This window comes from Streptococcus sp. BS35b (assembly GCF_000286475.1).
Taxonomy (GTDB): domain Bacteria; phylum Bacillota; class Bacilli; order Lactobacillales; family Streptococcaceae; genus Streptococcus; species Streptococcus oralis_W.
Genome location: NZ_ALKH01000002.1, coordinates 115343 through 228276 on the forward strand (window position 1 = coordinate 115343; position 112934 = coordinate 228276).

General features: G+C 41.9%; 124 protein-coding genes, 1 pseudogene and 1 riboswitch (1 of these 126 cut by a window edge). Of the genes and pseudogenes, 102 read left to right on the top strand and 23 right to left on the bottom strand.

Features of this window, described 5'->3' with window-relative positions:
* Positions 1-62: 62 nt before the first annotated feature.
* From HMPREF1149_RS04760 to HMPREF1149_RS04785, 6 genes are all read right to left on the bottom strand, one after another.
* The gene (locus HMPREF1149_RS04760) at positions 63-1025 is read right to left on the bottom strand and encodes a DUF6574 domain-containing protein (protein ID WP_000191324.1); all 963 of its coding nucleotides are present in this window, start codon (positions 1023-1025) and stop codon (positions 63-65) included.
* Between the two features lie 62 nt (positions 1026-1087).
* Positions 1088-2020: a DUF4097 family beta strand repeat-containing protein gene (locus tag HMPREF1149_RS04765; protein WP_001229037.1), complete on the bottom strand. Its 933-nt coding sequence runs from the start codon at positions 2018-2020 to the stop codon at positions 1088-1090.
* The gene (locus HMPREF1149_RS04770) at positions 2013-2606 is read right to left on the bottom strand and encodes a DUF1700 domain-containing protein (RefSeq protein ID WP_000198646.1); all 594 of its coding nucleotides are present in this window, start codon (positions 2604-2606) and stop codon (positions 2013-2015) included. Before HMPREF1149_RS04770 ends, HMPREF1149_RS04765 begins: the two co-directional genes overlap by 8 nt.
* Positions 2593-2919: a PadR family transcriptional regulator gene (locus HMPREF1149_RS04775; RefSeq protein WP_000273860.1), complete on the bottom strand. Its 327-nt coding sequence runs from the start codon at positions 2917-2919 to the stop codon at positions 2593-2595. Before HMPREF1149_RS04775 ends, HMPREF1149_RS04770 begins: the two co-directional genes overlap by 14 nt.
* A 155-nt stretch (positions 2920-3074) precedes the next feature.
* Entirely contained in the window at positions 3075-5723 is a 2649-nt protein-coding gene (locus tag HMPREF1149_RS04780; RefSeq protein WP_000414861.1) for a DUF2971 domain-containing protein, read from the bottom strand.
* 202 nt (positions 5724-5925) lie between these two features.
* Positions 5926-7092, bottom strand: a complete 1167-nt coding sequence (locus HMPREF1149_RS04785) for a CynX/NimT family MFS transporter (RefSeq protein ID WP_000744861.1) — start codon at positions 7090-7092, stop codon at positions 5926-5928.
* Between the two features lie 221 nt (positions 7093-7313).
* On the opposite strand from HMPREF1149_RS04785, the gene HMPREF1149_RS04790 reads away from it, so the two are divergent.
* Positions 7314-8144 (top strand): glycosyltransferase, encoded by an 831-nt coding sequence (locus HMPREF1149_RS04790; protein ID WP_001114312.1) that lies wholly within the window; start codon positions 7314-7316, stop codon positions 8142-8144.
* Between the two features lie 75 nt (positions 8145-8219).
* Complete coding sequence (locus HMPREF1149_RS04795; RefSeq protein ID WP_001035719.1) at positions 8220-10070, top strand: polysaccharide biosynthesis protein; 1851 nt, start codon at positions 8220-8222, stop codon at positions 10068-10070.
* A gap of 95 nt (positions 10071-10165) precedes the next feature.
* On the opposite strand, the gene HMPREF1149_RS04800 is transcribed toward HMPREF1149_RS04795, so the two are convergent.
* The 3 genes from HMPREF1149_RS04800 to sdaAB are packed head-to-tail and all read right to left on the bottom strand — an operon-like array spanning position 10166 to position 12369.
* A complete protein-coding gene (locus HMPREF1149_RS04800) occupies positions 10166-10795 on the bottom strand; it encodes an HAD-IA family hydrolase (protein ID WP_001139318.1) in 630 nt (209 codons plus the stop codon).
* 21 nt (positions 10796-10816) lie between these two features.
* Complete coding sequence (gene sdaAA / locus HMPREF1149_RS04805; RefSeq protein WP_000500034.1) at positions 10817-11689, bottom strand: L-serine ammonia-lyase, iron-sulfur-dependent, subunit alpha; 873 nt, start codon at positions 11687-11689, stop codon at positions 10817-10819.
* A gap of 8 nt (positions 11690-11697) precedes the next feature.
* Positions 11698-12369 carry an L-serine ammonia-lyase, iron-sulfur-dependent subunit beta gene (sdaAB, locus tag HMPREF1149_RS04810; protein WP_001191181.1) on the bottom strand — a complete coding sequence of 224 codons (672 nt, stop codon included), beginning with the start codon at positions 12367-12369 and terminating at the stop codon, positions 11698-11700.
* 241 nt (positions 12370-12610) lie between these two features.
* Between sdaAB and HMPREF1149_RS04815 the strand changes: the two genes are divergently transcribed.
* From HMPREF1149_RS04815 to mnmG, 8 genes are all read left to right on the top strand, one after another.
* Positions 12611-13216 carry a LysM peptidoglycan-binding domain-containing protein gene (locus tag HMPREF1149_RS04815; protein ID WP_000060311.1) on the top strand — a complete coding sequence of 202 codons (606 nt, stop codon included), beginning with the start codon at positions 12611-12613 and terminating at the stop codon, positions 13214-13216.
* 278 nt (positions 13217-13494) lie between these two features.
* Positions 13495-14301, top strand: a complete 807-nt coding sequence (locus HMPREF1149_RS04820) for an ABC transporter substrate-binding protein (RefSeq protein ID WP_001045247.1) — start codon at positions 13495-13497, stop codon at positions 14299-14301.
* 15 nt (positions 14302-14316) lie between these two features.
* Positions 14317-15513 (top strand): argininosuccinate synthase, encoded by a 1197-nt coding sequence (locus tag HMPREF1149_RS04825; RefSeq protein ID WP_000031909.1) that lies wholly within the window; start codon positions 14317-14319, stop codon positions 15511-15513.
* Between the two features lie 27 nt (positions 15514-15540).
* Positions 15541-16932 (top strand): argininosuccinate lyase, encoded by a 1392-nt coding sequence (argH, locus tag HMPREF1149_RS04830; protein WP_001125697.1) that lies wholly within the window; start codon positions 15541-15543, stop codon positions 16930-16932.
* 161 nt (positions 16933-17093) lie between these two features.
* Positions 17094-18215: a tRNA 2-thiouridine(34) synthase MnmA gene (gene mnmA / locus HMPREF1149_RS04835; RefSeq protein ID WP_001282948.1), complete on the top strand. Its 1122-nt coding sequence runs from the start codon at positions 17094-17096 to the stop codon at positions 18213-18215.
* Between the two features lie 139 nt (positions 18216-18354).
* On the top strand, positions 18355-18810 hold the full coding sequence (locus HMPREF1149_RS04840) for an NUDIX hydrolase (RefSeq protein WP_000193661.1): 456 nt from the start codon (positions 18355-18357) through the stop codon (positions 18808-18810).
* 8 nt (positions 18811-18818) lie between these two features.
* Positions 18819-19250: an NUDIX hydrolase gene (locus tag HMPREF1149_RS04845; protein ID WP_000989474.1), complete on the top strand. Its 432-nt coding sequence runs from the start codon at positions 18819-18821 to the stop codon at positions 19248-19250.
* Positions 19240-21153, top strand: a complete 1914-nt coding sequence (gene mnmG, locus HMPREF1149_RS04850; protein WP_000221898.1) for a tRNA uridine-5-carboxymethylaminomethyl(34) synthesis enzyme MnmG — start codon at positions 19240-19242, stop codon at positions 21151-21153. Before HMPREF1149_RS04845 ends, mnmG begins: the two co-directional genes overlap by 11 nt.
* A gap of 64 nt (positions 21154-21217) precedes the next feature.
* Here the strand turns inward: mnmG and rnjA are convergent, their stop codons facing one another.
* Entirely contained in the window at positions 21218-22897 is a 1680-nt protein-coding gene (rnjA, locus tag HMPREF1149_RS04855; protein ID WP_000331964.1) for a ribonuclease J1, read from the bottom strand.
* A 1-nt stretch (position 22898) separates the two neighbouring features.
* A complete protein-coding gene (locus HMPREF1149_RS04860) occupies positions 22899-23132 on the bottom strand; it encodes a DNA-dependent RNA polymerase subunit epsilon (RefSeq protein ID WP_000639581.1) in 234 nt (77 codons plus the stop codon).
* A gap of 1004 nt (positions 23133-24136) precedes the next feature.
* Here HMPREF1149_RS04860 and HMPREF1149_RS04865 point away from each other — a divergent pair.
* The 18 genes from HMPREF1149_RS04865 to dltD all read left to right on the top strand — a co-directional run bounded on the left by HMPREF1149_RS04865 (position 24137) and on the right by dltD (position 39610).
* Positions 24137-24352: a hypothetical protein gene (locus tag HMPREF1149_RS04865; protein ID WP_000492022.1), complete on the top strand. Its 216-nt coding sequence runs from the start codon at positions 24137-24139 to the stop codon at positions 24350-24352.
* A 330-nt stretch (positions 24353-24682) separates the two neighbouring features.
* A complete protein-coding gene (gene tsaB / locus HMPREF1149_RS04870; RefSeq protein WP_000865682.1) occupies positions 24683-25366 on the top strand; it encodes a tRNA (adenosine(37)-N6)-threonylcarbamoyltransferase complex dimerization subunit type 1 TsaB in 684 nt (227 codons plus the stop codon).
* Positions 25363-25800: a ribosomal protein S18-alanine N-acetyltransferase gene (gene rimI / locus HMPREF1149_RS04875; protein WP_000569856.1), complete on the top strand. Its 438-nt coding sequence runs from the start codon at positions 25363-25365 to the stop codon at positions 25798-25800. Before tsaB ends, rimI begins: the two co-directional genes overlap by 4 nt.
* On the top strand, positions 25790-26800 hold the full coding sequence (gene tsaD / locus HMPREF1149_RS04880; protein ID WP_000655069.1) for a tRNA (adenosine(37)-N6)-threonylcarbamoyltransferase complex transferase subunit TsaD: 1011 nt from the start codon (positions 25790-25792) through the stop codon (positions 26798-26800). The genes rimI and tsaD overlap by 11 nt, the downstream gene beginning before the upstream one ends.
* 109 nt (positions 26801-26909) lie before the next feature.
* Positions 26910-27773 (top strand): Rgg/GadR/MutR family transcriptional regulator, encoded by an 864-nt coding sequence (locus tag HMPREF1149_RS04885; protein ID WP_000570759.1) that lies wholly within the window; start codon positions 26910-26912, stop codon positions 27771-27773.
* A gap of 130 nt (positions 27774-27903) precedes the next feature.
* On the top strand, positions 27904-28047 hold the full coding sequence (locus tag HMPREF1149_RS11480; RefSeq protein ID WP_195327903.1) for a hypothetical protein: 144 nt from the start codon (positions 27904-27906) through the stop codon (positions 28045-28047).
* Positions 28048-28097: 50 nt separating this feature from the next.
* Positions 28098-28772, top strand: coding sequence for a CPBP family intramembrane glutamic endopeptidase (locus HMPREF1149_RS04890; RefSeq protein WP_000817789.1), 675 nt, complete (start codon positions 28098-28100; stop codon positions 28770-28772).
* A gap of 11 nt (positions 28773-28783) precedes the next feature.
* Entirely contained in the window at positions 28784-29449 is a 666-nt protein-coding gene (locus HMPREF1149_RS04895; RefSeq protein WP_000720896.1) for a CPBP family intramembrane glutamic endopeptidase, read from the top strand.
* A 70-nt stretch (positions 29450-29519) separates the two neighbouring features.
* The gene (locus HMPREF1149_RS04900; RefSeq protein ID WP_000862371.1) at positions 29520-30746 is read left to right on the top strand and encodes an MFS transporter; all 1227 of its coding nucleotides are present in this window, start codon (positions 29520-29522) and stop codon (positions 30744-30746) included.
* A gap of 158 nt (positions 30747-30904) precedes the next feature.
* The gene (locus HMPREF1149_RS04905) at positions 30905-31600 is read left to right on the top strand and encodes an AzlC family ABC transporter permease (RefSeq protein ID WP_000659750.1); all 696 of its coding nucleotides are present in this window, start codon (positions 30905-30907) and stop codon (positions 31598-31600) included.
* Positions 31590-31913, top strand: a complete 324-nt coding sequence (locus HMPREF1149_RS04910; protein ID WP_000253912.1) for an AzlD domain-containing protein — start codon at positions 31590-31592, stop codon at positions 31911-31913. The genes HMPREF1149_RS04905 and HMPREF1149_RS04910 overlap by 11 nt, the downstream gene beginning before the upstream one ends.
* Positions 31914-32015: 102 nt before the next feature.
* Positions 32016-32846 (top strand): amino acid ABC transporter substrate-binding protein, encoded by an 831-nt coding sequence (locus HMPREF1149_RS04915; RefSeq protein WP_000724969.1) that lies wholly within the window; start codon positions 32016-32018, stop codon positions 32844-32846.
* Between the two features lie 154 nt (positions 32847-33000).
* Positions 33001-33855, top strand: coding sequence for a MetQ/NlpA family ABC transporter substrate-binding protein (locus tag HMPREF1149_RS04920; RefSeq protein ID WP_000694526.1), 855 nt, complete (start codon positions 33001-33003; stop codon positions 33853-33855).
* A gap of 98 nt (positions 33856-33953) precedes the next feature.
* On the top strand, positions 33954-35327 hold the full coding sequence (locus tag HMPREF1149_RS04925; protein WP_000231814.1) for a M20 family metallopeptidase: 1374 nt from the start codon (positions 33954-33956) through the stop codon (positions 35325-35327).
* On the top strand, positions 35320-36381 hold the full coding sequence (locus tag HMPREF1149_RS04930) for a methionine ABC transporter ATP-binding protein (RefSeq protein WP_000085684.1): 1062 nt from the start codon (positions 35320-35322) through the stop codon (positions 36379-36381). The genes HMPREF1149_RS04925 and HMPREF1149_RS04930 overlap by 8 nt, the downstream gene beginning before the upstream one ends.
* A gap of 1 nt (position 36382) precedes the next feature.
* On the top strand, positions 36383-37075 hold the full coding sequence (locus tag HMPREF1149_RS04935) for a methionine ABC transporter permease (RefSeq protein ID WP_000137508.1): 693 nt from the start codon (positions 36383-36385) through the stop codon (positions 37073-37075).
* Positions 37076-37235: 160 nt separating this feature from the next.
* The gene (dltB, locus tag HMPREF1149_RS04940) at positions 37236-38390 is read left to right on the top strand and encodes a D-alanyl-lipoteichoic acid biosynthesis protein DltB (RefSeq protein ID WP_001105743.1); all 1155 of its coding nucleotides are present in this window, start codon (positions 37236-37238) and stop codon (positions 38388-38390) included.
* 47 nt (positions 38391-38437) lie between these two features.
* The gene (dltD, locus tag HMPREF1149_RS04945) at positions 38438-39610 is read left to right on the top strand and encodes a D-alanyl-lipoteichoic acid biosynthesis protein DltD (RefSeq protein ID WP_000593508.1); all 1173 of its coding nucleotides are present in this window, start codon (positions 38438-38440) and stop codon (positions 39608-39610) included.
* Positions 39611-39784: 174 nt separating this feature from the next.
* Here the strand turns inward: dltD and HMPREF1149_RS04950 are convergent, their stop codons facing one another.
* Positions 39785-40354: an MptD family putative ECF transporter S component gene (locus HMPREF1149_RS04950; protein WP_000739514.1), complete on the bottom strand. Its 570-nt coding sequence runs from the start codon at positions 40352-40354 to the stop codon at positions 39785-39787.
* Positions 40355-40487: 133 nt separating this feature from the next.
* On the opposite strand from HMPREF1149_RS04950, the gene HMPREF1149_RS04955 reads away from it, so the two are divergent.
* From HMPREF1149_RS04955 to nrdI, 5 genes are all read left to right on the top strand, one after another.
* Positions 40488-41102 (top strand): YesL family protein, encoded by a 615-nt coding sequence (locus HMPREF1149_RS04955; RefSeq protein WP_000514469.1) that lies wholly within the window; start codon positions 40488-40490, stop codon positions 41100-41102.
* On the top strand, positions 41080-42750 hold the full coding sequence (locus tag HMPREF1149_RS04960; protein WP_081502336.1) for a sensor histidine kinase: 1671 nt from the start codon (positions 41080-41082) through the stop codon (positions 42748-42750). Before HMPREF1149_RS04955 ends, HMPREF1149_RS04960 begins: the two co-directional genes overlap by 23 nt.
* 11 nt (positions 42751-42761) lie before the next feature.
* A complete protein-coding gene (locus tag HMPREF1149_RS04965; protein ID WP_000278922.1) occupies positions 42762-44048 on the top strand; it encodes a response regulator transcription factor in 1287 nt (428 codons plus the stop codon).
* Between the two features lie 58 nt (positions 44049-44106).
* The gene (locus tag HMPREF1149_RS04970; protein ID WP_000740036.1) at positions 44107-44640 is read left to right on the top strand and encodes an ABC transporter permease; all 534 of its coding nucleotides are present in this window, start codon (positions 44107-44109) and stop codon (positions 44638-44640) included.
* A 77-nt stretch (positions 44641-44717) separates the two neighbouring features.
* Positions 44718-45188: a class Ib ribonucleoside-diphosphate reductase assembly flavoprotein NrdI gene (nrdI, locus tag HMPREF1149_RS04975; protein WP_000724246.1), complete on the top strand. Its 471-nt coding sequence runs from the start codon at positions 44718-44720 to the stop codon at positions 45186-45188.
* A gap of 81 nt (positions 45189-45269) precedes the next feature.
* On the opposite strand, the gene HMPREF1149_RS04980 is transcribed toward nrdI, so the two are convergent.
* The 3 genes from HMPREF1149_RS04980 to argS all read right to left on the bottom strand — a co-directional run bounded on the left by HMPREF1149_RS04980 (position 45270) and on the right by argS (position 48996).
* On the bottom strand, positions 45270-46532 hold the full coding sequence (locus HMPREF1149_RS04980) for an NRAMP family divalent metal transporter (protein WP_000084710.1): 1263 nt from the start codon (positions 46530-46532) through the stop codon (positions 45270-45272).
* Between the two features lie 197 nt (positions 46533-46729).
* Complete coding sequence (locus tag HMPREF1149_RS04985) at positions 46730-46975, bottom strand: hypothetical protein (protein WP_000084865.1); 246 nt, start codon at positions 46973-46975, stop codon at positions 46730-46732.
* A gap of 329 nt (positions 46976-47304) precedes the next feature.
* A complete protein-coding gene (argS, locus tag HMPREF1149_RS04990) occupies positions 47305-48996 on the bottom strand; it encodes an arginine--tRNA ligase (protein ID WP_001092714.1) in 1692 nt (563 codons plus the stop codon).
* A gap of 154 nt (positions 48997-49150) precedes the next feature.
* Between argS and argR the strand changes: the two genes are divergently transcribed.
* Together argR and mutS are read left to right on the top strand one after the other, a co-directional pair.
* Entirely contained in the window at positions 49151-49597 is a 447-nt protein-coding gene (argR, locus tag HMPREF1149_RS04995; protein WP_001231483.1) for an arginine repressor, read from the top strand.
* A 50-nt stretch (positions 49598-49647) separates the two neighbouring features.
* Positions 49648-52182, top strand: a complete 2535-nt coding sequence (mutS, locus tag HMPREF1149_RS05000; RefSeq protein ID WP_000179924.1) for a DNA mismatch repair protein MutS — start codon at positions 49648-49650, stop codon at positions 52180-52182.
* Positions 52183-52224: 42 nt separating this feature from the next.
* Here mutS and HMPREF1149_RS05005 read toward each other — a convergent pair whose 3' ends face one another.
* Both HMPREF1149_RS05005 and HMPREF1149_RS05010 read right to left on the bottom strand, forming a co-directional pair.
* Complete coding sequence (locus HMPREF1149_RS05005) at positions 52225-52683, bottom strand: DUF3021 domain-containing protein (RefSeq protein ID WP_000743975.1); 459 nt, start codon at positions 52681-52683, stop codon at positions 52225-52227.
* Positions 52680-53120 (bottom strand): LytTR family DNA-binding domain-containing protein, encoded by a 441-nt coding sequence (locus tag HMPREF1149_RS05010; protein ID WP_000861948.1) that lies wholly within the window; start codon positions 53118-53120, stop codon positions 52680-52682. Before HMPREF1149_RS05010 ends, HMPREF1149_RS05005 begins: the two co-directional genes overlap by 4 nt.
* Positions 53121-53432: 312 nt before the next feature.
* Here HMPREF1149_RS05010 and mutL point away from each other — a divergent pair, with 312 nt between their 5' ends.
* Positions 53433-55382, top strand: coding sequence for a DNA mismatch repair endonuclease MutL (gene mutL / locus HMPREF1149_RS05015; protein ID WP_000018204.1), 1950 nt, complete (start codon positions 53433-53435; stop codon positions 55380-55382).
* Between the two features lie 140 nt (positions 55383-55522).
* On the opposite strand, the gene HMPREF1149_RS05020 is transcribed toward mutL, so the two are convergent.
* Entirely contained in the window at positions 55523-56020 is a 498-nt protein-coding gene (locus HMPREF1149_RS05020; protein ID WP_000761361.1) for a helix-turn-helix domain-containing protein, read from the bottom strand.
* A 158-nt stretch (positions 56021-56178) separates the two neighbouring features.
* Between HMPREF1149_RS05020 and ruvA the strand changes: the two genes are divergently transcribed.
* Positions 56179-56772, top strand: coding sequence for a Holliday junction branch migration protein RuvA (gene ruvA, locus HMPREF1149_RS05025; RefSeq protein ID WP_000273418.1), 594 nt, complete (start codon positions 56179-56181; stop codon positions 56770-56772).
* A gap of 9 nt (positions 56773-56781) precedes the next feature.
* Positions 56782-57345 carry a DNA-3-methyladenine glycosylase I gene (locus HMPREF1149_RS05030; protein ID WP_001126067.1) on the top strand — a complete coding sequence of 188 codons (564 nt, stop codon included), beginning with the start codon at positions 56782-56784 and terminating at the stop codon, positions 57343-57345.
* 83 nt (positions 57346-57428) lie between these two features.
* On the opposite strand, the gene HMPREF1149_RS05035 is transcribed toward HMPREF1149_RS05030, so the two are convergent.
* The 4 genes from HMPREF1149_RS05035 to HMPREF1149_RS05050 form a co-directional block, all read right to left on the bottom strand.
* Positions 57429-57692 (bottom strand): SemiSWEET family transporter, encoded by a 264-nt coding sequence (locus tag HMPREF1149_RS05035; protein ID WP_000166113.1) that lies wholly within the window; start codon positions 57690-57692, stop codon positions 57429-57431.
* A 105-nt stretch (positions 57693-57797) separates the two neighbouring features.
* The gene (locus HMPREF1149_RS05040) at positions 57798-58832 is read right to left on the bottom strand and encodes a S66 family peptidase (RefSeq protein ID WP_000255133.1); all 1035 of its coding nucleotides are present in this window, start codon (positions 58830-58832) and stop codon (positions 57798-57800) included.
* A 142-nt stretch (positions 58833-58974) separates the two neighbouring features.
* Positions 58975-59652, bottom strand: coding sequence for a DUF1129 domain-containing protein (locus tag HMPREF1149_RS05045; RefSeq protein ID WP_000077991.1), 678 nt, complete (start codon positions 59650-59652; stop codon positions 58975-58977).
* Positions 59653-59663: 11 nt separating this feature from the next.
* Positions 59664-60608: a magnesium transporter CorA family protein gene (locus tag HMPREF1149_RS05050; RefSeq protein WP_000815620.1), complete on the bottom strand. Its 945-nt coding sequence runs from the start codon at positions 60606-60608 to the stop codon at positions 59664-59666.
* Between the two features lie 136 nt (positions 60609-60744).
* On the opposite strand from HMPREF1149_RS05050, the gene uvrA reads away from it, so the two are divergent.
* From uvrA to HMPREF1149_RS05330, 57 genes and pseudogenes are all read left to right on the top strand, one after another.
* A complete protein-coding gene (gene uvrA, locus HMPREF1149_RS05055) occupies positions 60745-63576 on the top strand; it encodes an excinuclease ABC subunit UvrA (protein ID WP_001152882.1) in 2832 nt (943 codons plus the stop codon).
* Complete coding sequence (locus HMPREF1149_RS05060) at positions 63569-64630, top strand: M24 family metallopeptidase (protein ID WP_001042879.1); 1062 nt, start codon at positions 63569-63571, stop codon at positions 64628-64630. Before uvrA ends, HMPREF1149_RS05060 begins: the two co-directional genes overlap by 8 nt.
* 53 nt (positions 64631-64683) lie before the next feature.
* A riboswitch (M-box (ykoK) riboswitch) is annotated at positions 64684-64834 on the top strand.
* 195 nt (positions 64835-65029) lie between these two features.
* On the top strand, positions 65030-67690 hold the full coding sequence (mgtA, locus tag HMPREF1149_RS05065) for a magnesium-translocating P-type ATPase (RefSeq protein WP_000858842.1): 2661 nt from the start codon (positions 65030-65032) through the stop codon (positions 67688-67690).
* Between the two features lie 134 nt (positions 67691-67824).
* On the top strand, positions 67825-68223 hold the full coding sequence (gene spx / locus HMPREF1149_RS05070) for a transcriptional regulator Spx (RefSeq protein ID WP_000591165.1): 399 nt from the start codon (positions 67825-67827) through the stop codon (positions 68221-68223).
* A gap of 66 nt (positions 68224-68289) precedes the next feature.
* Positions 68290-68859 carry an SP0191 family lipoprotein gene (locus HMPREF1149_RS05075; RefSeq protein ID WP_000734683.1) on the top strand — a complete coding sequence of 190 codons (570 nt, stop codon included), beginning with the start codon at positions 68290-68292 and terminating at the stop codon, positions 68857-68859.
* Between the two features lie 86 nt (positions 68860-68945).
* Entirely contained in the window at positions 68946-69212 is a 267-nt protein-coding gene (locus HMPREF1149_RS05080) for an IreB family regulatory phosphoprotein (RefSeq protein WP_000507060.1), read from the top strand.
* Positions 69213-69215: 3 nt separating this feature from the next.
* Positions 69216-69635: a Holliday junction resolvase RuvX gene (gene ruvX / locus HMPREF1149_RS05085; protein ID WP_002876031.1), complete on the top strand. Its 420-nt coding sequence runs from the start codon at positions 69216-69218 to the stop codon at positions 69633-69635.
* A gap of 15 nt (positions 69636-69650) precedes the next feature.
* Entirely contained in the window at positions 69651-69956 is a 306-nt protein-coding gene (locus HMPREF1149_RS05090) for a DUF1292 domain-containing protein (RefSeq protein WP_000017624.1), read from the top strand.
* A gap of 206 nt (positions 69957-70162) precedes the next feature.
* On the top strand, positions 70163-71413 hold the full coding sequence (locus HMPREF1149_RS05095) for a bifunctional folylpolyglutamate synthase/dihydrofolate synthase (protein ID WP_000464345.1): 1251 nt from the start codon (positions 70163-70165) through the stop codon (positions 71411-71413).
* An 87-nt stretch (positions 71414-71500) separates the two neighbouring features.
* A pseudogene (locus HMPREF1149_RS05100) lies at positions 71501-71959 on the top strand (SP_0198 family lipoprotein).
* A gap of 184 nt (positions 71960-72143) precedes the next feature.
* Positions 72144-73295 carry an iron-containing alcohol dehydrogenase gene (locus tag HMPREF1149_RS05105; protein WP_000190431.1) on the top strand — a complete coding sequence of 384 codons (1152 nt, stop codon included), beginning with the start codon at positions 72144-72146 and terminating at the stop codon, positions 73293-73295.
* An 87-nt stretch (positions 73296-73382) separates the two neighbouring features.
* Positions 73383-74651, top strand: a complete 1269-nt coding sequence (locus tag HMPREF1149_RS05110; RefSeq protein WP_025170437.1) for a glycosyltransferase — start codon at positions 73383-73385, stop codon at positions 74649-74651.
* Positions 74652-74654: 3 nt separating this feature from the next.
* On the top strand, positions 74655-75635 hold the full coding sequence (locus tag HMPREF1149_RS05115) for an NAD-dependent epimerase/dehydratase family protein (protein WP_000757309.1): 981 nt from the start codon (positions 74655-74657) through the stop codon (positions 75633-75635).
* Positions 75610-76425: an MBL fold metallo-hydrolase gene (locus tag HMPREF1149_RS05120; protein WP_000034628.1), complete on the top strand. Its 816-nt coding sequence runs from the start codon at positions 75610-75612 to the stop codon at positions 76423-76425. The genes HMPREF1149_RS05115 and HMPREF1149_RS05120 overlap by 26 nt, the downstream gene beginning before the upstream one ends.
* Positions 76403-77665, top strand: a complete 1263-nt coding sequence (locus HMPREF1149_RS05125; protein ID WP_000724372.1) for a F390 synthetase-related protein — start codon at positions 76403-76405, stop codon at positions 77663-77665. The genes HMPREF1149_RS05120 and HMPREF1149_RS05125 overlap by 23 nt, the downstream gene beginning before the upstream one ends.
* A gap of 14 nt (positions 77666-77679) precedes the next feature.
* Positions 77680-78624 (top strand): 3-oxoacyl-[acyl-carrier-protein] synthase III C-terminal domain-containing protein, encoded by a 945-nt coding sequence (locus tag HMPREF1149_RS05130; protein WP_000141191.1) that lies wholly within the window; start codon positions 77680-77682, stop codon positions 78622-78624.
* 135 nt (positions 78625-78759) lie between these two features.
* Positions 78760-80292: a cardiolipin synthase gene (gene cls, locus HMPREF1149_RS05135; protein WP_000126973.1), complete on the top strand. Its 1533-nt coding sequence runs from the start codon at positions 78760-78762 to the stop codon at positions 80290-80292.
* A 75-nt stretch (positions 80293-80367) separates the two neighbouring features.
* On the top strand, positions 80368-80511 hold the full coding sequence (locus tag HMPREF1149_RS11485; RefSeq protein WP_000933182.1) for a hypothetical protein: 144 nt from the start codon (positions 80368-80370) through the stop codon (positions 80509-80511).
* Between the two features lie 35 nt (positions 80512-80546).
* Positions 80547-82064, top strand: a complete 1518-nt coding sequence (locus HMPREF1149_RS05140; RefSeq protein ID WP_001103714.1) for a hypothetical protein — start codon at positions 80547-80549, stop codon at positions 82062-82064.
* Positions 82065-82182: 118 nt separating this feature from the next.
* Positions 82183-84390 carry an anaerobic ribonucleoside-triphosphate reductase gene (gene nrdD / locus HMPREF1149_RS05145; protein ID WP_000636182.1) on the top strand — a complete coding sequence of 736 codons (2208 nt, stop codon included), beginning with the start codon at positions 82183-82185 and terminating at the stop codon, positions 84388-84390.
* 11 nt (positions 84391-84401) lie between these two features.
* On the top strand, positions 84402-84542 hold the full coding sequence (locus HMPREF1149_RS05150) for a hypothetical protein (RefSeq protein WP_000521625.1): 141 nt from the start codon (positions 84402-84404) through the stop codon (positions 84540-84542).
* Positions 84543-84585: 43 nt separating this feature from the next.
* The gene (locus tag HMPREF1149_RS05155; protein ID WP_000423432.1) at positions 84586-85086 is read left to right on the top strand and encodes a GNAT family N-acetyltransferase; all 501 of its coding nucleotides are present in this window, start codon (positions 84586-84588) and stop codon (positions 85084-85086) included.
* Positions 85087-85095: 9 nt separating this feature from the next.
* On the top strand, positions 85096-85602 hold the full coding sequence (locus HMPREF1149_RS05160; protein ID WP_000423438.1) for a GNAT family N-acetyltransferase: 507 nt from the start codon (positions 85096-85098) through the stop codon (positions 85600-85602).
* 4 nt (positions 85603-85606) lie between these two features.
* Positions 85607-86203 carry an anaerobic ribonucleoside-triphosphate reductase activating protein gene (gene nrdG / locus HMPREF1149_RS05165; protein ID WP_000220164.1) on the top strand — a complete coding sequence of 199 codons (597 nt, stop codon included), beginning with the start codon at positions 85607-85609 and terminating at the stop codon, positions 86201-86203.
* The gene (locus HMPREF1149_RS05170) at positions 86200-86826 is read left to right on the top strand and encodes a uridine kinase family protein (RefSeq protein ID WP_000725973.1); all 627 of its coding nucleotides are present in this window, start codon (positions 86200-86202) and stop codon (positions 86824-86826) included. The genes nrdG and HMPREF1149_RS05170 overlap by 4 nt, the downstream gene beginning before the upstream one ends.
* Before the next feature lie 265 nt (positions 86827-87091).
* A complete protein-coding gene (gene rpsJ / locus HMPREF1149_RS05175) occupies positions 87092-87400 on the top strand; it encodes a 30S ribosomal protein S10 (RefSeq protein WP_001284513.1) in 309 nt (102 codons plus the stop codon).
* Between the two features lie 82 nt (positions 87401-87482).
* Positions 87483-88109: a 50S ribosomal protein L3 gene (rplC, locus tag HMPREF1149_RS05180; RefSeq protein ID WP_000160197.1), complete on the top strand. Its 627-nt coding sequence runs from the start codon at positions 87483-87485 to the stop codon at positions 88107-88109.
* Positions 88110-88133: 24 nt separating this feature from the next.
* On the top strand, positions 88134-88757 hold the full coding sequence (gene rplD / locus HMPREF1149_RS05185) for a 50S ribosomal protein L4 (RefSeq protein ID WP_000024550.1): 624 nt from the start codon (positions 88134-88136) through the stop codon (positions 88755-88757).
* Complete coding sequence (locus HMPREF1149_RS05190) at positions 88757-89053, top strand: 50S ribosomal protein L23 (protein ID WP_001055347.1); 297 nt, start codon at positions 88757-88759, stop codon at positions 89051-89053. The genes rplD and HMPREF1149_RS05190 overlap by 1 nt, the downstream gene beginning before the upstream one ends.
* Positions 89054-89070: 17 nt before the next feature.
* The gene (gene rplB / locus HMPREF1149_RS05195; RefSeq protein WP_000512905.1) at positions 89071-89904 is read left to right on the top strand and encodes a 50S ribosomal protein L2; all 834 of its coding nucleotides are present in this window, start codon (positions 89071-89073) and stop codon (positions 89902-89904) included.
* A 103-nt stretch (positions 89905-90007) separates the two neighbouring features.
* Positions 90008-90289 (top strand): 30S ribosomal protein S19, encoded by a 282-nt coding sequence (rpsS, locus tag HMPREF1149_RS05200; protein WP_000533766.1) that lies wholly within the window; start codon positions 90008-90010, stop codon positions 90287-90289.
* Between the two features lie 11 nt (positions 90290-90300).
* Positions 90301-90645: a 50S ribosomal protein L22 gene (gene rplV, locus HMPREF1149_RS05205; RefSeq protein ID WP_000818137.1), complete on the top strand. Its 345-nt coding sequence runs from the start codon at positions 90301-90303 to the stop codon at positions 90643-90645.
* Between the two features lie 12 nt (positions 90646-90657).
* On the top strand, positions 90658-91311 hold the full coding sequence (rpsC, locus tag HMPREF1149_RS05210) for a 30S ribosomal protein S3 (RefSeq protein ID WP_000529936.1): 654 nt from the start codon (positions 90658-90660) through the stop codon (positions 91309-91311).
* Positions 91312-91314: 3 nt separating this feature from the next.
* Complete coding sequence (rplP, locus tag HMPREF1149_RS05215) at positions 91315-91728, top strand: 50S ribosomal protein L16 (protein ID WP_000960947.1); 414 nt, start codon at positions 91315-91317, stop codon at positions 91726-91728.
* Positions 91729-91737: 9 nt separating this feature from the next.
* Positions 91738-91944, top strand: a complete 207-nt coding sequence (gene rpmC, locus HMPREF1149_RS05220; protein WP_000772918.1) for a 50S ribosomal protein L29 — start codon at positions 91738-91740, stop codon at positions 91942-91944.
* Between the two features lie 24 nt (positions 91945-91968).
* Positions 91969-92229, top strand: a complete 261-nt coding sequence (gene rpsQ / locus HMPREF1149_RS05225; protein ID WP_000440801.1) for a 30S ribosomal protein S17 — start codon at positions 91969-91971, stop codon at positions 92227-92229.
* Positions 92230-92254: 25 nt separating this feature from the next.
* A complete protein-coding gene (gene rplN / locus HMPREF1149_RS05230) occupies positions 92255-92623 on the top strand; it encodes a 50S ribosomal protein L14 (protein WP_000616547.1) in 369 nt (122 codons plus the stop codon).
* Between the two features lie 77 nt (positions 92624-92700).
* The gene (gene rplX / locus HMPREF1149_RS05235) at positions 92701-93006 is read left to right on the top strand and encodes a 50S ribosomal protein L24 (RefSeq protein WP_000497691.1); all 306 of its coding nucleotides are present in this window, start codon (positions 92701-92703) and stop codon (positions 93004-93006) included.
* A 23-nt stretch (positions 93007-93029) separates the two neighbouring features.
* Positions 93030-93572 carry a 50S ribosomal protein L5 gene (rplE, locus tag HMPREF1149_RS05240; protein ID WP_000013542.1) on the top strand — a complete coding sequence of 181 codons (543 nt, stop codon included), beginning with the start codon at positions 93030-93032 and terminating at the stop codon, positions 93570-93572.
* Positions 93573-93589: 17 nt separating this feature from the next.
* A complete protein-coding gene (locus HMPREF1149_RS05245; RefSeq protein WP_001085697.1) occupies positions 93590-93775 on the top strand; it encodes a type Z 30S ribosomal protein S14 in 186 nt (61 codons plus the stop codon).
* A 213-nt stretch (positions 93776-93988) separates the two neighbouring features.
* Positions 93989-94387 (top strand): 30S ribosomal protein S8, encoded by a 399-nt coding sequence (gene rpsH / locus HMPREF1149_RS05250; RefSeq protein ID WP_000245504.1) that lies wholly within the window; start codon positions 93989-93991, stop codon positions 94385-94387.
* A gap of 187 nt (positions 94388-94574) precedes the next feature.
* Positions 94575-95111: a 50S ribosomal protein L6 gene (gene rplF / locus HMPREF1149_RS05255; protein ID WP_000086641.1), complete on the top strand. Its 537-nt coding sequence runs from the start codon at positions 94575-94577 to the stop codon at positions 95109-95111.
* An 83-nt stretch (positions 95112-95194) separates the two neighbouring features.
* A complete protein-coding gene (gene rplR, locus HMPREF1149_RS05260; RefSeq protein ID WP_000624044.1) occupies positions 95195-95551 on the top strand; it encodes a 50S ribosomal protein L18 in 357 nt (118 codons plus the stop codon).
* A gap of 17 nt (positions 95552-95568) precedes the next feature.
* Positions 95569-96063 carry a 30S ribosomal protein S5 gene (rpsE, locus tag HMPREF1149_RS05265; protein ID WP_000874204.1) on the top strand — a complete coding sequence of 165 codons (495 nt, stop codon included), beginning with the start codon at positions 95569-95571 and terminating at the stop codon, positions 96061-96063.
* A 13-nt stretch (positions 96064-96076) separates the two neighbouring features.
* Complete coding sequence (rpmD, locus tag HMPREF1149_RS05270) at positions 96077-96259, top strand: 50S ribosomal protein L30 (protein WP_000057241.1); 183 nt, start codon at positions 96077-96079, stop codon at positions 96257-96259.
* A gap of 143 nt (positions 96260-96402) precedes the next feature.
* Positions 96403-96843: a 50S ribosomal protein L15 gene (gene rplO / locus HMPREF1149_RS05275; RefSeq protein ID WP_000766089.1), complete on the top strand. Its 441-nt coding sequence runs from the start codon at positions 96403-96405 to the stop codon at positions 96841-96843.
* Positions 96844-96855: 12 nt separating this feature from the next.
* Entirely contained in the window at positions 96856-98166 is a 1311-nt protein-coding gene (gene secY, locus HMPREF1149_RS05280) for a preprotein translocase subunit SecY (RefSeq protein WP_000465390.1), read from the top strand.
* Positions 98167-98322: 156 nt separating this feature from the next.
* A complete protein-coding gene (locus tag HMPREF1149_RS05285; RefSeq protein WP_001050426.1) occupies positions 98323-98961 on the top strand; it encodes an adenylate kinase in 639 nt (212 codons plus the stop codon).
* 116 nt (positions 98962-99077) lie between these two features.
* Entirely contained in the window at positions 99078-99296 is a 219-nt protein-coding gene (gene infA, locus HMPREF1149_RS05290; protein ID WP_001029883.1) for a translation initiation factor IF-1, read from the top strand.
* 24 nt (positions 99297-99320) lie between these two features.
* On the top strand, positions 99321-99437 hold the full coding sequence (gene rpmJ, locus HMPREF1149_RS05295) for a 50S ribosomal protein L36 (protein WP_001808836.1): 117 nt from the start codon (positions 99321-99323) through the stop codon (positions 99435-99437).
* A gap of 17 nt (positions 99438-99454) precedes the next feature.
* Positions 99455-99820, top strand: a complete 366-nt coding sequence (gene rpsM / locus HMPREF1149_RS05300) for a 30S ribosomal protein S13 (RefSeq protein WP_000090786.1) — start codon at positions 99455-99457, stop codon at positions 99818-99820.
* Positions 99821-99837: 17 nt separating this feature from the next.
* The gene (gene rpsK / locus HMPREF1149_RS05305; protein ID WP_001118385.1) at positions 99838-100221 is read left to right on the top strand and encodes a 30S ribosomal protein S11; all 384 of its coding nucleotides are present in this window, start codon (positions 99838-99840) and stop codon (positions 100219-100221) included.
* 42 nt (positions 100222-100263) lie between these two features.
* Positions 100264-101199, top strand: a complete 936-nt coding sequence (locus tag HMPREF1149_RS05310) for a DNA-directed RNA polymerase subunit alpha (RefSeq protein WP_000568983.1) — start codon at positions 100264-100266, stop codon at positions 101197-101199.
* An 11-nt stretch (positions 101200-101210) separates the two neighbouring features.
* Positions 101211-101597, top strand: coding sequence for a 50S ribosomal protein L17 (gene rplQ / locus HMPREF1149_RS05315; protein ID WP_000331493.1), 387 nt, complete (start codon positions 101211-101213; stop codon positions 101595-101597).
* A gap of 263 nt (positions 101598-101860) precedes the next feature.
* Positions 101861-102127 carry an ACT domain-containing protein gene (locus HMPREF1149_RS05320; protein WP_000644106.1) on the top strand — a complete coding sequence of 89 codons (267 nt, stop codon included), beginning with the start codon at positions 101861-101863 and terminating at the stop codon, positions 102125-102127.
* Positions 102128-102136: 9 nt separating this feature from the next.
* Positions 102137-103474 (top strand): PFL family protein, encoded by a 1338-nt coding sequence (locus HMPREF1149_RS05325; RefSeq protein ID WP_000354895.1) that lies wholly within the window; start codon positions 102137-102139, stop codon positions 103472-103474.
* 236 nt (positions 103475-103710) lie between these two features.
* Positions 103711-104403, top strand: coding sequence for a histidine phosphatase family protein (locus HMPREF1149_RS05330; protein WP_000049294.1), 693 nt, complete (start codon positions 103711-103713; stop codon positions 104401-104403).
* A 279-nt stretch (positions 104404-104682) separates the two neighbouring features.
* Here HMPREF1149_RS05330 and HMPREF1149_RS05335 read toward each other — a convergent pair whose 3' ends face one another.
* Positions 104683-105246 carry a methyltransferase family protein gene (locus HMPREF1149_RS05335; protein WP_000365731.1) on the bottom strand — a complete coding sequence of 188 codons (564 nt, stop codon included), beginning with the start codon at positions 105244-105246 and terminating at the stop codon, positions 104683-104685.
* A 168-nt stretch (positions 105247-105414) separates the two neighbouring features.
* Here HMPREF1149_RS05335 and leuS point away from each other — a divergent pair, with 168 nt between their 5' ends.
* The 7 genes from leuS to HMPREF1149_RS05370 form a co-directional block, all read left to right on the top strand.
* Entirely contained in the window at positions 105415-107916 is a 2502-nt protein-coding gene (leuS, locus tag HMPREF1149_RS05340; RefSeq protein WP_000011724.1) for a leucine--tRNA ligase, read from the top strand.
* A gap of 91 nt (positions 107917-108007) precedes the next feature.
* Positions 108008-108463, top strand: coding sequence for a MarR family winged helix-turn-helix transcriptional regulator (locus tag HMPREF1149_RS05345; RefSeq protein WP_000358211.1), 456 nt, complete (start codon positions 108008-108010; stop codon positions 108461-108463).
* A gap of 55 nt (positions 108464-108518) precedes the next feature.
* Positions 108519-109751 (top strand): acyl-CoA thioesterase/bile acid-CoA:amino acid N-acyltransferase family protein, encoded by a 1233-nt coding sequence (locus HMPREF1149_RS05350; protein ID WP_000115705.1) that lies wholly within the window; start codon positions 108519-108521, stop codon positions 109749-109751.
* A 139-nt stretch (positions 109752-109890) separates the two neighbouring features.
* Positions 109891-110304 (top strand): YjdF family protein, encoded by a 414-nt coding sequence (locus tag HMPREF1149_RS05355; RefSeq protein WP_000407100.1) that lies wholly within the window; start codon positions 109891-109893, stop codon positions 110302-110304.
* Positions 110305-110803: 499 nt separating this feature from the next.
* Entirely contained in the window at positions 110804-111670 is an 867-nt protein-coding gene (locus HMPREF1149_RS05360; RefSeq protein WP_000602884.1) for an ABC transporter ATP-binding protein, read from the top strand.
* Positions 111670-112512, top strand: coding sequence for an ABC transporter permease (locus tag HMPREF1149_RS05365; RefSeq protein WP_000880497.1), 843 nt, complete (start codon positions 111670-111672; stop codon positions 112510-112512). Before HMPREF1149_RS05360 ends, HMPREF1149_RS05365 begins: the two co-directional genes overlap by 1 nt.
* Positions 112513-112530: 18 nt before the next feature.
* On the top strand, positions 112531-112934 hold the 5' portion of the coding sequence (locus tag HMPREF1149_RS05370) for a LytTR family DNA-binding domain-containing protein (RefSeq protein WP_000701939.1). It continues 52 nt past the right edge of the window; the window shows 404 of its 456 coding nt (coding positions 1-404); the start codon lies at positions 112531-112533; the stop codon falls past the right edge of the window.

Here is a 112934-nt window from a genome sequence, read left to right on the forward strand (position 1 = left end):
ACATTGTTCAAAAAAGAGTAAGCATAAAAATCCCTGTCATTAATAAATGGCAGGGATTTTGGTTAAAAGAATGTCAGGATGCGAAGGTAGTCCACTGTCAGCGCAAGCTCTGCAATGAAGAAGGGTAAGAGAATAGCACCATCAAGTAAGACAGCTAGCAGGAAACGATAAAATGGGTCCAGGCTACTGGCCTTACTTGGCTTGCTAATCACAAAGAGATTGCCAAGGGCAAAGATGGCCATGCTTAGAAGAGTGAGGATGCCAGCGAATCGCAAGCCACCAAAAAGTGCAAAGAAACTTGCTATAGCTGTTAGGACAAGCGGGATAGCAAAGAGTCGGCTGTAACGATCGCAAGCTTCTTGGAAGGTGAAGTCGCTCTCCTGGTCCAGTACACGTCGGACAGTAAAGCCTCCCAAAATGATAGAAAAGTAAAATAGAGCGCTAGCGACCAAGATAGAAAGCCCAGCAAAGAGATCTAAAGGAGGGAGCTGATTAGGGAAATTATTGGCAATAGAGGCCATATAGCCGTAGTAGAGGTGTTTGATATGATAGATACTAAAGAAAAGGTTAATCGAGGATAGCAAAGTGAGCAGGCCAAAGACACTGTAACGATGCTTTTGGTCCGTAGTTTTGCTGGCAGTTGGTTCTTGGATAGCATCCAGCAGCCAAGTCCAAAGGAGTGCGATTTCTTCTTTTAATCGGGCAGTTTTACGAGGGTCAATATCTGGGATATAGGGGCTTTCTAAAGCCTTGCTGAGGATACTTTTTTCTTTTGCAGGGTTTTCTTGCTTGTGCTCCTCTTCAGCTTTCCCTTCTCCCTCTTCCTTGGTTTGGGCTTCTTCAATCATTTCGGGAGCTTCCTCCTCATGCCTTTCCAACTCTTTAGGTGAGACAGAAGTTTCTTCGCTTACTTGTGGTTCAGCTTCCACAGTTTCTGAAGTCTCAGACTCGTTGGGCTGGATTTCTAATTTCGTCTGAGGTGATTTCTTCTCAAGATCGGCACTTTCAAACCATTCTTGTGTCATGGTGGAACCTCCTTTTTTATGGTCGTTTTCTATCTTTAGACTAGCAGATGGAAGCGTTTTTGTCAATGATTTCTAGGTGGAGCAGAGTACTCTTCTTCCTTGGGGAGGTAGATATCCTGATTGGCTTTTATAATGAGCATATCCTTAACATCTGCTTTGTCTGTCTTGTAGGGGTTGGCAAGTTCATTCTCTCTTTGTCGAGGGTGTTCTCTTTGTGCATTATGATAAATACCACCATGCTGGGAAGAAATGTCTAAATTGATACGATCGAATTCTGCCTTAGAGAGAAAGAGTCTTAAGTCGTTATGAGAGTCTAGCTCAACCTTGCCGTGGACCTTGATATTTTCAGCATAGATGTGTTCCTCTTCGGTCTTGACCTGGCTATCTGTAAATTCGGTATCAAAGATATTGATGATATGAGGTGTCGTTAGTGTACTATTCTTGATAGAGCTTTCTGTTATTCTTAAGAGATAGCCTTTTGTTTTGATTGTCGCATTTTCAAGATTGGCTTGACGAATATTGGTTTGTCCACGATTGGCTGAGACGGTGATAGCTTGCAGCCTTCTTCCTTTGGGGAGGGAGAGAATGACTTCGTCAAAACGGTTAGAATAACTGCTGGCAATACGAAGTAAGCCTTCGATTCCTGAACCGAGAAAACGATGTTGGGAGGCTTGTTTGTCAGTGACGCTCAGTGTTTTGTCACTCATGCCAGTAGTCAGATCGTGACGACCAGACACGGAAGGATGATAGGTGATATGGATCTTGTCATCTACAGACTCTGTGATGGTTAGGCTGTGTTCCTCAAGGGTCAAATCAAGTTTTTCCACTTCATTTCCAAAGGTCACTTCTTCGATACGATTGTCATAGACGGGGTCTTTTGACATGGCAAGCAAACTTTGAATACCATTGGACTGGGCGCCTACAATGATCATGATAAAACCAAGGATTGTAGAAACCACACCAAAGATGAGAAATCCTTTTGTCAATTTACGCATGTCTGTCACCTCTCTTTCCTTTTTTAAGAATCCACTGCACCAAGCGGACGATCAGGAGGCCAAAGAAACGAGCTACATAGGAGATACCTAGTAGAACAAGAGAAGAAGCACCGATAGAAAGCAAACCGGCCCCAAAAATCAAGATAAAGGCAGATTTGGCTTCGACTAGGACGCTAAAGCTCTCTACGATAAAGAGTCCGCCCAGTAGGATGCCCGTCACCGAAACGGTAAAAAAGGCTAAAATGACGGAGACAGCCGCGATAAAAATACCGATGATGGCCATGAGGATGCCGATTCCGACCGGAATTCCGATAGGAGCTACTAGCAGGGCCAGGAGGGCAATATGTAGCAGTTGGCGGTCATTCTTTTGAGCAGGTGCCTCATTGACTTTTTTATCGAGAAGATCAGAGAGGACATCATGAGCCGCTTCTTTTGGAGTTCCTAGACTAGCAATGAGTTCCTCTTCACCCTCTGGACCAGCATCGTCAAATAGTTCCTTAAAGTAGTCCATAGCTTCGATACGGTCAGCTTCAGGCAGTTTATGGAGATAGGTTTCTAACTGAGTCAGATAGTCAGTTCTTGTCATGGCGGATACTCCCTTCTATGATGCCGTTGACGGTGTCGGTATAGAGCGTCCACTCTTCCTTTAGAGTAACGAGCTGCTCTACGCCCCGATTGGTCAAGGAGTAGTATTTGCGCATACGCCCCTGAAACTCTCTAGAGTAGGTGGTCAGAAAGCCGCTGGCTTCCAATTTTTTGAGAATGGGATAGAGCGTAGATTCTTTGATATTGGCGATGAGCTTAATGGTTTGACTAATCTCATAACCATAAGAATCCCCCTGCTCCAGTACAGCCAAGATGAGAAACTCAATCAAGGCAGAGGATGTTGGGAAGTACATGGGAAACCTCCTTTATATTATATAAAAATTTTATATATACTCTTTTCAAATATATTGTATCTCAATATGAAAGCCCTGTCAAGAAATATGTGTAAAAATTTTATATATAAAAAACTCCTAGTAAAAACTAGAAGTTTAGAGAATGTTGTCAGCCTTTATCTAAATTTTATCGTAGATTTCTTATACTTAATTTTCTTATCTAAAAGTTTTAATAAAGGGGTAACGTATTCAGGATTCGGAAACTTAGGACCGAAAATGACCTCCTCAATTTGAATTGAATTTTTTCGTTCTACATAAAGTTTACCCACCCCAGAAGTTTTGTCAATTTTGATTTCATCATTACTTGGGTCTAGATTAGCATAGCGCAAGATACGCAGTTCATTCTCATATTTGTAATCGACAGATTTAAATAAGTAGCGAATCTCTTCGATGCAGTTAGCAATGGCTTTTTTATAGAATGGATCCTCTGAATTTTTATAGTCTGTTAATTCTGATTTTAAATTTCTTAACAATTCTTTTAATCGCGTTACTTCTGCACTGGTGAATAGTTCAGTTTCTTCGATGTAGAATTGTTCATCGGAGTAATGAACATATGCTACGCGATATAAATAATCCATATCATTCTTCGGTGTAGAATGTTTGTCTTCATAATTTTGTGTACTTTCATTGTCTCTAGTTGACTTCTTTTTGTCGGATTCATTTAGAGAGTTATCGTTTTGGATTTCAACACTTGATTTCATTTTATGACCGATTTGTTTATCTGAGTTTTTTTGATACCAAGGAAGGTCACTAAGTGAATGATAGCGAGCAAAATCATTCTCCTTTAGTACAATACAGACCCCTTCTGCATTATTTCCATATTGCGACCACATAGCTAGATCATCTGTTTTGCTAGTAAAACTCATTAAAAACCAAGAGCTAGGTTCCAAAGGATTGCGTTTTTCTAATTTTAAAATATTTTCTAGAATAACACCTTCTTCAGGATCGTTCATGTAGTTGGCGTTATTCAGGCGTGTTTTTCCTGAGCTGGAGAATGGAGGTTTATCCTCTTTTCCTAGTATGCTTTGGAGAGTTTCTCCTGAAGTATAGTGACCAAATTTTAGTTTTCTATTTTTTTCCTCAGCTTTTAATCCAAGTTCATACTTAAGTTGTTGAACAAGCGTATAGATCTTGATTAACTGATTGATTTTCTGGGAGTCATCTCCGTAATGCTCTATCCAGGCTTTTAAAATATCGTATTTTGTATCGGAGATGATACCAAGTTTTAAGGTGCGAATAAGCAAATTTTTCTCTTTTTCATCTTTCCCTTCTTCAATAGATGAATCAAAACAAAGTTTATCCAGAGCTTTTACGATATTAGTAGTGGAAATCTGAACTTGATCTTGCTTAAATTGTTCTTCGTTTTCGAGTATTTCGATGAGCATATTTAAAATTTTAATACTCGGAATAGATTCTAGTGACTGATAGATATCGTTTAGGAGGTTTGATTGGTCTATTTGATTATTTTTTACCAAATCCATCCGAGCTGTAAGATATTGAACAGTGATTTCTTCAGATTGTACGAATCTATCGTGTAGTCTCTTTAGTTTATCTATGATTTCAAGTTTTTCCTCTTCATTTTGTTGTTTGGTGATAATTTTGGCAAGAGCTTTAGCGTAGTATAAAGTGATATCTTCAGTTTTTTCAAAACTTAAAGCGATTTTCTTCAGTTTAGAAGCTGTATCATTCAATTTATCTAAGTTGGTTTGTTCAAGTGATAAATTGAATAAAGCCATAGCATATTGTAACGCAATATCTTCAGACTGTTTAAACTGCTCAAAAATTTGTTGAATTGAATTAGCGGTCTTACCTAGTTCTTCTACATTTATTTGTTTAGCTGACAAATTGACTAAAGCCATAGCATATCGTAACGCAATATCTTCAGACTGCTTAAACTGCTCAAAAATTTGTTGGATTAAATTAGCAGTATTCCCTCTCTCTTCTACATTTATTTGTTCAACTGACAAATTGACTAAAACCATAGCATATCGTAACGCAATGTTTTCAGATTGCATGAATTGCTCAAAAATTTGTTTGACTGAATTCACAGTCTTGCTTAGTTCTTCTACATTTACTTGCTCACTTGACAAATTGACTAAAGCCATAGCATATTGTAAAGTAATTTTTTCAGACTGATTGAACTGTTCAAAAATTTGTTTGACTGAATGAATGGTCTTGCCCAGTTCTTCTATATTTGCTTGTTTAGCTGATAGATTGACTAAAGTCATAGCATATCGTAATGCAATGTCTTCAGAATGTTGAAACTTTAAGGTTAAAGTCTCTATTTCTGATATGGTTTCTTTACGATCCTTGATATCATTTTGCCTGTTTGAAAGATTGAATAAAGCACTAGCATAACGTAATGCAATGTCTTCAGACTGCTTGAAGAGTTCAAAAATTTCTTTGACTGCATTAGCAGTGTTTTGTAATTCCTCAACAATTTCTTGTTTAGCTGACAAATTGACTAAAGTCCTAGCATAATGTAATGCAATGTCTTCAGACTGCTTGAAGAGTTCAAAAATTTCTTTGACTGCATTAGCGGTGTTTAGTAGTTCCTCAACATCTCCTTGTTCAACTGACAAATTGAACAAAATTCTAGCATAGCGTAATGCAATGTCTTCTGATTCAGGGTATTGCTCATAAATTATTCTTGCTTTTTCTGCTAGAGTTTCACAGGCAGACTTATCTGTCTCCTTGGCTGATAAGTTAAGGAGCTTATCTAACTCTGCTAAACTTTGATCCAAATTGTATTTCTGTTTTTCCATTCTGTGCACCTCGCTTGAAATAGTAGCTATCTTATAAACTAATTTATTTTTCGAATGACAATTGGTTTCTATACATTTTATTATATCAAAAACGCCATCTTTCTGCTAACAGATGTATGGTGCTTTTTGTTGAAATAAGCACTAAAAAAGCCAGACAGAGTCTGGCTTTACATTGTTTATATCTGAGAAGTATTTTAGAAAATTAAAGAATCTTATCAGCCCGATCTACCATAAAGAGTGAGACGGTCATGATGATATCGATGACTAGAAGGGCAAGGACAGCTGGGATCCAAGATTGGAAAAGTTCAAAACTATAACCAAACAAGGCAGGACCAAAAGCTGCTAAGATGTAGCCCCCTGTTTGCGCTAGTCCTGACAGCTGGGCTGTCTTTTCAGGAGAACTGGTTTTAAGAGAGAAGCAAACCATGAGGTAGGGGAAGAGGGCACTGCAGGCCGTTCCAATCAAGAGATGAACGACTAACCAGTAGAGGAAATTATTGGCTGGATACAAGAGCATAGCAATTCCTATCATACCAGCGATAGAGATAATTGCCAGCATGATTCGACGATGACCATCTAACAGACGAGTTGTCAGACTTGGAACAGTCATTGAAAAAGGAATGCTGATCAGTGAGAAAATAGAAGCGAGGAGAGCCGCATCTTTATTAGAAAGACCAGCACTAATGGCTATCGTTGGTAGCCAGGTCATGCTCGTATAAAAGAGCAAGGACTGAAGACCACCAAAGATAATGATGGCCCAGACATCTTTACTTTTTAGAATATTCTCTTTGACTTGCTTTTCTTTTTTGCTTTCTAGGTGGTGGTTGTGGCGATGATTTGGCAACCAGACTAGAAGAGTGACTAGACAGAGAAAGCTGAGCACGAGGATGAGGCCCTTCCAAGAACTAGCTTGAGTGATAGGGACCGAAAGATAAGAAGCGATGGCCGTTGAAACCCCCATGGCAGTGACATAGAGAGTTGTTAGGAAACTAATCTTTTGAGGCTGATTTGCCTGGATCATACTTGGGAGGAGTACATTGAAAATAGCAATGCTCGCTCCGATGATCAGAGTTCCTAGATAGAGAAGGGGAAGATTGAAGATACGAATGGCAGAGCCAACAGTTAAGAGGAGGAGACAGTAAGTAAAGAGATGTTCCAACCCGATTTTTTGTGCCAAGAGGCTCGCAAAAGCAGAGAAAAGAGCAAACATCAAGAGAGGGAGACTGGTTAAAATCCCAAGAGAACTAACCTCCACTCCTAATCCTTGAGCGATATCTCCTAAAATGGTTGGAAGAGCAGTGAAAGGAGAGCGTAAAACAGTCCCGATTAAGACAATTCCTAGAACAAAAAAGAGCGATTGTTTTTTCATAAAAACCTCGAATAGATGATTTTAATAACAGCTTATTTTAAGGTTTTTTCCATATAATGTCAAGTAATGACAGCTAAGAAAGTTCGATTGATTTAAGCGAGAATAGAGTGAAAGGAGATACATTTCTTTACTAGAATTTTCCTTGATTTGATATAAAAATAGGAAAGTGAGAAAATTTGTGATAAAATAGTGGAAGGAAATCTATATATTGGAGAAAAACGGTGCCTGAAAAGCAAAAAATCAGCGTCTTGATGTCGGTTTATGTAAAGGAAAGCCCGACGTTTTTGAGAGATGCTATCAAAAGTGTTCAAAATCAAACCTTGAAACCGAGTGAACTTGTTCTTGTTGAGGATGGGCCCCTCACGCCAGAGCTCTATCAGGTGCTAGATGAAGTGGAAGCTCAGTCAGACATTCCAGTGAAACGGTGCCCCTTAGAGCAAAATCAAGGTTTAGGCTTGGCTCTTCGATACGGTGTTTTACAGTGTCAGTATGACATTATTGCACGGATGGATACGGACGATTTAGCCGTTCCAGATCGTTTTGAGAAACAGCTTCAACTAATGGAGAAAGAAGATCTCGATCTCTTAGGTGGGCAGATTGCAGAGTTCATTGACAATCCAGATGAGATTGTGTCTTATCGTCGTGTTCCAACTCAGCACGCAGACATTGTGGCTTATCAGAGAATGAGAAGTGCTTTTAACCATATGACAGTCATGTTCAAAAAGGACATGGTCCTCAAAGCGGGCAACTACGAAGACGGGCTTTACATGGAGGATGATCTCCTCTGGCTCAATATGATTACGGCAGGTGCCAAGACTGGCAACCTAGATCAAATCTTGTGTAAGGTTCGTGTAGGTGCAGGAATGTTTGAGCGTCGAGGTGGCTTGCGTTACCTTAAATTCTACCGTCAAGCTCGCCAACGGATGCTTGAGCGAGGGCAAATTTCTTACATGGAATATGCTAAAAGTATGTTCATTCAGGCAATTGTTGCACTTTGTCCAGGCTTTGTACGTCAGTTTATCTTTGTCAAACTTTTAAGAAAGAGCAAGTAAGACCTGATAGATTGAACGATTCGGGTTATCATAACAATAGTATCATCTGACTCTTTTAAGGGGGAGTAAATTCCTATGAATAAAAAACTAACAGATTACGTGATTGATCTGGTTGAAATTTTAAATAAACAGCAAAAACAAGTATTTTGGGGGATATTCGATATTCTGAGTATGGTGGTTTCCATCATCGTATCTTATATCTTGTTTTATGGCCTTATAAATCCTGCGCCTGTGGACTATGTGATCTACACTCTTTTAGCCTTCCTTCTCTATCAAATCATAATTGCATTTTGGGGGCTGAATGCTAGTATTAGTCGCTACAGTAAGATTACGGATTTTATGAAAATCTTTTTTGGAGTGACTCTCAGCAGTGTTCTTTCTTATGGAATCTGCTATGCCTTTCTTCCATTATTTTCTATCCGTTTCATCGTGCTCTTCATTTTGTTGAGTACCTTCCTCATCTTGCTTCCTCGCATCACCTGGCAGTTGATTTATTCTAAACGTAAAAAGGGTAGTGGAGATGGAGAGCATCGCCGTACCTTCTTGATTGGTGCGGGAGATGGTGGCGCCCTCTTTATGAATAGCTACCAACATCCAACCAGTGAGCTTGAGATAGTGGGGATTTTGGACAATGATGAAAAGAAAAAAGGGCAAAAACTAGGTGGAATCCCAGTTCTAGGCTCTTATGACAATCTACCTGAATTGGCCAAACGTCACCAAATCGAGCGTGTTATCGTAGCAATCCCTTCGCTTGATCCATCAGAGTATGAACGTATCTTGCAAATGTGTAATAAACTAGGTGTCAAATGTTACAAGATGCCTAAAGTTGAGACAGTTGTTCAAGGATTACATCAATCAGGTAGTGGTTTCCAAAAAATTGATATCACAGACCTTTTGGGCCGTCAGGAAATTCGCCTTGACGAATCACGTCTGGGTGCAGAAATTACAGGTAAGACCATCTTGGTGACAGGAGCCGGTGGTTCGATTGGTTCGGAGATTTGTCGCCAGATTAGTCGCTTCAACCCAGAGCGTATCGTTTTGCTTGGACATGGTGAAAATTCAATCTACCTTATTTATCATGAGTTGATTCGTAAATTCCAAGGGATTGATTATGTTCCTGTCATTGCAGATATTCAGGATTATGATCGTCTTTTACAAGTGTTTGAACAGTACAAACCAGCTATCATCTACCATGCTGCAGCCCACAAACACGTTCCGATGATGGAACGCAATCCAAAAGAAGCCTTCAAGAACAATATCCTCGGGACTTACAATGTTGCCAAGGCTGTTGATGAAGCCAAAGTACCTAAGATGGTCATGATTTCGACAGACAAGGCGGTCAATCCACCGAATGTTATGGGTGCGACTAAGCGCGTGGCAGAGTTGATTGTCACTGGCTTTAACCAACGTAGTAAATCAACCTACTGTGCAGTTCGTTTTGGGAATGTTCTCGGTAGTCGTGGTAGCGTGATTCCTGTCTTTGAACGTCAGATTGCTGAAGGTGGTCCTGTAACGGTGACAGACTTCCGTATGACACGTTACTTCATGACCATTCCAGAGGCTAGCCGTCTGGTCATCCATGCTGGTGCTTATGCCAAGGACGGAGAAGTCTTTATCCTTGATATGGGCAAACCAGTTAAGATCTACGACTTGGCTAAGAAAATGGTCCTTCTAAGCGGGCACACGGAAAGTGAAATTCCAATCGTTGAGGTCGGTATCCGACCAGGTGAAAAACTCTATGAAGAACTCTTGGTTTCGACCGAATTGGTTGATAACCAAGTCATGGATAAGATTTTCGTTGGTAAGGTAAACGTCATGCCTCTAGAAGCCATCGATCAAAAGATTGAAGAGTTCCGTTCACTCAGCGGAGATGAGCTCAAAGAAGCGATTATTTCCTTTGCAAATGAGACAACCCACGTTGAGTAAGAGTGTCCAACCAATTAATTATAAATAGAAAGCCAAGGTTCTGTTTGTACAGGACCTTGGCCTTTTTACTCTGTAATTTCAAATCGTTGTATTATTTATAGTTGCTTAATGATATCGTCAATGGTATGGGCAATCCAGTCAGGTTGATAGCTGAGTAAATCAGCCTCTTCTCCAAATCCCCAAGTAACAGCGAACTTTTTAATGCTAGTTTCTTGGGCTCCAATCATATCAAACTTGGTATCTCCGATGATAAGGACTTGGTCTGCAGGAAGTTGATGCGTTTGCAAGGCGTAACGGATGACATCCGCCTTGTGAGGCGTTTCAGGACTAGAGCCGTAAATACCATCAAAGAAATGATGGATTCCCAGATTTTTAGTCATATCATGAGCAGTAGGAGTATTCTTTGTAGTAGTGATGTAGAGAGGATAGTTTTTCGAGAGTTCTTGAAGCAATTCCGTCATTCGGGGGAAGAGCTGCGCTTCGTGGATTCCTTTTTTCTTGTAGTAAGAGCGGTAGATTTGAACAGCCTCTGAGATTTGCTCCTTGGGAAGACATGTTGCAAAACTACTTTCAAGTGGCGGTCCCATAAAACCACGAATGGTTTTGGCATCAGGGCTTGGAACTCCTAGTTGTTCAAAGGTATGGGTAAAGGCATTGTGGATCCCGAGGGAACTGTCAACCAGAGTTCCGTCTAGATCAAAAAAGATTGCTGAGATAGAGGGCATAGTTTCTCCTAATAGATAAGCTTATTCTCCGAAGATTTCTTTTTGTAGGCGACGACCAGTCGGGGTGGCTGCGAGTCCACCTTCAGCCGTTTCACGAAAGGCAGTTGGAAGACTTGATCCGACTTGGTACATGGCATCGATGACTTCGTCAACAGGGATCTTAGACTCGATACCTGCCAAGGCCATATCTGCTGTGATAAAGGCAAAGCTGGCTCCCATGGCATTGCGCTTAACACAGGGAACTTCAACCAAACCAGCGACGGGGTCGCAGATGAGGCCCAGCATATTTTTAATGACAAAAGCGATGGCTTGGCTAGCCTGATACGGGGTTCCACCTGCAGCCAAGGTTAAGGCTGCGGCACTCATGGCAGAGGCAGAGCCAACTTCTGCCTGGCAGCCACCTTCAGCACCTGAGATAGAAGCGTTGTTTGCGATAACCAATCCAAAGGCACCCGCAGCAAAGAGGAAATCGAGCTGTTCTTTGTGGCTGAGATCAAGTTTTTGGATAGCAGCAGTGAGAACAGCTGGCAGACAGCCAGCACTTCCTGCGGTTGGAGTGGCACAGACCAAACCCATTTTAGCGTTGTGTTCGTTGACCGCGATGGCATTTCGGGCTGCTGATAGGATGGTAAAGTCAGACAAGGCCTTGCCACTTTTGAGATGGCGGTCTAGTTTGGCAGCATCGCCACCTGTCAGGCCACTACGGGATTTATTTTCACTGAGACCGAGCTCAACAGAGGCTTTCATGACTTCTAGATTGCGTTCCATGAGGAGGAGAACTTCTGGGCGTTCCCGACCGGTTAATTGATATTCTGTCGCAATCATGAGTTCTGCGACATTTCCTTGGAAGTCTAGATCTGCTTGCTCGACCAATTCTTTGATAGAATAAAACATGTTTCCTCCTACTTAAAGAAATTGACATTGTGGAGATGAGGGATTTTTCGGATTTCTTCAATCGCCTCTTCGCAACTTCGACTATCGACTTCGATAATCATAATGGCTTTTTCTCCAGCTTTTTCCCGAGTCACATTCATCTGGGCGATATTGATATCATAGCGTGAAAGTGCCTCTGTAACGAGGGCAATCATACCTGGAATATCTTGATGAACGATGATGATAGTCGGTGTATTCATATTGAGAGAGACGGCAAAGCCATTGAGTTCGGTTACCTGAATATTCCCTCCACCGATGGAAATCCCTGTCACACTAATGGACTTATGGTCATTCTTCACAGTGATTTTAGTGGTGTTAGGGTGAGGTGCGTTACTGTCTTTCTGAATGGTCCAGACAATCTTGATACCACGCTTATGGGCAATCTCGAGACTATTTGGAATGTCGGGATTGTCCGTATCCATACCTAAAATACCAGCGACGAGAGCAAGGTCAGTTCCATGACCACGATAGGTCTTGGCAAATGAGTTAAACAATTGGAATTCTACCTCTGTTGGCGTATCGTCAAAGATGGAGGAGACGATTTTCCCAATACGAACAGCTCCAGCTGTGTGGCTACTTGATGGGCCAATCATGACTGGTCCGATAATATCAAAGACAGATTGAAAACGAAGTGATTGCATCTGTTTCCCCTTACAAAGATTCTTATATCTATTATACCAAAGAATGGACCTCTGCGCTTATTTCCCTTATCAAAAGCTCAAAATGATTAAAGATAGTATAAAATAAGGTCTTTTGTGACAAAAACCTCCTTAAAACGGTAAATATAAAACATTTTTGTAATATTTCTACATATAACCGTTAAACAACGGTAACATTTAAAAGGTATCATAGATATATTCAATGGAAGGAGAATTTTTAGATATGTCATTAACAACTAAAAAAATCAAAACAACTATCGCAGGAGTAGCAGCCTTGCTTGCTTTCTTTGCCCCAGCTCTTGCATCTGCACAAGAAACTGTAACTTACACTGTTAAATCAGGTGATACTCTTTCAGAAATCGCTGAGAAGTACAACACGACTGCTGAAAAATTAGCAGCAAAAAACAATATCAAAGATATCCACCTTATCTATGTTGACCAAGTTTTGGTCATCGAAGGGACAGCTTCTACTGCAGCTCCAGCAGCAACAACGGAAGAAACAGCTCCAGTAGCTACAGAAACAGTTGAAGAAGCTCCAGCTGCAACTACAACTTATGAAGCACCAGCAGCAGAAAGCAACACTGTAGCAACATCTACTGTAAGTGGTTCTGAAGCAGAAGCCAAAGAATGGATCGCTCAAAAAGAATCAGGTGGTAGCTACACAGCTACAAACGGCCAATACATCGGACGTTACCAATTGACAGATTCATACTTGAACGGTGACTACTCAGCTGAAAACCAAGAACGTGTAGCAGATGCCTACGTTGCAGGACGCTACGGCTCATGGACAGCTGCCAAGAACTTCTGGCTTAACAACGGTTGGTATTAAGAATACAAGAGTCCTTTAGGGCTCTTTTTTTGTTTTTCAAGAACAAAAAGTGTAACGATCTTCTCAGCAATGCCCTATTTGTATAATTCCAACGAAATTCTTTAAATTGTTTTAAAACTCAAATAGTATAAATAAGCTTATTATGTGTAAAAATATATCATATAATAAGCTTTTTCTTGATTAAAATGAAATAAAATACAGTTTTTTCTTGACAAACGAGGATGAGAAGAGTATTATTTATACAATAATAAAGTATAAAAATAAAAGGAGGCTCTTCTATGAATAAAGTGAAGAAGGTGTTGATGACGATGTTTGGTTTGCTTATGTTTCCCTTATTATTTGCTTGTAGTAACAGTCAGTCCCAAGGTGTTGAAGCCATTAAGGCTAAAGGAAAATTGGTGGTGGCCCTAAATCCAGAGTTTGCTCCATTTGAATACCAGAAATTGGTTGATGGGAAAAATCAGATTGTAGGTTCAGATGTTGAGCTCGCCAAAGCTATCGCAAAGGAACTAGGTGTAGAAGTGGAGTTCTCTCCAATGAGTTTTGACAATGTACTAGCTAGTCTTGATTCAGGTAAGGCCGATCTTGCCATATCAGGTGTTTCTAAAACGGAGGAGAGAAGTCAAGTTTACGATTTTTCAATTCCCTACTACACTTCGAAAAATAAGGTTATCGTAAGAAAATCTGAATTAACGAATTACCAATCAGTCAAGGATTTGGCTCAGAAAAAGGTTGGAGCGCAGAAAGGTTCTATCCAGGAAACTCTGGCCAAAGAAACCTTGCAGAATGCTTCTCTCGTTTCACTTCCTAAAAATGGAAATTTGATAACAGATTTGAAATCCGGGCAACTGGATGCGGTTATCTTTGAAGAACCAGTGGCGAAAGGATTCGTAGAGAATAATCCAGACCTAGCCATCGCTGAGTTTGATTTTGACAATGACAAAGAAGATTCCTACGCTGTTGCGATGAAAAAAGACAGTAAAGAATTAAAAGAGGCGGTTGACAAAACCATCCAGAAGTTGAAGGATTCTGGGGAGTTGGACAAATTGATTGACGATGCTTTTAAAGCCTCTATCGAAAAATAGAAAGAAGGAAGAGAAATGAGTAAGGAAAAAGTCATTTTAGCCTATTCAGGTGGATTGGATACATCAGTTGCTATTACATGGTTAAAAAAAGACTATGATGTGATCGCTGTTTGTATGGATGTGGGTGAAGGAAAAGATTTGGAGTTCATCCACGATAAAGCTCTCAAGGTTGGGGCTGTAGAGTCTTATGTCATTGATGTTAAGGAAGAATTTGCTAATGACTATGTATTAGTAGCCCTCCAGGCTCATGCCTACTATGAACAAAAGTATCCCTTGGTATCTGCTCTGAGTCGCCCTCTTATTTCAAAAAAACTCGTTGAAATAGCTCATCAGACGGGGGCAACCACAATTGCCCATGGTTGTACAGGTAAGGGAAACGACCAAGTTCGGTTTGAAGTCTCTATTGCAGCTTTGGATCCCAATCTAAAGGTAGTTGCGCCTGTTCGTGAGTGGAAATGGTCTCGTGAAGAAGAAATCCAATATGCCAAAGAAAACGGCGTCCCAGTTCCTGCTGACCTTGACAATCCTTACTCTGTCGATCAAAATCTTTGGGGACGTGCAAATGAATGTGGTGTTTTGGAAAACCCTTGGAACCAAGCACCAGAAGAAGCATTTGGAATCACATCTTCTCCAGAAGAGGCACCAGACAGTCCAGAATTTATTGACATTGAGTTTAGCTGCGGGGTGCCCATCTCCCTCAATGGTGAGAAGATGAAAGTAGCGGATTTGATTCAAAAGCTAAATGAAATTGCGGGCAAACACGGTGTCGGTCGTATTGACCATGTGGAAAATCGCCTAGTCGGTATTAAGTCAAGAGAGATTTATGAGTGCCCAGGCGCTGTGACTTTATTGGCAGCTCATAAGGAGATTGAAGACTTGACTCTTGTGAGAGAAGTGGCTCATTTCAAACCTATTATCGAAAATGAGTTGTCCAATCTCATCTATAATGCCTTGTGGTTTAGCCCAGCAACTCAGGCTTTGATTGCCTATGTCAAGGAGACACAGAAAGTTGTCAATGGAACTGCAAAAGTTAAACTCTATAAGGGGAATGCCCAGGTAGTGGCTCGGAAATCTCCAAATTCTCTTTACGATGAAAATTTGGCGACTTATACTAGTGCGGACACCTTTGACCAAGATGCGGCTGTTGGATTTATCAAGCTTTGGGGGCTTCCGACTAAGGTTTATTCAGAAGTTCAGAAAAATGTTGAGTAGTGACGCGATAGAAAGGGACGACAGGATATGCCGAAAAATACAAAATTATGGGGTGGTCGATTTGAAGGCACTGTGGAAAAGTGGGTAGAACAGTTCGGTGCGAGTATTTCCTTTGACCACCAGCTGGCAAAATTTGATTTGATGGGTTCCCTAGCTCATGTTCAAATGCTAGGACAGACTGGCGTTTTGAGCTCGGAAGAGGCAGAGCAGATTCAAGATGGTCTGCAAGCTTTGTTGCGAGATTTAGAGGCAGGAAAGCTTCATTTTGATATTGCAAATGAAGATATTCATATGAATATGGAAGTGTTGCTGACAGAGAAAATCGGTCCTCTGGCTGGGAAACTACATACGGCACGTTCTCGGAATGACCAAGTCGCAACGGATATGCACTTATATCTAAAGGAGCAACTTGGCCATGTCTTGGATAAGTTGGCAAATCTGAACAGTGTTTTGCTGGATTTGGCTGAAAAACATGTGGAAACCATCATGCCGGGTTATACCCATCTGCAGCATGCCCAACCGATTAGTCTTGCCCACCATCTCATGGCTTATTACAATATGTTTCAAAGGGATAGCCAACGCTTTGCATTTAACCTGAAACATACGGATCTATCTCCACTGGGTGCGGCGGCCTTGGCGGGGACAACTTTTCCAATCGATCGTCAATTATCGAGTGATTTATTGGGCTTCCAACAACCCTATGCCAATTCCTTGGACGCAGTGAGTGACCGTGATTTTATCTTGGAATTCCTGTCAAATGCCAGCATTTTGATGATGCATATGAGTCGTTTTTGTGAAGAAATCATCAATTGGTGTAGTTTTGAGTATCAGTACATTAGCTTGTCTGATAGCTTTTCAACAGGTTCGTCTATCATGCCCCAGAAGAAAAATCCTGATATGGCCGAATTGATTCGAGGGAAGACAGGACGAGTTTACGGGCACTTACTCGGGCTATTAACCGTCATGAAATCTTTGCCTCTAGCCTACAATAAAGATTTGCAAGAGGACAAGGAAGGCATGTTTGATACAGTAGAAACGATTTTAAATTCTCTGGATGTGTTGGCAGGTATGCTATCGAGCATGCAGGTTAATAAGGCCAAAATGCAGCAATCTACAGAGAATGATTTTTCGAATGCGACCGAACTGGCAGATTATTTGGCTGAAAAAGGCCTCCCCTTTAGAGAAGCACATGAAATTGTAGGGAAATTGGTTCTAGACTCTATCAAGCATGGTAAAAATATCCAAGATTGGGATTTGAAGGAGTTGCAAGTCTACCATCCCTTGATTGAGGAGGATATCTATATCTACTTGCGCCCGGAAACCGCTGTTCAGAGACGGAATTCCTTAGGAGGAACCGGCTTTGAGCAAGTGAAATACCAGATAGAACAAGCGAAGAAAGAACTTAAAGGGGAAAATTGATTCATTTGCAAAGTATGAAAGAGAGGCTGAGATGATTTATCAGCCTCTTTCTTGTCTTCTCCAACCAAGCATGTTATAATGAATACTGCTCAAGCGACCTTCAATCGTTGAAGCACACACGACCTTCAATCGTGAATAAACGAATAGATGGGAGACTTACCATGAGTGATAACTCTAAAACACGTGTTGTCGTGGGGATGAGTGGTGGTGTTGATTCGTCGGTGACGGCTCTCTTGCTCAAGGAGCAGGGCTACGATGTGATCGGTATCTTCATGAAGAACTGGGATGACACAGATGAAAACGGCGTCTGTACGGCGACCGAAGATTACAAGGATGTGGCTGCGGTGGCAGACCAGATCGGCATTCCCTACTACTCTGTCAATTTTGAAAAAGAGTACTGGGACCGCGTTTTTGAGTATTTCCTAGCGGAATACCGTGCGGGGCGCACGCCAAATCCAGATGTTATGTGTAACAAGGAAATCAAGTTCAAGGCCTTTTTGGACTATGCTATGACCTTGGGGGCAGACTATGTAGCGACTGGGCATTATGCTCGAGTGGCGCGTGATGAGGATGGCATCGTTCACATGCTTCGTGGCGTGGACAATGGCAAGGATCAGACCTATTTCCTCAGCCAACTTTCGCAAGAACAACTCCAAAAAACCATGTTCCCCTTGGGACATTTGGAAAAGCCTGAAGTTCGCAGACTAGCTGAAGAAGCAGGACTTGTGACTGCTAAGAAGAAAGATTCGACAGGGATTTGTTTTATCGGAGAAAAGAACTTTAAAAACTTTCTCAGCAACTACTTACCAGCCCAGCCTGGTCGTATGATGACTGTGGATGGTCGCGATATGGGTGAGCATGCAGGTCTGATGTACTATACAATCGGTCAGCGTGGCGGTCTCGGTATCGGTGGCCAACACGGCGGTGACAATGCCCCTTGGTTCGTTGTCGGAAAAGACCTAAGCAAGAATATCCTCTATGTCGGTCAAGGATTCTACCATGATTCGCTTATGTCAACAAGCCTAGAAGCCAGTCAAGTCCACTTTACTCGTGAGATGCCAGAGGAATTTACGCTCGAATGTACAGCTAAATTCCGCTACCGTCAGCCTGACTCTAAGGTGACAGTACATGTTAAAGGAGATAAGGCAGAAGTTATCTTTGCGGAACCGCAACGCGCGATCACACCAGGACAGGCAGTTGTCTTTTACGATGGTGAAGAGTGTCTCGGTGGCGGTTTGATTGACAATGCCTACCGCGATGGACAAGTTTGTCAGTACATTTAGATTGACAAATTTTCTCAATTTGCTACAATAATAAAAGCAATAGAAATGATGGTCAAAGCTCATGGATGTTGCAGGCTTTTTGTCCTGCACTTCTTTGGAGTTTTGACTGTTTTTGTGTCGTTTAAGGGAAAGGACAAAAATGACTCAACAAGACTTTCGGACAACAGTGGGAGACACGGTCTTTGGTGTTCGGGCGACAGCCTTAATTCTCCAAAATGGCAAGCTCCTAGTTACCAAAGATAAGGGTAAGTATTACACTATTGGCGGTGCGATTCAAGTCAATGAAAGCACGGAAGGCGCGGTAGTCCGTGAAGTGAGGGAAGAACTAGGTGTCAAAGCTCAAGCTGGGCGACTAGCCTTTGTGGTTGAAAATCGTTTTGAACAAGACGGTGTTTCCTATCACAACATTGAGTTTCATTATCTGGTGAACTTACTTGAAGATGCCCCATTGACCATGCAGGAAGACGAGAAAAGGCAGCCCTGTGAGTGGATTGACTTGGATCAGCTCCAGAATATCCAGCTAGTTCCAGCCTTTTTGAAAACAGCTCTACCGGATTGGGACGGCCAACTAAGACACATCCATCTTGAGGAATAGGAGAGAAAATGATGGTTAAGCTTATTGCCCATGTACTTGTTTATAGTGGTGGTGATTATTTACTCATTCAGCGTTCGGAAATTAAAAGAGGAGAACCCAACGTTTATCCAACTTACTGGGATATTCCTGGTGGCGGGGTTGAAAAGGGTGAACTTCCGCGAGATGGTGCTCTTAGAGAATGCATTGAAGAAGCGGGAGTTAGGCTAGATAGCAGTTCGCTCAAACTTCTTCACGAAGATAGTCAACTGGATACCTCTAAGGATACGGTTTTTACTCGCTTAGTTTATAAAGCAGAGTGGGTTGGGGAGAAGCCAATTATCAGATTAGATCCTGAAGAGCATACACACTTTAAATGGGTTACTATGGATCAAGCTCTAGAGGAGGAGAAGTTAGTTCCTTATTTGCGAGAAATTTTTGAAAGGTTAAGAAATGACTTATAATTTTACGGAAGAATACGATATTATTGTAATCGGTGCGGGGCACGCTGGGGTGGAGGCATCTCTAGCTGCTAGCCGTATGGGCTGTAAGGTCTTGCTTGCAACCATCAACATTGAAATGCTGGCTTTCATGCCTTGTAACCCTTCAATCGGTGGTTCTGCCAAGGGGATTGTTGTGCGTGAAGTCGATGCCCTCGGTGGCGAAATGGCCAAGACCATTGACAAGACTTACATCCAGATGAAGATGCTCAACACAGGGAAAGGCCCAGCCGTTCGCGCTCTTCGTGCGCAGGCTGACAAGGAACTTTACTCTAAGGAAATGCGCAAGACAGTTGAAAATCAAGAAAATCTGACCCTTCGTCAAACCATGATTGATGAGATTTTGGTGGAAGATGGCAAGGTTGTCGGTGTGCGTACAGCCACCCATCAAGAATATGCTGCTAAGGCTGTAATTGTGACCACAGGAACTGCCCTCCGTGGGGAAATTATCATCGGAGATCTCAAGTACTCGTCAGGACCAAACCACAGTCTGGCTTCGATTAACCTAGCTGATAATCTCAAGGAACTGGGACTCGAAATTGGTCGTTTCAAGACAGGAACGCCTCCACGTGTTAAGGCTTCCTCTATCAATTATGACGTGACAGAGATTCAGCCAGGAGACGAGGCCCCTAATCACTTCTCATACACTTCACGTGATGAGGATTATGTCAAGGACCAAGTGCCATGCTGGTTGACTTATACCAACGGTACCAGTCATGAGATTATCCAAAACAACCTCCACCGTGCGCCTATGTTTACGGGTGTAGTTAAGGGAGTGGGACCTCGTTACTGTCCATCGATTGAGGATAAGATTGTGCGCTTTGCGGACAAGGAACGTCACCAACTATTTCTAGAACCCGAAGGGCGTGACACTGAGGAAGTATACGTTCAAGGTTTATCAACCAGTCTGCCTGAGGATGTCCAGCGTGAGCTGGTACATTCCATCAAAGGGTTGGAAAATGCTGAGATGATGCGTACTGGTTATGCCATTGAGTATGACATGGTCTTGCCACACCAGTTGCGTGCAACACTTGAAACCAAGAAAATCTCAGGGCTTTTCACTGCTGGTCAGACAAATGGAACATCAGGTTACGAAGAAGCTGCTGGTCAAGGGATTATCGCTGGGATTAATGCGGCTCTGAAAATCCAAGGCAAGCCTGAATTGATTTTGAAGCGCAGTGACGGTTATATTGGGGTCATGATTGATGATTTGGTGACTAAAGGAACCATTGAACCCTATCGTCTTTTGACCAGTCGTGCTGAATACCGCCTTATTCTCCGCCATGACAATGCGGATATGCGTTTGACCGAGATGGGTCGAGAGATTGGGCTTGTGGATGATGAACGCTGGGCTCGCTTTGAAATCAAGAAAAATCAATTTGACAATGAGATGAAGCGTCTCGACAGTATCAAACTCAAGCCAGTCAAGGCAACCAATGCTAAGGTTGAGGAGATGGGCTTCAAGCCATTGACAGATGCAGTGACAGCCAAGGAATTCCTTCGCCGTCCAGAAGTTTCTTATCAAGATGTGGTGGCCTTCATCGGACCAGCTGCAGAGGACTTGGATGACAAGATTATCGAATTGATTGAAACAGAAATCAAGTACGAAGGCTATATTTCCAAAGCCATGGATCAGGTTGCCAAGATGAAACGAATGGAAGAAAAACGCATTCCAGCCAATATCGACTGGGATGATATTGACTCTATCGCGACAGAGGCTCGCCAGAAGTTCAAACTCATCAATCCAGAAACCATCGGCCAAGCTAGCCGTATTTCGGGAGTAAATCCAGCAGATATTTCTATTTTGATGGTGTATCTTGAAGGTAAAAATCGTAGTATTTCTAAAAATCAAGAAAAGAAAGCATAGAGAAAAACAGCTCCGAAGACGGGGCTGTTTTTTTTGACTTGTATTCAATGAAAATCAAAGAGTATTATTCTTCATCTGGTGTGAGGATCATCGGGATGATAATCGGTTCACGTTCTGTATTTTCATAAAGGAAGGGGCGAATAGCGTTGACAATGGCACCATTGACAGATTGAACGCTGGCATCTTTGTTCTTCAGCGCGATACGAATAGCATTGAAGAGGATACGCTGGCTTTGGCGAATCAAGTCTCCAGACTCTCTCATGTAGACAAAGCCTCGGCTGAGGATGTCTGGGCCAGAAAGAATCATCTGTGACTTGAAGTCAACAGTTGCGACTGCTAGAACTACACCGTCTTCAGATAGATCACGACGGTCTTTGAGGACAGCAGCGCCGATTTCACCGATACGATTTCCATCGACATAGATGTCTTGGGCGTTGAAATGACCTGCGATACGAGCTGAGTTAGCAGTAAGGGCAAGCACATCACCATTGCTCATGATAAAGATATTGTCCTTCTCGACACCCGTATCCACCGCTAGTCCAGCGTGGACTTTCTGCATGCGGTATTCACCGTGGACAGGCATGAAGTATTTCGGCTTAATCAAGCGGAGCATGAGTTTTTGCTCTTGCTGACCACCGTGTCCAGATGTATGGATATTGTTCACCTTACCGTGGATAACTTCGACACCAGCTTCAGAAATAGTGTTAATCAATTTGTTGACGCTAGTGGTGTTTCCAGGGATTGGGCTAGAAGAGAAGATAACGGTATCGCCGGGTTGGAGTTGTACCTGACGGTGGGTTCCGTTGGCGATGCGAGAGAGGGCTGCCATCGGCTCACCCTGACTACCTGTACAGAGGATTAGAATCTCGCCCGCAGGATAGTCTTTGATTTCATTTGGCTCGATAAAGGTTCCCTTAGGAGCTTTGATGTAGCCGAGCTCGATTCCGTTGACAATGGCCTTTTCCATAGAACGTCCAAAGACCGCAATCTTGCGTCCAGTTTTAACAGCGGCATCCGTTGCTTGCTGGAGACGGAAGATATTTGAGGCAAAGGATGCAAAGATGATACGTCCTTCGATGCCTTGGATAATCTTCATGATGGACTGGCCAACGACTTTTTCAGAGTTGGTAAAGGTTGGCACTTCTGCATTTGTCGAGTCAGAGAGGAGACAGAGAACACCCTCTTCACCAAGGGCAGCCATACGGTGCAAGTCTGCAGGTTCACCAACTGGTGTAAAGTCGAACTTGAAGTCACCCGTACAGACGATTTTTCCTTGAGGAGTATGGATGACAATCCCCAAAGGCTCTGGAATGGAGTGAGTGGTTCTAAAGAAAGTTGCCTTGAGATTTTTAAAGGTTAACTCAGTGTTATGGTTGATTTCGTAAAGTTTGGCGTTACGCAAGAGACCGTGTTCTTCGAGTTTTCCACGGATCAAAGCCAGGGCAAGCGGTCCAGCGTAGATAGGGACATTTGCTTGTTTGAGCAGGAAAGGAATCCCACCAATGTGGTCCTCGTGTCCGTGTGTGATCAAAACAGCCTTGACGCGGTCAATATTGTCTACGATGTAAGAATAATCAGGAATGACATAGTCGATACCCAGCAAGTCATCTTCTGGGAATTTAATCCCAGCATCGACGATGATAATCTCGTCTTGGTATTCAATTCCGTATGTGTTTTTTCCGATTTCTCCCAGACCACCGATGGCAAAAACGCCGACTTCTTCAGGTTTAAGAGTGTAGGCCATATTAGAACTCCGTAATCTCGAAAGCGCCAGTTTCTTTTTCGTAATCTAGCAATTTGTCAGACAAGAGTTCGATAAATTCGATATTGTACTCTGGGCGGTTTTCTTCGACAAGTTGGCGAGCAGCGATACGGCCCTCAAGTTCTGAGTTGGCATCGATGTCTAGGTAAAGTGAGCGTGTTGTTTCACGACGTGGGCTACGTTCTTTTGTTTCTTGATAAAAAACTTTGTAAATCATATAGTTCCTTTCTATTTATAGGTCAACTTATTCCAAACTTTTAGCAGAGATTTGCTTAATTTCATTCCATTTTGTGTCTAGATTGACCTTGATTCGTTACAATTATTTCAATTATACCACAAAATGAAAGATTAGTAAAAGACAGAAACGAGAAAGTCGGGAGGGAAAGAGGAAGCAAAAAGACAGGTAGGATTTGGTCGGAGAGCGCTTAGGTGTTATAATTAAAGGGGGAATCTAAAGAGATAGTAGATTTGAGGAAGAATACAGTTCTAGTTTCATTAATCGTTGGAGTAGATGGTTGGGGCAGAATGATATCTTTGAAAAAAGAAAAAGCTCTTGAGAAATCTCAAGAGCAAATAAAAAGGCTGAGACAAAATTAAGGGATCTTTCTGAGCAAGCTCAAGGGGCAGCACCATTACCTGAAGTGATTGAATCACAACCTTTGAAAGACTTGTCACCAAGTCAGACCAAATCTCAACCTTTACCCTATTTTATCATCTACTCAGCTAAGAAGTCAATCTATAAGTAAAATGATGTAGAAATAGCATGGAGTGGAGTGTTTACTAAAGAGGCAAAGAAAAGTCCTTAATCTAAGAGTAAGCAAAAAGAGAGGACCAATGGTAGTCAGGGGTCTTTACAGCTCAAAGCTGAAGGCAGTCCCACACCCGTACCAGAAGTTGGTACCTTTGAACGCTCTGTTACCAGTCGTCCTACGTTATCCTCTCGATATTTATACTTTACTATAACTTACTGAGGGAATCAACTTTAAAAGCATCAAAAAGCTCCTGACCAAAGTCAAGAGCCTACTAATAACATTGGGGGGCGAATTGTTCAATCGCAATTTCAGTTCTTTAGAAACCAAAGTTTCAGGGATAGCACTGCAACCCGAAGAGTCAATGACTCAACCTGATTTTCCTACCAGTGTTGAAATACATTTTAACATTGATAGACCAACATTGTCAACAGTTTATATAAAAATAGCAATACCAAAAGGAGGATTAAGAATGTTTAGTTTGTTTGAATTTGCGATAGGGGTTCGCCTCCTGGTGTTTATAGTCTTTGTAGCTTGTGTCTATGGAGGGAATGCCCTGTTTGTTCATCTGGAACACCGCAAAACAAAGTTCCTTTGGAAGCTTGCTTTTGTGACGCTCTATTCAATTTTTCTCCTCCTGGTCACCTATGTTGTCTGGCTCGTTTTCTACTTTGGTTTAAACGCTTAAAGTTAATTATTTCTCTAGATAAACAGAAAATCCACCTCGTCTTTAGATGGGATGGATTTTTCTATTTTTAGGTGCTATCTTTATTGTTATGACGATGATTTCTAACGTCGAAAATCGAGTTGAAACATATATGCCTGATCCAAATTTTTTACGAAGAACCTTTCAATTTCCTTGTTCACTTTTCTATTCAAAAAAGCTACAACTTTTTTGAATTTGTTGTGTAGAATTGCTTGTCTAAGTGGCAGGTCCTTTTGTTTCAAAACAAAGAAAATTCCCATGTGTCTGCTTTTGTAGTATAATAGTAAACAGACAAAAAGATAGGAATGTGTTATGAAAGTATTAGCTTTTGATACGTCCAGCAAGGCTCTTTCTCTCGCTATTTTAGAGGACAAGCAGGTTCTTGCCGAGACTATGATCAATATCAAGAAAAATCACAGTATTACCCTCATGCCTGCCATCGATTTTTTGATGGGCAGTCTGGATTGGACACCCAAGGATTTGGATCGAATCGTGGTGGCTGAAGGCCCAGGTAGCTACACAGGCTTACGAATTGCGGTAGCAACTGCCAAGACCTTGGCTCATACCCTGAACATTGAGTTAGTTGGTATGTCTAGCCTCTTGGCTCTGGTGCCACGCCAACAAGAAGGCTTAGTTGTTCCCTTGATGGATGCGCGTCGCAACAATGTTTATGCAGGATTTTATGAAAATGCCAAACCTGTTATGCCAGAAGCACACTTGTCCTTTGCGGAAGTGCTAGAAAAAGTCAAGGATGCTGAACACGTGACCTTTGTTGGAGAGGTTGAAGCCTTTGTGGAGCAGATTCAAGAGCAGCTACCACAAGCTAGTTCCCAAGAGACCTTGCCAAATGCAGCTAATCTAGCTCTTTGGGCATGGGACAAGAAAGCAGACTCCTTGCACGACTTTGTGCCAAATTACCTCAAACGTGTTGAAGCTGAGGAAAATTGGCTCAAGAATCACACCGAGTCTGGCGAGTCCTACATTAAACGCCTATGATAGAGATCAAACGAATTCAAAGACAGCCTGACCTGGCTCAAGCTATTTACGCTGTCATGGCAGCTGTTTATCCAGTCAATCCGTGGACGCTGGAACAAATCCAAGCAGACCTGTCCCAAGACCAAACTTGGTATGCTCTAGCTTATGATGGGGCAGAAGTGATTGGCTTTCTAGCCGTTCAGGAGAATCTCTTTGAGGCAGAAGTCCTGCAAATCGCTGTCAAACAAACCTATCAGAGTCAGGGGATTGCGTCAGCCTTGTTTACTCAATTGCCGGTAGATAAGGAAATTTTCCTAGAAGTCAGAAAGTCAAACCAACGAGCGCAAGCATTTTACAAGAAAGAAAAGATGGCGGTCATCGCTGAGAGAAAGGGCTACTACCATGACCCAGTCGAGGACGCCATTATCATGAAGAGAGAAATAGATGAAGGATAGATATATTTTAGCATTTGAGACATCCTGTGATGAGACCAGTGTCGCCGTACTGAAAAACGATGATGAGCTCTTGTCCAATGTCATTGCGAGTCAAATTGAGAGTCACAAACGTTTTGGGGGCGTAGTTCCAGAAGTAGCCAGTCGTCACCATGTCGAAGTTATTACAGCCTGCATCGAGGAGGCGCTAGCAGAAGCAGGAATTACCGAAGAGGATGTAACGGCTGTGGCTGTTACCTACGGACCAGGCTTGGTCGGAGCACTGCTAGTTGGTTTGTCAGTTGCCAAGGCCTTTGCTTGGGCTCATGGACTTCCGCTGATCCCCGTGAATCACATGGCTGGTCACCTCATGGCGGCTCAGAGCGTTGAGCCTTTGGAGTTTCCCTTGCTAGCTCTCTTGGTTAGCGGTGGGCACACGGAGTTGGTCTATGTTTCTGAGGCTGGGGATTATAAGATTGTTGGGGAAACGCGGGATGATGCGGTTGGTGAGGCTTATGATAAGGTCGGCCGTGTCATGGGCTTGACCTATCCTGCAGGTCGCGAAATTGATGAGCTAGCTCATCAAGGGCAGGATATTTATGATTTCCCTCGTGCCATGATTAAGGAGGACAATCTAGAGTTCTCATTCTCAGGTTTGAAGTCTGCCTTTATCAATCTTCACCACAATGCCGAGCAAAAGGGAGAAAGCTTGTCCAAGGAAGACCTGTCAGCGTCCTTCCAAGCAGCAGTCATGGATATTCTTATGGCAAAAACCAAGAAAGCCTTGGGAAAATACCCTGTTAAAACTCTAGTTGTGGCAGGTGGCGTGGCAGCTAATAAAGGCCTCAGAGAACGCCTAGCAGCCGAAATCACAGATGTCAAGGTTATCATCCCCCCCCTACGCCTTTGTGGAGATAATGCAGGTATGATTGCCTATGCCAGCGTCAGCGAGTGGAACAAAGAAAACTTCGCAGGCTTGGACCTCAATGCCAAACCGAGTCTCGCCTTTGATACGGTGGAATAAAGAGTCAGCTTTGAGCTGGCTTTTTTGCTAAAATATTTTATAATATGTTAAAAAAGTAAAATTTTTTACGAATAGAATAGTAAAGAGAATCTTTAAGGGGAGTTTGGCCATGATTGAAAAACAGGAATTGGGAGAATTTTACAAAGAATTGAGGCTGGCGAGGAAACTCAAGCAGTCAGATGTGGCTTGTAATGGACTGACAGCATCCCAGTTATCCAAGTTTGAACTGGGGCAGTCTATGCTGTCTGCGGATAAACTGATACTAGCTATCCAAGGGATAAATGTGACCTTCGATGAGTTTGGACACAAGCTTAATAACTATCAAGAATCCCCACATATGCGAATTGGTAGAAGGGTTGTGGATCGCTTTGCCCATCAAGATATAGCAGGTTTAGAGCAACTATTAGAGGAAGTCGAGCAAGAACAGATGGCGCAGACCTATCGTCGTTTGAATGCTATTGTGATTAAAAATGCCATCCATTCCTTAGATAAAAACTATCCGCTAGAAGAGGAGGATAGCGAGTTTTTGACTAGCTATCTCTATGCTATCGAGTCTTGGACCTGGTTTGAACTCTATCTTTTTTGCAATACCAGGCCCTTCTTGAGCAACCAAGACCTGATTTTTTTATCAACCTCTTTACTTGAAAAATCCAAGGAATTTAAAGAATTGGGACACAATAGACTGTATATGAAAAGTGGCTTTTTGAATATCATATCAGAGCTCATGGAGCGCAAACTTTTTTCTTATATCCCAATCTTTGAAGCCGAGTTGGAGAGTATGCTTCGACCATACGATGTCTTTGAGAGATTATTGTGGCAATTTTTAAAGAAGTTGAATGTTTTCCTTCAAACTAAGGGGAGCAATCAAAAAGAGATTGAACACTTTATCCAATCTCTGAAAATATTAGAAAATCCTCAATTAACAGCCCTTTTTGAACTACGCTTACAGCAATTCAAAGAGCTTATTGAGTAGTCCACAATCGCAAATTTAAAATTTCTATGAGAAAAAATGTCAAATATGCGATTTTCTAAAATGTAGTGATTGCCGTGTTATACTATTGTTGTAAGTCATTTGAAGCAAATCCTAGGTCGTAGAAGTGGAGTTGGAGCAGGTTTACGGTGGAAACTTCACTATGGCTTGTGTGGGTGAAAATATTGGTTGTGGTGGTAGTGCTTTGCCTGCTTGGGGAGAGGTAGAGGTATTAGTCCTAGACCTTATGGAGCATTTGATTGGTCGAGTGGGCTGATTGAAGGACTGTTTGGAAAACGTCGTAACTAACATTTAGGAGAAAAAACTATGAAAAGGGAAGAAACGAAATTTTACCTAGGGACCATTTTGGTACTTATGTCTTATTACTTGATTTTTAATTTAGTAGTGAGATTAGAGTTCATGGATCAATTATCAGATTTTGGATTTTATGGGATTCAAATTTTATTGATAGTAATTGAAGGAATTGCTGCTACTGTGGTTCTTGTTAAGAGTCAACGTTGGAAAGAGTACGGTCGCTTCCAGTTTCGTTGGTCCTATCTGGGTCTCTTCTTTCTTTCCTTTATATTGATGTTTTTGTGGGTAAATATAACGACTCGAATCTTTCCCAACACGCAAAATGGTAGTGCTATAAAAGAAACCGTAGCCAATTTGACGGGAATTAGTTATTTTGTGACACGTATTCTCTACGGCAGTCTTATTGCTCCGATAGTTGAGGAATTAGTTTTCCGCGGACTTCTGATGACAGCCCTATCTAAATTTAAAAAATACTATATTGATGTTATCATTTCTTCCACACTCTTTAGTCTCATCCATGTTTTACAATATGGATGGGTGTTAACAGACTTCATCGTTTATGCAGGAGCAGGTCTGCTACTCTGCATGCTCTTTCGTTATACACGTTCAATTTATTGGTCAATGGCCCTTCACATCTTGTGGAATACCTTTTTAATCATCGTCAGTTTACTGGTGTTTGGGTATTAGAAAGATGAAATATGAAAAAGATAATCTCACGCTACTATTTTTTAATAGCTATTCTACTTGTCATTTCTGACCAGTTCTTCATTCGTTTGCTTTTACATAGCGACCTTGCTGCTGGTCTATCTGACTTTGCCTATTATTTGTCGGATATGATGTTGAATTTTCTTGTGGTTCTGCTTGCTATTATTGTTATGGTTTGGTCAGGGAAATGGCAGAAAATCAACAGTCGAAAATTTAAGGGATCCTATCTTTTTTATTCCTTTTTAGCTCTTCTTGCTTTTGTGATTTGGAATTTCGTCACATTTTATCTTTTACCATCTACCAAAAATGAAATTGCTTATCAACTGGATGTCCCTACTTTTACAGGAACTACAGCATTTTTGATGTATTTTTTCTATCCTGTGATTGCAGGTCCCATTTTTGAAGAGATGATTTATCGTGGATTGGTGATGACCGCTCTGGAAAAAGGAAAGAAATGGGGACTGGATGTGCTCGGTTCGGCTGTTTTATTCGGGGTCTTGCATATTAGTAATCATGGTTGGGTCTTGACAGACTTTTTTGTATATATGGGTGGCGGTCTTATATTTGCAGTCTTATTTAGAGTGACAAAGTCCATTTATTGGCCTATTGGACTGCACATAGTCTACAATGGCATTGGTCAAATTTTACCGTTGCTGTAATTTTAGGAGCTCAGCAATATCGGTCTATCATTGGGGAAAACTTCCCATTTGAACTCAAAAAGGAGTTGCGATGAAAGTATTTATTCAAAATAGAGATTTTAGGCAATTAACCATCAACCAGTGGATCTCAACGGTTGGGGATACGATTTTTTATCTTGCTTTTTTGAATTATGTGGCAGATGCTTCGTTTGCCCCCTTGGCAATTTTACTCATTACGATTTCAGAGACTGTTCCTCAAGTTCTGCAAATCTTTATGGGAGTTTTGGCTGACTTTCAACATCATCGTGTTTTAAAGTATACGGTTATTAGTTTTGTCAAATTTGTACTTTATTCTATAGTGGCACTTTCGCTTTCAGGGAAGTCCTTTTCCTTATGGCTTGTATTCTTTATTTGTTTGATGAACCTCTTGTCGGATACATTGAGTTACTTTTCAGGAGCCATGCTAACTCCTATTTTTATAAGAATCATTGGGAAAGAACATCTGACAGAAGCCATTGGCTTTAAACAATCCACAGTTAGTTTAGTTCGGACAATCAGTAATATTCTAGGAGGGATTTTACTAGGAATTCTTTCCATTCAGTTTATTTCTTTGCTAAACGCTCTGACGTTTCTGATAGCATTTGTAGGTATTCTTCTCATAAAAAATGATCTTTTGAAAGTTGAAAAAACAATTAGCTATCAAGAAGGTCTTTCTATAAAATCGTTTTGCCAGCATTTGTTCCAATCATCGAAATTGATCTGGAATATGGATAGAGTAATCTTCATTTTATTTATCGTCTCTATCAGCCAAGCTGTGATCAATGTCACTGTTCCTATTTCGACTCTTTTTTTAAGAAACCAACCGTTTTTGAATTTACAAACTGGTCAATCACTCGCTTTGTTATCAACACTAGAATTGTTAGCACTTATTGTCGGAAGCCTTGTAAGTGGTTATCTGAAAAATATGATTTCTATAAAAACAGCTCTCTACGCTTCGGTCGTCATCCAGTTACTCCTTCTAGTAGGATTTGCCACAGTTCATTTTGGTTTGATTCTGCTTTTCAGCTCCTTGGATGCCTTCATCGCAGGGATACTCTCTCCTAGATTGCAAGAACTCGTCTTTAAACAAATACCTGAGGAGTCAATGGGAGCGGTTCAATCCTCTATTGGTGCTATTACGGTTGTTTTACCAAGTCTATTCACAATCGTTTTCGTAACGATTGCTACAAGTTTTGGGACCCTAGCGGTCAGCTTTATTCTGTTACTATTGCTCCTAACCGCATTTGTCATGCTCTTGAATATTCGTGAGAGCATTTAGAGGAGAATTTGTATAATAGGTGTTTGAGACTGGATTGCCAGTCTTTTTATGACGGCCAAAATCAGCTGACTTTTTTCTCTTCTTTGAATATGTTATAATATTCCTTGCTGTGGCTGTGATGACGAACAGCCTCAATTGGAGAGAATATGAGGAGAAGGATGAAAGAAAAAGGATTTTGGGAAGGTGTACAGGCGGCCATGCCGACTGCCCTTGGCTATGTCAGCATTGGTCTGGCTTGTGGGATTATCGGCGCGCCCTATGTGACACCTGTTGAGATGGGCTTGATGAGCCTCTTTGTTTATGCTGGGAGCGCCCAGTTTGCCATGTTGGCACTGATTGCGGTACAAGCGCCTGTGGCAGCTATTGCTATGACGGTCTTTTTGATCAACTTGCGACTCTTTTTGCTGAGCCTGCATGCATCAACCTATTTCCGTCATACTAGTCTCTGGCAAAATATTGGCATGTCCAGTCTCCTGACAGATGAGACCTATGGGGTCTTGATGGGAGAATTAGCCCATACAGACAAGGTTCATCCCATGTGGATGCACGGGAACAATCTCAATAGTTATGTAGCCTGGTTTATTGGGACAGTGGCGGGGACAGCTTTAGGTGGCCTTCTTCCAAATCCTGAGGTCTTTGGCTTGGACTTTGCCCTTGTTGGGATGTTTATCGGGATTTTTACTTCACAATTTCAGATTATGCAAAGACAGGTTCCTGTACGGAATCTGCTGCGGATTCTAGCAGTTGTTGCGGTGTCCTTCGTTTTGCTCTTGACAGTGGTGTCTCAGTCACTAGCTGTTTTGTTTGCGACCTTGCTAGGTTGTACCATGGGGGTGGTCTTAGATGGTCAGTAAGTATATTTTAATGGCAATCGTCTTTTCTGGATTAGTGACTTGGATTCCCCGCATGATTCCCTTCATATTGGTCAAGTATAAGGGATTGCCTGCTATCGTCGAGCGGTTTTTGAAGTTCTTGCCTGTTTCCATTATCTTTGCCTTGATCCTTTCAAGTGTAGTGACTGGCAAGGTTGGGAGCCTTCCTCAGATCAAATGGCTGGACTTTTTAGCAGTCTTTCCAACGGCTTGGGTAGCCTTTCGCTACCGCAATCTAGTGGGTACGGTTCTTTTCGGAGTGGTCTTGATCGCAGTCTTGCGTCTGGTCTTTTAGTCAGCCATAAGAAAAACCTATCACCGAGATAGAAATCATATAATGGCGAAAAAAAATATTTTCTGTTAAGATAGTAAAGTATTCTATTTTGGAGGAAATGACATGAAAAAAATCGTCAAATATTCATCTCTTGCTGCTCTAGGACTTGTTGCCGCAGGTGTACTAGCAGCTTGCTCAGGTGGAGATAAGAAAGAAGGAGAGGCAGCTGGTAAGAAAGAAATTATCGTTGCAACCAATGCTTCACCAAAACCATTCAACTATGAAGACAACGGTGAGTTGACTGGTTATGAGATTGAAGTAGTCCGTGCTATCTTTAAAGACTCTGACAAATACGACGTCAAGTTTGAAAAGACAGAGTGGTCAGGTGTTTTTGCAGGTCTTGATAGCGATCGCTACCAAATGGCTGTGAACAATATCAGCTATACCAAAGAACGTGCTGAAAAGTACCTTTATGCAGCTCCAACTGCTAAAAACCCTAACGTTCTCGTTGTGAAGAAAGACGACGACAGCATCAAGTCACTTGATGATATCGGAGGCAAGTCTACTGAGGTCGTTCAAGGGACAACATCAGCTAAACAGCTAGAAGATTATAACAAACAACACGCAGACAATCCAACTGTTCTTAACTACACCAAGGCTGATTTCCAACAAATCATGTCTCGTTTGAGCGATGGTCAGTTTGACTACAAAATTTTTGATAAAATCGGTGTTGAAACAGTTATTAAGAACCAAGGTTTGGACAACTTGAAAGTCATTGAACTTCCAAGCGACCAACAACCTTACGTTTACCCACTTCTTGCTAAAGGTCAAGATGAGTTGAAATCATTTGTAGACAAACGAATCCAAGAACTCTACAAAGACGGAACTCTTGAAAAATTGTCTAAACAGTTCTTCGGGGACACTTATCTCCCAGCAGAAGCTGATATTAAATAATCGTATGAAATCATCCAGTCTGAGAAAGACGGATGATTTCTCAATTTTCAGGTATATAGTTTCAAACTATATGTCTGCCTATCTAATAACAATTTGCTAATTCAAATAAAGTATGAGATACTATTACGGTATTATTTTTAAAGGAGAAAAAATCATGAAAATTAAAAAATGGCTCGGTGTAGCAGCTCTTGCTACGGTCGCAGGTTTGGCTCTTGCCGCTTGCGGAAATTCAGAAAAGAAAGCAGACAATGCAACAACTATCAGAATCGCAACAGTTAACCGTAGCGGTTCTGAAGAAGCGCGTTGGGATAAAATCCAAGAATTGGTTGAAAAAGATGGAATTAAATTGGAATTTACAGAGTTCACAGACTACTCACAACCAAACAAGGCAACTGCTGATGGTGAAGTAGACTTGAATGCTTTCCAACACTACAACTTCTTGAATAACTGGAACAAAGAAAACGGGAAAGACCTTGTAGCGATTGCAGATACCTACATCTCACCAATCCGTCTTTACTCAGGTAAAAATGGGGAAGAAAACAAGTACACCAAAGTGGAAGAAATCCCAGATAACGGTGAAATCGCCGTACCAAACGATGCAACAAACGAAAGCCGTGCGCTTTACTTGCTTCAATCAGCTGGTTTGATTAAATTGGACGTTTCTGGAACTGCACTCGCAACAGTTGCTAACATCACAGAAAATCCAAAGAACTTGAAGATTACTGAATTGGACGCTAGCCAAACAGCTCGTTCATTGTCATCAGTTGATGCTGCCGTTGTAAACAATACCTTCGTTACAGAAGCAAAATTGGACTACAAGAAAGCACTCTTCAAAGAACAAGCTGATGAAAATTCAAAACAATGGTACAACATCATCGTTGCGAAAAAAGATTGGGAATCATCACCTAAGGCTGATGCCATCAAGAAAGTGATCGCGGCTTACCACACTGATGAAGTGAAAAAAGTTATCGAAGAAACATCAGACGGTTTGGACCAACCAGTTTGGTAATAAGACACAGGGAGGTGGGAGAGAGTTTCCACCTCTTGCTTTTGTATAGAGCATGGATTGTAAAGAAGACTATACGTTCATAGAAAGGTAGAGAGAAAATGGTTTTTCCTAGCGAACAAGAACAGATTGAAAAATTTGAAAAGGATCATGTGGCCCAGCATTATTTTGAGGTTTTGCGTACCTTGATTTCTAAGAAATCGGTCTTTGCCCAACAGGTTGGACTTAAGGAAGTTGCCAACTATCTGGGTGAGATTTTCAAGCGTGTTGGGGCTGAAGTGGAGATTGATGAGACTTATACGGCGCCCTTTGTCATGGCGCACTTCAGGAGTTCGCGTCCGGATGCCAAGACCTTAATCTTCTATAATCACTATGACACCGTTCCAGCGGATGGCGACCAGGTGTGGACAGAGAATCCCTTTACCCTTTCTGTGCGAAATGGCTTTATATATGGGCGTGGGGTTGACGACGACAAAGGCCACATCACAGCTCGTTTGAGTGCTTTGAGAAAGTATATGCAGCACCATGATGACCTGCCTGTCAATATCAGCTTTATCATGGAAGGGGCAGAGGAGTCTGCTTCCATGGATCTAGATAAGTATTTAGAGAAACACGCAGACAAACTTCGTGGGGCGGACTTGCTAGTCTGGGAGCAAGGGGCAAAGAACGCCTTGGAACAGCTGGAAATCTCTGGCGGAAACAAGGGAATTGTAACCTTTGATGCTAAGGTGAAAAGTGCTGATGTGGATATCCACTCGAGTTATGGTGGTGTCGTGGAGTCAGCACCGTGGTATCTTATCCAGGCCTTAAGTAGTCTGCGAGCTGCTGATGGACGTATCTTGGTAGAAGGCTTGTATGAGGATGTTCAAGAGCCAAATGAACGAGAATTGGCCTTGGTGGCTACCTATGCCCAACGCAATCCAGAGGAAATTAGTCGCATTTATGGTTTGGAATTGCCTCTCTTACAAGAGGAACGTGCAGCCTTTCTAAAACGTTTCTTTTTTGAGCCAGCCCTTAATATCGAAGGGATTCAGTCAGGTTATCAAGGGCAAGGGGTTAAAACGATTTTGCCAGCAGAAGCCAGTGCCAAGCTAGAGGTTCGTTTGGTTCCTGGCCTAGAACCGCATGACGTTCTGGAAAAAATTCGGAAACAGCTAGACAAAAATGGCTTTGATAAGGTAGAATTATACTATACCTTGGGAGAGATGAGCTATCGAAGCGATATGAGTGCGCCAGCCATTCTCAACGTAATCGAGTTAGCCAAGAAATTCTATCCACAGGGCGTATCGGTCTTACCGACCACGGCGGGGACAGGGCCCATGCATACGGTCTTTGATGCCTTAGAGGTACCCATGGTGGCTTTCGGTCTAGGAAATGCAAATAGCCGAGACCACGGTGGAGATGAAAACGTGCGAATCGCCGATTACTACACCCATATTGAATTAGTAGAGGAGCTGATTAGAAGCTATGAGTAGAGATATTATCAAGTTAGATCAGATCGATGTGACTTTTCACCAGAAGAAGAGAACTATCACAGCGGTCAAGGATGTGACCATTCACATCCAAGAAGGGGATATCTACGGTATCGTTGGATATTCTGGAGCAGGGAAATCAACCCTTGTACGGGTGATTAACCTCTTGCAAAAGCCATCTGCTGGGAAAATTACCATTGATGACGATGTGATTTTTGATGGTAAGGTCACTCTGACGGCAGAGCAGTTGCGTCGTAAGCGCCAAGACATTGGGATGATTTTCCAGCATTTCAACCTGATGAGCCAAAAGACAGCAGAGGAAAATGTAGCCTTTGCCCTCAAACACTCTGGACTCAGCAAGGAAGAAAAGAAAGCTAAAGTAGCTAAGTTGTTGGACTTGGTTGGCTTGGCGGATCGTGCTGAAAACTACCCTTCACAACTATCAGGAGGGCAAAAACAGCGTGTAGCCATTGCACGTGCCTTGGCCAATGATCCAAAAATCTTGATTTCAGATGAGTCAACTTCTGCCCTTGATCCTAAGACAACCAAGCAGATTTTGTCCTTGTTGCAAGATTTGAACCAAAAATTAGGCTTGACGGTTGTTTTGATTACGCATGAAATGCAGATTGTCAAAGACATTGCTAATCGTGTGGCGGTCATGCAGGATGGCCGTTTGATTGAAGAGGGCAGTGTCCTTGAAATCTTCTCAGATCCTAAACAACCTTTGACACAGGACTTTATCTCAACAGCTACAGGTATTGATGAAGCCATGGTCAAGATTGAGAAGCAAGAAATCGTAGAACATTTATCTGAGAACAGTATCTTAGTGCAGCTCAAGTATGCAGGGGCTTCGACAGACGAACCACTTTTGAATGAATTGTACAAACATTACCAAGTAACGGCCAATATCCTCTATGGAAATATCGAAATTCTCGATGGCACTCCTGTTGGAGAATTGGTTGTGGTCTTGTCAGGTGAAAAGGCAGCACTGGCAGGTGCTCAAGAAGCCATCCGTCAGGCTGGTGTCCAGTTAAAAGTATTGAAGGGAGGACAGTAAAATGACAGAGTTGATTCAAACTTACTTACCAAATGTCTACAAGATGGGCTGGGCTGGTCAGGCAGGCTGGGGAACGGCTATCTACCTAACTCTTTATATGACAGTTCTTTCCTTCATCATCGGAGGATTCTTGGGGCTGGTGGCAGGTCTTTTCCTCGTCTTGACAGCGCCAGGTGGTGTTTTGGAAAATAAGGTTATCTTTTGGATTTTAGACAAGATTACCTCCATTTTCCGTGCGGTTCCTTTCATCATCCTCTTGGCAATCATGTCGCCACTTTCTCACTTGATTGTTAAAACAAGTATCGGGCCAAATGCAGCCCTTGTCCCCCTTTCTTTTGCGGTCTTTGCCTTCTTTGCCCGTCAGGTGCAGGTTGTCTTGGCTGAGCTGGATGGCGGTGTCATTGAGGCCGCTCAAGCGAGTGGTGCGACCTTCTGGGACATCGTGGGTGTTTATCTATCAGAAGGTCTTCCAGATTTGATTCGTGTGACGACTGTGACCTTGATTTCCCTTGTTGGGGAAACAGCTATGGCGGGTGCGGTTGGAGCTGGTGGTATTGGTAACGTAGCCATTGCCTATGGATTCAATCGCTATAATCACGATGTGACCATCTTGGCGACTATCATTATCATCTTGATTATCTTTACAATCCAGTTCTTGGGAGATTTCTTGACCAAGAGATTAAGTCATAAATAAATGGAAGGAGTTCAACGGGACTCCTTTTTGTTTTCTCACCGAAATGCAAGAAGAGTAAAGCTTCTTTTTAGAAATATGCTATAATAAAGAAAGGTTCCTCAATTAGCAAATCAGAAAGTTTGCTGTAGGAGGGGTGATAATGTAAAGGAGTTTGGCTGGTATGAATTATTTCGAGGGGAATGAGTTTTTCCTTCTCTTATTTGTAGTTTTACTGATTGGTTTTGTGGTAAACTTTTTTGAAAAACGTAAAGACTACTATATTTTGACGCTCTCCCTCTTATTTGCAGGAGCTATCTATGGTAAGAGTCGAGCGATGATTGTCTATTTGCTCGCCTTTATCGTTTACCAGTATTTTCTGGTTTTTCTAGCACAGAGGATAGAGGAAAAGTGGCTGAAACCACTGGTTTTCCTTCCCATTCTTCCTTTGGTAATCAATAAAGTCTTTGCCCTGACTTCTCTGCATTTGTTGGCCTTTATTGGAATTTCTTACATGTCATTTAAGACCATTCAGATCATGCTAGAAATATCGGATGGCTTGATCAAAGAAAAAATCACTGTAAAAGATTACCTACAGTTTTTGCTCTTTTTTCCAACAGTTAGTGCTGGTCCGATTGATCGGAGTAGGAGATTTTTAAAAGAGATAAACGAGGTCATGCCCCGAAAAGAGTATCTAGAGTTAGCAGGGGACGGTGTGTATCGTATCGTTCTAGGCCTTCTTTATAAGGTTGTTTTATCAACCTATGTTTACCAGATGTTACTCGCTCTAAGCAATACGGGCACAGTCGTTTACTCAATCAAGTATATGTACCTCTATACCTTGTATCTGTTCTTTGACTTTGCAGGCTATAGTCTAATGGCCGTTGGAAGTAGTAATATTCTAGGTATTCAGACACCGATGAACTTTAACAAACCTTTCTTGAGTGTCGATATCAAAGATTTCTGGACTAGATGGCATATCACCTTGTCGACCTGGTTGAGAGATTTTGTATTTTCAAGAGTATTGATGCAGGTTATCAGGAAAAAATGGTTTAAAAATAGACTACACAATGCAACCTATGCCTATATGGTCAATATGTTGGTCATGGGTTTTTGGCATGGTCTTAGTGTTAGTTACATTGTCTATGGTTTTTATCATGGTGTCTTGATGGCTGGATTTGAAGTGTATCAAAAGAAAAGCAATTTTTATAAGAAAAATAAAAACAAAAACTGGTATAAGCTACTAAGTTGGTTTGTGACCATGAATTTGGTTATGATTGGTTTCTTTATCTTTTCAGGTGAACCCTATAAAATCTTACTGACGATTTTAAAGAGATAAGAGATTGAAAAGAAATCGGCTAGATCGAAGGGATAGGATAAAACGAGATGATTAAATTAAAAGCATTTTTACTATCGCTTGTGCTCGTAATTGCGACGCTTGCCCTTTTAAATGTGACATATGTCAAGAAGATTGATGATTATTATAAAGTCAAGGATAACAGTATTCGTTATAGCACCTCGTATGAAAAGTATAAAAGTAGAGATATTTTAACAAGCAATATTACTCCCAATACACTGGTTTTATTGGGGTCATCCGAGTTGGTTGCGACAAAGGATGAAGATTATCATCCCAATAGAATTTTTAACTACAACGATTTCAATATCATGCAGATTGGGACTAGTTATTCTCAAAATATCATTCAAGCCTCTACTTTAGCCTCTATTGAAGGATCTATGAGTAAGCGAAAAGTGGCTATAGTAGAGTCGGTTCAGTGGTTTGAAAAAGATGGGACTCATCAAGATGCTTTTTTGAATAAGGCCTCTCAGGAACATATTTTCCACATGCTAGATAATGACAAGATTAGTAAGGAAACGAAAGAAAAAATAATCAATCGGATTATTGAGATTACCAAGGGGAACAAGCAACAAAATGACATCTACAAAAAATATAAAAGTTATTTCATAGATGGAAAAGGAACCATTGTTGATAAAAAACTATTAGAGTTAGATAACGCGATGTATTCTTTTAAGCTCAAACGAAAATTTTATGAAAATCATGAGAAATCAGATTATCCCTCATCAGGAGACAAAACCCCAGACTATGATTGGCAGAAGATGACGGATCAGTTTGTGGAAGAGGTCAAAAAGAAAACAGACAATAATGACTATGCTGTTGATAATAACTACTACAATACTTACTTAAAAGATCGCTATGCATCGCTGAAAGATTCCAATAAAGATTTGAGCTATCTGGAGTCACCAGAATATTCAGATATGGAACTCTTCTTGACAGTTGCTAAGGAATTGGGAATTGAAGTTGAGGTTATTATTTTCCCAGTAAACGGGAAATGGAATGACTACACTGGTGTCTCAAGAGAGATGCGAGAAAAAACTTATAAAAAAATAGAAGATGTCGCAAAAAGCCATGGTGCAACCGTATTAAACTATGGAAACAGAGAGTATGATGATTACTTTTTATTTGACGTGATGCACGTTGGAGTGAAAGGATGGATGGAAGTTGAGAAAGAACTTTACAAATTTGCAAACCAGGCTAACTAACACACATCGTTTAATCTTATGGACACTATTTTTCTATACGGTTATCTTGAGCATCGTGATTTACTGTTTTGTGACCGATTTTTCGAATATTCAAGAATTTATCTATAGTGAATTCTAAGATTGTATACAAAAAGGCCCTGGAACTAGGCATTGCTAGTCTTCAGGGCTTTTAGCTTATAGTTTATCGGCAATTTTTTGACTTAGAAATTGCCCAATCAAAGCACCCATCAAGGCGCCTAGGAGGATGCTTACGACAAAGAGAAGGATTTTGTCCAACTCTGGAGCGACCATGATACGGTCAATGTATTCTTGGGATTTCCCACGCGCAAGTAAGGTGGCCATGTAAGCTTTGGGACGGATCCACATGAGGAAGATAGGGCCACTTGTGCTAAAAGCAAAGACGAGGAAGGAGAGGGTGTTTTTGATTCGGTCTTTGTAGTTTCCGAGACGAGCGATGGCGTCTGCTGCAAGACCACAAGCGAGTCCTGGGAGAAAGGCACCAGCGCCATGCTTGCTAGCTAGGAAGAAAAGTGCCATAAAAAGTCCCAGAGTGGTGATAGCGCCAAAACGCGGGACCTTCGTCAAAAGAAGCATGTAGACACTGCCACCGACAAGTGCAGAAAAGGCAGGTGCGTAGAACATATTGCCTGTTTGGTCGACCAAGTGTCCTAGTAAGACTCCAATCCCTACACAGAGAAAGTAGAGGACGGCGGCCAAGAGGGTGGTTAAGATATTTTTCTTCATGAGAACCTCCTTGATGCGAATTAACAAAACCAATTGTATCACGCTTTTTGAGGATTGTAAATGGGAGTTCTATATTTTTGAAAACGTTTGAAATATGATATAATAGTTACATCGTTAGTTTAAGGAGAGTAGCATGGGAAAATTTCTAGAATTCGTCTTTAATCGTATTTTTTTGGGAATGATGGCGACAGCTTATTTCTGGCTATTAACACTAGCAGGAGGAGTGGTCTTTGGTTTGGCACCAGCTAGTGCAACTCTTATGAGTTTGTATGGGGAGCATGGTTATACCTATCGAGCATACCATTTGAAGGAAGCTTGGGAATTGTATAAGAGTAATTTTGTCAAGAGCAATCTGGCTTTCTATAGTTTTGTGTTTGTGGATCTTGTCCTAGTTTATGGTTTATATCTTCTAGTTCAATTGCCCCACCAGACGATTTTCCACCTTTTGGCGACTTTTCTCAACGTCCTTGTAGTTACTCTTGTCTTTCTAGCCTACACTGTTTCCTTGAAACTTCAGGTATATTTTGATTTATCCTATCGAAATACCGTGAAATTGTCTCTTATTGGGATTTTCATGAGCTTGCCAGCGATTGCCAAGGTTTTACTTGGGTCCGCTCTCCTTGTAGGAGTTGGTTATTATATGCCTGCCTTACTCTTTTTTGTAGGAATTGGAATGTGGCATTTCTTTATCAGTGATATGTTGGAACCTATTTATGAAAGTATCCATGAAAAATTGGCGACAAAATAGAATGAAGCAGTTTTGGCTTCACTCTCTTTTACGGATTTATAGTTTGGTTATGATCGTGGTCATTGCCAGTTTTGCGATTATGCTATCGTATGCTGACTGGGACTCGCGTGAGAAAGAGGCCCAACGGGTTGCAGAACGTGTGACCACTCGGACAGTGAGTGAAGTGGAATACTATCACAGAGAGTCAACTCAACTTGCTCAGTCTTTGGTTGAAAATCAGGCCCGCATCGAAGGGATTTACAAGTATTTCAGTCTCAGCACACCAGACTATTTCTATTGGCAATTAGAGCGTAAAACTTCGCCTTATATCTCGGTTTCTCTGTATGAAAATATTGATGACCTCTATGTTCGGAATGATTTTGTGACTGGAGTGGCTATTGTTCTTCAGGACTACAAGGAAGTCTATGTTTCGACTAGAGAAAAACGCAGTGGAGAGAAAATTCCTGCGGAGGATTTTAAGCCAACAGCCAATAGTTTTGCTATTCCTGTTTCCGATCCTGTGTCTGACAAGGATTTAGGAGTGATTTATATCTCCCTATCCCCAGATGTTTTACATGGCGCTATTGACAATACTCGGGGTCATATCCCAATGGCTGTAACAGTAACTTCGCCTTTTGAGACTGAGATGTTCCATATTGGGGAGAAGGTCTCAGCCGAGCGAGAAAACTGGTTTGTAGGTGTCACCTCTCACGGTTATCAGGTTCGAGTTGCTGTTCCTAAAAATTTTGTCCTTACAGGAACTTTGACGAGTTCAGCTGTCATTATTGGGCTAAGTATTCTCTTTATCATCATTTTGTACGTGACCCTTAGACAGACTTTTTCAAATTATCAAAAGCAGGTCGTAGACCTAGTAGATTCGATCGAGGTGATTGCTCAAGGAGAAGAAGGCCTTCGAATCGATACCTCTGAAAAAGACCAAGAGTTGCTTCTCATTGCAGAAACAACCAATGATATGTTGGATCGCCTGGAAAAAAATATCCACGATATCTATCAGCTAGAGCTCAGTCAAAAAGATGCCAATATGCGAGCCCTGCAAGCTCAAATCAATCCTCACTTTATGTACAATACTCTAGAGTTTTTACGGATGTATGCCGTCATGCAAAGTCAGGATGAACTGGCAGATATTATCTATGAATTTAGTAGCTTGTTACGCAACAATATCTCCGACGAGCGGGAAACGACCTTGAAGCAGGAGTTGGAATTTTGCCGAAAATATAGCTATCTCTGTATGGTGCGTTATCCTAAATCCATTGCCTATGGTTTCAAGATTGCACCAGAATTGGAAGAAATGAGGATTCCAAAATTTACACTCCAACCATTAGTAGAAAACTACTTTGCTCATGGTGTTGACCATCGCAGAACGGATAATGTCATCAGTATCAAAGCCTTGAAGGGCCAAGGCTTCGTTGAAATCCTAGTAGAAGACAATGGTCGAGGAATGTCCGCTGAGAAACTAGCTAGCTTGCAAGAAAAATTAGCTCAGAGAAGTTTTGAACACGAGGCAAGCTATAGTGGAGAGCGGCAATCAATTGGAATAGTAAATGTACACGAACGCTTTGTTCTCTACTTTGGGGATCGCTACCAAATCAGTGTAGAGTCAGCTGAGCAAGAAGGTGTTCGTTACCATATCACTATCCAGGATGAATAGAAAGGGTAGAAATGTATAAAGTTTTATTAGTAGACGATGAGTACATGGTGACAGAGGGGCTCAAGCGATTAATCCCCTTTGAAAAATGGGATATGCAAGTCGTCGCGACAGCAAGTCACGCAGATGATGCTTTGGACTACGTTAAGAAAAATCCAGTAGATGTGGTCATTTCCGATGTCAACATGCCAGATAAGACCGGACTTGAGATGATTAGGGAAATGAAAGAGCTACTTCCAGATACCTATTATATCTTGCTGTCTGGTTATCAGGAGTTTGAGTACGTTAAAAAAGCCATGAACCTTAGTGTCGTGGATTATCTGGTCAAGCCAGTAGACAAGGTAGAGTTGGGCCATTTATTAGAAAAGATTGCGCGACAGCTTCAAGAAAAGGTGGAGCAAAGTCAGACCCTCAGTCAAGAATTGGATGAGTCAGGATTTACGAACTACCTGTCAGGTAAAGACAGCTGGTGGATTGGTCTTTCAAAGGAAAAGCAGGGCTCTTTTACCATTCCTTACTATGTTTTGGGGCAAGACTGGCAGATTTTTATCTCTGATCAGCCACTAGATGGCATCATCGTGACACCATTTGAAGCACCCTACCAGCAGTCCTTTGAGAATTGGAAGATCAACGCTGAAAAAGCCCTCTTCTACGGTTCAGTCAATCTAGAAAAATCCGAGAGTTTGTTTGCTTATTACGAGCCGATTTATCGGGTGATTATCCAAGGGAATATCAATCAAATCATCGAAGAATTAACCTTGCTAGAGAAGGTCGTCTTGGAAAATACTCCGCGCGTGGCCATCACGAAGCAGCTCTTCACCCAGTTTGTTATGGATGTCTTCCATTTGTTTGAACACCTAAAAGCAGATGATATGACCGAGATTGTCAAAGCCATCCATGCCATTAACACCTTTGAAGAATTGGTTGCCTATATCAAAGAAACCTTGACCAAGTTCTTTGGCCAGTACCGCATGAATGAAAATGTGGTGAGCGTTCTAGAGGTGATTGGGCGTGATTATCAGAAAGAGCTCTCACTTAAGGATATTAGCAAGGATCTCTTTATCAATCCTGTCTATCTCGGTCAGCTGATCAAGAGGGAAACCAACTCAACCTTTGCGGAATTGCTCAATAAACAGCGAATTAAGGCAGCACAGCAACTCTTACTTTCGACCAGTGACAGCATCGAAGATATTTGCTATGCAGTTGGCTATAGTAATGTTGGATATTTCTATAAGGTTTTCCGTAAATTGTGCGGAAAATCACCGAAAGCTTATCGGAAACAGGTTGAAACCAGCTTGTAAAAGTTGTATTCCTGTACAAAAAATGCTATAATGTTCAAAATATCTTATGGAGGAAAACATGAAAAAGAATCCTATTTATCTTTGGGTTTTGTTAGTCCTATCAGCTCTCATTTCATCTATGTCATTATTTGGAATCTTGAGTCCATTGCCAAGTAAAGATACTCTTCGTGCTAGCCTGGCGAATAGCGGGACGCTCACTGCCCAACAATTAGAAGACACGGTCAACTATACTTACAAAGTGTCAGAATCCTCTCACTCTATTTTTAATATGTCGTTGATTGTTTTATCTGCAATTTTAGTTGTAGTAGCCTTTGTGTTTCTCGTACGTAAAAACGTACAATTCGCAAACTATACTTATGTTGGCTATGTTTTACTAGCGATTGTTGGTTTGGTTTATAGCTATATGAACGTTCAAGATGCGGTTCAATTAATCAAAGATAGTGCCCTTGGCTTAGGAATGGGAGCATTAGCAAAAGGGACGAATATTTTGTTCATCATCATCAATGTTCTCTTTTTAGCCTTAGTCTTCTACAAGATGTGGCGCCAACAAAAGGACTTGGCTGAGGAAGTCGAAGCAGAAGAAGCTGCCTAAGTATTGACAAAAAAGAACTATCAAGTTACAATTTTGGTAGTTCTTTTTATATCGTAAACATAAAAATCGAGGTCAACATGAAAAAAATATCCTTAGTGTATATCAGTCTGAGTGGGAATACAGAGAGTTTTGTAACCCGACTCAAGGACTATCTCTTGTCCCAGTACGAAGGGATTGGGGTCCAAAAAATCCATATCAAGGACCTAGTCAAGGAAGGTCAAGAATTCTTTGAAATGGAACATCCCTATATCGCTTTCTTGCCTACCTATCTAGAAGGTGGGAATGGTGTCGATAACGGCGATGTCGAGATTTTAACAACTCCACTGGGCGACTTTATCGCCTATGGGGACAATGCTAGTAAGTGTTTTGGGGTAGTGGGTTCTGGTAATCGTAATTTTAACAATCAATACTGTCTGACAGCCAAGCAGTATAGCCAGCGCTTTGGCTTCCCGGTCCTAGCAGACTTTGAAATGCGTGGTATGCTGGGAGATATTAAAAAGGTCGCAGCGATTATTGCGGATTTGTATGAGTTAGAGACAGAAAAATAAAGTAGTACTGAGGGGCAGTTGAGATTTTCAACTGCTTTTTGTGTATACAAAAAGCACCCTGTAAGGGTGCCATTTTATAAACTATCCTGCTTTTCCGATGGCAAGTGCATAGATAAAGAAGATAGCGAAGCCAAAGAGGAAAATCAATCCTGCGATAGCGAGGAGTTTTAACCAAGAGGGAAGATTTTTATTTTCACGTGTCACTAAAACATAGTTCAAAAGAGCGAAGAATGGTGTTGTCAGGAAAGAACCGATCATGGCGAAGCGGAGCATGGTTGAAACTTGACCAGCAAAGAACTTGATGATGACGATACCGATAATAGCTGTGAGGGTCATCCAGATGTTCAAAGATTTGCTATCATCCTTTTTTTGACTTAGCAAGAGTCGTAGGGAAACCTGATTAACGCGAGAATAGCCATCGATAACAGTAATGACTGTTCCAAAGATACAGAGAAAGGCGATGAAGGTGATCAAATAACGGGACCATTCTCCAAGAACAGAGGCATACATACCCACGAATTGAGAGATGTATTTGGCTGAAGCGGCTTCAACTGCTTGTCCTGTAGGATACTGAATGAGTGCTCCGAGTGCTACAAAGAATACAGCCAGGATAGCAGTTCCAATGTAACCAACGTTAAAGTCGAAAAGGGCGTCCTCTGTATTAAAGTTGACGGTCTTTTTCTTTTCAGCAGACCAGAGTGAGTTGATGGCTGAAATTTCAATAGGGGCAGGCATCCATCCTAAGAGGGAAACGATAAAAGGGAGGGCTGCCATTTGCCAAGGTGTCTTCTCGACAAAATCAGAGCTGTATTCTGGATGCTTAATTGCTGCAATGATAACTGCAAGAACTGTTGCAATGGTCAAAGCAGACATGATCCATTTTGCCATACCATCCAACAGTTTGTAGCCACCAAAGAGTAGCATGGCCCAAATGACTGCAACAAGGATGAGGGACCATTGAGTGATGCTAAGACCGATCATTGGAAAAGCGCTAGCGATGATAGCTGAGCAAAGGATAGCGACCCCGGCTGTGTTGACCATAGCAGAAAAGACATTGAGGATAAAGAAAATCCAGAGATAGAACTTGCCTTTTTCAGCGTAGCCTTCGACCAAGGTTTTACCAGTATCGGCAGTATACTCTGCACCAAAACGGAAAAATGGATATTTAAAAACATTGGCCAAGATAACTAAGAGGAGTAGTGACCAACCATAAGAACCACCAGCTTGAGTGGAGGATACGATGTGAGAACCTCCAACGGCGGCAGAAGCCATTAGGATACCTGGCCCCATTGCCTTTAGTTTGCTTGCCCAGGTTGACTGGCTTGATAACGTAACTTGTGACATAATAAACGCTCCTATTTTTGAATTTTCAGAATAATCTGAATAGGTAGCTTCTATTTTACAAAAAACTTAAAAGAAATGCAAGAATATTTTGAAAAAACACAGAAAATTACAGAAAACTTTACATGCATTAATGAAATTTCTCCAACGAGAATATGGTAAGCCTAAAAAATCCGAGAAGAAAGCTTCTCGGATTTTGATTATTTCAATTGATCTGTGACGTCTTTTGAGAGCAACATTCCCAGATGGTAAGTTTTATTGATATGTGCAATGACATCATTGATATTTTCAGTCGTGTGAATTTTCTCTTTGATGTCAGACCTAAATGTCTCGTCCTTCAAGAGTTGCTCTTGGTAGAGCCTTTGAAGTCTTTCCTTCTCGTACTTATTGAGCAGAAAAAGGAAAACCAAGCTAAGTACAACGAGGATATAAGCATATTGGCTCATAAGGAATCTCCCAGTGTGATAAAGAAATAGTAAAAGTGAATAAATTATTTCATTGAACAGCTGCAAGGCCGAATAAAATATAAATGTTATTTTGCCTCAATCTTTCAGATTGCTTTCAAGTAATTTAAAAGATTAGAACCTAAACTAAATTGATGTTATTTGGTTTGGTAAGTTAGCGAAACACCTAGCAAAGTCACGATAGTTACGACGTCATGGACTCTAAATCGATTATATTTAGAGTCCATGACTAGTGAAGCAGTTAGCTAGTCCGCATATAAGCGGCTAGCGTCTAACAATTAGGAACTTTAGTTCCAATTGTTAGTACTGAATCACATCTTCTCCGGCGCTTCTACTCCGAGCAAACGAAGGGCTTCTTTGAGGACCACTGCGGTTGCGTAGCTGAGTGCTAGACGACTGTCGCGCTCAGGACTTTCATCTAGGATACGTGTATGTGCATAATATTTGTTAAAGGCTTGAGCAAGACTAATCGCAAATTTCGCAATGATAGAAGGTTCAAAGTTATCTGCTGCACGATTGATAATACGTGGAAAGTCTTGGAGTAGTTTTATGATTTCCCAGCTTTCAGCATCATTCAGGCTGTAGTTGCCAACTGTATCTGGCTTGAAATCGGCTTTGCGCAAGATAGATTGGATACGAGCGTAGGCGTATTGAACGTAAGGTCCAGTTTCTCCTTCAAAGGATACCATAGCTTCAAGGTCGAAGTCATATCCATTTGTACGGTCGGTCTTAAGATCATAGAACTTGATAGCCCCAACTCCAACAGCGTGGGCAACTTGGTCTTTATTTTCTAACTCAGGATTTTTCGCCTCGATTTGGGCTTTGGCACGACTAACAGCCTCAGCGATAGTCGGTTCTAGCAAGATGACATTTCCTTTACGAGTAGAGAGTTTTTTCCCTTCTTTTGTTACCAATCCAAACGGAACATGGACAATGTCTTGGCTCCAATCGTAGCCCATCTCTTGTAGTACTGCCTTGAGTTGTTTGAAGTGGGCAGATTGCTCTTGACCAACAACATAGATGGATTTTGCAAATTGGTATTCGTTTTTACGGTAGAGGGCTGCAGCCAAGTCACGTGTGATATAGAGAGTTGCACCATCAGATTTTTTGATAAGGGCTGGGTGTTCAATTCCATATTTCTCAAGATTGACAACTTGGGCTCCCTCTGACTCAACAAGAAGTCCTTTTTCAGCGAGAATATCTACAACAGCATCCATCTTATCGTTGTAGAAGGCTTCTCCGTTGTAGCTGTCAAATTTGACTTGCAATTCATTGTAAAGGCGGTTGAATTCCACTAAACTTTCATCACGGAACCATTGCCAGAGAGCGAGGGCTTCCTCATCTCCATTTTCCAGTTTGCGGAACCATTCGCGTGCTTCTTCATCCAAGCTAGGGTCTTTTTCAGCTTCAGCATTGATGCGAACGTAGAGTTTAAGAAGTTCATCGATTGGATGTGCTTTAACGGCTTCCTCATTTCCCCATTTCTTGTAGGCAACGATCAACATTCCAAACTGTTTGCCCCAGTCTCCTAGGTGGTTGACCTTGACCGTTTGATAACCGATTTTTTGGAAAATATGTGATAAGCTATCTCCGATAACTGTTGAACGCAAGTGCCCAATAGAGAATGGTTTTGCGATATTGGGACTAGACATATCGATAACGACATTTTCTTGCTTGCCAATGGTTTGGTCAGCATAGTGATCTTTTTCAGTGATAACATCCTGTAATACCTGAGCCGAAATAGCAGATTTATCAAGGAAAAAGTTAACGTAAGGTCCAGTAGCAACAACCTTTTCAAAGGCATGACTATTGATTTTTTCAGCAATATCTGCTGCGATCATTTGCGGAGCTTTACGCTCGACCTTTGCTAGAGAAAAGGCAGGGAAGGCGATGTCTCCCATTTCTGAGTTTTTAGGTGTTTCCAGTAAATTTAAAATAGCCTCTTGGTCCAGGCTATCAATGACGCTAGCTAACTCGCTAGCAATCAATTCTTTTGTATTCATAAGGGCTCCTTTTGGGCTTTTTTACTATTTTAACACAATTTACTACATTTTTTGAGAAAGAAAAGAATTTTTTTGAATTATCTATTTTTTTTGGTATAATGTAGTTATAAAATAAATGTAAAACTTGTTATAAATATTCACTTAAGAGGATAATATGAGAAAAAGAGAACGGCATCAGTTGATTAAAAAGATGATCACCGAAGAAAAACTTGGGACACAAAAAGAGATTCAAGATCGTTTAGAAGCTCGTAATGTTTATGTGACACAAACGACTTTGTCACGTGATTTGCGTGAAATCGGCTTGACCAAGGTTAAGAAAAATGATATGGTGTATTATGTACTAGCAAATGAGACAGATAAGATTGATTTAGTTGAGTTTTTGTCTCATCATTTAGAAGGAGTTGCAAGAGCTGAATTCACCTTGGTACTTCATACCAAACTTGGGGAAGCTGCAGTCTTAGCAAACATTGTAGATGCAAACAAGGATGAATGGATTTTAGGAACGGTTGCTGGTGCTAATACCTTATTGGTTATTTGTCGAGACCAGCACGTTGCCAAGCTGATGGAAGATCGTTTGCTAGATTTGATGAAAGATAAATAAGGTCTTGGGAGGTGCTCTCAAGACTTATTTTTAGCAAGGAGAGACGGAAAATGGCAACAGAAAAGTTATCACCCGGCATGCAACAGTATGTGGATATTAAGAAACAATACCCAGATGCTTTTTTGCTTTTTCGGATGGGTGATTTTTACGAGTTGTTCTATGAAGATGCAATCAATGCAGCACAAATTTTAGAAATTTCCTTAACGAGTCGGAATAAAAATGCAGAAAATCCGATACCCATGGCGGGCGTCCCCTATCATTCTGCCCAGCAGTATATCGACGTATTGATCGAGCAGGGCTATAAGGTGGCCATTGCCGAGCAGATGGAAGATCCTAAACAGGCAGTTGGGGTTGTCAAGCGAGAGGTGGTTCAGGTCATCACACCTGGTACAGTAGTTGATAGCAGTAAGCCCGATAGTCAGAATAATTTTTTGGTTGCCTTAGATCGTGATGGCAATCAATTTGGTTTAGCTTATATGGATCTGGTGACGGGTGATTTTTATGTGACAGGTTTATTGGATTTCACGCTAGTTTGTGGGGAAATTCGTAACCTCAAGGCTCGAGAAGTGGTGCTGGGCTATGACTTGTCTGAGGAAGAAGAACAAATCCTCAGTCGTCAGATGAATCTGGTGCTTTCTTATGAGAAGGAAGGCTTTGAGGACCTTCATTTACTAGATCCACGACTGGCAGATGTGGAGCAAGCAGCAGCTAGTAAGCTCCTCCAGTATGTTCACCGGACCCAGATGCGGGAATTGAATCACCTCAAACCAGTTATCCGCTATGAAATCAAAGATTTCTTGCAGATGGATTATGCGACTAAGGCTAGTCTGGATTTGGTTGAGAATGCCCGTTCAGGTAAGAAGCAAGGCAGTCTTTTCTGGCTTTTGGATGAAACCAAAACGGCTATGGGTATGCGGCTCTTACGTTCTTGGATTCATCGTCCTTTGATTGATAAGGAGCGAATCGTCCAACGTCAAGAGGTGGTGCAGGTCTTTCTTGACCACTTCTTTGAGCGCAGTGATTTGACAGACAGTCTCAAGGGTGTTTATGATATCGAACGTTTGGCTAGTCGGGTTTCTTTTGGCAAGACCAATCCCAAGGATCTCTTGCAATTGGCGACCACCTTATCCAGTGTGCCACGGATTCGTGCGATTTTAGAAGGCATGGAGCAGCCTGCTCTAGCCTATCTTATCGAACAGTTAGATGCCATCCCTGAGTTGGAGAGCTTGATTAGTGCTGCCATTGCTCCTGAAGCTCCTCACGTGATTACGGAAGGGGGCATTATCCGTACGGGATTTGATGAGACCTTAGACAAGTACCGTCGTGTGCTCAGAGAAGGGACTAGCTGGATTGCTGAGATTGAGGCTAAGGAGAGAGAAAACTCTGGCATCAGTACGCTTAAGATTGACTACAATAAAAAGGACGGCTACTATTTCCATGTGACCAATTCGCAACTGGGGAATGTGCCAGCCCACTTTTTCCGCAAGGCGACACTGAAAAACTCGGAACGCTTTGGTACCGAAGAATTAGCCCGTATCGAGGGGGATATGCTGGAGGCGCGTGAGAAGTCAGCCAACCTAGAATATGAAATCTTTATGCGCATCCGTGAGGAAGTCGGCAAGTACATTCAGCGTTTGCAGGCTCTAGCCCAAGGAATTGCGACGGTTGATGTCTTGCAAAGTCTGGCGGTTGTGGCTGAAATCCAGCATTTGATTCGACCGGAGTTTGGAGACGATTCACAAATTGATATCCAGAAAGGGCGCCATGCTGTCGTCGAAAAGGTCATGGGAGCTCAGACCTATATTCCTAATACGATTCAGATGGCAGAAGATACCAGCATTCAATTGATTACAGGGCCCAACATGAGTGGGAAGTCTACCTATATGCGGCAGCTAGCCATGACTGCGGTTATGGCTCAGCTGGGTTCTTATGTGCCGGCAGAAAGCGCCCATTTGCCGATTTTTGATGCTATCTTTACCCGTATCGGAGCAGCAGATGACTTGGTTTCAGGTCAATCAACCTTCATGGTAGAGATGATGGAGGCCAACAATGCCATTTCGCATGCGACCAAGGATTCCTTGATTCTCTTTGATGAGCTAGGTCGAGGAACTGCTACTTATGACGGGATGGCTCTTGCCCAGTCCATCATCGAATACATCCATGAACATATCGGAGCCAAGACCCTCTTTGCGACCCACTATCATGAGTTGACCAGTCTGGGGTCTAGCCTGGAACACTTGGTCAATGTTCACGTGGCAACCTTAGAACAGGATGGGCAGGTGACCTTCCTTCACAAGATCGAACCAGGACCAGCTGACAAATCATACGGTATCCATGTGGCTAAGATTGCTGGTTTACCAGCAGAACTTTTAGCAAGGGCGGATAAGATTTTGACCCAACTGGAGAGTCAAGGGACGGAAGGTCCTGCTCCGATGAGGCAAACAAGTGCCGTCACTGAACAGATGTCACTCTTTGATGCGCCCGAAGAGCATCCTATCCTAGCAGAATTAGCTAAACTGGATGTGTACAATATGACACCTATGCAGGCTATGAATGTCTTGGTTGAGCTCAAACAAAAGTTATAAAAAGGGTCCCACTCATGCATTTGTGAGTGGGATTTTTCTCTATTACTTTTTATGGGCTAAGAGTTGATTGATGTGGTCTACTTTTTTTGCTTCTCTTTTATAGAGAATAACCCAGATGATGAGGTAGACGATCGCAAACTCTGGAATGAGCTGGAGATAGAAGGTCCAGTGGAAGGGGAACCAACCAGCCAGAGTTGCCAGTGGGACAAAGCCTGCCAGCATGAGGAAGAAATGGGAAAGTGTGGCACGGAGCAGGCTCCAGTCACGGCTGAATAAGCGACCGCCAAAGCTAAAGAGAACTCCGATAGCTGACCAGATGACCATACAGTAGAGCAAGACCAGGGCACCATGAACCTGATGTTGAACCATCACTTGGCCGATAAGAGACTCGGGACTCAGTGGGGCATAGGTATTTGGTGCATAAATGAGTGAAAAGAGGATAGAGAGGATGAGGCCGATGAGTACACCAGCGGCTGCATCGTGAAAGATTTGTTTTTTCATAGTTCTAATTTCTCCTTGATGGTTTTTAGGTAACGGCGTGAAGAGTAGGTGAAGCTTTCGTTTTTCAAGAAAATTTCAACCAGACCGTTGGGCGTGAGCTTGAGGTGAGAGATGGAGTCGATATTGACGATTTCAGATTGGGAAATTTGGATAAAAGTTGTCGGTAAGATTTCAAGAACTTGATAGAGTCGCAAATCAATACTGTAGGTCTGAGATGCAGTTTCTGCTAGAACCTTGCGATTCTCGATATAGAAGCGTTGAATCTTACTAATTTCAATTAGATAGACCTGATCTTCAATCTTTCCTTTGATTGTTTCTTTTTGGTCAAGATTTTCAGCGAACTCGATAACTTTCTGGACTTTCTCGGTTGATTTAGGTGCTTGGACAATCAGCTTTTCTTCCTTGTATGTCTCCTTAATCTGTAGTTCTACTTTCATAAATTTCCCTCCTTTTCAGTTATACAAGGTTAATCTCACTTCTTGTACACCTTTATTAATACTCTTCAAAAATCAAATTCAAACCACGTCAGCGTCGTCTTGCCGTACTAAAGTACTGTCTGCGCCTAGCTTTCTAGTTTGCTCTTTGATTTTTATTGAGTATACCACTATTTTACGACCCGTGGCAAGAGCTTTTGTCTATGTGGAGGGATTTGGAGTCTATGTGGCGCTTGATTTTTCGGTCCTATCTGAAATGTGGTATAATAGCACTAATCAATTTCTAGGAAAATAGATACAGAAAGGGGCTGAAAGATGTCTCATATTATTGAATTGCCAGAGGTGCTGGCAAACCAGATTGCGGCAGGAGAAGTGATTGAACGTCCTGCCAGTGTGGTCAAAGAGTTGGTAGAAAATGCTATTGACGCGGGTTCTAGCCAGATTATCATTGAGATCGAGGAAGCTGGTCTCAAGAAGATTCAAATCACCGATAATGGTCATGGAATTGCCCACGATGAGGTGGAATTGGCCTTGCGTCGACATGCGACCAGTAAGATAAAAAATCAAGCAGACCTCTTTCGGATTCGGACGCTCGGCTTTCGTGGTGAAGCCCTGCCTTCTATTGCTTCTGTTAGTGTCTTGACTTTATTGACAGCGGTGGATGGTGCGAGTCATGGGACCAAGCTCGTTTCGCGTGGGGGAGAAGTTGAGGAAGTCATTCCAGCGACTAGTCCTGTGGGGACCAAGGTTTGTGTGGAGGACCTCTTTTTCAACACACCGGCACGTCTCAAGTATATGAAGAGCCAGCAAGCGGAGTTGTCTCATATCATTGATATTGTCAACCGTCTGGGGTTGGCCCATCCTGAGATTTCCTTCAGTTTGATTAGTGATGGCAAGGAAATGACGCGGACAGCAGGGACTGGCCAACTGCGACAAGCCATCGCAGGGATTTATGGTTTGGCGAGTGCTAAGAAGATGATTGCCATTGAGAATTCGGATCTAGATTTCAAAATTTCAGGCTTTGTGTCTCTGCCTGAGTTAACCCGAGCCAATCGCAACTATATCAGCCTCTTCATCAATGGCCGTTATATCAAGAACTTCTTGCTCAATCGCGCTATTTTGGACGGTTACGGAAGCAAACTCATGGTAGGTCGTTTTCCACTGGCTGTTATTCACATCCATATCGATCCTTACCTAGCAGATGTCAATGTGCATCCAACCAAACAAGAAGTGCGGATTTCTAAGGAAAGAGAACTGATGGTGCTGCTTTCAGAAGCTATTTCAAATAGTCTCAAGGAACAAGCCTTGATCCCAGATGCCTTGGAAAATCTTGCCAAGTCGACCGTGCGTAATCGTCAAAAGGTGGAGCAGACCATTCTCCCACTCAAAGAAAATACGCTCTACTATGAAAAAACAGAACTCTCAAGACCTAGTCAAGCTGAGGTGGCTGATCATCAGGTTGAATTAACTGAGGAGGGTAGGGACCTAACTCTGTTTGCCAAGGAAACCTTGGACCAGCTAACCAAGCCCGCAAAACTGCATTTTGCAGAGAGAAAGCTTGCTAACTATGACCAATTGGACCATCCAGAGTTAGATCTTGCTAGCCTCGATAAGGCTTATGACAAGCTGGAGCGAGAAGAATCATCCAGCTTCCCAGAGTTGGAGTTTTTCGGACAAATGCACGGGACCTATCTTTTTGCCCAAGGGAGAGATGGCCTCTACATCATAGACCAGCACGCGGCTCAGGAACGAGTTAAGTACGAGGAATACCGTGAAAGCATCGGCAATGTTGACCAGAGCCAGCAGCAACTCCTAGTGCCCTACATCTTTGAATTTCCTGCAGATGATGCTCTTCGTCTCAAGGAAAGAATGGCACTTTTAGAGGAAGTAGGCGTCTTTCTAGCAGAGTACGGAGAAAATCAATTTATCCTGCGTGAGCATCCTATTTGGATGGTAGAGGAAGAAATCGAGTCTGGCATCTATGAAATGTGTGACATGCTCCTTTTGACCAAGGAAGTTTCGATCAAGAAATACCGAGCAGAGCTGGCTATCATGATGTCCTGCAAGCGGTCTATCAAGGCCAACCATCGCATCGATGATCACTCAGCCAGACAGCTCCTTTATCAGCTTTCTCAATGTGACAATCCCTATAACTGTCCACACGGACGTCCGGTTTTGGTGCATTTTACCAAGTCGGATATGGAAAAGATGTTCCGACGTATTCAGGAAAATCATACGAGTCTTCGTGAGTTGGGGAAATATTAAGAACACAAAAAGCCTTTGTTCCTTTTGAACAAGGCTTTTTAGCTTTTCTATGGTGGGAATTTTGAATGGACATGGCAACTTGCCATGAGGTTTACACTTGCTTGACAAGAAAAAGTAATGAGAAATATGATTCAATTGACTCAAGGTTTCATAGAGTCGTCTTGGTTTGAGGGATTCTCAAGACCAATCACTTTATCAAGATAACGTTGTTTGGTTTTGAGAGTCTTGCTGATAGCAATCGCTGAAGCAATCAAAAGAACGAAGGTCAGCCAAATCCAGGCGGTGAACTCGGCTGGAAAACTAGAACCAGCTAAAAAGAGATAGATAGCCAGAGCTAAGACGAAAATATAAATCACTTGCCAAAGACCAAAGGATTTAACCTCCTTATAGTATTTGTCCTTGTCTTCCTCAAAAATTACTGCTGTGGAATCTTTTTCAGAGTTTTCATCCAGTAGCAGATAGTCAGTTGTCACTTGAAAAATCTTGCTTAATTCAATGATTTTTTCGATTTCAGGAAGGACTTGTCCAGACTCCCATTTTGAGATGCTTTGCCGAGAAACATTGATTTGTTCAGCTAGCTTTTCCTGGGACCAACCCTTTTCCTTTCGGAGCTCAAATAGTTTTTCTGCGAGTTTCATGATTCTATCCTCCTTTTTCTACCTCTATCCTAACAATTTTTACTTATAATGAGAATACAATCTCCTGTACTATTTGTCAACCAGAGGTTGCACCTTTTGTTGCAGTCTGTCTTGGGGAAATATGGTATACTAGATAGGCAAAATAATGGAGAAAAACTATGTACGAATATTTAAAAGGAATCATTACCAAAATCACTGCTAAATACATTGTCCTAGAGACGAATGGTATCGGTTATATCCTGCATGTAGCCAATCCCTATGCTTACTCAGGTCAGGTCAATCAAGAAACTCAAATTTATGTGCACCAAGTTGTCCGTGAGGATGCTCATCTGCTTTACGGCTTTCGCTCAGAAGATGAGAAAAAACTTTTTCTTAGTCTAATCTCGGTCTCTGGGATTGGTCCTGTATCAGCTTTGGCTATTATCGCTGCCGATGACAATGCTGGCTTGGTTCAAGCCATCGAGACTAAGAACATCACCTACTTGACCAAGTTCCCCAAAATTGGCAAGAAAACAGCCCAACAGATGGTGCTGGACTTGGAAGGCAAGGTAGTCGTGGCTAGTGATGACCTTCCTGCCAAAGTCTCAGTGCAAACCAGCGCTGAAAACCAAGAACTGGAAGAAGCTATGGAAGCCATGTTGGCATTGGGCTACAAGGCAACTGAACTCAAGAAGATCAAGAAATTCTTTGAAGGGACTTCGGATACAGCTGAGAACTATATCAAGTCGGCCCTTAAAATGTTGGTCAAATAGGAGAATAGTATGCCAAAACGTTGTTCGTGGGTCAAGATGACCAATCCGCTCTACATCGCCTACCACGACCAGGAGTGGGGACAGCCCCTTCATGATGATCGCGCTCTTTTTGAACTGCTCTGTATGGAGACTTATCAGGCTGGTCTGTCTTGGGAAACGGTACTAAACAAACGCCAGGCTTTCCGAGAAGTATTTCATGGCTATCAAATTCAGGCGGTCGCGGAAATAACAGATGGGGAGTTGGAAGCCCTGTTAGATAATCCAGCCATCATCCGAAATCGGTCCAAGATTTTTGCTACGCGTGCCAACGCCCAAGCATTTTTACAAGTCCAGAAAAACTACGGCTCTTTTGATACCTACCTCTGGTCTTTTGTTGAGGGAAAAACTATCGTGAATGATGTTCCTGACTATCACCTAGCACCTGCTAAAACAGCCTTATCTGAAAAATTAGCCAAAGATCTAAAAAAACGAGGTTTCAAGTTCACAGGCCCAGTTGCCGTTTTATCTTTTCTTCAGGCTGCAGGTCTGGTTGATGACCATGAGAATGATTGTGAGTGGAAAAACGGAAATTAGTGAGTGCAGGCATCTAATTATCTGAGAATGTAGAAAAAAGCTGAGAAACTCCTCTCAGCTTTTTGATTATATGCTAGTAACTTTTATAGTGCAGTAAGAAATGTCAGTCCACCTAAGACAACGCCAGCTGAGTTTGGAATAATTAGTATCCAATCCTTCTTAGGCTCTTTTGTCCATCCGTAAATAACCCAAATTAAACAAGATACTGCTGCGGATAAAGGCTGGAATGGTTGAGCTTTGTTGCCTTGTAAATTGGCAAAAATTTGTGGGATGTAGGCGATAAATACAACAATCCCGATAAAGGCTCCAATTGAACCGACAATTTGATTTATTTTTTGTTTAGTCATATACACCTCCTTTAAAAAGATATCATAGAAATAAGCAAAATGCAATAAATTCAGACACAAATTGTAACGAAAATCAATACCAAAGCACAAAAATGGAGAAATTGTTTATTTTTTGTTATAGTCAAAGCAAATGACTTGCTCCTGTGCATCTACATAAGCATGGACGCCAAAGGGAACAATGGCTCTTGGCGTTGCGTGGCCGACATTTAGATTATAGACAATCGGGATATTGTTATCAATGATATCCAATAGTGCTTCCTTATAGTCGTCATAGAAGGTTTCATCCATTGGCTTTCCGACCAAGAGTCCACTGATTACCTCAAATACTCCAGTTTCTTTCAGAGTCAGCAACATTTTTTTGAAGTTCTCCGGATCAGGCTTTTCTTCGCTTGTTTCTAGCAAGAGGATCTTTCCTTCCCAGTCAGATAAGTCAGGGAAGAGTTTATACTTTTGGCAGAGTTCTCTACTATCTGCATATCGAGAATTGTCAAAGATATCATAGAGGGACTCGATGCAACCACCGAGGATTTTTCCCTCGAATTGGGCATTTCCTTGTAACAAATCAAAACCTGTATTTACATGGCTGATACGAGCTGTTCCCAGAGCATTGGGACTAAAGTCAGTCCGTTCCTCATACCAAAGGTCGCTAGGGCGGATTTCTGAGATTCTCCCAGTATCGATCAATTCTTTAAAGTAGTGGAGGCTATAGGATAACATTTCCTTGTCCAACTCACAAATGTCTGCTAGAAAGGATTGCCCATAAAAAGTCTTGATTCCTAGTTTATGCAACATAAGGTGGTTCATAGTGGTATCCGAGAAGCCAAGAAAAATCTTTGGTTTAATAACCTTTTGGAGTTGGTCGTTTTCAAAAAGATAAGGTAGCAAGCGATAGGTATCATCCCCACCGATGGCGCAGAGGATCATGTCAATGCTATCGTCCGAAAAGGCCTGCATCAAATCCTCTGCACGCGCTTTAGGATGGTTCTTGATAAAGTCTAAACCTTTTAGCGAATGGGGCAAAAAGATAGGATTGAGTCCCAAGTCCTTGAGACGTTGGAGACCCAAATCGACTTCGTGTTTGACAAAATCCTCTCCGATAACACCACTAGACAAACTAACAATACCAATAGTAGAAACCATATCTCATCCTCCTAGAAATAGATTGAGCCTATTTTATCACAAAAGGTGAGAGAAAACTACAAGAATGAGACTCAGAAGTGCTATTGGATCTCAAGAAAGCAAGAAAAAAGCAACCGCTGGTGCAGTTGCTTTTATCGATCTCTTAATAACGTGATGGGCCCGCGCTTGCACTTCGGATGTTGAAACGTTTCTTGAGATAGAAGCGAAGGGCGAGAAGGGCAGCTCCCAGGATAGCCAAAGGCAATGGAGCAAGGACTGGATTGAGGCTGGCTGGTAGGAAGCTTGTTGCAAAGAAGACAGCCAACCAGAGAACCATAGCAGCTAGGATGACGAGGATTGATTTCCAGAATGGAGGACGTTGGCTACGGTCTGTGTCTGGTCCATAGTACTGGTAGACAAAGTAGTACATCAAGTAGAAGGCAAGTCCTCCTACAAGTCCAACCAACAAGAGGGTAATCAACCCATAACCAATAGCCTGATCTGTAGAGAAGAAGGTAGTCAGGGCGCTAATCAATGCAAAGAGGCTGGTGATGAAAAGGGCTGAGTCCATAATCATGAGTTTTGGATCGTCATTTTCTTTTGGATGCTCTTTTTCATATTGCTCCTTGGCAGTGAAGCTGTGAGCCCAGTGGGTTGGAGCTCCATAGAGGGAACGAGCGGTCGTTCCTTTGGCTTGTTCTTCAAGGATTTTAGGAATGACTTCCTCAAAGACAGCCTTGATTTCAGCGTCTGTTTTACCATCTTTGATGAATTGTTGGGTAGCGATGTGGATAAACTCTTGGTTTTTCTTGGTTAGTTTTTGTAAATCAATCTGAGACATAGGGATTCCTCTTAGAACCATTTTTTATGGATGAGATAGAGAGTGAGCGAGACACTCATAGCAAAGGCGATAAAGACGATTAACCAGAAGGCATGTGGTTCACCGTTTAGAGGGATTTCATTATCCTTGAAGTTCATCCCGTAGGCTGAGAAGATCATGGTTGGGACAGACATGACAATGGTCACGAGAGCCAGAGTTTTCATGATGTTATTCTGGTTGTTGGAAATGATAGAGGCAAAGGTCTCTGTCATAGAGTGAAGGACGTTCCCATAGATATCTGCCATCTCGATGGCCTGTTGGGTTTCAATCAGGGTGTCTTCGAGTAGGTCTTCGTCTTCTAGGTATTTCTTGATATTGCTGGTTGCGCTGGTCAATTTCTTAATCACGCGCTCGTTCGTCTTAAGTGAGGCCTTGAAATAGACGATGGTCTTTTCCAATTCCATGAGCTCGATCAGCTCTTCGTTTCGAGTGGACTTGTGAAGTTGACTTTCGATCTGTTCACTCTTACGGTCAATCGAACGGAGGGCCGTAAGGTAAAGTTCGGCGTTGCGGTAGAGAATCTGGAAGATAAAGCGTGAACGCATGAAGGTGTAAAAGTTGCGCAGTCTACGGTTGATAAAGACATCGAGAACGGGGAGGGATTCCAAGCAGGTGGTGATAATGGTTTCCTCTGTGATGATAATCCCCAGCGGAATCGTAACGTAGTAGGTACGATTGTTTCTTTCCTCTGTGATGGGAACGTCCACGATGATCAAAGTATACTCATCTTCAATGGTAATACGAGACATTTCTTCCGCATCGAGCGGTGCTCGAAGGTCGGCAATGTCAATGTCGAAGGCGTTAGCGATTTCTAACGATTCATTTTGTGTAGGATTAACGAGGTTGATCCAAGTACCCGGTTCAAGCGTGTCGATCTCTTTAAATTCAGTTGTTGTTGAGAGAAAAACTTGTTTCATATCCCCTATCCTTTCCTACTATTCAGTGATTCATTTTCTGCACCGTACTATTATACTATAAAAACAGCTTTTTGGGTAATAGAATTTCACATTTTTTGGTATAATGGAAAGCAATAATGGACTAGAAAGAACAAAGATGCAAGATAAAATTGTGATTCATGGGGCACGTGCCCATAACTTAAAAAATATTGATGTGGAGATTCCGCGAGACAAGCTGGTTGTTGTGACTGGTTTGTCAGGGTCTGGGAAATCCAGTCTGGCCTTTGATACCCTCTATGCGGAGGGACAACGTCGCTATGTAGAGAGTTTGTCAGCCTACGCTCGACAATTCTTGGGAAATATGGAGAAACCTGATGTGGATGCCATTGATGGCCTCAGCCCGGCTATTTCCATCGACCAGAAAACCACCAGCAAAAACCCTCGTTCGACCGTTGGAACGACGACTGAAATCAATGATTATCTGCGTCTCCTCTACGCACGAGTAGGGACGCCTTACTGTATTAACGGGCATGGGGCTATCAAGGCTTCTTCTGTAGAGCAAATCGTGGATAAGGTTTTGGAGTTGCCAGAACGCCAGCGCCTGCAAATTTTAGCTCCTGTCATTCGTAAGAAAAAAGGGCAACATAAGAGTGTCGTTGAAAAGGTTCAGAAAGACGGTTATGTCCGCGTCCGAGTGGATGGGGAGGTCTATGATGTGACCGAAGTGCCAGAGCTGTCTAAGAGCAAGCAACACAATATCGATGTTGTGGTAGACCGCATTGTCATCAAGGAGGGCATCCGTAGCCGTCTCTTTGACTCAATCGAGGCTGCCCTTCTTATCGCAGAAGGCTATGTGATTATTGATACCATGGACGATTCTGAGTTGCTCTTTTCTGAGCACTATGCCTGCCCGGTTTGTGGTTTTACCGTACCAGAGCTAGAGCCTCGTCTCTTCTCCTTCAATGCTCCTTTTGGCTCTTGTAGTGAGTGTGACGGTTTGGGCATCAAGCTGGAGGTGGATGTTGACTTGGTGGTTCCTGATACCAGTAAAACTTTGCGTGAGGGAGCCTTGGCACCTTGGAATCCTATCTCATCCAACTACTATCCAAACATGCTAGAACAAGCTATGACAGCCTTTGGAGTGGATATGGATAAACCCTTTGAGGACTTGTCAGAAGAAGATAAGAACTTGATTCTCTACGGCTCGGATGGCAAGGAATTCCATTTTCACTATGAAAATGAATTTGGCGGTGTGCGCGATATTGACATTCCTTTTGAGGGGGTTGTCAATAATATCAAGCGTCGTTACCATGAGACTAACAGTGATTACACACGCACCCAAATGCGTCTCTACATGAATGAACTAACCTGCGGAACTTGCCATGGCTACCGTCTCAATGACCAGGCCTTGTCTGTCCGTGTGGGTGGGGAGCAAGGACCACATATCGGTGAAATCTCAGACCTGTCTATCGCAGACCACTTGGCTTTGGTGAGCCAGCTGACCTTGTCTGAAAATGAAGCCATCATTGCCCGTCCTATTCTCAAGGAAATCAAGGATCGCTTGACCTTCCTCAATAATGTGGGACTCAACTATCTGACTCTGTCGCGTTCGGCAGGAACCCTTTCAGGTGGGGAGAGTCAGCGAATTCGCTTGGCGACTCAGATTGGGTCCAATCTATCAGGTGTCCTCTATATCCTAGATGAGCCTTCAATCGGTCTTCACCAGAGGGATAATGACCGCCTGATTGCTAGTCTGAAAAAGATGCGTGACTTGGGCAATACTCTCATCGTGGTAGAACATGACGAAGATACCATGCGCGAGGCGGATTATCTGATTGACGTTGGTCCGGGTGCCGGTGTTTTTGGTGGAGAGATTGTCGCTGCAGGAACACCCAAGCAGGTGGCTCGCAACAGCAAGTCTATCACAGGCCAGTATTTGTCAGGGAAACGTGCCATTCCAGTGCCAGCAGAGCGCCGCTCCGGAAATGGTCGTTTTATCGAGGTGACGGGAGCGCGTGAGAACAACTTGCAAAATATCACTGCTCGCTTCCCGCTAGGAAAATTCATCGCGGTGACAGGGGTGTCAGGTTCAGGGAAGTCGACCTTGATTAACAGCATCCTCAAAAAAGCTATTGCTCAAAAACTCAACCGTAATTCAGACAAGCCTGGTAAATTCAAAACCATCACAGGGATTGAACATGTAGACCGCTTGATCGACATTGACCAGAGCCCTATCGGACGGACGCCGAGGTCCAACCCAGCTACCTATACGGGAGTTTTTGACGATATACGTGACCTCTTTGCCCAGACAAATGAAGCTAAGATACGAGGCTACAAGAAGGGCCGTTTCAGTTTCAACGTCAAGGGTGGTCGTTGCGAAGCCTGCTCAGGTGACGGGATTATCAAGATCGAGATGCACTTCTTGCCAGATGTTTACGTGGCTTGTGAAGTCTGCCACGGGACTCGCTACAACAGCGAAACCCTAGAAGTCCACTATAAGGAAAAGAATATCTCGCAGGTCTTGGACATGACTGTCAACGATGCCGTGGAATTTTTCCAACACATTCCGAAAGTACAACGTAAACTCCAGACCATCAAGGATGTAGGGCTGGGCTATGTAACGTTAGGACAACCAGCTACCACCCTTTCAGGTGGAGAAGCCCAGCGTATGAAGCTGGCTAGTGAACTCCACAAACGTTCAACAGGTAAGTCATTCTACATTCTGGATGAGCCAACGACCGGGCTTCATACTGAGGATATCGCTCGCTTGCTTAAAGTCCTGGCTCGCTTTGTTGACGATGGAAATACAGTCCTCGTCATCGAGCACAATCTAGATGTTATCAAGACGGCAGACCATATCATCGATTTGGGACCTGAGGGCGGTGTCGGTGGTGGAACCATCATCGCAACAGGAACTCCAGAAGAAGTAGCGGCCAATGAAGCCAGCTACACAGGACACTATTTGAAAGGAAAGTTACATCATGAATAAACGTGTGCAAGCATTTCTAGCTAAAATGCAAGAAAAAGAACTAGATGGTATCATCATCAACAACCTTAAAAACGTCTATTATTTGACTGGTTTTTGGGGTTCAAATGGAACAGTCTTTATCAGCCGTGACCGTCAGGTCTTGGTGACAGACTCTCGCTATATCATTGCAGCTAGGCAAGAAGTAACGGGTTTTGAGATTGTGGCTGACCGCGATGAGTTGGCTGTTATTGCAGGCATTGTTAAGGATATGGGCTTGTCTCATATCGGTTTTGAGGACGAGATTTCGGTCTCTTATTACCACCGTATGCAAACTGCTTTTGAAGATTTGGAACTAGTTCCACAGGCTCAGTTTGTTGAAGCGCTTCGTATGATTAAGGATGAGAAGGAGATTGCGACTATTCGCAAGGCTTGTTCTATCTCAGACCAAGCTTTCCGCGATGCACTTGACTTTATCAAACCAGGAAAGACTGAAATTGAGATTGCCAACTTCCTTGACTTTCGCATGCGTGAGTTAGGAGCGGCAGGTTTGTCTTTTGATACCATTTTAGCAAGTGGTATCAACTCTTCCAAACCCCATGCCCATCCAATGCACAAACCAGTAGAGCTAGGAGAAGCAATTACCATGGACTTCGGCTGTCTCTACGATCACTATGTCAGCGATATGACACGGACCATTTATCTAGGTCATGTCAGTGACGGGCAAGCAGAAATCTACAACACAGTTTTGAAAGCCAACCAAGCTCTGATTGACCAAGTCAAGGCAGGTCTAGGTTTCCGTGACTTTGACAAAATCCCTCGTGATATCATTGTGGAAGCAGGCTATGGAGAATACTTTACACATGGTATCGGACACGGTATCGGACTGGACATCCACGAAGAACCCTACTTTAGCCAAACTTCCAAAGAAGCCATTAAATCTGGTATGGTCTTGACTGATGAACCGGGCATTTATATTGAAGGTAAATACGGGGTTCGTATTGAAGATGATATCCTGATTACAGATAACGGTTGTGAGTTATTGACACTTGCTCCAAAAGAATTGATTGTTATCTAAAAAATGAGATAAATCGTTGACTTTTATATTTTAAAGGTTTATACTGATAGACGAAAACGGTAGGTGAGGCTACCATAGGGATACGGATGACTACCGCAAAGCAGTGGAGACACTACTCGTTGGTCAACAGTCCTGGTCGCGAAGGCCAAAACTAAGCTCATTTCATTGCCCTATGGAGTTAAAGCTTGAACGAAAAACAGATAATTAGTTTTTTAATCCTGCCATAAAATGGCAGGATTTTCTACTGTTTTAGAACAGGGAAAGGAGACAGACGATGCAAATTGACGATCATCCAGAACCGCACATACACAGCCAATCGCTGATTTGTGTCGTTCTGCCCTTATAAAGTGATTGGTCTCTGTGTATGAAACACATCATTCATACAGATAGGAGAAACCAATGAAAACTACAAAAGAAAGATTAGCAGCAGCTATTCATACACCTTTAAACGAAACTCTATCTTTTTATAAGACAAGTCTAACAGGCTTGACTGAGGAACAGATAGAAAAGAATCGTGATTTATATGGTGAAAACACCATCACCAAGGGTCAGGAAGACAGTATCCTCAAAAAAATTTACGAATCTATTATCAATCCATTTACAATCATCCTCCTGGTCATCGCTATGATCTCCATGGTGACAAACGTCTGGTTGGCGAAGCCTGGGCAAGAAGATCCGACGACCTCTATCATCATCGTTGTCCTAGTCCTCATTTCTGGTGGCATTCGATTTGTCCAAGAATTGCGAAGCGACAAAGCTGCGACCAATCTTTCAAAAATGATTGTGAACACAGCCACAGTTATTCGCGAAGGCCAGAGTTTAGAGATCGCGATTGAGGATTTGGTCGTTGGAGATATAGTCAAATTAAGTGCTGGGGATATGATTCCGGCAGACCTCCTTTTGATTGAATCACGTGATTTCTTTGTTCAACAGTCTGGTTTGACGGGCGAAAGTGATTCGGTTGAAAAATTGGCTTTGTCAAAAATGAGTCAGTCAAATTTTGATAGTCTGCTAGAAGCAGAAGCACTCGCCTTCATGGGAACCAACGTGATATCAGGAAGCGCCAAGGCTCTGATTCTAGCAGTTGGTGATGACACCATGATGGGGGAAATAGAGCAGACTCTCAATACTTATGACGAGCCCACCTCTTTCGAACGGGATATGAACAGTATCTCCTGGCTCTTAATCCGTTTGATGTTGGTCATGGTTCCCATCGTATTTCTTTCCAATGGTTTGACGGATGGAGATTGGTTAGAGGCTGGCGTATTTGCTTTGAGCGTGGGTGTCGGGCTTACACCTGAGATGCTTCCCATGATCATCACGGCCAGTCTAGCAAAAGGCTCCATTATCATGGCCAAGGAAAAAGTCGTCATCAAAAAACTCAATGCCATACAAGATCTAGGTGCTATTGATATCCTGTGTACGGATAAAACTGGAACCCTTACCCAAGACGAAATTGTCCTTGAATATCCTTTGGATATACATGGAGATTTGGATTTATCTGTGTTGAGACGTGCCTATCTCAATTCCTATTTTCAAACTGGTTTGAAAAATTTAATGGACAGAGCGATCATTAAACGTACGGAAAAAGAAGCCAAAGAACACGCACTCTTGCAAAATCTAGATCAAACCTTTCAAAAAATAGATGAATTGCCCTTTGATTTTGAACGCAGACGGATGAGTGTCATCGTCAAGGATGAGAACGAAGTTGTTAGTTTGGTAACCAAGGGTGCCCTAGAGGAAATGCTTGCGATTTCAACCCATGTGGAATATCAAGATCAGATTAGCCCTCTGACGGATGATATCCGAGTGGAAATCTTAAAAGAAGTGGACCAACTCAATCAACAGGGCTTGCGAGTCTTAGGAGTCGCCTATAAAACAGGCCTCAAAGAAGGTTTTGCTTACTCTGTTGAAGATGAAAAGGAGATGATTCTAACAGGATATCTTGCCTTCCTAGATCCACCAAAACCATCTGCAGCCCCTGCTATCCAAGCTCTATTAGAGTATGGTGTTCAAACCAAGATTTTGACTGGGGATAATGAGAAGGTAACCCAAGCAGTATGCGAAAAAGTTGGTTTAGATGTTGATCAAATCTTGTTAGGCTCTGATATTGACGCCATGACGGACGAAGAGTTGGCCCAAGCAGTCGAACATGTGACCGTCTTTGCTAAACTCTCTCCAGATCAAAAAGCACGAATTATTTTACAAATCAAATCTAATGGACATTGTGTTGGCTATATGGGGGATGGAATCAATGATGCCCCTTCTATGAAAGTAGCAGATGTGGGGATTTCTGTTGACACGGCAGTAGATATTGCCAAAGAGACAGCTGATGTCATTTTGCTAGATAAAGATTTGATGGTGCTTGAAAAAGGTCTGGTCGAAGGGCGCAAAGTCTATGCCAACATGACCAAATATATCAAGATGACGGTCAGCTCTAATTTCGGGAATATTCTTTCACTCTTAGTGTCAGGTATCTTTTTACCTTTCCTTCCTATGGCTCCGATTCACTTGATTGTGTTAAACCTAGTTTACGATCTTTCTTGTATCGCCTTGCCATTTGATAATGTGGATGAAGACTTTTTGAAGCATCCTCATAAGTGGGAAGCTCAGTCCATTACTCGCTTTATGATTTGGATGGGTCCGATTTCTTCTGTCTTTGATATTTTGACCTTTATCTTGCTCTATTTTGTCATTGCCCCAATGGCGACAGGTCAAGCCTATGTTCACGGATCAGAGTCTACAACGGCCTTTATTATCCTATTCCAGACAGGTTGGTTCATTGAATCCATGTGGTCCCAAACCATGATCATCCATATGCTTCGTTCAGCAAAACTTCCTTTCTTACAAAGTCGTCCGTCATGGTTGGTTCTTGGAACAACCTTGCTAGCAGCTAGTTTTGTGACCTTCCTTCCCTACTCTTCAATTGCTAGCCTGCTTCATTTAACCCCTTTGGAACCCATTTATTTCCTCTTTTTGCTTTTGATAATTATTCTTTATATGATAAGTGTTACAATTGTGAAACGAATCTATATCAAAAAATTTAGAAGTTGGTTATAAATTGAATTTGTCAAGAAAAAAGTTCGAAAATCGCTAAAAAAATTAAATTTTTTTAAAAATAGGTCGCAAGTCGGATGTTTTTTATGGTATAATAGACTAAACTGATAGTAACATGTAGCGAAAGGGGTAGGTACATGATCAAAATTTATACAGTCTCAAGTTGTACTAGCTGTAAAAAAGCGAAAACCTGGCTCAATGCCCACCAGTTAAGTTATAAAGAACAAAATCTCGGTAAAGAAGGAATTACAAGAGAAGAGTTATTAGATATTCTCACGAAAACAGATAATGGAATTGCCAGTATCGTTTCGTCAAAAAACCGCTACGCTAAGGCACTTGGAGTTGACATCGAGGATTTGAGTGTCAATGAAGTGCTCAACTTAATCATGGAAACACCACGGATCTTAAAGAGTCCGATTCTCGTTGACGAGAAGCGCCTGCAAGTCGGCTATAAAGAAGATGATATCCGTGCCTTCTTGCCACGCTCTGTCCGTAATGTAGAAAATGCAGAAGCACGTCTACGTGCAGCTCTATAAAACATCAAGGCTGGGAGTGACTCCTGGCCTTGTTTGCTCTTTTGTTTTGAAATCATGTGAGGAATTATGAAAAAGTTACTAATTGCTAGTTTTGCTATTCTCTTTTTGCTTGCGGGATGTGGGCAAAAAAAGGAAACCCCTGCTGCTTCCACAACAGCATCTGACCCCATCCAATCAAACCTTCCCGTTTTGGACAATGCCGAAAAGAATACGGTTGTCACCAAGACCTTGTTGATGCCGAAGTCAGAAAATGGAACGCAGCAGATTCAGACTATTACCTATAAAGGCAATCAATTTTTGACCTTGACCATTCAGCAAAAACGACCTGTCGGGGATGAACTCAAGAACTTTATCTCTGAAAATGGCCTAGAGGAGACGCAAAAAGCGCTTCAAGAAGCTGAAGAGAAGGATGAGACCATCCAAGAGGCACGCAAACTAGCAGGATTTACACTGGAAACCAAGCTACTCAGCGAGACCGAAATCCAGACAACAACGACTTATGATTTTCAAGTATTGGATGTCAAAAAGGCATCTCAGATCGAATATTTAAAAAATATCGGTCTTGAAAATCTCTTAAAAAACGAACCTAGCCAATATATTGCAGACAGAGTGGCAAATGGGGCGACAGAACAATAGAAAATCCAAATTAATAGACTGACTTATTTGTAGAACGTCAGGGAATGTGCTATAATAGTACTATTCTAAGGAAAGAGGGTGTTAGAATGGGATTTACTGAAGAAACTGTACGGTTTAAATTGGATGATTCCAATAAGAAAGAAATTAGCGAAACATTGACAGATGTTTATGCTTCTTTGAATGAAAAGGGTTATAATCCGATAAATCAAATCGTCGGTTATGTATTGAGTGGAGACCCTGCCTATGTTCCTCGTTACAACAATGCACGAAATCAAATCCGTAAGTATGAGCGCGATGAAATTGTTGAAGAATTGGTACGCTACTACCTTAAAGGACAAGGAGTCGATCTATAATCTATGAGAATTATGGGATTGGACGTCGGTTCAAAAACAGTAGGGGTGGCTATTAGCGACCCACTAGGCTTCACCGCTCAGGGACTTGAAATCATCCAAATCAATGAGGATCAAGGCCAGTTTGGTTTTGACCGTATCAAGGAATTGGTTGACAGCTATAAGGTAGAACGCTTTGTAGTAGGTTTACCAAAGAACATGAACAATACCAGCGGTCCGCGAGTAGAAGCCAGTCAAGCCTATGGTGCCAAGCTAGAAGAACTCTTTGGTTTACCAGTAGACTATCAAGATGAACGCTTGACAACGGTCGCTGCGGAACGTATGTTGATTGAACAAGCAGATATCAGCCGTAACAAACGCAAGAAAGTTATTGATAAGTTGGCTGCTCAGCTGATTTTGCAAAATTATTTAGATAGAAAATTTTAAGACAGAGGAGAAACTATGTCACACGATCACAACCATGACCACGAAGAACGTGAATTGATTACACTAGTAGACGAGCAAGGAAATGAAACCTTGTTTGAAATTCTTTTGACCATCGACGGAAAAGAAGAATTTGGTAAAAACTATGTTCTGCTAGTGCCAGTTAACGCAGAAGAAGATGAGAATGGTGAAGTTGAAATCCAAGCTTACTCATTCATTGAAAATGAAGATGGAACAGAAGGCGAATTACAACCAATCCCAGAAGACTCAGAAGACGAATGGAACATGATTGAAGAAGTCTTCAACAGCTTTATGGAGGAGTAAAAACGTCCGGGGGACGTTTTTAGCCCTGCGCCAGAAATTAGAAATGCAGGAACGTTCGGTGGACGTCTTTAGTCCACGTTGAAATTCATAGTAGCTAGTGATTAGCTAACCAGGTAAGAGGTCGGGATTTTAGTCCCGACCTCGTTTTTTATTTGTAATCATACTTTTATGCTGTAGTTGATTGGACTTTTGTTAAGGAGATATGTATGTTTGAAGTAGAAGAATGGCTTCATAGTCGGATTGGTTTAAACTTTAGATCTGGTCTTGGACGAATGCAGCGAGCTGTGGATTTGCTGGGGAATCCTGAGAAGACTTATCCGATTATCCACGTAACAGGGACTAACGGTAAGGGGTCAACTATTGCCTTTATGAGGGAGTTGTTTGTAGCTCATGGAAAAAAAGTTGGTACCTTTACCTCTCCTCATATCATCAGTATCCATGATCGAATCTGTATCAATGGACAACCAATCGCAGATGAAGACTTTGTCCGTATGGCTAACCAAGTCAAGGAGATGGAAAAAACTCTCTTAGAAACACATGATCAATTGTCTTTCTTTGAGTTGTTGACCTTGATTGCTCTGCTTTACTTTAAAGAGCAGGGAGTGGATCTAGTCCTGCTAGAGGTGGGGATTGGTGGTCTGCTTGACACCACTAATGTCGTAACAGGCGAGATTGCAGTTATTACTTCCATTGGGTTAGATCATCAGGAGACCTTAGGCGATAGTCTGGAGGAAATAGCCGAGCAGAAAGCTGGTATTTTCAAGGCTGGAAAGAAGGCGGTCATTGCTAAGCTCGCTCCAGAAGCGGAGCTTGTCTGTCAAAAAAGAGCAAGAGAGTTAGACGTAGACCTTTATCAAGCTGGGCGAGACTTCGCTTTGAAAGCTGGGAATTTTTCAAGTAGCCTAGCAAGTTTTTCCCAGCTTGAAATCGGGTTGGAAGGTGCTTATCAGCAAGAAAATGCCGCCTTGGCTTTAGAAGCTTTTCTTCTGTTTATGGCGTCAAGAGAGGAAAAAGTCGAAGAAGAGTCTGTCAGACGGGCTTTGAAGGAGACACATTGGGCAGGTCGATTAGAACGGATTCGCCCGCAAATCTACCTAGATGGGGCTCACAATCTTCCAGCTCTAAGTCGTTTAGTTGAGTTTATTCAAGGGAAAATCCAGCAAGGTTATCAAGTTCAAATCCTTTTTGGCGCCCTTAAACGCAAGGATTACCAAGGGATGTTAGCCTATCTATCTGAGCAATTGCCTCAGGTGGAACTTAAGGTAACAGGCTTTGACTACCAAGGATCTCTAGAAGAAAGCGATGTTTCTGGTTATAAACTGGTTGACTCTTATCGTGATTTTATCAGCAAATTTGAAGAAAATGCCAATGATCAGGACTTGCTTTTTGTGACGGGCTCTCTCTATTTTATCTCGGAAGTACGAGCGGGTTTGGTGGGAGATCATGAGATTAGTTGACCTTCTAGACTTAAGTTGCTATACTGGGGATAGGAAAACTCGCAAACGATTTCAGAAATACATTGGCACAAAAGAAAGGAAATCGATATGAAAGCGAAAACATTCATACTTTCTATTGCTTCTTTAGCAATTCTTAGTCTTCTAGCAGCTTGTGGACCTAAGGAACAAGCATCTACCCAGCCATCTGCTCAGTAATCATCTACTCAACAAGAATCATCTTCTAGCACTGTTACAAGTGCTAGTCAACCACAGGCGTCCTTAAGCCAGGACACTGCTGCGGCAGCTCAACCGACTAATATTGATGGTACCTATACTGGAAAAGATGAGAACGACCAGATCACTCTTGTTGTAACAGGTAAAACTGGTACATGGACTGAGGTTGAACCAGATGGAGATAAGGAAATCAAGCAAGTCACCTTTGAGCCAGAAAATCAACGTGTCATTATCGGAGATGATATTAAAATTTACGCGGTTAATGGTAATCAAATGATTATCGATGACATGGACCGAGAGACATCTGACCGAGTAGTCTTAACGAAGCAATAATGATTAAGTAAAAGTTCCAATGAGATGAAAGTTATCTTTTTGGAGCTTTTTTCTTGAAAAAGTGGCGGGCTGTTCTTTACTAACTTTTTACTTAAAACGCTTACAAATATTTGTAAAACTTCTTATAAGGTCGTATACTTATGGTAAATAATCAAATAGCGCAGAGGCGCAGGAGGAAAAGCATATGGCTACATTTTACGTTCCATCAGTTAACCTTATTGGTAAAGGTGTTGTAAATGAAGTAGGTCCGTATATCAAGGAACTGGGGTATAAGAAGGCCCTTTTGGTGACAGACAAATTCATCGAAGGAAGTGATATTTTACCTAAGGTCCTAAAACCATTAGATGCTGAAGGGATCGAATATGTGATCTTTAGCGATGTGGAGCCAAATCCAACTTGCAAGAACGTCACAGACGGAGTGGCTGCCCTGAAAGAGCATGGATGTGACTTCATCATCAGTCTTGGAGGAGGATCTCCTCAGGATGCAGCTAGCTGTATCTCTATCATCGCCACAAATGGCGGAAAACCACAGGATTACGAAGGCCTCCACAAGTCTGCTAAAAAAGGATTGCCAGTGGTTGCGATCAATACAACAGCTGGAACTTCTGCAGAAATTACGATTAACTATGTCATTACTGACGAAGAACGCAAGGTCAAGATGGTAATGGTTGATAAGAACAGCCTCGCCCTCATCTCTGTCAATGATCCAGAACTCATGCTTTCAAAACCGAAAGGATTGACAGCGGCGACAGGTATGGATGCTCTTACTCACGCTGTCGAGGCTTTAGTAACACCAGGTGCTTATAATGTGACCAAGAAACTCTCTATCGGAGCGATTGAACTCATCAAGGAGTATCTTCCTCGTGCTGTGGCAAATGGCCACGATATTGAAGCGCGTGAGGCGATGGTCAATGCCATCTTCCTCGGTGGTATGAGCTTTAACAATGCTGGCTTGGGCTATGTTCACTCTATGGCTCACCAACTCGGTGCGGTATATAACTTGCCGCATGGTGTCTGCTGTGCCATGCTTCTCCCAGTTGTAGAACGTGAAAATGCCAAGCGTGTGCCAGAAGCTTTCCGCAATGTAGCCAAGGCCTTGGGACTCCATGTTGAAGGGAAAACAGACCAAGAATGTGCTGACTATGCTATTGCTGAAATTGAGAAACTGTCTGAAACAGTAGGTATTCCGAAGAAACTCACTGAGCTCGGTATCCAAGAAAAAGACTTTGACTTTGACTACCTTTCTAAGAATGCTTTGATTGATGCATGTGCACCTGGAAATCCATTTATGCCAACCTTAGAAGAAACTATTGCACTATACAAAGAACTCTTCTGATTCATAAAGTGAAAAAGAAGCTAAATAATGCTGGAAAGAACTATCATTTTGGTAGTTCTTTTTTTAAAAATTTGCTATCCTAGACATATGAGAAAAATCAAAATTGATGTGGTTGTAGTGCCCTTAAGTGGGCATCTCTTCCCGACCCTGAATTTACTCGCACCCTTGTTGAAGGATCCCTTGTATGAGATTCGATTATTTACAGGACCGCAACGAAAAGCTGTCGCAGAGGAGATGGGCTTCCGGGTGATTCCCATTTTAGAAAATTGTGTAGATGAGTTTGAGCGTGTAGCCAACAATGAAGGGCAGTTAAACCTTATTTCTGCTTATCGACAGTTGTCAGCTAGTCTTGATTTGATCAATGTGGTTTCAGATCAATTAGTGCAAGAGTGGCAGGAAAATCGACCTGATATTGTGATTGCGGACTTTATAACCCTCTCTGGAGGACTAGTGGCGGAACAGTTGGATATTCCTTGGATAACCACAATGGCGACACAGTTTGCCATTGAAACGACAGATGGACCGCCTTGTTTCTTTGGAGGAATGGGCAGTCCAAAAACATCTTTCCAATCTGCTCAGCAATGGTTAGGAAGAAAAGGAACTCGTTTAGGGAAACGAATCGTAAGCTTTTTATTGAGAGAACGATTGAAACGTTACAATTTTAAACTCTACAATCAGAAGAATCAGGAAACCATTTATTCACCCTATTCCATCTTGGGAATTGGGATGAAAGAGTTGGAGCTGAAAAGTGGTTTTCCAGAGCACTATCTTTGGGTGGGACCTTTTGGCTCTTCGATTGAGAGGGCAGAAAATTATCCCCTCGATTTGTCTCCTTATGCAGGTTATAAGAAGATCCTTGTATCCTGCGGCACTCAGCTAGCATGGGCCAAAGACAATCTCCTCTATCAGACACAACAATTGGCAGAAGTACATCCAGATTGCCACTTCTTTGTGACTCTGGGGTTTGGTGGACAAGACTTCCGATGTGAGGAGCTCATGGACAATGTTTCTGTGGTATCTTATCTTCCCTATAAGGAATACATTCCCCAGATGGACTATGTGATTCATCATGGCGGTGCGGGCATTTTTTACCAATGTATCATCTATGGCAAGCCTGCCTTGATTCTCCCCCATGACTATGATCAGTATGACTATGCGGTTCGTGGCTTAGAGGCAGGGATTGCCCTGACTGCTAAACGAGAGGATACAGAAGCGATTGGACGCGCTTTTGATGAGTTGTTGGATAGAGATGATTGGTCAGACTTGAACAAACTCAGTCGCGCAGCTCAAATCTATCAGCCAACAGAGATTCTGAAGAGCGAAATACATAGACTCTTAGGGGACAAGGAGAAGTAAAAAATGAAGAAAGTATTGGTAACAGGTGCTACGGGCTTTCTAGGTAAGTATGTTGTTGAAGAGCTCAGTCAGTCGGGCTATCAGGTACGCGCTTTTGGACGCAATCGCAAGATGGGTCAGTCTTTAGAAACTTCTACTGTGGCATTTTTTCAGGGAGATTTGACCAAACAAGAGGACTTAGCTCAGGCTTGTCAAGAGATGGACATGGTTGTGCATGCGGGTGCTCTTTCTACCGTTTGGGGACCTTGGGAGGACTTCTACCAGACAAATGTCTTGGGAACCAAGTATGTTCTGGATGCTTGTCGGGAGGCGGGGATTCAGCGTTTGGTTTATGTATCATCGCCGAGCATCTATGCTGCTCCTCGAGATCAGCTAGCTATCAAAGAAAGCGATGCGCCTCAGGAAAATAATCTGAACAACTACATTCGTAGTAAGCTGGCTTCGGAGAAGCTGTTTAAGGATTATCCCGATGTTCCGAGCATTATCTTACGACCTCGTGGGCTTTTTGGGATTGGGGATACCAGTATTTTGCCCCGAGTTCTCAAACTCAGTCAGAAGATTGGTATTCCCTTGATAGGGGACGGTCGTCAGCTCATGGATATGACCTGTGTGGAAAATGTCGCTCTGGCAATTCGCTTGGCTCTAGAGGCTCCTCAAGCTAGTGGCGAAGTCTATAATATTACCAATGGGGAACCAAGAGCCTTTAAGGATTTGATAGAAGAAACCCTGAGAGGACTGGGCTATCCGATAACATACAGAAAAGTGCCAGCTCCTCTTATTTCAGTTATTGCCAGTAGTTTAGAGTTTCTTTATCAGACCTTGAAACTTAAAGGTGAGCCGGCTCTGACACGCTATACCTATTATTTGCTGCGGTATAGCCAGACGCTGGACATCAGCAAGGCGGAGCTAGACTTGGGGTATCGCCCTCAAATCAGTATTTCGGAAGGGATTGAACAATATGTCCAAGATTATCGAAAGCATTGATTATTTCCCAGCAGGCTACTGTACTAGCTATACAGGTTTGCTATTCAAGGGAGTCAAGAATAAAAAGATGACCTTTCCAGCTGGTGTCTTTCTGATTAAACACAGAGACAAGGGCTATTTGCTATATGATACTGGCTATCACTATGATATTAAGACGAAGCTTCGCTATGGTTTTTATCGTCTAGGAACACCTGTTCAAATGACGGAAAAGGACCAGATTTCATATTTGCTAGAAGCGAAGGGAATCAAACCAGAAGAAATTAACTATGTCCTTCTATCACACCTACATCCAGATCATCTGGGAGGAGCTAGCTTCTTTCCTCATGCAACCTTTATCCTGACAAAAGAAGTGTATGAAGTTTATCAAAAACCCAAGTTGAAAGACCTGATTTTCAAGGAATTTCTACCAACTTCTTTTGAAAAAAATCTAACCATTATCAGAGCTGACCAGCAAGATTCAACCTTTCCCTATCGTCCGATTTGTGATCTTTTTGGAGATGGCAGTATCCTAGTTGCTTCTGTTGACGGGCATGCTAGGGGGCAAGCCTGTCTGTATCTTCCAGACTTTAACCTCCTCATTGCAGCAGATCTTTGTTGGGGAATTGACCTTTTGCCTTACACCAAACAGATGCATCTGATTCCTTCCTTGGTTCAAGATAACAAGGTGGACTATATCAAGGGGACAGAGTTTCTGGAGGAAGTCTTAAAGGACAGTATTGAGGTGCTTGTTAGTCATGACCCTGTAGAAAGGATAGAGTCAATCTTATATGAAAAAAATAACCTTTCTTAAAACCTTTATCCAAACTCGTTGGCTTCATAACTTCAAATCTCGAGAGGCTGTAGAGAGCTATCAGAAAAAGCAATTATCCAACTATATGGATTTTTTAAAGCGAGAGTCTCCCTACTTTAAAAATGGGGTGCCTAGCGACTTTGACCATATGGACAAAGCTTTTATGATGGAACATTTCAACGAACTCAACACCCAAGGAGTGGATCGTGAAGAAGCCTTATCCTTAGCTATTGAAAGTGAGAAAACCCGTGATTTCAGTGAACTTAAAGGCGAAGTAGCAGTCGGTCTGTCTTCAGGGACATCTGGACATCGGGGACTCTTTATCACAACAGAGAAAGAGCGAAGTATGTGGGCGGGAGCTATCTTGGCAAAGATGTTGCCCAAGGGTCAGCTTTTTGGACACCGCATCGCCTTTTTCCTGAGAGCCGATAATGAACTCTATCAGACCATCAATACGGCGCTCATTCGTCTAGAGTATTTTGATATTTTCAAACATACAGATGAGCATATAGAGCGTCTCAATAGCTACCAACCAACTATTGTGGTGGCGCCAGCCTCTATGTTGATTGAATTGAGCAAGCGCCTCAAGGATGGAGAGTTAGCTATTCACCCACAAAAAATCGTTTCGGTGGCGGAAATCTTGGAAGATAGTGATAGGGAACGCATCGCAGAGGCCTTTTCTCTGTCCATCATTGACCAAGTTTATCAGGCAACTGAAGGTTTCCTAGCCTGCACTTGCTCAGTTGGTAATCTGCATCTCAACGAAGACATTATCTTTGTGGAAAAGCGGTATCTGGATGACCGCCGTTTTTATCCAGTGATTACGGACTTTAAGCGAAGCAGTCAGCCTGTTTATCGCTACCAGCTCAATGATATCTTGGTTGAAAATCCGGAGCCTTGTCCCTGTGGCTCCTACTATACACGGATTGACAAGGTCGAAGGACGCTCTGACGATATCTTCTACTTTGAAGGGCAGGATGGGGGACAGGTAACGATCTATCCAGACTTTATCAGGCGTTGCATCCTCTTTGTGGAGAATGTAGGAGATTACCAAGTTAAGCAACATTCCGAGAAATTAGTGGAAGTTTGTCTAAGCCGACGAGATGAGGACGTAGAGACAGCTATTCTAGTTCAGTTTCATCTCTTGGCCCAGCAAAAAGAGTTCATAGTTCCTCAAATCCAATTTTCAGATTATCACTGGGATACTAGCCGTAAACTCAAACGTATCCAACGTTTATGAAAGGAAGAAAGACAATGACAGAAGTAAAAAGACATGTAGAAATCGCAGGTTATGGCATTTGCCTTCCAAAGCATACCGTCCAATTCAAAGACCAAACCCGTTATCGTGTAGTTGAAAATGAAGAAACGCAACTCGACTTGGCAGAAGGAGCTATCCACCGTGCACTTGAACATGCAAATTTGGATATTAAAGATATCGATTGCCTTGTATCAGCTAGTGCAGTTGGTGTTCAGCCTATTCCTTGTACGGCTGCCTTGATTCATGAGCGCGTGGCAAAAGGACTCTCAATTCCAGCAATGGACATCAATACGACCTGTACCAGCTTTATTTCTGCTCTATCGACTATGTCCCACTTGATTGAGGCGGGCGAATACGGTCGTGTCTTGATTGTATCCAGTGAGGTTGGTAGTTTAGGGCTCAATCCCAAGCAAAAAGAAAGTTTTGAACTCTTTAGTGATGGGGCGGCAGCCTTTATTTTCCAAAAAAGTCATCAGGAAAAAGGGGTCATTGCTAGTCTCCAACGTACTTGGTCGGAAGGAGCTCACGATACGGAGATTCGTGGAGGTCTGACTTCTTTTCAACCAAAAGAGTACTCTGAAGCGACTAAGACCAACTATATGTTTGACATGAAGGGGAAGAAAATCCTCCTCTTGTCTGCTCGCAAGATCCCAGTCATGTTTGAAGAGTTTCAAGAAAAAACACGGCTAGCCTTGGCAGACGTGGACTATATCATTCCTCACCAAGCAAGTCGTGCTCTTCCTCTGGTCATGGAAAAACTAGGTGTGGCCGAGGATCAGTACCTCAATCTCGTCACTGACTATGGAAATATGGTGTCAGTCTCTGTACCGTTTGGCTTGGCTTATTCTTTGAAGCATGGACTTATCAAGGAGGGAGATGTCGTCTACCTTATGGGGACTGCAGCTGGTATGACGGTCAATATGTTGGCTCTGAAATTGTAATAATCATCTAAACACGGAACGGCTGGAACTTTAGAAAAGGTAAAAGGTTGCTATCTACCCCTGAACTGAGGTATACTAGTAGAAAGATTAGTTTATCAAGCAGTTAAGGAGAATGTTAGAAAAGGAAGGAGATGTATGACAGCTAGAAAAATGCAGCTACTCATGTCCAAATATGGTTTCAGTATTACCATCATGTTGGCAGAGTTGTTTATCGTCTTTGGTTTATTTCTCTATCTAGGGCAGATGGCACCGATTGTTTGGATTATCCTAGTCATTTTAGTGAGTTTAGCGACTATTGTATCGATTGTCAATCGGTCTATGAATCCTGATAGTAAGGTGACATGGCTGTTAGTAGCCTTTGTGCCAGTATTTGGTCCCTTGCTCTATATCATGTTTGGAGAACGCCGTTTATCTAAAAAAGAATTGAAGCAACTAAAGCAGCTCCAATCAATGGTTGATAGAGAGGACAATAGCAGAGCTCTCCGTTTGGAGTTAAAAGAACAAGACAAGTCGGCTTACGGAGTTATCAAATCTCTCCTCAGCATGGACACGAATGCAGATGTCTATAATCGAACGGATACCCAATTTTTTGCATCTGGTAAAAGCATGTGGCATCAGATGCTAGAGGATCTCAAGAAAGCAGAGAAGTTTATCTTTCTCGAATACTATATCATCGAAGAAGGTTTGATGTGGAATAGTATTTTGGAGATTTTGGAAGAAAAGGCGGCTCAAGGGGTAGAAGTGAAGCTCCTCTATGATGATATTGGTTGTATGGCAACCTTACCTGGAGATTACACCATCCAGCTTCGTGGTCGAGGGATTGAAGCTCATAAATTTAACAAGGTGATTCCACGTTTGACTGTTGCCTATAACAACCGTGACCACCGTAAAATCATGATTATCGATGGTCAAATTGCCTATACAGGTGGTGCCAATCTGGCCGATGAGTATATCAACCATATCGAACGCTTTGGTTACTGGAAGGATAGCGGTATTCGCCTGGATGGATCGGCGGTTAAGGCTTTTACTAGACTCTTTTTGTCAACCTGGTATATCAACCGTGGGGAAATTAGCGACTTTGACCAATACCATCTCGAAAATCAACCCAAAGATGGGATGGGGCTCTGTATTCCCTATAGTAGTGGACCAAAACCCATCTACCGAGCCCAGGTTGGAAAAACGGTCTATCAAAACCTTATCAATCAATCCACAGACTATGTTTATATCACGACTCCCTATCTGATCGCTGACTATGATCTAACTGAAAGTATCAAAAATGCGGCTCTGAGAGGGGTAGATGTGCGAATTGTGACTCCTTGTATCCCAGATAAGAAGGTTATTCAGTTAGTTACTCGGGGAGCCTATCCAGATTTGTTATCTGCAGGAGTTCGTATTTATGAGTACAGCCCGGGCTTCCTTCATAGCAAGCAAATGCTTGTTGATGGAGAGGCAGCTACTGTGGGGACGATTAATTTTGACTATCGGAGTTTGCTTCATCACTATGAAAATGCCGTCTTGCTTTATAGAACGCAGTCCATCATCGATATTGAAAGGGACTTTGAAGAGATTTTTAAAGTTTCTCAAGAAATTTATCCCCACACCATCAAAACAAGCTGGTATCAAAGCCTGATCAAGGAAATTGTCCAGTTGTTTGCGCCTATGCTTTAACTATCCATCAAGATCTAGCCCAAGGCTGGATCTTATTTTTTTCTTCTTACGAATAGATAAGTAAAGGAGAGAACCATGCTTAATCTAGAAGATGATGATTTTATCAGAGAGTATAGAAATAGTCGATTTCACCGTTTTCGTGAAATCGAACGCTTTGCGATTTTGGATAAGAAATTCAGCAAATATCAATCCCAAGCTGACATTCCTGTAAGATTTTGATATACTAAAACAGATAAACTTAGAGGAGAAATTGAATGAACGTATACGGGAAAATAGATGAGAAACAAGAAGAATCTCATTACCAAGACTGGTCAGTACCAGAAAAACGAGAAGGAGCTCCCATTCCCTTTTTTAGTATTTTGCTTTGGAGTTTAGTGGCCACAGCCATTTCGGTTGCCCTGCCTATTATTTTTGGTGTAGTCAGTCCGCAACAAACTCAGGATCTCTATACCGGTTGGGCCTTGCATCAAAACGGTCAAATGTATACAGATTACTTTGGAACGAATGGATTGCTCTATTACTTGCTAACCTATCTTTCTCTAGGAAGTATTCTGCTTGCTTTGGTTGAGTGGTTGGCCTTGTTTGGAGCAGGAGTTTTTCTTTTTAAGGCTGCGGATACTCTTGCCGGCCAAGAAAAGGAAGCGAAGCGAGTTGTCTTTATTTTATACTTGCTTGTAGCAGGCCTCGCTTTTGGTGGTGGTTATGCTCTCTTGCTAGCCCTACCTTTCCTATTTTATTCATTGAGTATCGTTACAAATTATCTAGCTTTTCCAAAGGATGACAAAGGATTTGTACGAGTGGGGATGAGCCTTGCTCTCGCTTTCTTCCTTGCGCCAATCCCAACCGCCTTGTTTGCAGCTGTACTGGCCTTGGGCATCATCGGCTTTAATCTAGGCAAAGGTCACTTTGTTCATGGTCTATATCAGTTCTTTGCGTCAGCGCTGGGATTTTCACTCTTATTCTATCCTTTAGGCTACTATACAGTGTGGACAGGTAGTTTTGGGGATGCCATTAGCCAGACCTTGTATCCGGTAAATACTCTTAGCCTCTTTTCAAATGCGCATTTGCTTGAAAATACAGCCTTCTACGGCTTACTTGCCATTGGGCTAGGTTCCCTTACTTTACTCTTTTCTGGTTTGTTCCAGTCAAAACCAGCTAAGCAGTATTCCCTATCAATTGCTGCTAGTTTGGGCTTATTGCTTTCTTTGGGGCTCTTGATTTTCTCAAAAGAACCTGTCAACGGTACTCATCTCGTTGCTCTCCTTCCCTTCTTGACCCTACTCCTTCTGACAGGGATTAAAGAAAATGTTTCTGAGGGAGGCGGTCGTCGTAGAAGAAGACGTGAGAATAAAGCCTCTTTCCTCAAAGGAAATTTCTATCTACCACTGATTGCCCTTGTCTACCTCATTGTTCTCCCTATCGCGAGTCGCTACCTTTCGCACCCGGTGACTTATCAGGAGAGAGAGCGACTTGCTAGCGTAGTCAAACAACAAACGAGTTCTGAAGATCGTGTCTATGCATGGGATGATCGTCCAGATTTCTATCGTACAAGCGAACGCTTGGCACCGACCTCTCTAGTGACGCCAACACTTTATACTGCAAGTGACGAAAATAAAACCAAACTGATGAATGACCTGAAAGAGAATGAACCGAAGATGATTATGGTCAATCAAAAAGTTGCCTTGTGGTCAGATGTAGAGAGCTGGCTCAGTGAAAACTATGAGCTTGTTCAGACAGATACTAGCGAGTTGAAGCTTTATAAATTCAAATAACAAAATCAATATCTTGTGGAATTTTAAAAATTTTAGGATTTTTAACACAAGATATTGATTTTTATTTTTAGAGTGGTATAATACTTCATAGAACAACATTTTAGAAAAGAGCATGGATATGATTGTATTAGAAGAAAAGCTTGCAACCGTTCCCACCTTGTTCGTTGAAAAACGAGATGGTAGACGTGTAGTATTTGATGTAGACAAGATTGACAAGGCTCTCCACAAGGCGTCGGAAAAGGTTATGGACGTCACGCCTCTAGTAGAAAAACGCCTAAATGGTCTAGTTGAAAGAATCGTTACCGAAATTCACAGTCGTTTCCCTAAAGGTGTGAAGATTTATGAGATTCAGAATATCGTAGAACATGAACTTCTCGAAGCCAAAGAATATGCCTTGGCTGAAGAGTATATCACTTATCGGACACAGAGGGATTTTGAGCGCTCAAAAGCGACAGATATCAACTTTAGCATTCATAAACTTCTCAATAAAGATCAAGCAGTTGTCAATGAAAATGCCAATAAAGACAGCGATGTCTTCAACACTCAACGTGATTTGACAGCAGGGATTGTAGGGAAATCAATCGGATTGCAAATGCTTCCTAAGCATGTAGCCAATGCTCACCAAAAAGGGGATATCCACTATCATGACTTGGACTACAGCCCCTATACACCTATGACCAACTGCTGTTTGATTGATTTTAAAGGCATGTTGGAAAATGGCTTTAAAATTGGTAATGCAGAGGTAGAGAGTCCCAAGTCTATTCAAACTGCAACCGCTCAGATTTCACAAATCATCGCCAACGTTGCTTCTAGCCAGTACGGGGGCTGCTCAGCTGACCGTATCGATGAAGTCTTGGCACCTTATGCAGAGAAGAATTATCAAAAGCACCTCAAGGATGCGGAAGAGTGGGTCTTGCCTGAAAAACGGGATGATTATGCTTGGAAGAAAACTCAAAAAGACATCTATGATGCCATGCAATCTCTTGAGTATGAAATCAACACCCTCTTCACTTCAAATGGACAAACACCTTTTACTTCACTAGGTTTTGGTCTAGGAACTAGTCGTTTTGAACGGGAAATTCAAAAAGCTATCTTGACCATTCGTATCAAGGGTCTTGGCTCAGAACACCGCACAGCCATCTTCCCTAAACTCATCTTTACGCTTAAAAGAGGCCTTAACTTGGAAGAAGGGACTCCAAACTATGACATCAAACAGTTGGCTCTCGAGTGTGCAACCAAACGGATGTACCCAGATGTCTTATCCTATGATAAGATTATCGAACTGACTGGTTCTTTCAAGGTTCCTATGGGTTGTCGCTCCTTCCTCCAAGGCTGGAAAGATGAAAATGGTGTTGAGGTCAATTCAGGTCGGATGAATCTAGGTGTTGTGACGGTCAACCTTCCTCGCATTGCCCTTGAGTCTGAGGGCGACATGAATAAGTTCTGGGAAATCTTCAACGAGCGGATGAACATCGCAGAAGATGCTCTAGTTTACCGTGTTGAACGGACCAAGGAAGCAACACCAGCAAACGCCCCCATTCTCTATCAGTACGGGGCCTTCGGACGCCGTCTTGGAAAAGACGAGAGCGTTGATCAGCTCTTTAAGAATCGTCGTGCGACAGTTTCGCTGGGCTACATTGGTTTGTACGAGGTAGCGACAGTCTTCTTTGGAAATAGCTGGGAACACAATCCAGAAGCCAAGGAATTCACGCTGGATATCATTCGCGATATGAAACGTCGGGTAGAAGAGTGGTCTGACCAATATGGCTATCATTTCTCTATCTACTCAACACCGTCTGAAAGCTTGACAGATCGCTTCTGTCGCTTGGATACAGAAAAGTTCGGTTCTATTCCTGATATTACAGACAAGGAATACTACACCAACTCGTTCCACTATGATGTTCGTAAAAATCCAACGCCGTTTGAAAAATTGGACTTTGAGAAGGCTTATCCAGAAGCAGGTGCAACAGGTGGTTTCATCCACTACTGTGAGTATCCAGTTCTCCAACAAAATCCAAAAGCCTTGGAAGCTGTCTGGGACTACGCCTATGATCGTGTAGGGTATCTAGGGACCAATACTCCGATTGATCATTGTTATAAGTGTGACTTTGAAGGGGATTTTGAACCAACTGAGAGAGGATTTGCTTGTCCCAACTGTGGCAATAGCGACCCTAAAACAGTAGACGTGGTCAAACGTACGTGTGGTTATCTGGGGAATCCTCAAGCGCGTCCGATGGTTAATGGACGCCACAAGGAAATCGCTGCGCGTGTCAAACACATGAATGGTTCAACCATTAAAACAGCCGGACATGAAGTAACAAATTAGAAGGAAATGGAATGGGGAAATACCAATTAGACGATAAGGGACGTGCACAAGTGACCCGTTATCACGAGAAACATTCGAAAGGTGGAACAGGTAAAAAAGAACGCTTGCTCAATCTTAGAGAACAGTTTTTAAACAAGAACAAGAAAAAATAAAAGTGAGAGTCCGCTCTCGCTTTTCTCTTAGCAGGAGGTAAGGATGGAACTACGCAGACCAACATTGGCAGATAAAGAAACAGTTTTAGAGATGATGGCAGAGTTTGAACAGACTCAATCAGCCCACGATGGTGGGTTTTGGAACGCCAACAATTTTGTTTATGAAGAGTGGCTAGAAGAAAATCTTCAAGCGGAAGCGGGACTCAATATTCCTGAAAACTGGGTTCCTGCTATCCAGCTGGTTAGTTTTGACGTAGCAGGCCAAGCTCTTGGCTTTCTCAACCTTCGTCTCCGATTAAATGACTACTTACTAGAAAATGGGGGCCATATTGGCTACTCCATTCGTCCATCTGAAAGAGGTAAGGGTTATGCGAAAGAATCCCTCCGACAAGGTCTACAAGTTGCTAAGGGAAAGAATATCAAACGAGCTCTGGTAACTTGTAGCACAGAAAATCCTGCCAGCCGAGCTGTTATCTTAGCTAATGGTGGTGTCTATGAGGATGTTCGAAACGGAACGGAGCGCTACTGGGTTGATGTCGATTAAGGAGGAAGCATGGAGCTAAGACGACCAACTTTGGAAGATAAAGAAGCGATATTAGAGATGATTGCGGAGTTCGATGCAGCAAAATCCTATATGCACGGTGGCATGGGCTCCGCTTGGAAGCGAGCAAAGGATTATGAGGATTGTTTAAAGATTGTAGAGCAGCAAGAGGATGCTGCCAACCTGCCAGTAGGCTGGGTTCCTGCAATCAAATTTTTATCCTTTGGTGAGACTGGCTTGCCTTTGGGATTTTTAGCCCTGCGCTTGTCCTTGAATGACAAATTATTTGTGGAAGGCGGTCATATTGGCTATTCTATCCGTCCCAGTCAACGAGGCAAAGGATATGGGAAGGAGCAGTTGAGATTAGGACTAGCAGAGGCTCGAAAGCAAGGATTGGAACGAGTGCTGATTACCTGCGATGAAGACAACGAAGCCAGCCGCCGCACGATTCTCTCCGCTGGCGGTGTTTACGAAAATACAATCGATAGAAGTCAGCGCTATTGGATAGATTTGGAGTAGAAGGATGACATGGAATACACCAAAACCTGGTGAATGGAAAAGCGAGGAACTTAGTAAAGGGCGGATCATTGATTATAAGGCCTTTAACTTTGTCGATGGAGAAGGTGTGCGCAACTCTCTCTATGTATCAGGCTGTATGTTTCACTGCGAGGGGTGCTATAATGTTGCGACTTGGTCTTTCAACGCAGGCATTCCCTATACGCCAGAGTTAGAAGAACAGATCATGGAAGATCTCGCTCAACCTTATGTTCAAGGCTTGACCCTGCTGGGAGGGGAACCCTTTCTTAATACAGGCATTCTCTTGCCCCTCGTTAAACGCATTCGAAAGGAATTGCCAGACAAAGACATCTGGTCTTGGACGGGCTACACGTGGGAAGAAATGATGCTGGAGACTCCAGACAAATTGGAACTCTTGTCGCTGATTGACATCCTTGTCGATGGACGGTATGATAAAAGCAAGCGCAATCTCATGCTCCAGTTTCGAGGTTCTTCCAATCAACGGATTATTGATGTGCAAAAATCTCTCAAAAGTGGGCAAGTGGTGATTTGGGACAAGCTTAATGACGGAAAAGAAAGCTATGAGCAGGTGAAGAGAGAATGAAGAAAAAAGACCTGATAGAACAACTGGTTTCAGAGATCGAAACGGGAAGAATTAGGACGCTAGGAATCTATGGTCATGGGGCTTCAGGTAAATCAACCTTTGCACAGGAATTGTACAAAGTTTTAGATTCTACTACAGTAAATTTACTAGAAACAGATCCCTATATCACCTCAGAACGTCATCTGGTAGTACCAAAGCAAGCACCAAATCAAAAGGTGACAGCTTGTCTCCCAGTGGCGCATGAACTGGCAAGTTTACAGAGAGATATTCTCGCCTTGCAGGCAGGTATGGATGTCTTAACAATCGATGAACCGTGGAAGGCTAGTGAAATCTTATCTGGAGCCAAGCCGATTCTGATTGTTGAAGGGATGTCTGTGGGCTTTCTACCCAAGGAACTCTTTGACAAAACCATCTGTTTCTACACGGATGAGGAGACCGAATTAAAGAGGCGCTTAGCTCGAGATACGACTATGAGAAATCGCGATGCTTCCTTTGTATTAGCTAGCCATCAGATGAGACGAGAGCAGTATCTGCAATACTATAGAGAAACCGAGTCAAGGGCGGACATTCTAGTGGATCAATCAGAAGATAAATTCAATGTCAAGATGACGCATATTATATAGAAGAAAAGATTGATTCTTATAGACGTAAATCAGTAATCATAGGAAGATGAAATAGGAAAACAGTTTCATCCTAAAAAAACGAAAAAAAGCTCACAAATCCCTTGCAATCGCAGGGGCTTTGTGTTATTCTATTATGGTGCTGTAAATTACAGCTTTAGCTGTGATGCAAGAGGTTGCGACACGCTCGGTTGCATTGCCACGCAACGCGCGTCGGTTTTCTTGTGGAGCTAGCCTATTATCTTAAATAGACGAAAAGGAGAAAAAGATGGCAAACAAAAAAATCCGTATCCGTTTGAAAGCTTACGAACACCGTACGCTTGACACAGCGGCTGCAAAAATCGTAGAATCAGCTACTCGTACAGGTGCACAAGTTGCGGGTCCAATCCCACTTCCAACTGAGCGTAGCCTCTACACAATCATTCGTGCGACTCACAAATACAAAGACTCTCGCGAACAATTTGAAATGCGTACACACAAACGTTTGATCGATATCGTTAACCCAACTCAAAAAACGGTTGATGCGTTGATGAAATTAGATCTTCCAAGTGGTGTAAACGTAGAAATCAAACTTTAATCTAAAGCTTGATACCTTGAGCATGAAAAACGCTCGTTAAAAACTTTTTGAATAAAAAATATAGAAAAGGAACTATTTTCTCATGACAAAAGGAATCTTAGGGAAAAAAGTGGGAATGACTCAAATCTTCACTGAAGCTGGCGAATTGATCCCTGTAACAGTTATTGAAGCAACTCCAAACGTTGTTCTTCAAGTTAAAACTGTAGAAACAGACGGATATAACGCTATCCAAGTTGGTTTTGATGACAAACGCGAAGTATTGAGCAACAAACCTGCTAAAGGACATGTAGCGAAAGCTAACACGGCTCCTAAGCGCTTCATTCGTGAATTCAAAAACGTTGAAGGCTTGGAAGTTGGTGCTGAAATCACAGTTGAAACATTCGCAGCTGGAGACGTTGTTGACGTAACTGGTACTTCTAAAGGTAAAGGTTTCCAAGGTGTTATCAAACGCCATGGACAATCACGTGGACCAATGGCTCACGGTTCTCGTTACCACCGTCGTCCAGGTTCTATGGGACCTGTTGCACCTAACCGCGTGTTCAAAGGTAAAAACCTTGCAGGACGTATGGGTGGCGATCGCGTAACAATTCAAAACCTTGAAGTTGTACAAGTTGTTCCAGAAAAGAACGTTATCCTTATCAAAGGTAACGTACCAGGTGCTAAGAAATCTCTTATCACTATCAAGTCAGCAGTTAAAGCTGGTAAATAATAAGGAAAGGGGAATACAGTCAAAATGGCAAATGTAACATTATTCGACCAAACTGGTAAACAAGCTGGCGAAGTTGTTCTTAACGATGCAATCTTTGGTATTGAACCAAACCAATCTGTTGTGTTTGATGTGATCATCAGCCAACGTGCTAGTCTTCGTCAAGGAACTCACGCAGTTAAAAATCGCTCAGCTGTTTCAGGTGGCGGACGCAAACCATGGCGTCAAAAAGGAACTGGACGTGCTCGTCAAGGTTCTATCCGCTCTCCACAATGGCGTGGTGGTGGAACTGTCTTCGGACCAACTCCACGTAGCTATGCGTACAAACTTCCTCAAAAAGTTCGTCGCCTTGCGCTTAAATCTGTTTACTCAGAAAAAGTTGCTGAAAACAAATTTGTAGCCGTTGATTCTCTTGAATTTACAGCTCCAAAAACTGCTGAATTTGCAAAAGTTCTTGCAGCTTTGAGCATCGATTCTAAAGTCCTTGTTATTCTTGAAGAAGGAAACGAATTCGCAGCTCTTTCAGCTCGTAACCTTCCAAACGTGAAAGTTGCGACTGCTACAACTGCAAGTGTTCTTGACATCGCAAATAGTGACAAACTTCTTGTTACTCAAGCAGCTATCTCTAAAATCGAGGAGGTTCTTGCATAATGAATTTGTATGATGTTATCAAAAAACCTGTTATCACTGAAAGCTCAATGGCTCAACTTGAAGCAGGAAAGTATGTATTTGAAGTTGACACTCGTGCACACAAACTTTTGATTAAGCAAGCTGTTGAAGCTGCTTTTGAAGGTGTTAAAGTTGCAAATGTCAACACAATCAACGTAAAACCTAAAGCTAAACGTGTTGGACGTTACACTGGTTTTACTAACAAAACTAAAAAAGCTATCATCACTCTTACAGCTGATTCAAAAGCAATCGAGTTGTTTGCTGCTGAAGCTGAATAATCTAAGGAGGAAATATCGTGGGAATTCGTGTTTATAAACCAACAACAAACGGTCGCCGTAATATGACTTCTTTGGATTTCGCTGAAATCACAACAAGCACTCCTGAAAAATCATTGCTTGTTGCTTTGAAGAACAAGGCTGGTCGTAACAACAACGGTCGTATCACTGTTCGTCACCAAGGTGGTGGACACAAACGTTTCTACCGTTTGGTTGACTTCAAACGTAACAAAGACAACGTTGAAGCAGTTGTTAAAACTATCGAGTACGATCCAAACCGTTCCGCAAACATCGCTCTTGTACACTACACTGACGGTGTGAAAGCATATATCATCGCTCCAAAAGGTCTTGAAGTTGGTCAACGTATCGTTTCAGGTCCAGAAGCAGATATCAAAGTCGGAAATGCTCTTCCACTTGCTAACATCCCAGTTGGTACTTTGATCCACAACATCGAATTGAAACCAGGTCGTGGTGGAGAATTGGTTCGTGCAGCTGGAGCTTCTGCTCAAGTATTGGGTCAAGAAGGTAAATACGTTCTTGTTCGTCTTCAATCAGGTGAAGTTCGTATGATTCTTGGAACTTGTCGTGCTACAGTTGGTGTTGTCGGAAACGAACAACATGGACTTGTGAACCTTGGTAAAGCAGGGCGTAGCCGTTGGAAAGGTATCCGCCCAACAGTTCGTGGTTCTGTAATGAACCCTAACGATCACCCACACGGTGGTGGTGAAGGTAAAGCACCAGTTGGTCGTAAAGCGCCATCTACTCCATGGGGCAAACCTGCTCTTGGTCTTAAAACTCGTAACAAGAAAGCGAAATCTGACAAACTTATCGTTCGTCGTCGCAACGAGAAATAATAGTAAACTAGTCGCTTAAGCAACTAGGGAATCCGCCAGCTCGGTAGCGCTCCATGTGAGCGCAAGCCGCTGTGGTACAATATTTAAAGGAGAAAACATAAAAATGGGACGCAGTCTTAAAAAAGGACCTTTCGTCGATGAGCATTTGATGAAAAAAGTTGAAGCTCAAGCTAATGACGAAAAGAAAAAAGTTATCAAAACTTGGTCACGTCGTTCAACGATCTTCCCAAGTTTCATTGGTTACACTATTGCAGTTTATGATGGACGTAAACACGTACCTGTTTACATCCAAGAAGACATGGTAGGTCACAAACTTGGTGAATTTGCACCAACTCGTACTTACAAAGGTCACGCTGCAGACGACAAGAAAACACGTAGAAAATAAGGAGAACATAAATGGCAGAAATTACTTCAGCTAAAGCAATGGCTCGTACAGTACGTGTTTCACCTCGTAAATCACGTCTTGTTCTTGACAATATTCGTGGTAAAAGCGTAGCCGACGCTATTGCAATCTTGACATTCACTCCAAACAAAGCTGCTGAAATCATCTTGAAAGTTTTGAACTCAGCTGTAGCTAACGCTGAAAACAACTTTGGTTTGGACAAAGCTAACTTGGTAGTATCTGAAGCATTCGCAAACGAAGGACCAACTATGAAACGTTTCCGTCCACGTGCGAAAGGTTCAGCTTCACCAATCAACAAACGAACAGCTCACATCACTGTAGCTGTTGCAGAAAAATAAGGAGGTAACATCGTGGGTCAAAAAGTACATCCAATTGGTATGCGTGTCGGCATCATCCGTGATTGGGATGCCAAATGGTATGCTGAAAAAGAATACGCGGATTACCTTCATGAAGATCTTGCAATCCGTAAATTCGTTCAAAAAGAACTTGCTGACGCAGCAGTTTCAACTATCGAAATTGAGCGCGCAGTGAACAAAGTTAACGTTTCACTTCACACTGCTAAACCAGGTATGGTTATCGGTAAAGGTGGCGCTAACGTTGATGCACTCCGTGCAAAACTTAACAAATTGACTGGAAAACAAGTACACATCAACATCATCGAAATCAAACAACCTGATTTGGATGCTCACCTTGTAGGTGAAGGAATTGCTCGTCAATTGGAGCAACGTGTTGCTTTCCGTCGTGCACAAAAACAAGCAATCCAACGCGCAATGCGTGCTGGAGCTAAAGGAATCAAAACTCAAGTATCAGGTCGTTTGAACGGTGCAGATATTGCCCGTGCTGAAGGATACTCAGAAGGAACTGTTCCACTCCACACACTTCGTGCAGATATCGATTACGCTTGGGAAGAAGCAGATACTACATACGGTAAACTTGGTGTTAAAGTATGGATCTACCGTGGTGAAGTTCTTCCAGCTCGTAAAAACACTAAAGGAGGTAAATAACCAATGTTAGTACCTAAACGTGTTAAACACCGTCGTGAATTCCGTGGAAAAATGCGCGGTGAAGCAAAAGGTGGAAAAGAAGTAGCATTCGGTGAATACGGTCTTCAAGCTACAACTAGCCACTGGATCACTAACCGCCAAATCGAAGCTGCTCGTATTGCCATGACTCGTTACATGAAACGTGGTGGTAAAGTTTGGATTAAAATCTTCCCACACAAATCATACACTGCTAAAGCTATCGGTGTGCGTATGGGATCTGGTAAAGGGGCACCTGAAGGTTGGGTAGCACCAGTTAAACGTGGTAAAGTGATGTTCGAAATCGCTGGTGTATCTGAAGAGATTGCACGTGAAGCGCTTCGTCTTGCTAGCCACAAATTGCCAGTTAAAACTAAATTCGTAAAACGTGAAGCAGAATAAGGAGAAGGCATGAAACTTAATGAAGTAAAAGAATTTGTTAAAGAACTTCGTGGTCTTTCTCAAGAAGAACTCGCGAAGCGCGAAAACGAATTGAAAAAAGAATTGTTTGAACTTCGTTTCCAAGCTGCTACTGGTCAATTGGAACAAACAGCTCGCTTGAAAGAAGTTAAAAAACAAATCGCTCGTATCAAAACAGTTCAATCTGAAGCGAAATAATAGACTAGGGAAGGAGAAATTTCAATGGAACGCAATAATCGTAAAGTTCTTGTTGGACGTGTTGTATCTGACAAAATGGACAAGACAATCACAGTTGTAGTTGAAACAAAACGTAACCACCCAGTCTATGGTAAACGTATTAACTACTCTAAAAAATACAAAGCACATGATGAAAACAATGTTGCCAAAGAAGGCGATATCGTACGTATCATGGAAACTCGCCCGCTTTCAGCTACAAAACGTTTCCGTCTTGTAGAAGTTGTTGAAGAAGCGGTTATCATCTAATCAAGCCTGAAAGGAGAAAACTGAAATGATTCAAACAGAAACTCGTTTGAAAGTCGCAGACAACAGCGGTGCACGCGAAATCTTGACTATCAAAGTTCTTGGTGGTTCTAAACGTAAATTTGCGAACATCGGTGATGTCATTGTGGCATCTGTAAAACAAGCTACTCCTGGTGGTGCGGTTAAAAAAGGTGACGTTGTAAAAGCTGTTATCGTTCGTACTAAATCAGGTGCTCGTCGCGCTGATGGTTCATACATCAAGTTTGACGAAAATGCAGCTGTTATCATCCGTGATGACAAAACTCCTCGCGGAACACGTATCTTTGGCCCAGTTGCACGTGAATTGCGTGAAGGTGGCTTCATGAAGATCGTGTCACTTGCTCCAGAAGTACTTTAATTTTTAGAAACAAACTAGTCCCCTAGCTTGAAGCTAGGGTGCCCTTGTGGGCGTAAGAAAAATTAAGGAGAAACCTAATGTTTGTAAAAAAAGGCGACAAAGTTCGCGTAATCGCTGGTAAAGATAAGGGAACAGAAGCTGTTGTCCTTACTGCCCTTCCAAAAGTAAACAAAGTTATCGTTGAAGGTGTTAACATCGTTAAGAAACACCAACGTCCAACTAACGAGCTTCCTCAAGGTGGTATCATCGAGAAAGAAGCAGCTATCCACGTATCAAACGTTCAAGTATTGGACAAAAATGGTGTAGCTGGTCGTGTTGGTTACAAATTTGTAGACGGTAAAAAAGTTCGCTACAACAAAAAATCAGGCGAAGTGCTTGATTAATCACGAAGGAAAGGAGAAGTATAATGGCAAATCGTTTAAAAGAAAAATATCTTAATGAAGTAGTTCCTGCTTTGACTGAACAATTCAACTACTCATCAGTGATGGCTGTGCCTAAAGTAGATAAGATCGTTTTGAACATGGGTGTTGGTGAAGCTGTATCAAACGCTAAAAGCCTTGAAAAAGCTGCTGAAGAATTGGCGCTTATCTCAGGTCAAAAACCACTTATCACTAAAGCTAAAAAATCAATCGCCGGCTTCCGTCTTCGTGAAGGTGTAGCGATCGGTGCAAAAGTTACCCTTCGTGGTGAACGTATGTACGAATTCTTGGATAAATTGGTTTCAGTTTCACTTCCACGTGTGCGTGACTTCCACGGTGTTCCAACAAAATCATTTGATGGACGCGGAAACTACACACTTGGTGTGAAAGAACAATTGATCTTCCCAGAAATCAACTTTGATGACGTTGACAAAACTCGTGGTCTTGACATCGTTATCGTAACAACTGCTAACACTGACGAAGAGTCACGTGCATTGCTTACAGGCCTTGGAATGCCTTTTGCAAAATAATATAGGAGGTAAATCTAATGGCTAAAAAATCAATGATTGCTAAGAACAAACGTCCAGCGAAGTTCTCTACTCAAGCTTATACTCGTTGTGAAAAATGTGGTCGTCCGCATTCAGTTTACCGCAAATTTAAACTTTGCCGTGTTTGCTTCCGTGAATTAGCTTACAAAGGACAAATCCCTGGTGTAACAAAAGCATCTTGGTAATATCATGATACAAAGAGCGTAACAACCACAGCGAAAATAGGAAATTTGGTGAGGGAGCGATGCTCCAAAACAAATTTATCTTTTTTGCACAGGTTGTAGCTCGTGTTCAAATAAGAGTTCTCTCATTTGAATGTGTCAATACTATCTGAGCCCAGCTCAATCATTAACTAGCAAGTGCAACTTGCAAACTACTAGTAAGAGGAGAAAAACAAAATGGTTATGACTGACCCAATCGCAGACTTCCTAACTCGTATTCGTAACGCTAACCAAGCGAAACACGAAGTACTTGAAGTACCTGCATCAAACATCAAAAAAGGGATTGCTGAAATCCTTAAACGCGAAGGTTTTGTAAAAAACGTTGAAATCATCGAAGATGACAAACAAGGCATCATCCGTGTATTCCTTAAATACGGACCAAACGGTGAAAAAGTTATCACTAACTTGAAACGTGTTTCTAAACCAGGACTTCGTGTCTACAAAAAACGTGAAGATCTTCCAAAAGTTCTTAACGGACTTGGAATTGCTATCCTTTCAACTTCTGAAGGTTTGCTTACTGATAAAGAAGCTCGTCAAAAGAACGTTGGTGGAGAAGTTATCGCTTACGTTTGGTAATATTTAGCTCCCAATTTCTTTGTGACTCTTCGTTATCGTCTCTTGCCTAACCCAAAGTTATGCCTGCGAGACGATGCCTAGATTCACTTTGAAATTGAAACCTAAATGTTCCTTCAAATTGAGAAATCGATTTAACCCCGTGAAAACTGGCCGTCAAGGCCTGACAATTTAACAGGAGAAAATAAACATGTCACGTATTGGTAATAAAGTTATCGTGTTGCCTGCTGGTGTTGAAGTCACTAACAATGACAACGTAGTAACTGTAAAAGGACCTAAAGGAGAACTTACTCGTAAGTTCTCAAAAGATATTGAAATTCGCGTGGAAGGTACTGAAGTAACTCTTCACCGTCCAAACGATTCAAAAGAAATGAAAACAATCCACGGAACTACTCGTGCCCTTTTGAACAACATGGTAATTGGTGTATCAGAAGGATTCAAGAAAGAACTTGAAATGCGCGGGGTTGGTTACCGTGCACAACTTCAAGGTAAAAAACTTGTTTTGGCTGTTGGTAAATCTCATCCAGACGAAGTTGAAGCTCCAGAAGGAATTACTTTTGAACTTCCAAACCCAACAACAATCGTTGTTAGCGGAATTTCAAAAGAAGTAGTTGGTCAAACAGCCGCTTACGTACGTAGCCTTCGTTCACCAGAACCTTACAAAGGTAAAGGTATTCGTTACGTTGGAGAGTACGTTCGTCTTAAAGAAGGTAAAACAGGTAAATAATGTTGAGTGGTTGATTTTCAACCATCAACCTATTTTCCAACTTTGTGCATAGCACGCGATTTAAAACTAAAGAGGTGAAAACTGTGATTTCTAAACCAGATAAAAACAAACTCCGTCAAAAACGCCACCGTCGCGTTCGCGGAAAACTCTCTGGAACTGCTGATCGCCCACGTTTGAACGTATTCCGTTCTAATACAGGCATCTACGCTCAAGTGATTGATGACGTAGCGGGTGTAACGCTCGCAAGTGCTTCAACTCTTGACAAAGAAGTTTCAAAAGGAACTAAAACTGAACAAGCCGTTGCTGTCGGTAAACTCGTTGCAGAACGTGCAAACGCTAAAGGTATTTCAGAAGTGGTGTTCGACCGCGGTGGATATCTATATCACGGACGTGTGAAAGCTTTGGCTGATGCAGCTCGTGAAAACGGATTGAAATTCTAATAGGAGGACACTAGAAAATGGCATTTAAAGACAATGCAGTTGAATTAGAAGAACGCGTAGTTGCTGTCAACCGTGTTACAAAAGTTGTTAAAGGTGGACGTCGTCTTCGTTTCGCAGCTCTTGTTGTTGTCGGTGACCACAACGGTCGTGTAGGATTTGGTACTGGTAAAGCTCAAGAAGTTCCAGAAGCAATCCGCAAAGCAGTAGAAGATGCTAAGAAAAACTTGATTGAAGTTCCTATGGTTGGAACAACAATCCCACACGAAGTTCTCTCAGAATTCGGTGGAGCTAAAGTATTGTTGAAACCTGCTGTAGAAGGTTCTGGAGTTGCCGCTGGTGGTGCGGTTCGTGCCGTTGTGGAATTGGCAGGTGTGGCAGATATTACATCTAAATCACTTGGTTCTAACACTCCAATCAACATTGTTCGCGCAACTGTTGAAGGTTTGAAACAATTGAAACGCGCTGAAGAAGTTGCTGCCCTTCGTGGTATTTCAGTTTCTGATTTGGCATAAGAAAGGGGATAAAATGGCTCAAATTAAAATTACTTTGACTAAGTCTCCAATCGGACGCATTCCATCACAACGTAAAACTGTTGTAGCACTTGGACTTGGCAAATTGAACAGCTCTGTTATTAAAGAAGACAATGCTGCTATCCGTGGTATGATCACTGCAGTATCTCACTTGGTAACAGTTGAAGAAGTAAACTAATGATTTTTAGGGGATGTGGCAATACTCATCCCCTAAAACTAGATATAGTCATCTGTGATGACGTCGTATAGGCGAGTTGATAAGGGAGACAACCTTTTCTCTCTTATCGGCGCTAGCATTTTACAAAAGAGGAGAAAATAATAATGAAACTTCATGAATTGAAACCTGCAGAAGGTTCTCGTAAAGTACGTAACCGTGTTGGTCGTGGTACTTCATCAGGTAACGGTAAAACATCTGGTCGCGGTCAAAAAGGTCAAAAAGCTCGTAGCGGTGGCGGAGTTCGCCTTGGTTTTGAAGGTGGACAAACTCCATTGTTCCGTCGTCTTCCAAAACGTGGATTCACTAACATCAACGCTAAAGAATACGCAATTGTAAACCTTGACCAATTGAACGTCTTTGAAGATGGTGCTGAAGTGACTCCAGTTGTGCTTATCGAAGCAGGAATTGTGAAAGCTGAAAAATCAGGCGTTAAAATTCTTGGTAATGGTGAATTGACTAAGAAATTGACTGTTAAAGCAGCTAAATTCTCTAAATCAGCTGAGGAAGCTATCACTGCTAAAGGTGGTTCTGTAGAAGTCATCTAAGAGAGGTGACCCATGTTTTTTAAATTATTAAAAGAAGCTCTCAAGGTTAAACAAGTTCGATCAAAAATTCTCTTTACAATTTTTATCATTCTTGTTTTCCGTATTGGGACAAGTATTACTGTTCCAGGGGTGAATGCAAAAAGTTTAGAAGCTCTCAGTGGTTTATCTTTCTTAAACATGCTTAGTCTTGTTTCAGGGAATGCCATGAAGAACTTCTCCGTTTTTGCACTTGGTGTAAGTCCGTACATCACTGCTTCTATCGTTGTTCAATTGCTACAAATGGATATTTTACCGAAGTTTGTAGAATGGGGCAAACAAGGGGAAGTAGGACGGAGAAAACTAAACCAGGCTACTCGTTATATTGCACTGGTACTTGCATTTGTTCAATCTATCGGGATTACAGCAGGGTTTAATACTCTATCTGGAGCGAAATTATTAACGACAGATTTAACTCCACAAGTTTTTGTTACCATTGGGATCATCCTAACAGCAGGTAGTATGATTGTAACTTGGCTTGGGGAACAAATTACAGATAAAGGATATGGTAACGGTGTTTCCATGATCATCTTTGCAGGTATTGTCGCTTCAATTCCTGAGATGATTAAGGGTATCTATGTTGACTACTTTGTCAATATCCCAAGTAGCCGATTGACTTCATCTATTATTTTTGTTGTTATTTTGATTATCGCTGTCTTGTTGATTGTTTACTTTACAACATATGTTCAACAGGCAGAATATAAAATCCCAATCCAATATACAAAAGTTGCTCAAGGAGCTCCATCAAGTTCATACCTCCCTTTGAAGGTAAACCCAGCAGGGGTTATCCCAGTTATCTTTGCAAGTTCCATTACAGCAGCACCTGCAGCTATCCTTCAATTTTTGAGTGCAACAGGTCATGATTGGGCTTGGGTACGTACAGCACAGGAAATGTTATCTACAACATCTCCAACAGGAGTTGCTATGTATGCCTTGTTGATCATTCTCTTTACATTCTTCTATACGTTTGTACAGATCAATCCAGAGAAGGCAGCAGAAAACTTGCAAAAGAGTGGAGCCTACATTCATGGGGTCCGTCCTGGTAAAGGGACAGAAGAATACATGTCGAAACTTCTTCGTCGTCTTGCTACTGTCGGCTCTCTCTTCCTAGGTGTTATTTCTATCTTACCTATCGTAGCTAAAGATGTATTTGGCCTTTCAGAAGTTGTTGCTTTTGGGGGAACAAGTCTACTAATCATTATCTCGACAGGTATTGAAGGAATTAAGCAATTGGAAGGGTATCTATTGAAACGTAAGTATGTTGGTTTCTTAGACACAACAGAATAGTTGTAATAGGAAATAAAATTGACTATTGCTCAGAGAGTGGAGTGTAAAAATCGAAGACTTTGTCAGATTTTTATCTCCTCTCTTCTATTTTGTTTTTAAATAGGGGTTGAAATAGATTTCTGCTTCTATTTAAATACAAAATAAGGAGATCCTATCATGAATCTTTTGATTATGGGCTTACCTGGAGCAGGTAAGGGAACGCAAGCAGCTAAAATTGTGGAGAAATTCCATGTTGCACATATCTCAACAGGCGATATGTTCCGTGCTGCAATGGCTAATCAAACTGAAATGGGTGTACTCGCAAAGTCATATATTGACAAAGGTGAGTTGGTCCCAGACGAAGTTACAAATGGTATTGTTAAAGAACGCCTTTCACAGGACGATATCAAAGAAACAGGTTTCTTGTTAGATGGTTACCCACGTACGATTGAACAAGCTCATGCCTTGGATGAAACATTGGCTGAACTTGGTATTGAACTTGAAGGAGTAATCAACATCGAAGTGAATCCAGACTGTCTCTTGGAACGCTTGAGTGGCCGTATCATTCACCGCAAAACAGGTGAAACTTTCCACAAAGTTTTCAATCCACCAGTTGACTACAAGGAAGAGGATTACTACCAACGCGAAGATGATAAACCTGAGACAGTGAAGCGTCGTTTGGATGTCAATATTGCACAAGGTGAACCAATCATTGCTCACTATCGTGCTAAAGGTTTAGTTCATGATATCGAAGGAAATCAAGATATCAATGATGTGTTCAAAGACATCGAAAAAGTATTGACAAATTTGAAATAAAGCGTTTTTCATACTTGCAAAAAATCGCGACAAATGTTATACTGAGATAGTCTGACTTATAATTGTTGCCTCTGTGTCTTGAGGCATCGAATCGAAATTTATGGAGGTGCTTTTGCGTGGCAAAAGACGATGTGATTGAAGTTGAAGGCAAAGTAGTCGATACAATGCCGAACGCAATGTTTACGGTTGAACTTGAAAATGGACATCAGATTTTAGCAACAGTTTCTGGTAAAATTCGTAAAAACTATATTCGTATTTTAGCGGGAGATCGTGTTACTGTCGAGATGAGTCCATATGACTTGACACGTGGACGTATCACTTACCGCTTTAAATAATCGAAAAACTTGGAGGGATAAGAAATGAAAGTAAGACCATCGGTCAAACCAATTTGCGAATACTGTAAAGTAATTCGTCGTAATGGTCGTGTTATGGTAATTTGCCCAGCAAATCCAAAACACAAACAACGTCAAGGATAAGATAGAAAGGAGAAAACATGGCTCGTATTGCTGGAGTTGACATTCCAAATGACAAACGCGTAGTAATCTCATTGACTTACGTTTATGGTATCGGACTTTCAACATCTAAGAAAATTTTGGCTGCTGCTGGAATCTCAGAAGATGTTCGTGTACGTGACCTTACATCAGATCAAGAAGATGCTATCCGTCGTGAAGTGGATGCAATCAAAGTTGAAGGTGACCTTCGTCGTGAAGTAAACTTGAACATTAAACGTTTGATGGAAATCGGTTCATACCGTGGTATTCGTCACCGTCGTGGACTTCCTGTCCGTGGACAAAACACTAAAAATAACGCTCGCACTCGTAAAGGTAAAGCTGTTGCGATTGCTGGTAAGAAAAAATAATATAGGAGGTAAAAGTCTTGGCTAAACCAACACGTAAACGTCGTGTGAAAAAGAATATCGAATCTGGTATTGCTCATATTCACGCTACATTTAATAACACTATTGTTATGATTACTGATGTGCATGGTAATGCAATTGCTTGGTCATCAGCTGGTGCTCTTGGTTTCAAAGGTTCTCGTAAATCTACACCATTCGCTGCTCAAATGGCTTCTGAAGCTGCTGCTAAATCTGCACAAGAACACGGTCTTAAATCAGTTGAAGTTACTGTAAAAGGTCCAGGTTCTGGTCGTGAGTCAGCTATTCGTGCGCTTGCTGCCGCTGGTCTTGAAGTAACAGCAATTCGTGATGTGACTCCAGTGCCACACAATGGTGCTCGTCCTCCAAAACGTCGCCGTGTATAATCATCGCATTACACTGCTTTTCGTTTAAGAGGGAGTAACTAAATGATTGAGTTTGAAAAACCAAATATAACAAAAATTGATGAAAATAAAGATTATGGCAAGTTTGTAATCGAACCACTTGAACGTGGCTACGGTACAACTCTTGGTAACTCTCTTCGTCGTGTACTACTAGCTTCTCTACCAGGGGCAGCTGTGACATCTATCAACATTGATGGTGTGTTACATGAGTTTGACACAGTTCCAGGTGTTCGTGAAGACGTGATGCAAATCATTCTGAACATTAAAGGGATTGCAGTGAAATCATACGTTGAAGACGAAAAAATCATTGAGCTTGACGTTGAAGGTCCTGCTGAAATTACAGCTGGAGATATTTTGACTGACAGTGATATTGAGATTGTAAATCCTGATCATTATCTCTTTACAATCGGTGAAGGTTCTTCTCTAAAGGCGACAATGACTGTTAACAGTGGTCGTGGATATGTACCTGCTGATGAAAACAAAAAAGATAATGCGCCAGTTGGAACACTTGCTGTAGATTCTATTTATACACCAGTTACAAAAGTCAACTATCAAGTTGAACCTGCTCGTGTAGGTAGTAACGATGGTTTTGACAAATTAACCCTTGAAATCTTGACAAATGGAACAATTATTCCAGAAGATGCTTTAGGGCTTTCAGCACGTATCTTGACAGAACATCTTGATTTGTTTACAAATCTTACAGAGATTGCTAAATCTGCAGAAGTGATGAAAGAAGCTGATACTGAATCGGACGACCGTATTTTGGACCGTACGATTGAGGAACTGGACTTGTCTGTGCGTTCATATAACTGTTTGAAACGTGCCGGTATCAATACTGTGCATGATTTGACAGAAAAATCTGAAGCAGAGATGATGAAAGTACGAAATCTTGGACGCAAGAGTTTGGAAGAAGTGAAACTCAAACTCATTGACTTGGGTCTTGGATTAAAAGATAAATAAAGGAGGAATACATGGCTTACCGTAAACTAGGACGCACTAGCTCACAACGTAAAGCAATGCTTCGCGATTTGACAACTGACCTTTTGATCAACGAATCAATCGTGACAACTGAAGCTCGTGCTAAAGAAATCCGTAAAACTGTTGAAAAAATGATTACTCTAGGTAAACGTGGTGATTTGCATGCACGTCGTCAAGCTGCTGCTTTCGTACGTAATGAAATCGCATCTGAAAACTATGATGAAGCAACTGATAAGTACACTTCTACTACAGCACTTCAAAAATTGTTCTCAGAAATCGCACCTCGTTATGCTGAACGTAACGGTGGATACACTCGTATCCTTAAAACTGAACCACGTCGTGGTGATGCTGCGCCAATGGCGATCATCGAATTAGTATAAAATCATCAATTTTGTTGAGTGTTATGATGATGGAGTCTTGTGCTCTTAGTCTAGCTCTGGTCTACCGCTGGGACTTCGGTCCTAGCGGGAACACTCATCATCATTTGATAGGGTAGACGCTTGTTTACGAAATTGTTTTTTTCTTAAGAACAACTTCGTAAGCAGGCGTTTTTTAGTATTTTTTACGGAAATATGCTATACTAGGAAAAAAGAAAATCAAAAACGTTCAGGTTTTCTAAAAATCGTAGAAATGGGGTATAAGGATGAAGGCTATTATTACAGTGGTTGGTAAGGACAAGGCTGGGATTGTTGCAGGCGTGTCTACTAAGATTGCAGACTTGGGTTTGAATATTGACGATATTTCTCAGACGGTGTTAGATGAATACTTTACTATGATGGCAGTTGTTTCTAGCGACGAAAAGCAGGATTTCACCACTCTTCGAAATGAGTTTGAAATTTTCGGTCAGACCTTGAATGTTAAAATCAATATTCAAAGTGCGGCGATTTTTGATGCTATGTACAATATCTAGGAGGTTATCATGGATATTAGACAAGTTACAGAAACCATTGCCATGATTGAGGAGCAGAACTTCGATATCAGAACCATCACCATGGGGATTTCCCTTTTGGACTGTATTGATCCAGATATCAATCGTGCTGCTGAAAAGATTTACCAAAAAATTACCACTAAAGCTGCAAATTTAGTGGCTGTAGGAGACGAAATTGCTGCAGAACTTGGGATTCCTATTGTTAATAAACGGGTATCGGTGACTCCGATTTCATTGATTGGTGCTGCGACTGATGCGACAGACTATGTTGTTTTGGCAAAGGCACTTGACAAGGCTGCCAAGGAGATTGGTGTTGACTTTATCGGTGGATTCTCTGCCTTGGTACAAAAAGGCTACCAAAAAGGAGATGAAATTCTCATCAATTCTATCCCGCGCGCTCTAGCTGAGACAGACAAGGTTTGTTCGTCTGTTAACATTGGCTCGACCAAGTCAGGTATCAACATGACTGCGGTCGCTGATATGGGACGTATCATCAAGGAAACAGCTGCGATGTCAGATATGGGTGCGGCCAAGTTGGTCGTATTTGCTAATGCTGTTGAGGACAATCCTTTTATGGCAGGGGCTTTCCATGGTGTTGGCGAAGCAGATGTTATCATCAATGTCGGGGTTTCGGGTCCTGGTGTGGTCAAGCGTGCCTTGGAAAAGGTTCGTGGAGAGAGCTTTGATGTAGTAGCGGAAACAGTCAAGAAAACAGCATTCAAGATTACTCGTATCGGTCAGCTGGTTGGACAAATGGCGAGTGAACGCCTTGGTGTTGACTTTGGAATTGTCGACCTAAGCTTGGCACCTACTCCTGCAGTTGGTGATTCTGTGGCTCGTGTCCTTGAGGAAATGGGCCTAGAAACAGTTGGTACGCATGGGACAACGGCTGCCCTCGCTCTTTTGAATGACCAAGTTAAGAAGGGCGGAGTGATGGCTTGTAACCAAGTCGGTGGCTTGTCAGGTGCTTTTATCCCCGTTTCTGAAGATGAGGGGATGATTGCTGCGGTGCAAGATGGCTCTCTGAATTTAGAGAAACTAGAAGCCATGACTGCTATCTGTTCAGTTGGACTGGATATGATTGCCATTCCGGAAGATACGCCTGCTGAAACCATTGCAGCTATGATTGCGGATGAGGCGGCAATCGGTGTTATTAACATGAAAACGACAGCTGTTCGTATTATTCCAAAGGGCAAAGAAGGCGATATGATTGAGTTTGGTGGCCTATTGGGAACTGCTCCTGTTATGAAGGTCAATGGGGCTTCGTCTGTTGATTTCATCTCTCGCGGTGGGCAAATCCCAGCTCCAATCCATAGTTTTAAAAATTAATAAAAAAGCGAGAGGATTTAAGTTGATTTTAAGGATGACGGTGTATACTATAATCATTAAATAAAGACCTCCTAACTTTATTTAATAGAAATCCTAAACTTTTTCATAATAATCTCCTAGGGAAGCTACCATGAGGGTAGCTTTTCTTTTGGATAATTTACAAATGTTGGCTTCGCTTTTGAAAGCCAAATATTTCTTTGATCCATGATATAATAGAAGAAAATGGAGGATAGAAAATGTCTAAAGTAAGATTGTACTTGGTCCGTCATGGGAAAACGATGTTTAACACGATTGGACGTGCACAAGGATGGAGTGATACGCCTCTAACCGAAGAAGGTGAGTTGGGAATCCATGAACTGGGAATTGGCTTGAGAGAGTCTGGCTTGCAGTTTGACCGCGCTTATTCCAGTGATTCAGGTCGCACTATTCAAACCATGGGAATTATCCTAGAAGAACTTGGCCTACAGGGGAAAATCCCTTACCGCATGGACAAGCGAATCCGTGAGTGGTGTTTTGGTAGTTTTGATGGGGCCTATGATGGGGACCTCTTTATGGGCTTGATTCCGAGAATTTTCAATGTAGACCATGTTCATCAGTTGTCTTATGCTGAACTGGCTGAGGGTTTAGTAGAGGTTGATACAGCTGGTTGGGCTGAAGGTTGGGAAAAACTCAGTGGTCGAATCAAGGAAGGCTTTGAAGCGATTGCCAAAGAAATGGAAGAACAAGGTGGGGGCAATGCCCTCGTTGTGAGCCATGGAATGACGATTGGTACCATTGTTTATCTGATCAATGGCATGCATCCGCATGGTCTGGATAATGGTAGTGTAACGATCCTTGGATATGAGAACGGTCAATTTACAGTCGAAGTTGTTGGGGACCGTAGCTATCGAGAGCTCGGACGTGAGAAGATGGAAGAAATAAAAAATTGATAGAAGTTAGCTCCAAGTGGGAGCTAATTTTGAGTTAAAGGATATGATTTAAATCAATAGTTCCAAAAAAGTAAAAATTTTTGGGGGATGTGATGTTATGAAAGGAAGGCTAGAATCATTTTGGAGAATAATACCATAAAGGAGATATAGACAGAATGAAATTAAACTAAAAGGATTGAATCTTGCATAACGCAAAACTCAATCCTTCATTAAAAAAATATTTATCATATTTAGCAATCAGTCAAACCTAGTTGAAAGATATGTTATATTTGAATGAAATTACCAAATATAAGGGAAAATTCGATAGCGAACCTTTTGACAGTATGTTTCATATGCTTTTCCAAAATGATTGTATAAGGCTTTTTCTTCTACTTTTAATCGAATACTGTAACCAACTACCAATAGAATGAGACAAATAATAATTGTGAGAGGATTTAATGAAACAATTGACAAGCCAAGTATGGATACGATGCTACCAGTATAGGCAGGATTTCTTACTATAGAATAGGGCCCTGCTTCTACCAACTGCTGACTATCTGTTGTTTGAACCGCAAGTGTAAAATTCTTCCCAAGATAATTAACTGCATAGATACGTAATACAAAGCCGGCTAGAGAAAGGAGAATTCCAATATAGATCAAAAAATGTGGCAATTGAGCTATAGAAGGTAGAAGTTGTTCATTCATTAATAGAAGACAACAAACAACACTACCAATAATGATGTAACGACTTCCTTTGTCTTCAGAGTTATTTTCATTGTTTGATTTTGTTTTCCTTTTAATCCACGTTTCTGTGATGATGAAAATGAGAATGAACCCATATGCAAAAATAGTTTGTAAATCCATGATTATTCCCTCCAGCTAGCATTATACAACTTTCAATTTTGGTGGTCAATTAAAAGGAAATAGTTAGAGTATGTTTTGTAATAGGTATCAATGGAAACTTCATGATTTCATCTGTAAAAATCTCTTGAAAATGGTATAATAGTAACATCATAAAATTGGAGAGAGACCATGAGTTTTTACAATCATAAAGAAATTGAGCCTAAGTGGCAGGGCTACTGGGCAGAACATCATACATTTAAGACAGGAACAGATGCATCAAAACCGAAGTTTTATGCTCTCGATATGTTCCCATATCCTTCAGGAGCTGGATTGCACGTAGGACACCCAGAAGGCTATACAGCGACAGATATCCTCAGCCGTTACAAACGTGCGCAAGGATACAACGTCCTTCACCCAATGGGATGGGATGCCTTTGGTTTGCCAGCTGAGCAGTATGCTATGGATACGGGGAATGACCCAGCTGACTTTACAGCAGAAAACATTGCTAACTTCAAACGTCAAATCAATGCGCTTGGATTCTCTTACGACTGGGACCGTGAAGTCAACACAACAGATCCAAACTACTACAAATGGACTCAGTGGATCTTCACCAAGCTTTACGAAAAAGGTTTGGCCTATGAAGCGGAAGTACCAGTAAACTGGGTTGAGGAACTAGGAACAGCCATTGCCAATGAAGAAGTGCTTCCTGATGGAACTTCTGAGCGTGGTGGCTATCCCGTTGTCCGCAAACCGATGCGTCAATGGATGCTTAAAATCACGGCCTATGCAGAGCGCTTGCTGACTGACTTGGATGAGTTGGATTGGCCAGAGTCTATCAAGGACATGCAACGTAACTGGATTGGGAAATCAACTGGTGCTAATGTCACTTTTAAAGTGAAAGGGACTGACAAGGAATTTACCGTCTTTACTACTCGTCCTGATACGCTTTTCGGTGCGACCTTCACAGTCTTGGCTCCTGAGCATGACTTGGTAGATGCCATCACAACAGCTGAACAAGCTGAGGCTGTAGCGGACTACAAACACCAAGCTAGCCTCAAGTCAGACTTGGCTCGTACCGACCTTGCCAAGGAAAAAACAGGGGTTTGGACTGGTGCTTATGCCATCAATCCTGTCAATGGCAAGGAAATCCCAATCTGGATTGCGGACTATGTTCTTGCTAGCTATGGAACAGGTGCTGTCATGGCCGTGCCTGCCCATGACCAACGTGACTGGGAATTTGCCAAACAATTTGGCCTACCAATCGTAGAAGTGCTAGAAGGTGGAAACGTAGCAGAAGCTGCCTATACTGAAGATGGTCTTCATGTCAATTCAGACTTCCTAGATGGCCTTAACAAAGAAGACGCTATTGCTAAGATTGTGGCTTGGTTGGAAGAAAAAGGCTACGGTCAAGAAAAAGTCACCTACCGTCTCCGTGACTGGCTCTTTAGCCGTCAACGTTACTGGGGTGAGCCAATTCCAATCATTCATTGGGAAGATGGGATTTCAACGGCTGTTCCTGAAAATGAATTGCCACTTGTCTTGCCTGTAACTAAGGACATCCGTCCTTCAGGTACTGGTGAAAGTCCACTAGCTAACTTGACAGACTGGCTTGAAGTGACTCGTGAAGATGGTGTTAAAGGTCGTCGTGAAACCAACACCATGCCACAGTGGGCTGGTTCAAGTTGGTACTACCTCCGCTATATTGACCCTCATAACACTGAGAAATTGGCTGATGAGGACCTCCTCAAACAATGGTTGCCAGTGGATATCTACGTGGGTGGTGCAGAGCATGCCGTTCTTCACTTGCTCTACGCTCGTTTCTGGCACAAATTCCTCTATGACCTCGGTGTGGTTCCAACAAAAGAGCCATTCCAAAAACTCTTTAACCAAGGAATGATTTTGGGGACAAGCTACCGTGACCACCGTGGGGCTCTTGTAGCGACTGACAAGGTTGAAAAACGTGACGTTTCCTTCTTCCATGTGGAAACAGGAGAAGAACTGGAGCAAGCACCAGCCAAGATGTCTAAATCGCTCAAGAACGTTGTTAACCCAGACGACGTAGTGGAACAATATGGTGCCGACACTCTTCGTATTTATGAAATGTTTATGGGCCCACTTGATGCTTCCATCGCTTGGTCTGAAGAAGGTCTGGAAGGAAGTCGTAAGTTCCTCGACCGTGTTTACCGTTTGATCACAAGTAAAGAAATCGTTGCGGAAAATAATGGCGCTCTTGACAAGGTTTACAATGAAACCGTTAAATCTGTCACTGAGCAAATCGAGTCCATGAAATTCAACACAGCCATTGCCCAACTTATGGTCTTTGTCAACGCTGCTAACAAGGAAGACAAACTCTATGTAGACTACGCCAAAGGCTTTATCCAATTGATTGCTCCATTTGCACCTCACTTGGCAGAAGAACTCTGGCAAACTGTTGCAGAAACAGGTGAATCCATCTCTTATGTAGCTTGGCCAACATGGGACGAAAGCAAATTGGTTGAAGACGAAATCGAAATCGTCGTCCAAATCAAAGGTAAAGTCCGTGCTAAACTCATGGTTGCTAAAGACCTATCACGCGAAGAATTGCAAGAAATCGCTCTAGCGGATGAAAAAGTTAAAGCAGAAATTGACGGCAAGGAAATCGTGAAGGTGATTGCGGTACCTAACAAACTCGTTAATATCGTTGTGAAATAAGATAGGAATCCTTCAGAGTAGAATCTGGAGGATTTTTATTTGACAAGGAGTTTCTATTTTGTTAATATAATTAACAAAGAAAAGAGAGATTATGGATAAAAAAGAATTTATTACATTTAATAATCGTTTCAATAGATTTATTCTAGCGTTTGAACAGTTAAAAAAAAATCAACATAAAATTAGTATTGACAAATCCATTACGTTGAATGAGGTACATTTGATTGTTGTGATTGGGAAAAATCAGCCCTTAAATCTAGTGAAATTATCTGAATTATTAAAAGTTTCGAGAAGTGCAATAACTCAAAGTGTTAGGAGATTAATTCAAAAAAATTTAGTTGTTTTTGATTTTGCTCCGAATAATGGGAAAAATAAATATTTGAGATTATCTGACAAAGGCATCGAAGTTTTTAAAATCCATAAGGAGCAACAAGCATATATTGAAAAATCGGTCTTTTCAGTTTTAAACAACTATAGTGAGGAGGAGCTTCAAACAGTTGTGAAATTGATGGATGATATTGAAAAGGTATGGGAAGAATTACCGTGGTAAAAGTCACGGTAAATTTTAAATTTGGTTGTTAAGTATATTAACAAAAGGAGAAGATATGAGTGTAAACATTGAACTGATTTCACAAACTGACTTAGCAGATGAATCTTTTTATATTACTATCAATGGTTTAGAACCAAGGACAAGGTATTGTGTAGAAATGTACCTGTCTGATTATTACTGTATAAATGCTCCCTTACTTTTAGATCATGATGTCATGTGGAAATCAACTGCAATTTTTTTATCTGATCAGGACGGTATGATTGACACCTCTCAAACAGCATCTATTTCGGGATCTTATAAAGGAGTTTCAGAAATGGGCTTGTTCTTTAATGCGAAACCGTTGAAGAATAGGAAAAGGAGATTACCCAGTTCTCTTGATAGAATTCCATTGCGAGATTGTTTTGGTGTTGAAATTAAAATCAGGCTGGGGAAAGATGTGGTCGCGGAGCAAAGTTTTGTAAGGCTTTATATGAATCTGGGAATAAGGTATCAAGATATTTATGATAAGCATTTTCAAGGTCGATTATTTTATGATGAAAAGTTAAGAAAGGCGCCGGCCGTGATTATTGTTAGTGGTAGTGAGGGAAGAATTGAAAAAGCTCAGAACATTGCCCAACTTTTATCTTCTAGAGGCTATATTTGTCTTGCGATAGCTTATTTTGGTTTAGAGGGATTACCCCAAAACTTAGAACGAATTCCGATAGAATGTCTGGAGGAAGCGAACGATTTTCTATATCATCATCCTCAAGTTGACAATACAAAAATAGGAATATATGGTCGTTCTAAAGGAGCAGAGCTTGTTCTGGCTGGACAAAGTATTTTGGATGATGTGCAATGTTTGGTACTCAATTCCCCCTCAAATATAATATTTGAGGGAATAAAGGGAAAACTCAACTCTCATTCATCTTCTTGGACATATTTGCAAAAAGAACTTCCGTATCAAAAATTTCAACTAGGAAATTATTTGTTAAACAAGTTTTTTGGAAAACATATTCCTGGAGATAGTAGGGCTCAGATTGATGTGAGTAAAATTGCCTCTCCTTTATTATTGCTAGGAAGCGATGTTGATGAAATATGGAATGCGTCATCCGCGATAGATGATATTATTTCACATTACAAAGGGAAATCCATTTTGTTTAAAAAATACCATGAAACGGGGCATATGTTGACGGTTGCTTATCAACCGAATCATCGTTATCGAAAAGATTGGCGCTTATTAATGAAAGAAAGTGTAGACTCTTGGTTTGCCACGATAAATTTTTTTGATACACATCTGAAAAATTTGTAGATAGTGCTGAACCGTGCTATAATAGTCCCAACTAAGATAAAAACACAGTTCTGGTTGGTAGTCCAGACGTAGGCAAGCCTATCAGTAACCTTCCTCCTTGGTTGTCCATTCTTAGGGATAGATTTAAGGAGGTGCTGTCGTGGAAATCGTTTCAATTGGCTTGACAGTTTATTTTGAAGATGGATTTTGGCATGGATTGTTTGAACAAGAGTATGAGGGAACTTATCAAGTTTGTCGTGTGACATTTGGTCAGGAACCAAAAGAGGATGAAATTTTGAAACTTTTACAGACTCAGTTTGCTCGGTTATCTTTTAGTCCAGAGGCAACAGTCAAACAGCATGTGAAGATTAAGAATCCGAAGCGTTTGCAGCGAGCTGTAAAGAAACAGGTGAAGCAGAAAGTTTCCTCTAAGTCACAAGAGCTCTTGCAGTTGCAGTATGACGAACGAAAAAAGCATTCAAAACAACAGTCCAGTCTCCAAAAGCAATTGCTCAAGCAAGAGAAATTTGAACGCAAACAGCAAAAACGTAGAGAGAAGCACAAGGGGCACTAGTAGCTTTCTCTTTCATAAAATAGAACAGCTCTTCTTGGATAACAAGAGCTGTTTTTGCTTGTATTGAAGATTTCTTTCCTAATAGATAGACTTATCGTTAATGGCAGTTTCAAATTCAGGATCATACTTGCTTACTTCAAATTTAATCCTACCCCATTCAACATTTTCATTTTACTAGAAGGGAGTGTGTGCCATGATTTCTGATCCATTTTTTATTGTTTGGTTTAGCGAGAACAATACTATTGACTCTTGAATTTTTCTGCCGAATGCTATAAAACACCTCTTTTATAGCGCATGTTTAAAAATATAATGTATGGTTGTAAGTGTTTTTCAACATCCTTTAGTGATTCGATAGGAGAAAAACGGTTGCAGCCTGCTCTACTTTAATTTAACCCCCATTATTTTACCACTTGGCCTTTCATTTTAACTGCTTATCTCAAAAATCGATTTTTCTTTCATTCTTTTTGTTAAACTAGTGTGGTTAAGAGGAGGAAAAAATATGATTTTACAAGCTAAACATTTAACTAAACGGTACGGCAATCATATGGCTGTCAATGATATTCAGTTAGAGTTTGAAAAAGGAAGTTTCAATGCTATTTTGGGACCCAATGGTGCAGGAAAATCAACCACCATTTCCATGTTAATCGGTTTGAAAAATCCGACACAAGGTCAGATTCGATATGCGCCAAATACGAAAATCGGAGTGGTTTTTCAAGCTAGTGTACTGGATGAGATGTTGACGGTTAGGGAAAATCTCACGATTCGTGCTCAACAGTATAAAGAGATTGCAGCAAGTCGTGTGGATGATTTGATTCATCAACTGGGTTTGACTGCTTTCCAGAAACAACTCTATGGAACTTTGTCAGGTGGACAAAAACGTCGGGTTGATATTGCGCGTGCTCTTCTTTCGCGACCAGATATTCTTTTCTTGGATGAACCAACGACAGGTCTTGATATTCAGACTCGCAAATCCATCTGGGATCTGCTGTATCGACTACAAAAGGATGAAGGGATGACTATTATCTTAACGACTCATTATCTGGATGAAGCAGATGAAGCGGATCAGATCTATATCGTTGATCATGGGAAAGTGATTGCGCAAGGTTCTGCGACTGCTATTAAAAGTCAGTATGCATCTAATATCCTAAAAATTCGTTTTAAGGAAATGAAGGATTTAGAAAAGCTGCTACAGACTGGAATGACAGTAGAGGAAGAAAATGAGTTGGAATATCTTTTTTATCCAAGGACGTCACAGGAAGCCATTGAATATTTGGCCAAAGTTCGAGAAGAAATTGATTCTTTTGAGTTTCGCCCAGGTACTATGGATGATGCCTTTATTGCACTTACAGGAAGAGAGGTTCGCTAATGCTAGCTTTATTAAAACGGAATTTTATCTTATATTTTCGTAATCGTTCGGGAGTATTTTTCTCATTATTGGGGGCATTGATTTCTTTCCTCCTTTATATCATTTTTTTGCAGAAGAATTTGACGGATTCTTGGTCCCAACTCCCTAATAGTACGAACCTTTTAAACAACTGGCTGATGGGTGGGACGTTGGCTGTGACTGGGATGACAACCAGTTTTACGGCTCTTAAACAAATGGTTCAGGACCGCGAAAATCAAGTGGATCAAGATCTCTTCTTGACAGATTTAGGTAACTGGGGCTTACAGGCGTCCTATCTAATCAGTAGTATTGTTATTTCTTTTGTCATGCAGGTGTTTATGTATGCTGTTATGAGTTTTTATTTTAAAGAGAGCCCAGTTATCAGTCATTTACCGGAAATCGCTTTGATTATGTTGTTAAGCAGTCTGCTTTCAAGTTTGGTAAATGTTCTCTTGATTTACCGTTTTCAATCTGTAGATAGCCTTGGTAAATTGGCAACGATAGTGGGAACTGCTTCTGGATTTTTAGTAGGAACTTATATCCCTATTGGAGTATTACCTGATTCTGCACAGCTTTTCATGAAATGTACCCCTGCAACTTATATTGCTTCTCTTTATCGACAAGTCTTAATGAAAGAGCAGTTAGAGACCGCATTTTCAGGAAATGACAGTCTGTTACAGGAATTTCAAGAAAAAATGGGAATCCAAATCAACTGGCAAGAACTATTGACAAAGGAAGAAACATACTTTATAGTGGTTATTATCAGTCTCGTCGCTATTCTTCTTTGGCTTTTATTTGTTAAAGTGTTTAGCAAGAGAAAATAAAGACGTATTGGAGAGAAAATGAAGATTCGTTTTGAAATGAAGACAGAGTTTTCAGAAAAAGACCCACACATTTTAATTCAGGCAGCTCAGTTAACCGACCAAGCAAGAGAGGTCATGGAGTATTTAGAACAATTTTCAACGACTAATCAGGTGGTCATTCCTATTCGAACGGATGATCATCTGGTTATGGTAAAAATTGAGGATCTTATTCTAGCAGATATCGATAAGAATTTGTTGACCATTTATACGGTAGATGGGATTTATAAAACTAAGGAAACATTGACAAACTTTCAGAATCGGATTAATCGACGTAACTTTATACAGATATCGCGTCATTCAGTTATAAACATTGACCATTTAGAGTCATTATCGGATAGCTTTTCAGGGAACATGATGGCTAAGATGACTCGGGGTCTCAAATC

Bases quoted from the DNA above. Each gene is read 5' to 3' on its own strand.
- HMPREF1149_RS04760 (WP_000191324.1), bottom strand. From the start codon at position 1,025: ATGACACAAGAATGGTTTGAAAGTGCCGATCTTGAGAAGAAATCACCT.
- HMPREF1149_RS04765 (WP_001229037.1), bottom strand. From the start codon at position 2,020: ATGCGTAAATTGACAAAAGGATTTCTCATCTTTGGTGTGGTTTCTACA.
- HMPREF1149_RS04770 (WP_000198646.1), bottom strand. From the start codon at position 2,606: ATGACAAGAACTGACTATCTGACTCAGTTAGAAACCTATCTCCATAAA.
- HMPREF1149_RS04775 (WP_000273860.1), bottom strand. From the start codon at position 2,919: ATGTACTTCCCAACATCCTCTGCCTTGATTGAGTTTCTCATCTTGGCT.
- HMPREF1149_RS04780 (WP_000414861.1), bottom strand. From the start codon at position 5,723: ATGGAAAAACAGAAATACAATTTGGATCAAAGTTTAGCAGAGTTAGAT.
- HMPREF1149_RS04785 (WP_000744861.1), bottom strand. From the start codon at position 7,092: ATGAAAAAACAATCGCTCTTTTTTGTTCTAGGAATTGTCTTAATCGGG.
- HMPREF1149_RS04795 (WP_001035719.1), top strand. From the start codon at position 8,220: ATGAATAAAAAACTAACAGATTACGTGATTGATCTGGTTGAAATTTTA.
- HMPREF1149_RS04800 (WP_001139318.1), bottom strand. From the start codon at position 10,795: ATGCCCTCTATCTCAGCAATCTTTTTTGATCTAGACGGAACTCTGGTT.
- sdaAA (WP_000500034.1), bottom strand. From the start codon at position 11,689: ATGTTTTATTCTATCAAAGAATTGGTCGAGCAAGCAGATCTAGACTTC.
- sdaAB (WP_001191181.1), bottom strand. From the start codon at position 12,369: ATGCAATCACTTCGTTTTCAATCTGTCTTTGATATTATCGGACCAGTC.
- HMPREF1149_RS04815 (WP_000060311.1), top strand. From the start codon at position 12,611: ATGTCATTAACAACTAAAAAAATCAAAACAACTATCGCAGGAGTAGCA.
- HMPREF1149_RS04820 (WP_001045247.1), top strand. From the start codon at position 13,495: ATGAATAAAGTGAAGAAGGTGTTGATGACGATGTTTGGTTTGCTTATG.
- HMPREF1149_RS04825 (WP_000031909.1), top strand. From the start codon at position 14,317: ATGAGTAAGGAAAAAGTCATTTTAGCCTATTCAGGTGGATTGGATACA.
- argH (WP_001125697.1), top strand. From the start codon at position 15,541: ATGCCGAAAAATACAAAATTATGGGGTGGTCGATTTGAAGGCACTGTG.
- mnmA (WP_001282948.1), top strand. From the start codon at position 17,094: ATGAGTGATAACTCTAAAACACGTGTTGTCGTGGGGATGAGTGGTGGT.
- HMPREF1149_RS04840 (WP_000193661.1), top strand. From the start codon at position 18,355: ATGACTCAACAAGACTTTCGGACAACAGTGGGAGACACGGTCTTTGGT.
- HMPREF1149_RS04845 (WP_000989474.1), top strand. From the start codon at position 18,819: ATGATGGTTAAGCTTATTGCCCATGTACTTGTTTATAGTGGTGGTGAT.
- mnmG (WP_000221898.1), top strand. From the start codon at position 19,240: ATGACTTATAATTTTACGGAAGAATACGATATTATTGTAATCGGTGCG.
- rnjA (WP_000331964.1), bottom strand. From the start codon at position 22,897: ATGGCCTACACTCTTAAACCTGAAGAAGTCGGCGTTTTTGCCATCGGT.
- HMPREF1149_RS04860 (WP_000639581.1), bottom strand. From the start codon at position 23,132: ATGATTTACAAAGTTTTTTATCAAGAAACAAAAGAACGTAGCCCACGT.
- HMPREF1149_RS04865 (WP_000492022.1), top strand. From the start codon at position 24,137: ATGTTTAGTTTGTTTGAATTTGCGATAGGGGTTCGCCTCCTGGTGTTT.
- tsaB (WP_000865682.1), top strand. From the start codon at position 24,683: ATGAAAGTATTAGCTTTTGATACGTCCAGCAAGGCTCTTTCTCTCGCT.
- rimI (WP_000569856.1), top strand. From the start codon at position 25,363: ATGATAGAGATCAAACGAATTCAAAGACAGCCTGACCTGGCTCAAGCT.
- tsaD (WP_000655069.1), top strand. From the start codon at position 25,790: ATGAAGGATAGATATATTTTAGCATTTGAGACATCCTGTGATGAGACC.
- HMPREF1149_RS04885 (WP_000570759.1), top strand. From the start codon at position 26,910: ATGATTGAAAAACAGGAATTGGGAGAATTTTACAAAGAATTGAGGCTG.
- HMPREF1149_RS04890 (WP_000817789.1), top strand. From the start codon at position 28,098: ATGAAAAGGGAAGAAACGAAATTTTACCTAGGGACCATTTTGGTACTT.
- HMPREF1149_RS04895 (WP_000720896.1), top strand. From the start codon at position 28,784: ATGAAAAAGATAATCTCACGCTACTATTTTTTAATAGCTATTCTACTT.
- HMPREF1149_RS04900 (WP_000862371.1), top strand. From the start codon at position 29,520: ATGAAAGTATTTATTCAAAATAGAGATTTTAGGCAATTAACCATCAAC.
- HMPREF1149_RS04905 (WP_000659750.1), top strand. From the start codon at position 30,905: ATGAAAGAAAAAGGATTTTGGGAAGGTGTACAGGCGGCCATGCCGACT.
- HMPREF1149_RS04910 (WP_000253912.1), top strand. From the start codon at position 31,590: ATGGTCAGTAAGTATATTTTAATGGCAATCGTCTTTTCTGGATTAGTG.
- HMPREF1149_RS04915 (WP_000724969.1), top strand. From the start codon at position 32,016: ATGAAAAAAATCGTCAAATATTCATCTCTTGCTGCTCTAGGACTTGTT.
- HMPREF1149_RS04920 (WP_000694526.1), top strand. From the start codon at position 33,001: ATGAAAATTAAAAAATGGCTCGGTGTAGCAGCTCTTGCTACGGTCGCA.
- HMPREF1149_RS04925 (WP_000231814.1), top strand. From the start codon at position 33,954: ATGGTTTTTCCTAGCGAACAAGAACAGATTGAAAAATTTGAAAAGGAT.
- HMPREF1149_RS04930 (WP_000085684.1), top strand. From the start codon at position 35,320: ATGAGTAGAGATATTATCAAGTTAGATCAGATCGATGTGACTTTTCAC.
- HMPREF1149_RS04935 (WP_000137508.1), top strand. From the start codon at position 36,383: ATGACAGAGTTGATTCAAACTTACTTACCAAATGTCTACAAGATGGGC.
- dltB (WP_001105743.1), top strand. From the start codon at position 37,236: ATGAATTATTTCGAGGGGAATGAGTTTTTCCTTCTCTTATTTGTAGTT.
- dltD (WP_000593508.1), top strand. From the start codon at position 38,438: ATGATTAAATTAAAAGCATTTTTACTATCGCTTGTGCTCGTAATTGCG.
- HMPREF1149_RS04950 (WP_000739514.1), bottom strand. From the start codon at position 40,354: ATGAAGAAAAATATCTTAACCACCCTCTTGGCCGCCGTCCTCTACTTT.
- HMPREF1149_RS04955 (WP_000514469.1), top strand. From the start codon at position 40,488: ATGGGAAAATTTCTAGAATTCGTCTTTAATCGTATTTTTTTGGGAATG.
- HMPREF1149_RS04960 (WP_081502336.1), top strand. From the start codon at position 41,080: ATGAAAAATTGGCGACAAAATAGAATGAAGCAGTTTTGGCTTCACTCT.
- HMPREF1149_RS04965 (WP_000278922.1), top strand. From the start codon at position 42,762: ATGTATAAAGTTTTATTAGTAGACGATGAGTACATGGTGACAGAGGGG.
- HMPREF1149_RS04970 (WP_000740036.1), top strand. From the start codon at position 44,107: ATGAAAAAGAATCCTATTTATCTTTGGGTTTTGTTAGTCCTATCAGCT.
- nrdI (WP_000724246.1), top strand. From the start codon at position 44,718: ATGAAAAAAATATCCTTAGTGTATATCAGTCTGAGTGGGAATACAGAG.
- HMPREF1149_RS04980 (WP_000084710.1), bottom strand. From the start codon at position 46,532: ATGTCACAAGTTACGTTATCAAGCCAGTCAACCTGGGCAAGCAAACTA.
- HMPREF1149_RS04985 (WP_000084865.1), bottom strand. From the start codon at position 46,975: ATGAGCCAATATGCTTATATCCTCGTTGTACTTAGCTTGGTTTTCCTT.
- argS (WP_001092714.1), bottom strand. From the start codon at position 48,996: ATGAATACAAAAGAATTGATTGCTAGCGAGTTAGCTAGCGTCATTGAT.
- argR (WP_001231483.1), top strand. From the start codon at position 49,151: ATGAGAAAAAGAGAACGGCATCAGTTGATTAAAAAGATGATCACCGAA.
- mutS (WP_000179924.1), top strand. From the start codon at position 49,648: ATGGCAACAGAAAAGTTATCACCCGGCATGCAACAGTATGTGGATATT.
- HMPREF1149_RS05005 (WP_000743975.1), bottom strand. From the start codon at position 52,683: ATGAAAAAACAAATCTTTCACGATGCAGCCGCTGGTGTACTCATCGGC.
- HMPREF1149_RS05010 (WP_000861948.1), bottom strand. From the start codon at position 53,120: ATGAAAGTAGAACTACAGATTAAGGAGACATACAAGGAAGAAAAGCTG.
- mutL (WP_000018204.1), top strand. From the start codon at position 53,433: ATGTCTCATATTATTGAATTGCCAGAGGTGCTGGCAAACCAGATTGCG.
- HMPREF1149_RS05020 (WP_000761361.1), bottom strand. From the start codon at position 56,020: ATGAAACTCGCAGAAAAACTATTTGAGCTCCGAAAGGAAAAGGGTTGG.
- ruvA (WP_000273418.1), top strand. From the start codon at position 56,179: ATGTACGAATATTTAAAAGGAATCATTACCAAAATCACTGCTAAATAC.
- HMPREF1149_RS05030 (WP_001126067.1), top strand. From the start codon at position 56,782: ATGCCAAAACGTTGTTCGTGGGTCAAGATGACCAATCCGCTCTACATC.
- HMPREF1149_RS05035 (WP_000166113.1), bottom strand. From the start codon at position 57,692: ATGACTAAACAAAAAATAAATCAAATTGTCGGTTCAATTGGAGCCTTT.
- HMPREF1149_RS05040 (WP_000255133.1), bottom strand. From the start codon at position 58,832: ATGGTTTCTACTATTGGTATTGTTAGTTTGTCTAGTGGTGTTATCGGA.
- HMPREF1149_RS05045 (WP_000077991.1), bottom strand. From the start codon at position 59,652: ATGTCTCAGATTGATTTACAAAAACTAACCAAGAAAAACCAAGAGTTT.
- HMPREF1149_RS05050 (WP_000815620.1), bottom strand. From the start codon at position 60,608: ATGAAACAAGTTTTTCTCTCAACAACAACTGAATTTAAAGAGATCGAC.
- uvrA (WP_001152882.1), top strand. From the start codon at position 60,745: ATGCAAGATAAAATTGTGATTCATGGGGCACGTGCCCATAACTTAAAA.
- HMPREF1149_RS05060 (WP_001042879.1), top strand. From the start codon at position 63,569: ATGAATAAACGTGTGCAAGCATTTCTAGCTAAAATGCAAGAAAAAGAA.
- mgtA (WP_000858842.1), top strand. From the start codon at position 65,030: ATGAAAACTACAAAAGAAAGATTAGCAGCAGCTATTCATACACCTTTA.
- spx (WP_000591165.1), top strand. From the start codon at position 67,825: ATGATCAAAATTTATACAGTCTCAAGTTGTACTAGCTGTAAAAAAGCG.
- HMPREF1149_RS05075 (WP_000734683.1), top strand. From the start codon at position 68,290: ATGAAAAAGTTACTAATTGCTAGTTTTGCTATTCTCTTTTTGCTTGCG.
- HMPREF1149_RS05080 (WP_000507060.1), top strand. From the start codon at position 68,946: ATGGGATTTACTGAAGAAACTGTACGGTTTAAATTGGATGATTCCAAT.
- ruvX (WP_002876031.1), top strand. From the start codon at position 69,216: ATGAGAATTATGGGATTGGACGTCGGTTCAAAAACAGTAGGGGTGGCT.
- HMPREF1149_RS05090 (WP_000017624.1), top strand. From the start codon at position 69,651: ATGTCACACGATCACAACCATGACCACGAAGAACGTGAATTGATTACA.
- HMPREF1149_RS05095 (WP_000464345.1), top strand. From the start codon at position 70,163: ATGTTTGAAGTAGAAGAATGGCTTCATAGTCGGATTGGTTTAAACTTT.
- HMPREF1149_RS05105 (WP_000190431.1), top strand. From the start codon at position 72,144: ATGGCTACATTTTACGTTCCATCAGTTAACCTTATTGGTAAAGGTGTT.
- HMPREF1149_RS05110 (WP_025170437.1), top strand. From the start codon at position 73,383: ATGAGAAAAATCAAAATTGATGTGGTTGTAGTGCCCTTAAGTGGGCAT.
- HMPREF1149_RS05115 (WP_000757309.1), top strand. From the start codon at position 74,655: ATGAAGAAAGTATTGGTAACAGGTGCTACGGGCTTTCTAGGTAAGTAT.
- HMPREF1149_RS05120 (WP_000034628.1), top strand. From the start codon at position 75,610: ATGTCCAAGATTATCGAAAGCATTGATTATTTCCCAGCAGGCTACTGT.
- HMPREF1149_RS05125 (WP_000724372.1), top strand. From the start codon at position 76,403: ATGAAAAAAATAACCTTTCTTAAAACCTTTATCCAAACTCGTTGGCTT.
- HMPREF1149_RS05130 (WP_000141191.1), top strand. From the start codon at position 77,680: ATGACAGAAGTAAAAAGACATGTAGAAATCGCAGGTTATGGCATTTGC.
- cls (WP_000126973.1), top strand. From the start codon at position 78,760: ATGACAGCTAGAAAAATGCAGCTACTCATGTCCAAATATGGTTTCAGT.
- HMPREF1149_RS11485 (WP_000933182.1), top strand. From the start codon at position 80,368: ATGCTTAATCTAGAAGATGATGATTTTATCAGAGAGTATAGAAATAGT.
- HMPREF1149_RS05140 (WP_001103714.1), top strand. From the start codon at position 80,547: ATGAACGTATACGGGAAAATAGATGAGAAACAAGAAGAATCTCATTAC.
- nrdD (WP_000636182.1), top strand. From the start codon at position 82,183: ATGATTGTATTAGAAGAAAAGCTTGCAACCGTTCCCACCTTGTTCGTT.
- HMPREF1149_RS05150 (WP_000521625.1), top strand. From the start codon at position 84,402: ATGGGGAAATACCAATTAGACGATAAGGGACGTGCACAAGTGACCCGT.
- HMPREF1149_RS05155 (WP_000423432.1), top strand. From the start codon at position 84,586: ATGGAACTACGCAGACCAACATTGGCAGATAAAGAAACAGTTTTAGAG.
- HMPREF1149_RS05160 (WP_000423438.1), top strand. From the start codon at position 85,096: ATGGAGCTAAGACGACCAACTTTGGAAGATAAAGAAGCGATATTAGAG.
- nrdG (WP_000220164.1), top strand. From the start codon at position 85,607: ATGACATGGAATACACCAAAACCTGGTGAATGGAAAAGCGAGGAACTT.
- HMPREF1149_RS05170 (WP_000725973.1), top strand. From the start codon at position 86,200: ATGAAGAAAAAAGACCTGATAGAACAACTGGTTTCAGAGATCGAAACG.
- rpsJ (WP_001284513.1), top strand. From the start codon at position 87,092: ATGGCAAACAAAAAAATCCGTATCCGTTTGAAAGCTTACGAACACCGT.
- rplC (WP_000160197.1), top strand. From the start codon at position 87,483: ATGACAAAAGGAATCTTAGGGAAAAAAGTGGGAATGACTCAAATCTTC.
- rplD (WP_000024550.1), top strand. From the start codon at position 88,134: ATGGCAAATGTAACATTATTCGACCAAACTGGTAAACAAGCTGGCGAA.
- HMPREF1149_RS05190 (WP_001055347.1), top strand. From the start codon at position 88,757: ATGAATTTGTATGATGTTATCAAAAAACCTGTTATCACTGAAAGCTCA.
- rpsS (WP_000533766.1), top strand. From the start codon at position 90,008: ATGGGACGCAGTCTTAAAAAAGGACCTTTCGTCGATGAGCATTTGATG.
- rplV (WP_000818137.1), top strand. From the start codon at position 90,301: ATGGCAGAAATTACTTCAGCTAAAGCAATGGCTCGTACAGTACGTGTT.
- rplP (WP_000960947.1), top strand. From the start codon at position 91,315: ATGTTAGTACCTAAACGTGTTAAACACCGTCGTGAATTCCGTGGAAAA.
- rpmC (WP_000772918.1), top strand. From the start codon at position 91,738: ATGAAACTTAATGAAGTAAAAGAATTTGTTAAAGAACTTCGTGGTCTT.
- rpsQ (WP_000440801.1), top strand. From the start codon at position 91,969: ATGGAACGCAATAATCGTAAAGTTCTTGTTGGACGTGTTGTATCTGAC.
- rplN (WP_000616547.1), top strand. From the start codon at position 92,255: ATGATTCAAACAGAAACTCGTTTGAAAGTCGCAGACAACAGCGGTGCA.
- rplX (WP_000497691.1), top strand. From the start codon at position 92,701: ATGTTTGTAAAAAAAGGCGACAAAGTTCGCGTAATCGCTGGTAAAGAT.
- rplE (WP_000013542.1), top strand. From the start codon at position 93,030: ATGGCAAATCGTTTAAAAGAAAAATATCTTAATGAAGTAGTTCCTGCT.
- HMPREF1149_RS05245 (WP_001085697.1), top strand. From the start codon at position 93,590: ATGGCTAAAAAATCAATGATTGCTAAGAACAAACGTCCAGCGAAGTTC.
- rpsH (WP_000245504.1), top strand. From the start codon at position 93,989: ATGGTTATGACTGACCCAATCGCAGACTTCCTAACTCGTATTCGTAAC.
- rplF (WP_000086641.1), top strand. From the start codon at position 94,575: ATGTCACGTATTGGTAATAAAGTTATCGTGTTGCCTGCTGGTGTTGAA.
- rpsE (WP_000874204.1), top strand. From the start codon at position 95,569: ATGGCATTTAAAGACAATGCAGTTGAATTAGAAGAACGCGTAGTTGCT.
- rpmD (WP_000057241.1), top strand. From the start codon at position 96,077: ATGGCTCAAATTAAAATTACTTTGACTAAGTCTCCAATCGGACGCATT.
- rplO (WP_000766089.1), top strand. From the start codon at position 96,403: ATGAAACTTCATGAATTGAAACCTGCAGAAGGTTCTCGTAAAGTACGT.
- secY (WP_000465390.1), top strand. From the start codon at position 96,856: ATGTTTTTTAAATTATTAAAAGAAGCTCTCAAGGTTAAACAAGTTCGA.
- HMPREF1149_RS05285 (WP_001050426.1), top strand. From the start codon at position 98,323: ATGAATCTTTTGATTATGGGCTTACCTGGAGCAGGTAAGGGAACGCAA.
- rpmJ (WP_001808836.1), top strand. From the start codon at position 99,321: ATGAAAGTAAGACCATCGGTCAAACCAATTTGCGAATACTGTAAAGTA.
- rpsM (WP_000090786.1), top strand. From the start codon at position 99,455: ATGGCTCGTATTGCTGGAGTTGACATTCCAAATGACAAACGCGTAGTA.
- HMPREF1149_RS05310 (WP_000568983.1), top strand. From the start codon at position 100,264: ATGATTGAGTTTGAAAAACCAAATATAACAAAAATTGATGAAAATAAA.
- rplQ (WP_000331493.1), top strand. From the start codon at position 101,211: ATGGCTTACCGTAAACTAGGACGCACTAGCTCACAACGTAAAGCAATG.
- HMPREF1149_RS05320 (WP_000644106.1), top strand. From the start codon at position 101,861: ATGAAGGCTATTATTACAGTGGTTGGTAAGGACAAGGCTGGGATTGTT.
- HMPREF1149_RS05325 (WP_000354895.1), top strand. From the start codon at position 102,137: ATGGATATTAGACAAGTTACAGAAACCATTGCCATGATTGAGGAGCAG.
- HMPREF1149_RS05330 (WP_000049294.1), top strand. From the start codon at position 103,711: ATGTCTAAAGTAAGATTGTACTTGGTCCGTCATGGGAAAACGATGTTT.
- HMPREF1149_RS05335 (WP_000365731.1), bottom strand. From the start codon at position 105,246: ATGGATTTACAAACTATTTTTGCATATGGGTTCATTCTCATTTTCATC.
- leuS (WP_000011724.1), top strand. From the start codon at position 105,415: ATGAGTTTTTACAATCATAAAGAAATTGAGCCTAAGTGGCAGGGCTAC.
- HMPREF1149_RS05345 (WP_000358211.1), top strand. From the start codon at position 108,008: ATGGATAAAAAAGAATTTATTACATTTAATAATCGTTTCAATAGATTT.
- HMPREF1149_RS05350 (WP_000115705.1), top strand. From the start codon at position 108,519: ATGAGTGTAAACATTGAACTGATTTCACAAACTGACTTAGCAGATGAA.
- HMPREF1149_RS05360 (WP_000602884.1), top strand. From the start codon at position 110,804: ATGATTTTACAAGCTAAACATTTAACTAAACGGTACGGCAATCATATG.
- HMPREF1149_RS05365 (WP_000880497.1), top strand. From the start codon at position 111,670: ATGCTAGCTTTATTAAAACGGAATTTTATCTTATATTTTCGTAATCGT.